74 protein-coding genes and 1 pseudogene are annotated in these 101,349 nt (G+C 69.8%); 51 read left to right on the forward strand and 24 right to left on the reverse strand.

Annotated elements, in window-relative coordinates:
- The first annotated feature begins 575 nt into the window (after positions 1–575).
- Positions 576–1,757 carry an aminotransferase class V-fold PLP-dependent enzyme gene (locus IG02_RS0130290; RefSeq protein ID WP_030754976.1) on the forward strand — a complete coding sequence of 394 codons (1,182 nt, stop codon included), beginning with the start codon at positions 576–578 and terminating at the stop codon, positions 1,755–1,757.
- A gap of 146 nt (positions 1,758–1,903) precedes the next feature.
- On the opposite strand, the gene IG02_RS0130295 is transcribed toward IG02_RS0130290, so the two are convergent.
- Together IG02_RS0130295 and IG02_RS0130300 are read right to left on the reverse strand one after the other, a co-directional pair.
- A complete protein-coding gene (locus tag IG02_RS0130295) occupies positions 1,904–3,349 on the reverse strand; it encodes a glyceraldehyde-3-phosphate dehydrogenase (RefSeq protein WP_030754978.1) in 1,446 nt (481 codons plus the stop codon).
- A 240-nt stretch (positions 3,350–3,589) separates the two neighbouring features.
- Positions 3,590–4,657 (reverse strand): family 43 glycosylhydrolase, encoded by a 1,068-nt coding sequence (locus tag IG02_RS0130300; RefSeq protein WP_234314968.1) that lies wholly within the window; start codon positions 4,655–4,657, stop codon positions 3,590–3,592.
- Between the two features lie 751 nt (positions 4,658–5,408).
- Here IG02_RS0130300 and IG02_RS0130310 point away from each other — a divergent pair.
- A complete protein-coding gene (locus tag IG02_RS0130310; RefSeq protein ID WP_199814114.1) occupies positions 5,409–7,634 on the forward strand; it encodes a glycoside hydrolase family 127 protein in 2,226 nt (741 codons plus the stop codon).
- A gap of 145 nt (positions 7,635–7,779) precedes the next feature.
- Here IG02_RS0130310 and IG02_RS0130320 read toward each other — a convergent pair whose 3' ends face one another.
- On the reverse strand, positions 7,780–10,131 hold the full coding sequence (locus IG02_RS0130320; RefSeq protein WP_030754986.1) for a glycosyl hydrolase family 95 catalytic domain-containing protein: 2,352 nt from the start codon (positions 10,129–10,131) through the stop codon (positions 7,780–7,782).
- Between the two features lie 900 nt (positions 10,132–11,031).
- Here IG02_RS0130320 and helR point away from each other — a divergent pair.
- From helR to IG02_RS0130355, 5 genes are all read left to right on the forward strand, one after another.
- On the forward strand, positions 11,032–13,221 hold the full coding sequence (gene helR, locus IG02_RS0130335; protein ID WP_030754989.1) for an RNA polymerase recycling motor ATPase HelR: 2,190 nt from the start codon (positions 11,032–11,034) through the stop codon (positions 13,219–13,221).
- A gap of 201 nt (positions 13,222–13,422) precedes the next feature.
- On the forward strand, positions 13,423–15,774 hold the full coding sequence (tap, locus tag IG02_RS0130340) for a telomere-associated protein Tap (RefSeq protein WP_030754992.1): 2,352 nt from the start codon (positions 13,423–13,425) through the stop codon (positions 15,772–15,774).
- Positions 15,775–15,786: 12 nt separating this feature from the next.
- Positions 15,787–16,341, forward strand: a complete 555-nt coding sequence (gene tpg / locus IG02_RS0130345) for a telomere-protecting terminal protein Tpg (protein ID WP_030754995.1) — start codon at positions 15,787–15,789, stop codon at positions 16,339–16,341.
- Positions 16,342–16,925: 584 nt separating this feature from the next.
- Complete coding sequence (locus IG02_RS0130350; RefSeq protein WP_030754998.1) at positions 16,926–17,498, forward strand: snapalysin family zinc-dependent metalloprotease; 573 nt, start codon at positions 16,926–16,928, stop codon at positions 17,496–17,498.
- A 320-nt stretch (positions 17,499–17,818) separates the two neighbouring features.
- Positions 17,819–18,733 carry a class I SAM-dependent methyltransferase gene (locus IG02_RS0130355; protein WP_030755001.1) on the forward strand — a complete coding sequence of 305 codons (915 nt, stop codon included), beginning with the start codon at positions 17,819–17,821 and terminating at the stop codon, positions 18,731–18,733.
- Between the two features lie 63 nt (positions 18,734–18,796).
- Here the strand turns inward: IG02_RS0130355 and IG02_RS0130360 are convergent, their stop codons facing one another.
- The 4 genes from IG02_RS0130360 to IG02_RS0130375 all read right to left on the reverse strand — a co-directional run bounded on the left by IG02_RS0130360 (position 18,797) and on the right by IG02_RS0130375 (position 24,223).
- A complete protein-coding gene (locus tag IG02_RS0130360; RefSeq protein WP_030755003.1) occupies positions 18,797–19,900 on the reverse strand; it encodes an NAD(P)-dependent alcohol dehydrogenase in 1,104 nt (367 codons plus the stop codon).
- Positions 19,897–21,306 (reverse strand): aldehyde dehydrogenase family protein, encoded by a 1,410-nt coding sequence (locus IG02_RS0130365; RefSeq protein WP_030755005.1) that lies wholly within the window; start codon positions 21,304–21,306, stop codon positions 19,897–19,899. The genes IG02_RS0130360 and IG02_RS0130365 overlap by 4 nt, the downstream gene beginning before the upstream one ends.
- An 8-nt stretch (positions 21,307–21,314) precedes the next feature.
- Complete coding sequence (locus IG02_RS0130370; protein ID WP_037804739.1) at positions 21,315–22,088, reverse strand: (5-formylfuran-3-yl)methyl phosphate synthase; 774 nt, start codon at positions 22,086–22,088, stop codon at positions 21,315–21,317.
- A 434-nt stretch (positions 22,089–22,522) separates the two neighbouring features.
- Positions 22,523–24,223, reverse strand: a complete 1,701-nt coding sequence (locus IG02_RS0130375; RefSeq protein ID WP_234314969.1) for a putative glycoside hydrolase — start codon at positions 24,221–24,223, stop codon at positions 22,523–22,525.
- 164 nt (positions 24,224–24,387) lie between these two features.
- Between IG02_RS0130375 and IG02_RS0130380 the strand changes: the two genes are divergently transcribed.
- Positions 24,388–25,392 (forward strand): polysaccharide deacetylase family protein, encoded by a 1,005-nt coding sequence (locus IG02_RS0130380; protein WP_030755019.1) that lies wholly within the window; start codon positions 24,388–24,390, stop codon positions 25,390–25,392.
- Between the two features lie 140 nt (positions 25,393–25,532).
- Positions 25,533–26,291, forward strand: coding sequence for an SDR family oxidoreductase (locus IG02_RS0130385; protein ID WP_030755021.1), 759 nt, complete (start codon positions 25,533–25,535; stop codon positions 26,289–26,291).
- A 172-nt stretch (positions 26,292–26,463) separates the two neighbouring features.
- Here IG02_RS0130385 and IG02_RS0130390 read toward each other — a convergent pair.
- A pseudogene (locus IG02_RS0130390) lies at positions 26,464–26,934 on the reverse strand (haloacid dehalogenase type II); the annotation flags it as partial.
- A gap of 572 nt (positions 26,935–27,506) precedes the next feature.
- On the opposite strand from IG02_RS0130390, the gene IG02_RS0130395 reads away from it, so the two are divergent.
- The 6 genes from IG02_RS0130395 (at position 27,507) to IG02_RS0130425 (ending at position 36,139) form a co-directional block, all read left to right on the forward strand.
- A complete protein-coding gene (locus tag IG02_RS0130395) occupies positions 27,507–29,543 on the forward strand; it encodes a flavin monoamine oxidase family protein (RefSeq protein WP_030755027.1) in 2,037 nt (678 codons plus the stop codon).
- Positions 29,540–31,402, forward strand: coding sequence for a thiamine pyrophosphate-binding protein (locus IG02_RS0130400; protein ID WP_030755029.1), 1,863 nt, complete (start codon positions 29,540–29,542; stop codon positions 31,400–31,402). The genes IG02_RS0130395 and IG02_RS0130400 overlap by 4 nt, the downstream gene beginning before the upstream one ends.
- A gap of 135 nt (positions 31,403–31,537) precedes the next feature.
- A complete protein-coding gene (locus tag IG02_RS0130410; protein WP_030755032.1) occupies positions 31,538–32,047 on the forward strand; it encodes an inclusion body family protein in 510 nt (169 codons plus the stop codon).
- A 293-nt stretch (positions 32,048–32,340) separates the two neighbouring features.
- Positions 32,341–32,475, forward strand: a complete 135-nt coding sequence (locus IG02_RS43550; protein WP_267958548.1) for a hypothetical protein — start codon at positions 32,341–32,343, stop codon at positions 32,473–32,475.
- A gap of 119 nt (positions 32,476–32,594) precedes the next feature.
- Positions 32,595–35,267 carry a class III lanthionine synthetase LanKC gene (lanKC, locus tag IG02_RS0130420; RefSeq protein ID WP_051765903.1) on the forward strand — a complete coding sequence of 891 codons (2,673 nt, stop codon included), beginning with the start codon at positions 32,595–32,597 and terminating at the stop codon, positions 35,265–35,267.
- Between the two features lie 92 nt (positions 35,268–35,359).
- Entirely contained in the window at positions 35,360–36,139 is a 780-nt protein-coding gene (locus tag IG02_RS0130425; RefSeq protein WP_030755044.1) for a hypothetical protein, read from the forward strand.
- A 28-nt stretch (positions 36,140–36,167) separates the two neighbouring features.
- Here the strand turns inward: IG02_RS0130425 and IG02_RS0130430 are convergent, their stop codons facing one another.
- Both IG02_RS0130430 and IG02_RS0130435 read right to left on the reverse strand, forming a co-directional pair.
- The gene (locus IG02_RS0130430) at positions 36,168–36,395 is read right to left on the reverse strand and encodes a hypothetical protein (protein ID WP_030755046.1); all 228 of its coding nucleotides are present in this window, start codon (positions 36,393–36,395) and stop codon (positions 36,168–36,170) included.
- Positions 36,392–37,489, reverse strand: coding sequence for an endonuclease/exonuclease/phosphatase family protein (locus IG02_RS0130435; RefSeq protein ID WP_078854959.1), 1,098 nt, complete (start codon positions 37,487–37,489; stop codon positions 36,392–36,394). Before IG02_RS0130435 ends, IG02_RS0130430 begins: the two co-directional genes overlap by 4 nt.
- Before the next feature lie 87 nt (positions 37,490–37,576).
- Here IG02_RS0130435 and IG02_RS0130440 point away from each other — a divergent pair, with 87 nt between their 5' ends.
- The 18 genes from IG02_RS0130440 (at position 37,577) to IG02_RS0130525 (ending at position 62,076) form a co-directional block, all read left to right on the forward strand.
- Positions 37,577–38,272: a response regulator transcription factor gene (locus tag IG02_RS0130440; protein WP_030755051.1), complete on the forward strand. Its 696-nt coding sequence runs from the start codon at positions 37,577–37,579 to the stop codon at positions 38,270–38,272.
- Complete coding sequence (locus IG02_RS0130445) at positions 38,265–39,353, forward strand: sensor histidine kinase (RefSeq protein ID WP_030755053.1); 1,089 nt, start codon at positions 38,265–38,267, stop codon at positions 39,351–39,353. Before IG02_RS0130440 ends, IG02_RS0130445 begins: the two co-directional genes overlap by 8 nt.
- A gap of 751 nt (positions 39,354–40,104) precedes the next feature.
- Positions 40,105–43,350, forward strand: a complete 3,246-nt coding sequence (locus IG02_RS0130450; RefSeq protein WP_030755055.1) for a bifunctional [glutamine synthetase] adenylyltransferase/[glutamine synthetase]-adenylyl-L-tyrosine phosphorylase — start codon at positions 40,105–40,107, stop codon at positions 43,348–43,350.
- A 122-nt stretch (positions 43,351–43,472) separates the two neighbouring features.
- On the forward strand, positions 43,473–44,663 hold the full coding sequence (locus IG02_RS0130455; protein WP_037804722.1) for an NAD(P)/FAD-dependent oxidoreductase: 1,191 nt from the start codon (positions 43,473–43,475) through the stop codon (positions 44,661–44,663).
- The gene (locus IG02_RS0130460) at positions 44,660–44,917 is read left to right on the forward strand and encodes a 2Fe-2S iron-sulfur cluster-binding protein (RefSeq protein ID WP_030755062.1); all 258 of its coding nucleotides are present in this window, start codon (positions 44,660–44,662) and stop codon (positions 44,915–44,917) included. The genes IG02_RS0130455 and IG02_RS0130460 overlap by 4 nt, the downstream gene beginning before the upstream one ends.
- Complete coding sequence (locus IG02_RS43555) at positions 44,910–46,328, forward strand: NAD(P)/FAD-dependent oxidoreductase (protein WP_037804725.1); 1,419 nt, start codon at positions 44,910–44,912, stop codon at positions 46,326–46,328. Before IG02_RS0130460 ends, IG02_RS43555 begins: the two co-directional genes overlap by 8 nt.
- Complete coding sequence (locus IG02_RS0130470) at positions 46,325–47,254, forward strand: dihydrodipicolinate synthase family protein (RefSeq protein ID WP_030755068.1); 930 nt, start codon at positions 46,325–46,327, stop codon at positions 47,252–47,254. Before IG02_RS43555 ends, IG02_RS0130470 begins: the two co-directional genes overlap by 4 nt.
- A 1-nt stretch (position 47,255) precedes the next feature.
- On the forward strand, positions 47,256–48,257 hold the full coding sequence (locus tag IG02_RS0130475; RefSeq protein WP_030755071.1) for a proline racemase family protein: 1,002 nt from the start codon (positions 47,256–47,258) through the stop codon (positions 48,255–48,257).
- A 182-nt stretch (positions 48,258–48,439) separates the two neighbouring features.
- Entirely contained in the window at positions 48,440–49,108 is a 669-nt protein-coding gene (locus IG02_RS0130480; protein WP_030755075.1) for a GntR family transcriptional regulator, read from the forward strand.
- A 530-nt stretch (positions 49,109–49,638) separates the two neighbouring features.
- Positions 49,639–51,198 carry an ABC transporter substrate-binding protein gene (locus IG02_RS0130485; RefSeq protein ID WP_199814115.1) on the forward strand — a complete coding sequence of 520 codons (1,560 nt, stop codon included), beginning with the start codon at positions 49,639–49,641 and terminating at the stop codon, positions 51,196–51,198.
- A gap of 1 nt (position 51,199) precedes the next feature.
- Positions 51,200–52,156, forward strand: coding sequence for an ABC transporter permease (locus IG02_RS0130490; RefSeq protein WP_030755081.1), 957 nt, complete (start codon positions 51,200–51,202; stop codon positions 52,154–52,156).
- The gene (locus tag IG02_RS0130495; RefSeq protein WP_030755084.1) at positions 52,153–53,151 is read left to right on the forward strand and encodes an ABC transporter permease; all 999 of its coding nucleotides are present in this window, start codon (positions 52,153–52,155) and stop codon (positions 53,149–53,151) included. The genes IG02_RS0130490 and IG02_RS0130495 overlap by 4 nt, the downstream gene beginning before the upstream one ends.
- A complete protein-coding gene (locus IG02_RS0130500) occupies positions 53,148–53,963 on the forward strand; it encodes an ABC transporter ATP-binding protein (RefSeq protein WP_051765906.1) in 816 nt (271 codons plus the stop codon). Before IG02_RS0130495 ends, IG02_RS0130500 begins: the two co-directional genes overlap by 4 nt.
- A complete protein-coding gene (locus IG02_RS0130505; protein WP_030755090.1) occupies positions 53,960–54,805 on the forward strand; it encodes an ATP-binding cassette domain-containing protein in 846 nt (281 codons plus the stop codon). The genes IG02_RS0130500 and IG02_RS0130505 overlap by 4 nt, the downstream gene beginning before the upstream one ends.
- Positions 54,802–56,091 (forward strand): alpha/beta fold hydrolase, encoded by a 1,290-nt coding sequence (locus IG02_RS0130510; protein WP_030755091.1) that lies wholly within the window; start codon positions 54,802–54,804, stop codon positions 56,089–56,091. The genes IG02_RS0130505 and IG02_RS0130510 overlap by 4 nt, the downstream gene beginning before the upstream one ends.
- Positions 56,088–57,449 carry an aminopeptidase P family protein gene (locus IG02_RS0130515; RefSeq protein WP_030755092.1) on the forward strand — a complete coding sequence of 454 codons (1,362 nt, stop codon included), beginning with the start codon at positions 56,088–56,090 and terminating at the stop codon, positions 57,447–57,449. Before IG02_RS0130510 ends, IG02_RS0130515 begins: the two co-directional genes overlap by 4 nt.
- Positions 57,446–60,100: a beta-L-arabinofuranosidase domain-containing protein gene (locus IG02_RS0130520; RefSeq protein WP_199814116.1), complete on the forward strand. Its 2,655-nt coding sequence runs from the start codon at positions 57,446–57,448 to the stop codon at positions 60,098–60,100. Before IG02_RS0130515 ends, IG02_RS0130520 begins: the two co-directional genes overlap by 4 nt.
- 275 nt (positions 60,101–60,375) lie before the next feature.
- Positions 60,376–62,076 carry a DUF6055 domain-containing protein gene (locus tag IG02_RS0130525; protein WP_234314970.1) on the forward strand — a complete coding sequence of 567 codons (1,701 nt, stop codon included), beginning with the start codon at positions 60,376–60,378 and terminating at the stop codon, positions 62,074–62,076.
- Between the two features lie 256 nt (positions 62,077–62,332).
- Here the strand turns inward: IG02_RS0130525 and IG02_RS0130530 are convergent, their stop codons facing one another.
- Positions 62,333–63,298 carry a glycoside hydrolase family 6 protein gene (locus IG02_RS0130530; RefSeq protein ID WP_030755095.1) on the reverse strand — a complete coding sequence of 322 codons (966 nt, stop codon included), beginning with the start codon at positions 63,296–63,298 and terminating at the stop codon, positions 62,333–62,335.
- Between the two features lie 479 nt (positions 63,299–63,777).
- Between IG02_RS0130530 and IG02_RS0130535 the strand changes: the two genes are divergently transcribed.
- Positions 63,778–64,899 carry an aminotransferase class V-fold PLP-dependent enzyme gene (locus IG02_RS0130535; protein WP_051765908.1) on the forward strand — a complete coding sequence of 374 codons (1,122 nt, stop codon included), beginning with the start codon at positions 63,778–63,780 and terminating at the stop codon, positions 64,897–64,899.
- Positions 64,900–64,969: 70 nt separating this feature from the next.
- Here IG02_RS0130535 and IG02_RS0130540 read toward each other — a convergent pair whose 3' ends face one another.
- Together IG02_RS0130540 and IG02_RS0130545 are read right to left on the reverse strand one after the other, a co-directional pair.
- Positions 64,970–65,167 (reverse strand): hypothetical protein, encoded by a 198-nt coding sequence (locus tag IG02_RS0130540; RefSeq protein WP_030755101.1) that lies wholly within the window; start codon positions 65,165–65,167, stop codon positions 64,970–64,972.
- A 42-nt stretch (positions 65,168–65,209) separates the two neighbouring features.
- Positions 65,210–66,499: an ROK family transcriptional regulator gene (locus tag IG02_RS0130545; protein ID WP_051765920.1), complete on the reverse strand. Its 1,290-nt coding sequence runs from the start codon at positions 66,497–66,499 to the stop codon at positions 65,210–65,212.
- A gap of 313 nt (positions 66,500–66,812) precedes the next feature.
- On the opposite strand from IG02_RS0130545, the gene IG02_RS0130550 reads away from it, so the two are divergent.
- Positions 66,813–67,841 (forward strand): sugar phosphate isomerase/epimerase family protein, encoded by a 1,029-nt coding sequence (locus IG02_RS0130550; RefSeq protein ID WP_078854961.1) that lies wholly within the window; start codon positions 66,813–66,815, stop codon positions 67,839–67,841.
- Positions 67,842–68,245: 404 nt separating this feature from the next.
- Here the strand turns inward: IG02_RS0130550 and IG02_RS0130560 are convergent, their stop codons facing one another.
- On the reverse strand, positions 68,246–69,418 hold the full coding sequence (locus tag IG02_RS0130560) for an epoxide hydrolase family protein (RefSeq protein ID WP_030755111.1): 1,173 nt from the start codon (positions 69,416–69,418) through the stop codon (positions 68,246–68,248).
- 82 nt (positions 69,419–69,500) lie between these two features.
- Between IG02_RS0130560 and IG02_RS0130565 the strand changes: the two genes are divergently transcribed.
- Positions 69,501–70,076 carry a CGNR zinc finger domain-containing protein gene (locus tag IG02_RS0130565; protein ID WP_030755113.1) on the forward strand — a complete coding sequence of 192 codons (576 nt, stop codon included), beginning with the start codon at positions 69,501–69,503 and terminating at the stop codon, positions 70,074–70,076.
- A gap of 167 nt (positions 70,077–70,243) precedes the next feature.
- On the opposite strand, the gene IG02_RS0130570 is transcribed toward IG02_RS0130565, so the two are convergent.
- Together IG02_RS0130570 and IG02_RS0130575 are read right to left on the reverse strand one after the other, a co-directional pair.
- On the reverse strand, positions 70,244–70,705 hold the full coding sequence (locus IG02_RS0130570) for a pyridoxamine 5'-phosphate oxidase family protein (protein WP_030755116.1): 462 nt from the start codon (positions 70,703–70,705) through the stop codon (positions 70,244–70,246).
- Positions 70,706–71,064: 359 nt separating this feature from the next.
- Positions 71,065–72,087, reverse strand: a complete 1,023-nt coding sequence (locus tag IG02_RS0130575) for a LacI family DNA-binding transcriptional regulator (protein WP_030755119.1) — start codon at positions 72,085–72,087, stop codon at positions 71,065–71,067.
- A 323-nt stretch (positions 72,088–72,410) separates the two neighbouring features.
- On the opposite strand from IG02_RS0130575, the gene IG02_RS0130580 reads away from it, so the two are divergent.
- From IG02_RS0130580 to IG02_RS0130600, 6 genes are all read left to right on the forward strand, one after another.
- A complete protein-coding gene (locus tag IG02_RS0130580) occupies positions 72,411–74,066 on the forward strand; it encodes a glycoside hydrolase 43 family protein (protein WP_030755123.1) in 1,656 nt (551 codons plus the stop codon).
- 100 nt (positions 74,067–74,166) lie between these two features.
- The gene (locus IG02_RS0130585) at positions 74,167–75,084 is read left to right on the forward strand and encodes an alpha/beta hydrolase family esterase (RefSeq protein WP_030755126.1); all 918 of its coding nucleotides are present in this window, start codon (positions 74,167–74,169) and stop codon (positions 75,082–75,084) included.
- A gap of 158 nt (positions 75,085–75,242) precedes the next feature.
- Positions 75,243–76,919 carry a glycoside hydrolase family 27 protein gene (locus tag IG02_RS0130590; RefSeq protein ID WP_030755130.1) on the forward strand — a complete coding sequence of 559 codons (1,677 nt, stop codon included), beginning with the start codon at positions 75,243–75,245 and terminating at the stop codon, positions 76,917–76,919.
- Between the two features lie 194 nt (positions 76,920–77,113).
- Positions 77,114–77,257, forward strand: coding sequence for a hypothetical protein (locus tag IG02_RS41805; protein WP_158712397.1), 144 nt, complete (start codon positions 77,114–77,116; stop codon positions 77,255–77,257).
- Entirely contained in the window at positions 77,254–78,564 is a 1,311-nt protein-coding gene (locus IG02_RS0130595) for a glycoside hydrolase family 30 beta sandwich domain-containing protein (protein ID WP_030755133.1), read from the forward strand. Before IG02_RS41805 ends, IG02_RS0130595 begins: the two co-directional genes overlap by 4 nt.
- 699 nt (positions 78,565–79,263) lie before the next feature.
- Positions 79,264–80,832 carry an MFS transporter gene (locus tag IG02_RS0130600; RefSeq protein WP_051765932.1) on the forward strand — a complete coding sequence of 523 codons (1,569 nt, stop codon included), beginning with the start codon at positions 79,264–79,266 and terminating at the stop codon, positions 80,830–80,832.
- Positions 80,833–81,412: 580 nt separating this feature from the next.
- Here IG02_RS0130600 and IG02_RS0130605 read toward each other — a convergent pair.
- The 4 genes from IG02_RS0130605 to IG02_RS0130620 all read right to left on the reverse strand — a co-directional run bounded on the left by IG02_RS0130605 (position 81,413) and on the right by IG02_RS0130620 (position 85,499).
- The gene (locus IG02_RS0130605; protein WP_030755143.1) at positions 81,413–82,255 is read right to left on the reverse strand and encodes an alpha/beta fold hydrolase; all 843 of its coding nucleotides are present in this window, start codon (positions 82,253–82,255) and stop codon (positions 81,413–81,415) included.
- Positions 82,256–82,340: 85 nt separating this feature from the next.
- Complete coding sequence (locus IG02_RS0130610) at positions 82,341–83,684, reverse strand: glutaminase (protein WP_051765923.1); 1,344 nt, start codon at positions 83,682–83,684, stop codon at positions 82,341–82,343.
- 79 nt (positions 83,685–83,763) lie between these two features.
- A complete protein-coding gene (locus IG02_RS0130615; protein ID WP_030755149.1) occupies positions 83,764–84,432 on the reverse strand; it encodes an NADPH-dependent F420 reductase in 669 nt (222 codons plus the stop codon).
- Positions 84,429–85,499, reverse strand: coding sequence for an LLM class flavin-dependent oxidoreductase (locus tag IG02_RS0130620; RefSeq protein WP_030755152.1), 1,071 nt, complete (start codon positions 85,497–85,499; stop codon positions 84,429–84,431). The genes IG02_RS0130615 and IG02_RS0130620 overlap by 4 nt, the downstream gene beginning before the upstream one ends.
- Before the next feature lie 545 nt (positions 85,500–86,044).
- Here IG02_RS0130620 and IG02_RS0130625 point away from each other — a divergent pair.
- Entirely contained in the window at positions 86,045–87,262 is a 1,218-nt protein-coding gene (locus IG02_RS0130625; protein ID WP_199814117.1) for a serine hydrolase domain-containing protein, read from the forward strand.
- A gap of 119 nt (positions 87,263–87,381) precedes the next feature.
- On the opposite strand, the gene IG02_RS0130630 is transcribed toward IG02_RS0130625, so the two are convergent.
- Both IG02_RS0130630 and IG02_RS0130635 read right to left on the reverse strand, forming a co-directional pair.
- Positions 87,382–87,849, reverse strand: a complete 468-nt coding sequence (locus IG02_RS0130630; protein ID WP_030755156.1) for a MarR family winged helix-turn-helix transcriptional regulator — start codon at positions 87,847–87,849, stop codon at positions 87,382–87,384.
- Between the two features lie 361 nt (positions 87,850–88,210).
- Positions 88,211–88,963: an SDR family NAD(P)-dependent oxidoreductase gene (locus IG02_RS0130635; RefSeq protein ID WP_030755158.1), complete on the reverse strand. Its 753-nt coding sequence runs from the start codon at positions 88,961–88,963 to the stop codon at positions 88,211–88,213.
- 141 nt (positions 88,964–89,104) lie between these two features.
- Here IG02_RS0130635 and IG02_RS0130640 point away from each other — a divergent pair, with 141 nt between their 5' ends.
- Complete coding sequence (locus IG02_RS0130640) at positions 89,105–90,070, forward strand: AraC family transcriptional regulator (protein WP_234314971.1); 966 nt, start codon at positions 89,105–89,107, stop codon at positions 90,068–90,070.
- 25 nt (positions 90,071–90,095) lie between these two features.
- Here IG02_RS0130640 and IG02_RS41810 read toward each other — a convergent pair whose 3' ends face one another.
- Complete coding sequence (locus tag IG02_RS41810) at positions 90,096–90,302, reverse strand: hypothetical protein (protein ID WP_030755164.1); 207 nt, start codon at positions 90,300–90,302, stop codon at positions 90,096–90,098.
- A gap of 367 nt (positions 90,303–90,669) precedes the next feature.
- Here IG02_RS41810 and IG02_RS0130650 point away from each other — a divergent pair, with 367 nt between their 5' ends.
- The 5 genes from IG02_RS0130650 (at position 90,670) to IG02_RS0130665 (ending at position 93,661) form a co-directional block, all read left to right on the forward strand.
- Entirely contained in the window at positions 90,670–91,902 is a 1,233-nt protein-coding gene (locus IG02_RS0130650) for a cytochrome P450 (RefSeq protein ID WP_030755166.1), read from the forward strand.
- A gap of 40 nt (positions 91,903–91,942) precedes the next feature.
- On the forward strand, positions 91,943–92,137 hold the full coding sequence (locus IG02_RS0130655; protein WP_030755169.1) for a ferredoxin: 195 nt from the start codon (positions 91,943–91,945) through the stop codon (positions 92,135–92,137).
- Between the two features lie 26 nt (positions 92,138–92,163).
- Entirely contained in the window at positions 92,164–92,442 is a 279-nt protein-coding gene (locus IG02_RS44000; protein ID WP_420707808.1) for an FAD-dependent oxidoreductase, read from the forward strand.
- A gap of 267 nt (positions 92,443–92,709) precedes the next feature.
- A complete protein-coding gene (locus tag IG02_RS44005; protein WP_158712398.1) occupies positions 92,710–92,943 on the forward strand; it encodes a transposase in 234 nt (77 codons plus the stop codon).
- Between the two features lie 292 nt (positions 92,944–93,235).
- Positions 93,236–93,661 carry a VOC family protein gene (locus tag IG02_RS0130665; RefSeq protein ID WP_030755174.1) on the forward strand — a complete coding sequence of 142 codons (426 nt, stop codon included), beginning with the start codon at positions 93,236–93,238 and terminating at the stop codon, positions 93,659–93,661.
- A gap of 949 nt (positions 93,662–94,610) precedes the next feature.
- Here the strand turns inward: IG02_RS0130665 and IG02_RS0130675 are convergent.
- Positions 94,611–96,980 (reverse strand): MMPL family transporter, encoded by a 2,370-nt coding sequence (locus tag IG02_RS0130675; protein WP_030755177.1) that lies wholly within the window; start codon positions 96,978–96,980, stop codon positions 94,611–94,613.
- 164 nt (positions 96,981–97,144) lie between these two features.
- On the opposite strand from IG02_RS0130675, the gene IG02_RS0130680 reads away from it, so the two are divergent.
- Together IG02_RS0130680 and IG02_RS0130685 are read left to right on the forward strand one after the other, a co-directional pair.
- On the forward strand, positions 97,145–97,786 hold the full coding sequence (locus IG02_RS0130680; RefSeq protein WP_030755180.1) for a TetR/AcrR family transcriptional regulator: 642 nt from the start codon (positions 97,145–97,147) through the stop codon (positions 97,784–97,786).
- A gap of 541 nt (positions 97,787–98,327) precedes the next feature.
- On the forward strand, positions 98,328–101,162 hold the full coding sequence (locus IG02_RS0130685; RefSeq protein WP_030755183.1) for a SpoIIE family protein phosphatase: 2,835 nt from the start codon (positions 98,328–98,330) through the stop codon (positions 101,160–101,162).
- The last annotated feature ends 187 nt before the right edge of the window (positions 101,163–101,349 follow it).

Genomic DNA, 101,349 nt, shown 5'->3' on the forward strand with positions numbered 1-101,349 from the left:
ACTTTCCCACGCCAGATTCTCCCTGGCCTGCAAAGGCATTTCGCCCAGCAGGATCCAGAGCATCGTCCGGACGTCCGGCGGAAAGTCGATCTCCTCCACCTAGCTCTTCCCACCTTCGTCGGAAAACCCGTCCGTCCCGTCGATACGCGTGACGCCAGAATTCCCCGTCACCTTTTTCCCCGGCCATCACACATTTTTCCCCGGCCATCACACACGTGTCATCGGCCTGTTTCCCCGAACCGGCCGTGCCGCCCTCTGAGTTCGACGTAATGGAGCCTAGAGAAACCGCGGTCGGGGATTCAACGGTTCGCCGCGCCGCTCCCTCGCCGTCCGGGCGCTTTGGGATGATCATGGAAAAGAGTTAATCTTGGGGACGGTTCCGCATTACCTGAAGGGCACCGCGAAGTTCCGCCCGCGCGAGGACGCGTAGGATCCGCCTGTCCACGGCGGCCGGACACTTCTGGGAACGTCTCCTCGGCGACGAGGCCCGACGGGGCGTGCGAGCCGGTTTACTGAACGGCCGGGGTTTGAGAGCGTGCGGCGGAGAGCTTTCCCACAGAGGGGATATCACACGTATGGACATCGACGCGCTGCGCGAGGACACTCCAGGGACGGCCGACCGGGTGCACCTCAACAACGCGGGAGCGGGGCTCCTGTCCCGGCGGACGCTCAAGGCCATGACCTCGCATCTGGAACTCGAAGCGGCCATCGGCGGTTACGAGGCCGCCGACCGGGAGCGGGAGCGGATCGACGCCACGTACGCGAACATCGCCCGGCTGGTCGGCGGGCGGCCCGACGAGATCGCCCTGTTCGACAATTCGACCCACGCCTGGAACGCTGCCTTCTACTCCATGGCCTTCGCACCGGGCGACCGCATCCTGACCGGAAGGGCCGAGTACGGCAGCAACGTGCTGGCCTATCTCCAGGTCGCGCAGCGCACCGGCGCCGAGGTTGTCGTCGTTCCTGACGACGCGTCAGGGCAGCTCGACACCACGGCCCTGGCCGATCTGATCGACGAACGCACCAAGCTCGTCGGCGTCAGCCACGTCCCCACCAGCGGCGGCCTGGTCAACCCGGCGGCCGATATCGGTCGGATCACCCGCGCGGCAGGTGTGCCCTTCCTCCTGGATGCCACGCAGTCCGTGGGCCAGTTCCCCGTCGATGTCACCGAGATCGGCTGCGACATGCTCACCGCGACGGGCCGCAAGTTCCTGCGCGGCCCGCGCGGCACGGGCTTCTTGTGGGTGCGTTCCGAGGCACTGGAACACCTGGATCCGTTCGTCACCGAGATCGGCGCGGCCACCTGGGACGGCGAGCGCGGCTTCACCTGGCACGACGGTGCCCGGCGATTCGGGACCTGGGAGATGAGCTACTCGGGCGTCCTGGGCCTGGACGCGGCCGTGCGGCAGGCGCTCGCCCTGGGCCTGGACGAGATCGGACAGCGCGCCACGGCTCTGGGCGTGTATCTGCGTGACCGCCTGGACGCCCTGCCGGGCGTCACGACCCACGACCTCGGCAGCACCCGGTGCGCCATCGTGACCGCCAAGGTCGCGGCCGTCCCCACCTCGGAGGTCGCCGCGGCGCTCGCACGGCAGGGTGTCAATGTCACCACGACCTTCCCCGAGCAGACGCAGTTCGACACCGAACACCGAGGCGTGCATCCCCTGGTGCGGCTGTCGCCGCACTACTACAACACCGAGGCCGAACTCGACCGGGCGGTCGAGGTCATCGGCGCGGTCGCACGCGCGGCGCGCTGATGCCGACGCCCGTACCTCGGGAAATCTCCGTGGCCCCGATGGCGACCGCGGCCGTCGGCCCGATCCGGCGTGATCAGTCCAGTCGGCCTGTCCACGCCGGATCGACTCACCCGGTCCGAGCGGTCTGAACGGTCCGAGCGGACCCCTCAGACAGCGGGTGCCGGGTAGGTCGGGTACTCCACCCCGGAGACGTGCTGGACGACGCGGATGACCTGGCACGAGTAGCCGAACTCGTTGTCGTACCAGAGGTAGAGGATCGCGTTGTCCCCGTCGACCTTGGTGGCGCCGGCGTCGACGATCGAGGCGTGGCGCGAGCCGATGAAGTCGCTCGAGACCGCGTCGGGGGCATTGGTGAAGTCGATCTGGCGCTTGAGCGGAGAGGTGAGCGACACCTCGCGGAGGTGGTCGAGGACTTCCTCACGGGTGGTCTCGCGGGCGAGCCGCAGACTGAGGATCGCGATCGAGACGTCCGGTACGGGGACGCGGATGGAGCTGCCGGTGATCCTCGCCTTGAGGTCGGGCAGCGCCTTGGCGACGGCCGAGGCGGCGCCGGTCTCGGTGATGACCATGTTGAGCGGCGCCGAGCGGCCTCGGCGGTCGGAGTTGTGGTAATTGTCCAGCAGGTTCTGGTCGTTGGTGAACGAGTGGACGGTCTCCACGTGGCCGCGCAGGACACCGTACTCGTCCGCCATCGCCTTCAGCGGCGGGACGATCGCGTTGGTGGTGCAGGACGCGCAGGACAGGATCCGCTCGTCCGGCTTGACCATGTCGTGGTTGACGCCGTGGACGACGTTGGGGACGTCACCCTTGCCCGGCGCGGTCAGGACGACCTTGGCGATTCCGGGGCGGAGGTGCTTCGACAGCCCTTCCCGGTCGCGCCACCTGCCGGTGTTGTCGATGAGGATGGCGTCCTCGATGCCGTACGCGGTGTAGTCCACCGACGTCGGGTCGTCGGAGTAGATCACCTTGATCCGGTTGCCGTTGGCGGTGATCTCGCTGTTCGCCTCGTCGACGGTGATCGTGCCCTGGAACTGCCCGTGGATGGAGTCACGGCGCAGCAATGACGCGCGCTTGACGATGTCCTGACCGGCGCCCTTGCGGACGACGATGGCGCGCAGCCGCAGGCCGTTGCCGGATCCGGCCTTCTCGATGAGCAGACGGGCGAGGAGGCGGCCGATGCGGCCGAACCCGTAGAGGACCACGTCGCGCGGCCTACGGCGCTCGATCTTGTCGGCACCCGTGGCGCCGGCGACGGCCTCAGCGGTGAACTCGTCCACCGTGAGGCCGCGGTCGTCGGCCCGGTACGTCGCGGCGAGCATGCCGATGTCGATCTGGGACGGGCCGAGGTCGAGCGTGGTGAGAGCCCTCAGGAACGGCAGCGTCTCGGTGACCGAGAGCTCCTCACCGGCGATCTGCCGGGCGAACCGGTGCGTCTTGAGGATGCTCACCACCGACGTGTTCACCAAGGACCGGCTGTGCAGCAGGACCGTGACGTCCCGCTCCCGGTGCAGCTTTCCGATGATCGGGATCATCGACTCCGCGATCTCCTCGCGGTACTTCCAGTTGGTGAACGAATCCTCGTTGACAGTCACAGGCTTCTCTTTCGAGCTAGGTGGCGCTCATATGGTACCTCTCTGTTGTCCGGCTCCTCGGGGCGGTGCCACCGGGCTACGGGACAGCGGCGGGAAGCCGCCGCCCCGCGAAGGCCTTCCGGGGATTCGGATCGCGATATCGGGTGGTGCCGTGCGTGGTGCCGTGCGCTGTTCGCAACAGAGGACACCAGAGATGCTGTGGTCAGCGGTGACCACCGAGTCTGGCGACGTTCGGTCCGGTTACTCTCCGGAGGGCGCGGTCAGCGGGGTGCCGAGGGCGACCGGGGTGCCGAAGTTCGGTGTGCCGTCCGCGTTCCAGGTGAACTTCTGCGCCCGGGTGCTCCGGTTCATGTCACAGCCGCCGCCGGCCGAACTGTTGGCGTGGTAGACGATCCAGTCCTCGGTTCCGTCGGGCGACTTGAAGAAGCCGTTGTGACCGGGGCCGTACACCCCGTTGGCGTTGGACCGCTGAAAGACCGGGTTCGGTGACTTGACCCACGAGGAGGCGTTGAGCGGATCGCCACCGTTGTAGGTGAGCATCCCCAACTTGTAATCGGGAGTGGAGCAGTGGCTGGCGGAGTAGACGATGAAGGTCTTGCCGTTGCGCTGGAGCACCTCGGCGCCCTCGTTGACCGCGCCGCCCACCGTCTCCCAGCCGTAGGTCGGGGTGGACAGGACCCGACGGGTGCCACTGGCGGTCCACGGGTTCGACAGCGGGCGGATGAACATCGGCTGCGAGCCGTTGTAGTAGGTGCCGAGGAGGTAGAGCCTGCCGCCCAGGTTCAGGATGCCCGGGTCCAGTTCCCAGGTGTTGTCCGAAGCCGGGTCGAGCAGGTCGGCCTTGAAGCTGTAGGGACCCATCGGGTCCGTTCCGGCGCTCTCGAGCACATGGATCCGCTGGGTGTTGAGGTCGTACGGCTGCCGTCCGGCCGTGTAGTAGAAGTACCAGCGCTTGCCGTTGGGGCCGTCGAGCAGGTGGAACTCCGGGGCCCACATCGTGCCGGCCCCGTTGGGCCGGGTGAGGTTGAAGACGACCCGCTCGGGGGCGGTGGCGAGCCCCGCCAGGGTACTGGCCTTGCGCATGGTGATCGTCGAGTTCCAGGTCGTGGTCGCGAGGTAGTAGTACCCGTTGTAGTAGGTGAGCCAGGGATCGGGCCCGCGCTGGGAGATCGGGTTGGTGAAGGTGGCGTTCCGGCTCACTCCGGTCGAGGCGACGGCGACAGCGGGGGCGGCGGACGGCGCGCCCAGGAGGGCGATCACCATGGTGAGCACGGCGACGAGCGCGGACACGCATCTGGAACGGGTCACTGAGGCACATCCTTCATCGATTGGTGGTTCCGGTGGTTCCGGTGGTTCCGGTGGTTCCGGGGGTTCTGGTGGGACCCGGTGGATCCGTACACCTGCGCTTCGAGGAAGCCGACCGCGTGAATGCCGTGAGCCGTGAGCGGCCCCCGGGGCCGCGTGACCTTCACGCGTCCGAACGTGGCCGTGTCTCCGAGCAGTGCCGCAACGACGCGGAAAGCGCTTTCGCAACGTAGGAGCGGGATCTTGAACCGTCAAGAGGGAAAACGCCGGCCGACGTCGTCGACCGCGGCGCTCAGGACCGTCCCGCCGGGCGGATCGGCGCGGTAAACCCCCTGATTCCCCGATGCGTTCACGTGCCACGACGGGTTTCGGCGGGCCGACCGGAGAAGCTCTCGGCAAGGGATTGACGGGTGCCGGGTCGGGTCCTAACTTTCTGGAAGCCTCTGCGTTCTTCCGGCGCGGGCAGTCCACGGCGAGAAGCGCGTCGCAGAGTTCGGTGCCATCACATCCACCGTCCCGCCCGGCCGGCCTACGGTCCGCGCCACCCGAGGAGGATCGACCATGGCCGGCGCGGACGCACCACGGGGACCTGTACGACGCGCCGCCATCGGTGTCCGCCGGTTGCCGCTCGACGCGAGTCCGGTCACGGCCGGCAGGACGGCGGTCATCGGCTGACCCGTGCCTCTTCCCTTCAAGGGCCCGCCGCCCCTGCCCGTCGCTCCTGCCCGCCATGACCGACGAACGGAGTTCGCGCATGTCCCAACCGCCCACCCGACGCGCCCTGTTGAGAATCGCCGTCGGCACCGCCGCTGCCGCCGCGCCGCTCGCGTACACCGCCGGGCCGGCGCACGCCGCACCCACCGGCGCGGCCCCGGCCGACCCGCTCGCCGGCCGACCCGCCGCCGCGTCCGCCGTGCCCGTACCGCCCACGTGGGGCGTACGCCCCTTTGCCCTGGACCAGGTGACCATCGGCGACGGAGTTTTCCGCCACAAGCGCGATCTGATGCTCGAATACGCGAGGTCCTACCCGGTGGACCGCATCCTGGCCGTATTCCGGGCCAACGCCGGACTCGACACCCGCGGCGCCCGGCCGCCGGGCGGCTGGGAGACCTCCGACGGCAACCTGCGAGGCCACTACGGCGGCCACTTCCTCACCCTCGTCGCCCAGGCGTACGCCGACACGGGGGAGGCCGCGCTCAAGGCCAGGCTGGACCAGCTGGTCGGCGCGCTCGGCGAGTGCCAGCGGGCCCTGGCGGAGCACGGCTCGCCGCGCCCGAGCCACCCCGGCTACCTGGCGGCCTACCCGGAGACACAGTTCATCCTGCTGGAGAGCTACACGACGTACCCCACCATCTGGGCGCCGTACTACACCTGCCACAAGATCATGCGCGGCCTCCTCGACGCGCACACCCTGGCCGGGAACACCCAGGCCCTGGACATCGCCTCGAAGATGGGCGACTGGGTGCACAGCCGGCTCGGCCACCTGCCCCGGGCACAGCTGGAGCGCATGTGGTCGATCTACATCGCCGGTGAGTACGGCGGGATGAACGAGGTGATGGCCGACCTCCACGCGCTCACCGGCCGGGAGGAGCACCTCGCCGCCGCCCGCTGCTTCGACAACACCGCGTTGCTGGACGCCTGCGCCGAGGACCGCGACATCCTGGAGGGCAGGCACGCCAACCAGCACATACCGCAGTTCACCGGGTACCTGCGGCTGTTCGATCACACGGGGGAGGAGCGGTACGCCGCCGCGGCCCGCAACTTCTGGGGCATGGTCGCCGGTCCGCGCACGTACAGCCTGGGCGGCACGGGCCAGGGGGAGATGTTCCGGGCCCGGGGCGCCATCGCGGCCACCCTGGACGACAAGAACGCCGAGACGTGCGCGACGTACAACATGCTCAAGCTGAGCAGGCAGCTGTTCTTCCACGAGCAGGACGCCGCACTCATGGACTATTACGAGCGGGGCCTGACCAACCACATCCTCGCCTCCCGCAAAGACGTCCGCAGCACGGACAGCCCGGAGGTCACCTACTTCGTCGGAATGGGGCCGGGGGTGGTGCGCGAGTACGACAACACCGGCACCTGCTGCGGCGGTACCGGCATGGAGAACCACACCAAATACCAGGACTCGGTCTACTTCCGCTCCGCCGACGGCAACGCCCTCTACGTCAACCTCTACCTCGCCTCGACACTGCGATGGCCGGAGAGAGGCCTTGTCATCGAGCAGTCGAGCGACTATCCGGCCGAGGGAGTCCGCACCCTGACGTTCCGCGCGGGTGGCGGCAGGCTCGATCTGAGGCTGCGCGTTCCCTCCTGGGCCACCGCAGGCTTCACCGTCACGGTGAACGGGATCCGGCAGCGAGCAGAGGCGACGCCCGGCAGCTACCTCACCCTGAGCAGAAGGTGGCGGCGTGGTGACCAGGTCCGGATATCCGCCCCCTACCGTCTGCGCGTCGAGAGCGCGCCGGACGATCCCACCGTCCAGTCGGTGTTCTACGGGCCGGTCCTGCTGGTCGCACAGAGTCCGGACCCCGGCTTCCGCGCGTTCTCGTTCTACAAGGACTTCACACTCCGGGGAGATCTGGCCGACTCGATCGCACCTGAAGAGGGCCGCCCGATGCACTTCACCACCCACGGCCTGACCCTGGCCCCGTTCCACGTCGCGGACGACACCCGCTATCACGCCTACTTCAAGCGCGCCGAACCCGTCGTCGTGTTCGGCACGCGTGACTCCGGAGTGCCGAACCGCGCCCGCGACACCGGTCCGGCCTTCCTGGACGCCCTCTGGGCACAGGCTCCCTTCGCGACGTCCGGCCACCTCGTGCGGGCGGTCCGCTCCCTCGCCGGCACATGGCTGTCGGAAGGACTGTTCACACGTGCCGAACGGGACCGCGTCATCGCGGCCGCGGTCGACGCGGACCTCGGACACGGCCCCGCACACGGCGACGAGCGAGCCGGTAGTGGCGGCTCCCTGGAGTGACCGACACGCTCGGCGGCGTACGCATCGCGCCGGTTGCCGGGCCCCCCGAAAACGGCGTCGACGCGGCCGCCGAGCGGACGAGTTGACCGCGCATCAACTCGTCGGCACCCGGCACCGGCACCCGGCACCGGCGACCGGCGACGGCCTACGGCAATCCCCACGGCGGAGCCGGCTCATGGGGCGTCACCGGACGTATCGTCAGGTCCGGATCGTCGCCCGCCGCCGTGATGAGCGCCGACTCTCCCTTCGCGAGCGGGATGCGGATCTCACCCTCACCGACCCGCTCGTACCGCACCGGCCGTCCCCGTCCGTCGCGGACCTCCACCGGCCCCTCGATGCCGTGGCGCACGACACAGGGGGCGCCCGCCTCGCTGGTGAGCCGCACCCAGCGCGTCGCGCCCTCCTCCCGTACGGCGCTGAGCAGGAAGGCACCCTGCGTACGGAAGTCGTGGACGGCCAGTTCCCGCCAGGCGGCCGGCAGCGCGGGGAAGACCCGCACCACCCCGCCCCAGCTCTGGCAGATCATGTCGTGCAGCGACTGGGCGGCGGAGAGCGGGGTCTCGATGACCGGGCCCGATTCCTTGTACATCGTGTTGGGCTGGACGAAGCGCTCCATCAGCTGACCGAGGAACGCGAGCGCGTCGTCCCCCTTGCCGAGCAGGGCCGACATGGAGGCCGCGCCCGTGAAGGTGTAGCCCTGGAGGGCCCCTTCGAAGCCCACCCAGTGGGCGAGGGACTTCTCGACGAGCGCCCGTTCGTCCGCGGTCCGCCCCGTGATCTCGTACAGCGGATAGACGGCGAGCAGATGTGAGTAGTGCCGATGGGACTTGGCGAAGGGGACGCCCGCCCCGATCATGAAACCGTCGCCGTCCACCGGGTACGGGACGAGCTTGGCCAGCACCTCTCGCCAGCGGGCCGCCAGCGGGTCTCGAACGCGGAGCAGTTCGGCCGCGTCGAGCAGGGTGCGGCATCCCCATCGAAGCAGCATCAGGTCGTAATTCGTGTCCGGCGCGGTGACCCCGTACTCCGGAGAGAACGTGGCCGGCAGATGCAGGGCACCGTCGGAGCCGGGCTCCAGGAAGTGCAGGTAGTAGTTGACGGCCCTGCGCAGCAGCGGGAAGAGGACGTCGCTGAGGACGGCCCTGTCCATGGTGTGGCGGTAGCTCAGCCAGACGTTGTGCAGCGCCCAGGTGAGATTCCCGACCTCCGGCGTGGGGGTTTCCTGGCCGGGGACGCCCACGCCGTAACCGGTGCCCGGATCGGTGGCACCACCGTTGACCAGCCGGGTGTCGGTGGTACGCGGAATCCCCATCGAGTCGGCGCGGTAGCGGGTGCTTACCTCCGCGCTGAGCTGGCCGCGGAACTCGCTCAACGCCCTGGTGACCGCGTCGAGTTCCAGATGGTTGGAGCCATGGATGAGCCAGTACTCCAGCTGGACGTTGAGGTTCCACCAGGTGTTGGGCCATGGGGTCGGCTCCAGCCACGGCCCGCACGTCGCCATCACCGGCGCGTCCTTACGGGCGGCCGAAGCGATCTTGTACAGCTGGATCCAGTAGAAGCGCTGCAACCGTGCGTCGGGCAGGGACAGGAAGCTCTTGCGGTAGTAGCGCCGCCACCACCCGCGGTGGGGGAGGACGAGCGGGTCGTACGGTACGGCCGCGCGCGCCCGTACCGTGTGCAGCGCCCGGTCCCGGGCGGTGTTCCCCGGGTGGGAGTGCGCGACGGTCACATACAGGGTGTGGGTGCCCCGGCGTTCCACGTTCCGCCAGGCGGTGACGTGCTGCCCGCCCGCGAGCAGCGGCTGGGCGGCGGCCGTCACCTCCCCGTGCCGCTCGGTCACGGCCGGCGGATTGCCCTCGTACCCGTCGGGAAGCGGCTTGAACGCGGCGCGCGGGCTGATCGCCTCGGCCGGGTGGAAGACCCAGCGGAAGCCCCGTTCGCCCCTGCTGGGGGTGACCTCGACCGCGAGGAGATCGGTCGAGGCGTGGACGAAGGCGCGCAAGGTCAACGTACCGGCCGACGTGGTGAGCGTGCCGGTCAACTCGGCGTCCCGCAGCCTCAGCCGCCAGTCGAGACCGGTGATGGTGCCGACCGGCTCCAGCGTGAAATGACCGATCGGCAGCCGGGCGAGGCCGAAGAGCGAGCCGAACCGTGGCCGGTGGTCCTGCACCGCGGAGTGCTGCACATTGAAACGGATGGCGTTCGCCTCCGGTTCGGCGTAGATGCCCGAGCCGAGGAAGCCGTTGCCCAGGAACGGGCCTTCGAACCAGGTCGTGGGGCTCGTCCGCCACACCAGGTCGGCGTCGTCCAGGACGGCACGTCGGCTGTCCTCCGAGACGCGTGGTTCCCCGGTGCTGCGCGGCGACGAGCCGGCGGCCTCGGACGGTGCCGCCGCCGAGGCAGGCGCCACCGCGGCGCCTCCCACGACCAGCGCACCGCCGAGCGCTGTGCCGGTGGCGAGCAGGGTCCTCCTCGACGGGTCTGGTGCGGTGGGCATCGTGACCTCCCGGCGTCTTCTGTGCTCCCAACACGATTCATCCGAGCTATCCAAGTAGGGACGGTAAGGATGCCGCAATCTGGCGTCAATAGAGCGGGAGAGGTCCGATGTGTATATGCGTGGGGCGCGTGGCACTCCCCACTCGATGAGGCACCGCCCGGTCACCCGACCGCCGTACCGCTCGTCGATCAAGCCCGGGACGCGTCCCAGCAGTCCGTTCCCGGCCGCTTCCGGAAGCGCTCGGCAACGTTCGACCCGTCGCAAAGCGTTTTCGGGCACGCCCGAAAGGGTCGCTCCGGCAGGAGCGCGTCGGTGACCATCAGTGGCGCCCGGGTGCGCCGTCGTCCGGATTCGTGCCACGTGCGGAAGACGGACGCGATGTCCGCGGCCGACACCGTACGAATCCACCGGTGGATCCTGGAGTGAACTGTCCGTTCTGAAGCGCGTCGTGTCCGCCGCGGCGGCAGCCTCGGCCCTGCTCACCGTGGCAGTGGTCGGTCCGGCGTCCGCGGAGACCAAGGAGGCCCGCTGGGCGGCCCCGGCCACCGCCGCGCCCACGAACGGCAGCGCGGCCCCGGTCGTTTCCGACCGGGGCCGAGTCTGTTCATGAGGCCCGGCCCAGACGGGTATCGGAGAGGGCAAGGGGAAGCACCCGCTCCTTGCCACTCTCAACTTATAGCGCACCGGGGGGCTTGCGGCAAGGCCCTGGGGATGCTGCAGAATCGCCGGCCGAGGCCAGAATCGGCCCCGCCGTTCCCGGCGACCTGAACTCACAACGGCCAGGGTGCCACGGCAGGTGGAGCGTCGCTCCTCCCGGCCTTCAGGTCCGTCACACCGGTGCGGACGCCTTGCCCATGCCCCATGGTCGCCGGCGAGCGACCACAGATCGGAGCCGATGCCGTGCAACCGCTGACCACCAGCGTGTTCGACCTTCCCGACCACCTCTCGCCCAAGGCCGACCCGGCGCTGGTCGCCGGCGACGAGCAGCACCTCGCGGCCATCGCCGAGCGCCTCGGGCAAACGATCGCGGAACTGTCCGACCGCCTCGACGCCGAGCGCAGATCGCCCGGCGGTGTGGGACGGCAGGCGATGGACCGGGACATGGAGATCCACCGGCTGACCGCTCGCCTGCGCACACTGCGTCGCTTCGGTGTGGACCTGTGCCTCGGACGCATGGTAGGCGCGGGCAACCAAGAACCGGTGTACGTCGGGCGGCTCGGCCTCACGGACAGTACGGGCCGCCGACTGCTGCTCGACTGGCGTTCCCCCGCGGCCGAGCCGTTCTTCGGAGCCACCCACGCCAACCCGATGGGGCTGGCGAGCCGCCGCCGGTACCGCTGGACTCGCGGCCGGATCAGCGATTACTGGGACGAGGTGTTCGCCTCGGACGGGATTGCCGGGCACGCCGCGCTGGACGACCAGTCCGCCTTCATCGCAAGCCTGGGCAGCGACAGATCGGAACGGATGCGCGACGTACTCGGCACCATCCAGGCCGACCAGGACGCCATCATCCGCGCGGGGTCCCGCGGCGCTCTCGTCGTCGACGGCGGCCCGGGCACGGGGAAGACCGTCGTCGCCCTGCACCGCTCCGCCTACCTCCTCCACTCGGACCCTCGTCTCGGTCACCGTCGGGGCGGTGTGCTGTTCGTCGGACCGCACCGGCCCTACCTGTCCTACGTCGCAGACGTCCTCCCCAGCCTCGGGGAGGACGGTGTGCAGACCTGCACCCTGCGGGACCTCGTCACCGAGGGAGCCACGGCAGCGGTCGAGTCCGACCCGGACGTGGCCCTCCTGAAGTCGTCCGCGCGCCTGGTGAAGGCGATCGAGACGGCCGTCAGGTTCTACGAGGAGCCGCCCACCCGGGGGATGACGGTCACGACCCACTGGTCCGACATCTGGCTGAGCGCCGCCGACTGGGCCGCGGCCTTCGAAGCGGCAGAACCCGGTACTCCGCACAACGAGGCACGCGACCAGGTCTGGGAGGAACTGCTCACCATCCTGGTGGACAAGCACGACGCGGACGAGCACGACGCGGACGAGCACGACGACGGTGTCCCGGCCGCCCTGCTCCGCACATCGCTGCGGCGGAACAGGGAGCTGCGCAACGCCTTCGACCGCGCGTGGCCGCTGCTCGAAGCGGCCGACCTCGTGGGGGACCTCTGGACGGTGCCCGCCTACCTGCGGATGTGCGCCTCCTGGCTCGGCCCCCAGGACGTACGGAAACTGCGGCGTGAGGACGCCCAGGCCTGGACGGTGTCCGACCTGCCGCTCCTGGACGCGGCACGACAACGGCTCGGCGACCCGGAGGCGTCGCGGCGCAAGCGCCGGTACGAAGCCTCTGTCGCCGCCGAACGCGAGCGCATGGCAGGCGTCATCGACAACCTGCTCGACGCCGACGCCGACGCCGACGCCGACGGCGAGGGCGCGGTGACGATGCTGCACGGACAGGACCTGCGGGACACCCTGGTCGACGGGACCGCACCGCCCGGCGTCGCACCCGACCTGCTCGCTGGTCCGTTCGCGCACATCGTCGTGGACGAGGCGCAGGAACTGACCGACGCGGAGTGGCAGATGCTGCTGCTCCGCTGCCCGTCCCGGAGCTTCACCATCGTCGGGGACCGCGCCCAGGCCAGGCACGGGTTCACGGAGTCGTGGCGGGAACGGCTCGAACGGGTCGGGCTCGACCGGATCGAGATGGCCTCCCTGAGCATCAACTACCGGACGCCGGAAGAAGTCATGACGGAAGCCGAGCCGGTCATCCGGGCCGTGCTTCCGGACGCCAATGTGCCGGCCTCCATCCGCAGCGGCGGCGTCCCCGTCGTCCACGGATCCGTATCGGATCTGCGGTCGGTCCTCGACACCTGGCTCGCCGCACATGCCGACGGGACCGCCTGCGTCATCGGCGATCCGACGTTCATACCGACGTCCCGCGTCCGGTCGCTGACCCCGGAGCTGTCGAAGGGGCTCGAGTTCGACCTCGTCGTCCTCGTCGAACCGGCCGGATTCGGAAACGGCATCGAAGGAGCGGTCGACCGCTATGTCGCGATGACCCGAGCGACGCGGCAGCTCGTCATCCTCACCGGTTCCTGACACCGCCGGGGCGAGGACGGTGCGGGCCGAGCAGGTCGAGCGCCGGAACAGGGGTAGCGCCAGGGAAGCCACGGGAAGCAGCCGCGTTCGCCACCGGAGAGGCGCACGACCCGGTGTGCGAACTGCCCCGTACGCGGCCGGTACGTGGCACGTACGCGCTTCGTACGCTCCACGCTAGGGTTGGGGGACAGGAGGTTCTCCATGTCAGAGCTGTTCGACGCGGTGGACGCGCTGGTCGCGTCCCGCTCCCCGCTACCGCCGCCGGCGGAGCGCAAGCGGTTGCGTCAGGCGCACGGCCTGACGCTGGACGAGGTGGCCGCCGCACTGCGGGTGCGGCGGGCGACGGTCAGCGGCTGGGAGGCAGGCAGGACCGAACCGCGTCCGCCGGAGCGCGACGCCTACGCCCGCATGCTGAGGCAGCTCGCCCAGCTCTACCCCGCCGATCCCCACCCCGCTGCTCCGGAGCCGGACGCGGCCACGACGCCGGAGGCATTCCCAGGCACCACCCCGCCGGCCCCCGCGCCATCAGCGGCGCAGACCGCCTCCCCGGGACAGGCGCCGACCCTGCCCCCGGCCACTGCCGCCGCGGACGTCACGGAGTCCACGGACGCCACCGGCGTCACGGAGGCCATGGACAACACGGAGGCCATGGACAACACGGAGGCCATGGACAACACGGAGGTCACGGACGTCACGGCGAAGAGCGCTCCGCGGCGGTCCGTTCCCGTGGCGCGGCCGGCCACCTCCAGGACGTCGTCGACGCTGCGGCGCCCGGCTGCGCGGAAGGCGGCCCCGGCGAACGCCCCGGCGGCCGGTACCGACCCACGGTTCGCGAACGGGCCGCTGCTCGTCATCGATGCCACCGCCGACCGCCAGGTGATCGGCTACGGCATCGGCGGACTGGTCGTGGACGTGCCCGTCAAGTCCCTTCCCACGCTGGTGGAGTGGACGCTGCGGGAGGCACAGCTCGGGGCCTCGAAGCTGCATGGCTCCGGCAAGGACGCCGACCCGCTCCTGGTACTCACCCAGGCCGCGTGCGAGCGGTACGGGCTGCCGGTCACACTGTCGGAGTCCGAGCGGTTCGCCGGGCGCCTCCCGGACGGGCACAAGGTCCTCAAACAGCTCGACCGGGCCGACTGGCGCCTGACGAAGCGGGGATTCGGTCCGTGGGCGCGCATCCACCGACCCGCGCAAGGCCGGCAGAGACAGTGTGTCCAGTTGTGCATCCTGCCGTGGAACGCGCTCGACACCCGCACCTGGGGCCACGCCGCGCGACTTGAGTCGGCCGAACTCGCCCGGGTGCTGGGCATCTACGCCCAGCGGGTCATGACGCCGCGCGGCTCCACCGCCGTGACCGGTCTCGAGCTGATGACCGCCCTCAACCCGCCGACCCGCGCGAGCGAACCGGACCAGGACGGCAGGCGCCACAGGGAGCACCGGCCCGGCTCGCTGGGCGAGCACCCGACGGAGTGCGCGCCGTGCGAGGCGCCCGACGGACATCCGCTGCTCTCCGGCCTGCCCCGCTTCCACCGGCGGGGCCCGGACGAGATGCTGTTCGAGGAGGCCTACGACTGGGCGCGGGAGCTGACCGACGCCGAGTGCATGCGGCGGTTCCTGGTCGGCGTCGATGTCAACCTCGCCTTCGGCGCGGCCGCCAACGGTGTGGTTGTCGGCCTGGCGACGCCGCCCGTGCACGTCGGCAACCCGCGGTTCGACCCGGCGCTGCCCGGGGCATGGCTGGTCGACCTCTCCCACGTCGACCTCTCCCACGTAATCGTCGGCAAACAGTGGCGGCGGCTCGAAGGCGCCCTGCTGCCCAGCCCGTTCACGCCCACCGGCGAACGCCCCGAGGGGCCCGCGTGGTACGCGACCCCGACGGTGGCGTACGCCGTGGAACTCGGCTACGACGTCGCCCCGATCGAGGCCTGGGTGAGGGAGGAGAAGGGAAAGTTCCTGGACGGCTGGTACAAGCGGCTGCGCAACGCCTACGTCGACACCATGGCGGACCTGGGCGTGGGGGAGAAGCTTCCGCCGGCGGAGTTCCTGGAGGCGATGGACGGCTACAAGGGGCGCGATGCGGAGACCGCGATCGTCCTGGACGCCATCAAGTCCACGGTGAAGGGCGGCATCGGCAAGCTCAGGGAACGGGCGCGCGGCGGTGGCTGGAAGCCCGGGCAGGCGTGGCCGGCCCTCTCCCGGCCGACCTGGCGGCCCGACATTCGCGCCGCCGTCATCTCCCGGGCACGCGTCAACATGCACCGCAAGATGCTCAACCTGGCCGCGGCCACGGGCCGGTACCCCGTAGCGGTATTGTCGGACTGCGCCGTGTACGCCGCCGACGGGCCGTCCCCGCTGGATGTCCTGCCGTACGACGCCGATGGCAAGACCGTGCCCGGCAGCTTCCGGCTCGGGGTGTCGCCGGGCATGGTCAAGCACGAGGGCACCCGGACGACCCTGTGGGGCGAGGAAGTGCGCGAAAGGCACGGCCAGGTCCTCAACCTCGCCCGCTACATCAAGACGGGCGAGGTCACCGCCAAGGACGACGGAGAGTAAGGGGACACACCGATGGACACGGTGGGAGGCGGTCTCGACGCCGCGCTGCGGAAGGCGTTCACGCGGCCGATCCCGAAGAGCGCCGGTGCCCGGATGCGGTATCTGGTCAAGCAGCTCAAGGGCACTGGATCCGTCGCCGAGTTGCTCGGCATCAGCCGGCGCACCGTCGAGCGGTACGTGAAGGACCAGATCAAGCGTCCCCGCCGGGACCTCGCGGACCGTCTGGAGGACGAGGTGAGGAAGCGGTGGCAACCGCAGATCCGCGCCAGGGCCCGGCAAACCGCGGTCACCACCGCCGGCATCGTCGTCGACACCCGTGCCCGGTTCGGCTACACCGCCGCGCCGGGCAGCACCGACGACGCCCGACTGCGCCATCTCACCGTCGCACTGGCGCCACAGCACGCCGCGCGTCTCTTCGAGGCCAGGGACGCCGGCGGCACCGAGCGGCAGTTGCGCGACATCGCGGCCGAGGCGCTGGGCGAGGTCTACTTCCGCGACAACGGCCGCCGCGCCCACGGCCTGGAAGTCGAGTTCACCGACGTCGAACACCTTGAGTTCGATCTCTGATCAGGCCGTGCGACCACCGGCCGGGGCCGACGGCGGCGGTATGCCGCACCGCACCGGTCACCAGCTGACCGGCAGCGTTGCGTGACACCAGGTTTGTCAAGAGGCGCGGTGCCGAGAGCTGGGACAAAGCCGCGGCCCTGACTCAGAAGCACGGCCGCTGGGCCGTGTTCGTCGGGCGTCTCATACCGTTCGGGCTCGTGCAATGCGTCGTGCCCGCTGTGGCCGGTGCGGCAGGCATGCGTTACCGCACGTACCTGCCTCGGGTGGCGGCAGGCGCGGCCTGTTCGACAGGGCCGCCCCTTCTGATCGGCGTCGGTGTCGTCGCAGGGCTGAAGAACGCCGGCACCATAGGCCTGTTCGTCCTTGCGGGCCTGCTGCTCACGCTCGTAGCGGCCCTCCTGATCCGTAAAAGGCGCGAAGCCGGGACGGACGCGAGGGCCGCACGGGTACCCGCTCCGGGGCGGACGCCGACGACGGTTTTCGGCACGGCCGCCGGATTGACGGATTGCTGTCAGGCCTCGCTGGGCAGTGAGCAGGGGAATCGTGTCATGAGCACGACTGTCTCTCCTGTGAGGAGGCCGACCATGCACGTCCGTACGTCGACCAGCGGGTTCGCTGCCGTCCTGGCCGCGACCTTTGCGCTGATGGGTGGCCAGGCCACAGCCGCTCCGTCCGCGGCGGCGGACGCGGACAGAGCCGCGGCCGCTCGTGTGGTGACCTACGACGCCAGTGGTTCCGCCGAGTTCAGGTCCGCGGTCGACCGGGGCGCGGCGATCTGGAACGAGAGCGTCGACGCTGTCGAACTGCGGCCGGCCGCGGCCGGGCAACGCGCCAACATACGGGTCCTGGCGGACAACGGCTGGCCCCGCGCCATCACCACCACGCTGGGCAATGGAACCGTCTACATCGGACGGCAGGCGGTGGACGAGGGTCACAACACGATCCGCATATCGGCCCACGAACTGGGCCACATCCTGGGTCTGCCCGACCGCAAGCCCGGGCCCTGTTCGAGCCTGATGTCCGGTGCCAGCGCGGGGACCACGTGCACGAACGCCTACCCGAACGCGGCCGAAAAGGCCGAGGTCGAGGGGTACTTCGGTGGATCGTTCGCGCGGACGTCCGGAGCGGTGCCGCTCAACGCCGTGATCATGGACTGACACGCGGCGCGAACGCCGAACGACGGCTCTCACGGCCGCGGCGGGCCGTGAGAGCCGATGTCACGCGCGGCCCGGTCAGCCGACGGCATGCCCGCGCTCACGGCCCAAGAGCTGGGCAGCATACCCCGTTCGGGTGAACCCTGTTGGCCTCGTCGGGTAGGGGACAGGCGTCGGCTGGATAGTGAGGACGCTGCGGGGTGTTCCGCTTACCGGATTCGGGCGGGGAACGTGGTGGTTGATCGTTTCCCTGTTCCTTTTCGGTGCCCTCCAGCGAGACAGGCCCGGCCCTGCCGGGCCACCCGAGAACCTACGGAGAACACATGGTCGGCACAGCGTATCCGAACACCGGTGTGGAAGGCGTGGACGGGGGTGTCGGCCTCACCGCTCTGCTCGTCGCCGCAGCACGGGCGATCGAGACCCACCGCGGCGACAGCCTGGCAAGGGATGTCTACGCGGAACACTTCGTGCGTGCCGCACCGGCGTCCGCGGGCTGGCCCGTCCGCTTGCAAGAGGCTCCGGACGGGGACGCGAACCCGTTGTGGGGGCGTTTCGCGCGTTATTTCGGTCTGCGGACGAGGGTCCTCGACGACTTCCTCCTCCGGTCGGTGCGCGCGGGCGCGCGCCAAGTCGTGCTGCTCGGGGCCGGGTTGGACGCCCGGGCGTTCCGACTGGACTGGCCTCCCGGCTGTGTGGTCTTCGAAATCGACAGGGAGGGCGTGCTCGGGTTCAAGCAGGAGGTGCTCGACGGGCTGTCTGCCACCCCCAGGACGAGGCGCTTACCGATTCCGGTCGATCTGCGCGCCGACTGGGACGGAGCGCTGGCCGACGCCGGCTTCGACCCGGCGGCACCGAGCGTCTGGCTGGCCGAGGGGTTGCTCTTCTACCTCCCCAACGCAGTCGAGACGTCCCTCATCGACACGGTGCACCGGTTGAGCGCGGAAGGGAGTGCTCTGGCGTTCGAGGTCAAGCTCGAAAAAGACCTGCTCGCCTATCGGGACAGTCCGCTCTACACCTCGACCAACCAGCAGATCGGCATCGATCTGCTCACGCTGTTCGACGGCGAGTCGCGGCCCGACTCCGCGGGGGACCTGATGGGCAAGGGATGGGACACATCGGTCCACACGCCCTTCGACTTCACCCGTCGGCACGGACGTGGACCGCTGCCCGAGCCGAATGATGCGCTGGCCGGCAATCGATGGGTGTTCGCGAACAAGCCACGGCCGTCATTCTGCTGACGCGGCAATGCGGTGATCGGTAGCACAACGTCGCAGCGGCGCAGCGGCGTTTGAAAGCGTCGCTCATCGGCTCGTCCTTTCCGGGACCAGGACGGGTTTGACCACGCGGCCCGCATCGCAGTCGCGTTCGGCCTCGTTGATGTCGGCGAGCGGATACGTACGGATCAACTGGTCGAAAGGGAACAGACCGGCCTGCCACAGTCCGGTCAGCCGCGGAATCAACAACCCTGGCACGGCGTCCCCCTCGCAGATGTGGGAGATCCTCCGGCCCCCGTCCAGCGTCCCCGGTTCGAGCGGCAGCGCTGTGTGGAGCCGTGCCACCAGGCCGAGGTGGCCGGTCGGGCGCAGGGCCCGGAGCGCGTCGTTGATCAGCTGGGCGGAGCCCGTGGTGTCCAGCGCGTACCGCGCGCCGCCGTCGGTCAGCCGCCGGATGCGGTCGGGCAGGCCGGCCGATGCGGCGTGCAGGGGGACGGCATGGAACCGCTCGGCCAGGGCCAGCCGTTCGGGGTGGCGGTCCACGGCCACGGTCACCGCGCCCGCGGCGGTGGCCGCCATCAACGCGGCCAGCCCCACCGCTCCCGCGCCGAAGACCGCGACGGTGTCGCCGGGGCCGACGCCGAAGCTGTTCCAGATCGTTCCGGCGCCGGTGAGGAATCCGCAGCCGAGCGGCCCGAGCAGTTCGACGGGAAGCGAGGGGCTGACCCGGACCGCGTTGCGGGCGGGGACCATCGCGTACTCTGCGAACGCGGACTGGCCGAACCACCGGGGGGCCAGTTCGCCCCCGGCCGCGTCGGTGAACCGCGCCGCGTTCTCCCGGCGGCCTCCGAAAAGGTTGAGCGAGGCGAAGGAGTCACAGTAGGCGGGAGCCGCGCCAAGGCAGTTCCGGCAGCGCCCGCAGGAGTCGAAGCTCAGCACGACATGGTCGCCGACGCTCAGGCCGGTGTCCGGGCCGCCCGTCTCCGCCACGATCCCGGCCCCCTCATGGCCGAGCACCGCCGGCAGCGGGGAACGGCCCGCCGAACGCCGGACCGCGAGATCGGTCCGGCACATTCCGCAGCCTGCGATCCTCACCAGGATCTCCCCCTCGGCCGGCCCCGCCTTCAAGATCACCTCCTCGACGGTGAACCGGCTCTCGTACGAGCGAAGGACAGCCGCGTCGAACCTCATGGCCGCTCCTCCTCCGGGCGGTGCACGACGAACGGCCTCAGGTTTCCGTAGAGCCCCCACGGCCCGCCCGCCACGCCGACTCCGCTCTCCTTGATGCCCGCGAAAGGCTGGGCGAGGGACAGTTCGGCATGGTGGTTGATCCACGCGGTCCCGCACTCCAGCCGGTCCGCCACCGCCTCGGCCCGGTCGAGGTCGGTTCCCCACACCGAACCGCCCAGCCCGAATCCGGTGTCGTTGGCCGCCTCGACGGCCTCGTCGATGTTCCTGTACGGCAGCACCGGCAGGACCGGACCGAATTGCTCCTCCGTCACCACCGGACTGTCGTAGGGGACATCGGCCAGGATCGTCGGGGCGAAGAAGTAGCCCGGACGGTCCAGCCGACGGCCACCGGTCACGGCTCGGGCGCCGTCCGCCAGGGCCTGGGCCGTACAGCGCTCCACCCGGGCCAGTTGCGGGGCGTTGTTGACCGGCCCCAACTGCGAACCCGGCTCGAGCCCCGCTCCGACGACGGTGGTTTTCGCACGCTGCGCGAGGGCCTCGACCACCTGGGAGCAGAGCCGGACCGGGGCGTAGACGCGCTTGACTGCCATGCAGACCTGCCCGCAGTTACGGAACGCCGCCCAGAAAAGCCGGTCCGCGATCCGCTCCGGATCTACGTCCTCCAGCAGGATGGCGGCGTCGTTACCGCCCAGTTCGAGGGTGACCCGGGCGAGCGAGGCCGCCGCCCCCCGAGCGACGGCCCGCCCGGTGGTGACGGAACCGGTGAAGGTCACGTGGCGTATCCCCGGATGGGACGCGAGGTGCGCGCCGAGGGGTTCGCGACCGGTGACGATGGTCAGCACGTCCGGGGGGAGGGCGTCGGAGACGACGGACACCAGCAGTCGTGTGGCGAGAGGCGTGAACGGGGAAGGTTTGAGCAACACCGTGTTGCCCGCGGCGAGCGCCGGCGCGAACTTCGCCGACGCGAGTTGGAGGGGAAAGTTCCATGGGACGATCGCGGCGACGGGCCCGAGCGAGCGCCAGCGGATCTCGCTGCGTACCGGCCGACCGTCCGTGATCGGCTGGGGCCCGGGGACAGGCTCGGCGAAGTAGCGCAGGCGGGCCGTCGTGCGGGCGATCTCCGCGTACGACTCGGCCAGGGGCTTGCCCTGTTCACGGGTGAGCAGCGGAGCGAGGTCGGCCCCCGCCGCGTCCACCGCGTCGGCCGCCGCGAGCAACGCGCTCGTACGGGCGACGGGGTCGGCCCGCCAGCCGCGCCAGGCCTTGTGGGCCCGCGCGACGACGGCGTCCAACTCGTCCGGCCGCTGGTCGGGCGCCTCGTCGAACGCCTCGCCCGTAGCCGGGTCGAGGACGGCGAAGCGCCCGTCGCGGGTACCCGGGGCGCGGCGGGGCTGACGTGTCGGCATGCCGGCAGTCAGCTCCCGGCGACGGCGGCCGCGTGTTGCCGGGTCTGCCGGTCCATTTCCGCCCGGAAGGCGGCCACCAACTCCGGCTGAATCCTTCCGGTATCGCGGTCGCCCCCCTCGCAGACGGCCCCGCGCACCCCCACGATGTCCGTGCCGATGCGGGTCAGGTCGCCGAGGTCCCCCGCCTTGACGCTGCCGGCGAGAGCGGCGAGCAGATCGCGCTCGTGGGCCAGCCGCACGAACTCCGCGCAGACGTCCGGCGGTAGGTGGTCGAAGAGCCGCGTCCCGTCCTTGACCGCGGTGTCGAGCATGGCCGCGTCGGAGCCGGAGCGGCGGGCGATGTCCGGCAGTGCGAGGGGGTTGACGCAGCCGATCCGGTAGGCGTCGGCGTAGCCCGAGGCGACGACGAACGCGTCCGGCCGATGGTCCTTCACCGCCCGGACAACCCCTCGCATGACGTCGACGGCCTGGTCGGGCGTCGTGCATCCGTAGAGACCGACCTTGATGTACGTGGCACCGGAGACAACCGCGCCGAGCGCCGCCTGGGCCACCGTGCCGGGCTTGTACGGTACGTCTCCCACCGTGGCGGACACCGGTTTGCCGGCCGGGACCGCTTCGCGAATCTCCCTGATGACCCACGGGAAGTTCGCGCCGAGCGAGCCCTCGTCGGGCTTCTTGACATCGACGATGTCAAGGTGTTCCGCCGCCTTCGCGCAGTCGAGGGCTTCCTCGACGCCGTCCGGGGAGATGAGAAGCAACAACGTGGACTCCTTCCACCGCATGTCCATCTGCCGTAAGGGCAGGTGCGCGGAGTCGCCTCGATCACTTGGGGTGCGCTCATCATTCCCGCGGCGCCTGACCGCCGGTAGGGCGCGCGGAGTCCAAACGGTACGTCGCCACGGCGTGTTCACTCCCCAGTGCGCCGTCCACGCCGGAGCGAGCCGGCCGCGGGCGGGGCGCCGGCGGCAAGCGGATCACCAACTCCTACGAGAACCGGCTCGGAGAGCGCCCGGAGCCCTTGACGGCCACGTCCGCGGGTCTCGGTGCCCTCGACCACAGGACCTCACTGGTCTTCATGAGCGTCGCGATGCGCCGCCAGGTTCATTTTCCTCATCGTCTCCCGGCCGGAACACGGGAGCGCGAACAAGCGGGGTCGGCGTACAACGCGCACCGCGCGCGTTGTACGCCGACCCCGCGTTCGACCGGTCACCTCGCGTCAGCGCGCGGTGATCTGCTGGAGCGCCGCCCCCTGGTAACGGGCTCCGGCGTTCCAGAGGATGAAGGAGTTCATCTTGTTGTCCGCCGCTGCCTTGATCTGATCGGCCACCTGGGCCGGCCCGTAGTGGCTGCCCATCGAGAAGTCCTGGAGCCAGGGAATCACCTCGGTCTGAGTGCCCTTCACGTGGCGGGCGAAGTCCTTCAGCGAGCGTTGCACGATCGCGTACGGTGCGGTGTCGGGGTTGGAGACGCCGTACTCCCCGGGCCCCCAGTGGGACGGGTAGACCATCGGTGCGATGTAGTCGCTGACCTTGGCCAGGGCCCCGATGTCCTGAGCGATCTCGGTGGGCCGGGTGGCGGCTATACCGAAGACCGAGACGCCGAGGTACGTGGGCTGCGAGCGCAGCGCGGTCCGCGTGTCGGCGACGAACGAGGTGATGGACTGCTCGGGCGTGGCGGACCCGATGCCCGGGAAGCGCATCTTCGACAGCGGGCCGTCGGGGCGGCGCACATAGTCGTAGAGGATGTCGTCGAAGCCGAGACCAGCCGCTTCGACGGCGAGGTCCTGGTTGTACTTGCGGACCGCCGGGTCGGCGAAGTTGGTGAAGGACAGCTTTCCGTAGTGGCCGCCGTTGTAGGGCTGTCCGTCGGGGGTCTGTACGACCTGGTTGCGCTTGCCGGACTTCCAGGACGCCGAGGCGAGCACGGGATCGCGGAAGGCGACGATGCGCCCGATGACCTGGGCGCCGGCGGCGTGGATCTCCGCCACGGCCTTGCGGGCGTCGTAGTAGCCCTTGGCCGCGCCGATCTGACGGGCCAGCGGTACCTGGGAGGCGTACCCGACCTCGCCGTCCTCGTCCTTGATGTCCAGTTCCACGGCGTTGAGCTTGCCGCTGCGGACGAGGGCCAGGATGTTGCCGCGCAGTGTGTTGTCGCCCCAGCCGATGGCGGTGATGTGCGCGGCGCGGATCATGGGGCGCCGGCCCCGGGCGGACACCGTCTTGGTGGTGGTGTTTCCGGCCCGGTCCACGGCGGTGACCGTGACGAGCGGTGTGCCCTGGGGGACCGTGGCCTTGAAGGCCCCGGCCTCGTCGACGGAGACCTCTTTGCCGTCGACGCTCACCTTGGCGTCGGTGGACGCCTTGCCGGTGATGGTCACCTTGGCGCCGGTGGGCGCCTTGCCGGTGGTGTTCGCCGCGGCGGCGACGTTCTTGACCTCGGGATCGGCCAGCGACAGAGCCGGAGCGGTGGTGTCCACGGAGAAGCCCACGACCTCCCGGTACGAGGCGAAGGGCAGACTGCTGTCGCCCTCCACCACCAGGGTGTGCCGGCCCTCGGCCAGAGGCGGGAGGCTGAGTTTCAGACGGGCGCCCTCGGCTCTGACGGGGAGCACCGCGCCGTCGAGGGTGGCACGCACCTTGTCCTTACCGCCGGCCGCGGCGGCGTCGAGATAGGCGCTGACATGCGCCGCCTTGCGCGCGTCGAGGACGGCGCCGTCGGTGAGACCCTGTACGCCCGGGCCAGAAGTGAAGAAGGCCCATGCTCCGACGCCTGCTCCGACCAGTGCGAGTGCCCCGGCCGACACTGTCAGTGCGCGCGGGAGGGCCGGACGGCGGGAACCGTAGGAGGAGGCGGAATACGGTATTTTTCTGCTGAACATCACGATGCCCTTCGTGCTGAGGCCGGTGGGTCCCTCCATGGATGCCGCGCCGGTGCACCGGTCCTCCTGTTTCTGACCGGATTTCATGCGAACGGCCGCGTGCGGACCCCGATGTGGTGACTGGGCCATACAGGGGAGGGGGCGGTACGGGGGCTCCCGCGGCCGGTAGGGATGGCGACACGCTCGCTTTGGAGGGGTCACACATGCGCCACTCTCTCGTCCCGTTCTGCGCCCTAGCGGGCGCTGTCCTGCTCGCCTCGGGCTGCTCCCCGGGAGCCTCGTCGACCGGTGGTGAGGCGGCCGCGTCACCGGCGGCGGCCAGCCCCGCCGCCGCGAAGGCCCCGGAAGAGGTCGGCGCGAACGAGCTCGGCCAGGTGCCCGTGCTGATGTACCACCAGCTCACCGAGAAACCGGCCAGTGTCTACGACCGCACCCCGGCCGATTTCCGAGCGGAGCTGGAGCGCCTCGCCCGGGAGAATTACGTGCCGGTCACCGCCCGGGACTTCCAGACGGGCCGCATCGATATTCCGGCCGGTACGCACCCGGTGGTCCTCACCTTCGACGACTCGACCAACAGCCAGGTACGACTCGGCCAGGACGGCGCCCCGGCGCCGGACACGGCCGTCGCCATCCTGATGAACACGGCCAAGAAGTACCCCGCGTTCAAGCCGGTGGCGACCTTCTTCGTCAACGCGGACGCCTTCTCCGCCACCGGTTCCGCCAAGGCGCTCGCCTGGCTGACGAGCCACGGCCACGAGGTCGGGAACCACACCGACCGCCACCAGAACCTGCGCTCCCTGGACCAGGCGGGCGCCGTGCGGGCCATCGCCGCCGGGCAGCAGGCGATCGAGAAGGCCGTGCCCGGCACCCGGGTCACGTCCCTCGCCCTGCCCTTCGGGGCCATGCCCCAGCCGGCCGCGGTCGCCGCGCGGGGGACCGGCTATCGCTACGGAGGGGTGTACCTCGTGGGGTCCAACCCCTCGGTCTCGCCGTTCGCCAAGTCCTTCGCGCCCGACGCGATCCCGCGGATCCGCTCCGCGGGGCCCAAGGACGCGGACGCCGAGTTCGGTTCGTCGCGGTGGCTGGACAAGCTCGCCACCGGCAAGAACTGGTACGTCTCGGACGGTGACCCGAACACGGTCGCCTTCCCCCGAGCCTCGCAGGATCAGCTGGCACCGGCTTTCGCCAAGCGGGCCCGGCCGTATTAGGACGTGTTGTGAAACGAGCGCCGTCCGTCCGAAGGGCGGGCGGCGGCGTCTGGTGGAGTGGTAATGGGTGAGCAGTCCGCGGTGCGCGGTGCTCCGACGGAAGCGTGGGAGACACGGCGTTCCGCCGACACGGAGGACACATGAAGTCCACGACGAAGCCGACAGCCCTGGTGACCGGCGGCAGCCGCGGGATCGGCGCGGCCACCGCGCGGGTACTCGCGGCTCGCGGATACCACGTAGCCGTCAACTACGTCTCCAACCGTGAGGCGGCCGACCAGGTGGTCAAGCTCATCGAGACCGACGGCGGCGAAGCCTTCGCCGTGCGGGCGGACGTGCACGACCCCGGCCAGTCGGCCGAACTGCTGAAGCGCTCCGCGACCGACGGACGCCTGGACGTCCTCGTCTGCAACGCCGGTGCCCGCTTCACTCCCACCCCCGTGCGGACCCTCGCCTGGGACGATTTCAGGACGAAGGTGACGAACGAGCTGGCTTCCGTCTACACCCTCACCCAGCACGCGCTGGCGCTCATGGGTGCCCGGGGGCGGGGCCGCATCGTGTACGTCTCGAGCGCCGCGGCAGACGGTCCGCCCGCCCCGGGCATGGCTGCCCACGGTACCGCCAAGGCCGCCCTGAACACCTTCGCGCGCTTCGTCGCCCACGAGGCCGGCCCGCTCGGTATCAACGTCAACGTCGTGGCACCGGGCTATGTGCGCACCGAGAGCAGTGCGCATATGCCGTGGGAGTTCCAGCGGCGGCTGATGACGAACACACCTCTGGGGCGGGTCGCGGAACCGGAGGACGTGGCCAGGGCGATCGCGATGCTCGTCGGCGAGGAAGCCCGCTTCGTCACGGGTGAGGTTCTCACCGTCGACGGCGGCTACGGCCTGGCACGACGGTAGAGAAGGCTCGGCCACGCGGCTACGGGCACACGCGCACGACGTTCACCGGCCCGGCGTGACAACGGCGCGGGCCCCGTTCGCGGCTTCGCCGGGATCGTGGGACGGTGTCGTCCGCCGTGATCAGCGGTCGTACGGCCTGATGCCGACGCGGGGGAGCGCGGGTCGGTCCTGGTCACCTCGCCGTCAGCGCGGTGACCAGCTCATCCAGTCCGCCGAACCGCAGGTCGAAGGCATCGGTGCTCGTGGGCGGATCCCCGAACGGCCGGTGGACGTAGGCGGTTCGCATGCCCCTCGCCCGAGCTCCGCGCAGGTCCCAGGCGTGGGCGGCCACCATCAGCACGCGTTCGGGCGGACATCCTGCGGTGTCGACGGCGAGCCGGTAGACCTCCGGTGCCGGCTTGTAGGCCGACACGGCTTCGGCGGACAGGGCCTGGTGCCAGCGCAGCCCCGCATGTGCGCTCAGGCGCAGCAGGTCGGTACGGCCTGCGTTGGAGAGGGCGAGTACGGGGAACTGGCGCGCGAGCCGCTCCAGGCCGGCGGCGGAGTCGCTCCACGGGGGCAGGCGTCGGCCGGCGGTGGCCAGCCGGGCGATGGTCGCCGGCTCGGCGAGTCCGGCTCGGTCGGCCACCCGGTGAGCGCGGTCGCACCGTCTGTCTCGGTTGGCTGGGATCCGTACCCCGGCCGCACATCGGACGAGTCGCACCGCCGCCCCCGGAAGTCACGTCCGTAACGGCTTCGCCCCGCCCGGCCGCCGACGGAGCCGGCAACCCGCCGGTCGTGCTCCGGAGCGGACCGGTGTGCTCGTCCGGGCCCGGCGAAGCCCGCTACGACGCCCCGCCCGCACGGCCGGCGACGGTACCGGTCGTGGTCGTTCGTGTGCCCGCGTCCCACGCGTGAGGCTCGAACCGAGGCCGTCACGCGGTGGGACGACCGCGGCTGGACGGGGGCCGCCGACCTCGCACCCTCACCGGCCCGACCGGCTGGCGAGACCGCCACCGTCAACGCTCAAGGAATTCCGCATTCCGTGCGTGAATCGCTGATTCTGCTTCGCCGCCTTTCTCTTCCGCCCCTGGCGAATCTCCGGTTTCCGCAAGCGGGAAATAAGGGCCGGGGTGAGCAAGCCACAAACGCGTCAAGCGATGCGGTCGACGTTTTCAGGACTTTGTCTCCCGGGGGAAGCGGGGAATTGTTTTTCCATATCTACGATTCCGAGCTATGACCGACACTCCGCGGGACAACTCCGCCACCCGTGCGCGCTGGCAGACATGTCTCAAGCTCGCCCGAGAACTCCTCCTCGTGGGGCCGGACGGCAAGGACCTCAAACTCGACTATCTCCACACCCTGATCGACACCGGCCATCTCGGCCCCACCCGGCATCCGCGCAAGAAGGTCCTCGTGATCGGCGCCGGTGTCACCGGCCTCGTCGCCGCCCGCCTGCTCAAGGACGCCGGTCACGACGTCACCGTCCTGGAGGCCAACGAGAGCCGTGTCGGCGGACGCGTCAAGACCTTCCGTGCCACCAAGCACCACCAGCCCTTCGACGACCACGCCCAGTACGCCGAGGCCGGCGCCATGCGGCTGCCCGACTTCCACCCGCTCGTCCTCGCCCTCGTCGACAAGCTCGGGCTCGGTCGCCGCCAGTTCTACAACGTGGACGTGGACCCCTCCACCGGCAGCGGCCCCGAGACCCCGGTCCCCCCGGTGACCTACACCTCCTTCACCGGCCGGACGTGGACCTACGGTGACGACAGCCCCGACTTCCGGGAACCCGACAAGCTCGGCAACTCCTGGATCCGCACCAACCGTGTCCAGGTGCGCCGTGCCGACTACGCCACCACTCCCGAACGGATCAACGAGGGCTTCCACCTCACCGACGACGAGGTCCGCGCCCCGGTCGTGAAGATGGTCGACGACGCACTGGAGAGCGTGCGCGACTACTACTCCGACGTCGTCGACGGGAAGCGCGTCAACAAGCCGTTCGACGAGTGGGTCGAGGGCTGGGCCCGGGTGATCCGCGACTTCGACGGCTACTCGATGGGTGGCTTCCTGCGCGACCACGCCGGGCTCAGCGACGAGGCGGTCGAGGCCGTCGGAACCATCGAGAACATGTCCTCACGGCTGTACCTCTCCTTCTTCCACTCCTTCCTGAGCCGCAGTGACATCAATCCCGCCGTCCGCTACTGGGAGATACCCGGCGGCAGCTGGCGCCTGCCGCACGCACTCCACCAGGGCCTGCTCGACGAGGTGCGGCTCGGCCACCGCATGATCCGCCTCGAGTACCACGATCCCAGCCGCGACACCGACCCCGAGGGCACCGACGCCGTCGGACCCGACGGATGGGGCGTGGCCGTGCAGACCGTCGCCGAGAACGACCCGGGGGCCGCGCCGCGCCTGTGGACCGCGGACCTGGCGGTCGTCACCATCCCGTTCTCCGCCCTGCGCTTCGTGGAGATCGTCCCCTCGATGTCGTACAAGAAGCGCCGCGCCATCATCGAGACGCACTACGACCAGGCCACCAAGGTGTTGCTGGAGTTCAGCCGCCGGTGGTGGGAGTTCACCGAGGACGACTGGCGCGACGAACTCGAGAGCATCGCTCCGGGTCTCCACGAGTACTACCGGCTGAGCGACGAGGCGGACACCGAATCCGTCCCGACGCTTCCCGAGCCCGGGGCCGGCCTGCTCGGCGCAGCGGTCAAGGACAGCAGCGTCTCCGAGGAGATGCGGCAGCTGGGCGGCAGCCTGCCGCTGCGCGGCCCCGCCGTCCGCCCCGCCACCCACTGCTTCGGAGGGGGCTCCGCCACCGACAACCCCAACCGGTTCATGTACTACCCCTCGCACCGGGTCGAGGGCAGCACCGGCGGCGTGGTGCTCGCCTCGTACAGCTGGTCCGACGACGCCGCGCGCTGGGACTCCATGCGGGACGCCGAGCGCTACGTCTACGCCCTGCGCAACCTCCAGGCCCTGCACGGCCGCCGTATCGAGGTGTTCTTCACCGGGCGGGGCGCCACCAAGAGCTGGGCCCGCGACCCGTACGCCTTCGGCGAGGCCGCCATCTACACGCCGCACCAGATGACCAGCTTCCACCTGGACGCCTCCCGGCCGGAAGGGCCCGTGCACTTCGCAGGGGAGCACACATCCCTCAAGCACGCGTGGATCGAGGGCGCTCTGGAGAGCGCCGTCCGCGCGGCCGTCGCCGTCCACAAGGCACCGCCGGTCACCACCCCGGGTCCGAGCAAGGAGGACCGCTCGTGACCGTGATCACCTCCGACTGCACGGTCGCCCGCTACCTCGCCCTGCGTCTGGCCGAGCTGGGCATCACCCACCTGTTCGGCGTTCCCGGCAACCACCTCGGCCCCTTCCTGACCACCCTGCGGGCCGAGGGCGACATCGAGTGGGTCGGTACTCCCACCGAGGGCGGCGCGGGTCAGGCCGCCGACGCCTACGCCCGTGTCCACGGCATCGGCGCGGCCGCCGTCACCTACAGTGTCGGCGCGTTCAACCTGCTCAACGCCTGTGGTGGGGCCTACGTCGAGCAGATCCCGCTCGTCGCCGTCAACGCGTCCCCGCCCTACGAGCAGTGGCAGAACTACCGCGCCATCGGCATGCTCACGTCGCACATGAGCCCTCGCTCCGAGAGCAACCTCGACGTCTACCGGCAGGTCACCGTGGACGCCCAGGTCATCTCCAACCCGGGGCTCGCCCCCGGCCAGATCGACGCCGCGCTCACCGCCTGCCTCTCCGAGCGCAGGCCGGTCTACCTGGAGGTCATGGAGGACCTGTGGGACGAGCCCTGCTCCGAGCCCGCGGAGCCCATCCGCCGCCGCGAGCGGCCGTTCAGCGCGCGCAACCGGCCCATGCTGGACCGCGCCGTCGACGCGATCCTCACCCTGATCGATGAGCATCCGGGCCCGGACGGCCGCCCACGCCCGATCGTGTGGGCCGGTGAGGAGGTCGACCGGTTCCGTCTCGGCGGACAGCTCACCGACCTGGTGGCGGCCACCGGAGTGCCGTTCTGCACCACCGTCGGTGCCAAGGCCGTCGTCGACGAGGACCTGCCGCAGTTCCACGGCGTGTACAACGGCGCGGCCAGCCACCCGGACGTGCACTGGATCTTCAAGGACTGGGCCACCTGCCGGATCGGGCTCGGCGCCTGGTCCACGTCGAAGAACCTCGGCGGCGATCGATACATCGGCGGCGACTGGGTGATGGCCGCGAACGGCGGCGTCAGCGTCGGCACCCGCTACTTCCCCGACGTACAGCTCGAACAGCTGCTGCCCGCCCTCCAGGACGCGCTGGTGAAGGCCTACGGCTCCGGGGGACTGGCGGCCGACTACTACGCCGAGGCCCACGCTTACCACGGAGCCCCCCGCGACCGCCCCGCCGGCCTGGAGCACCACCGTGCCTCGCTCCGCACCAGCGGCTCTCGGTCCAGGCACGCCGAACGGCTCACCTATGACGGCGTCTTCGACCGGATCAACCACTTCCTGGGCCACGAGACCCGGCAGGACTGGACGGTGGTCTCCGACGCCGCGTTCTCCCTCATCGGCTCGATGAACCTGTCCCTGCCCGCCGGCGGGTTCCTGTCCCAGATCAGCTGGCTGTCCATCGGCTGGTCGGTCGGTGCGGCCACCGGCGCCGGTCTCGCCCCCGAGCGCGGGCACGCCCGGCCGATGGTGTTCGTCGGCGACGGCGCCTTCCAGGAGACCTGTCAGGAGATCTCCACCCACACCCGGCTCGGCCTGCGGTCGGTGGTGTTCGTCATGGACAACGGACACTTCTACGGCATCGAGCAGATGCTGGTTCACCCGTCCTACTACGCCGATCCGGGCTCCGCCGATCCGGGCTCCGCGGACTCGGACGGCGCGGACTTCTACAACGTCCTCCACCCGTGGCACTACGACCGCCTCGCGGCCGTCTTCGCCGGCAGGAGGACCCCGGCGACCGGCATCAGCATCGCGCACCCCACCGAGCTGGACGACCTGCTGGCCCGCCTCACCGATCCGGACGACCCGGTCAACGCGGGACCGCTGCTCGTCCGTGTCCGCCTGCACCGGCACGACTACCCGCGAGCGATGGCGTACAAGGTGCGAAAGTCCTCAGCGGTGGAGTGACGGTGCTGCTCCGCGCCGGTGCGAGGGTGGTCCTCCGCGTCGGCGCGACGGTCCTGCCGGACCGGAGGGCGGAGAAGGGGCACGCCGGGGCGGCGTGCCCGTGCCAGGAATTCCCATAATCGAAGGGGGAAGAAAATGGCTGATCTCAACGTACTGATCGCGTTCGACGCGGCCACGATCGTCGAGCAGTATCCCAACGCGTCGAGGAACCCGGCCGCGCCGACGCAGGTCGACCACGGTCTGATCTACATGACGACGCGCCACGACCACATCATCGGTACATCGGGGGCCGAGTTGAACCTCCGTGCCGAGCCCGGGGACAGCATCAGGTGGCGGGAGACGACGCTGTCGCTCAGCAGCGACTACAAGGCGTTGCTCTACAAGTACGTGAGCAGCGACACCGACCACACGCTGATCAGGACGCCGGAGATCGAGGTGATCGACGGGATCTACCCGATTCCGAAGGAAGGGGCGGAGGGCAGGCCCGACTTCGTGACGCAGAACTACCAGGATCACTACTGGCGGGCGACGGTCAAGAAGACGGGCAAGGTCGTGTACCACTTCTACTTCCAGATCCTGGACCGCCATCGGCAATTGAAGGGGTACTTCCAGTGGGACCCCTTCATCACCATCGAAAACCCCTGACGCTCCCCGGACATGGGCGGCGGTCTCCGGGGCCGCCGCCCACCCGCGCCACGGTGAGCGGTTGCCGTGGCACAAACAGGGGGCTACACCGGATCGGCGACAAACGTTTGTACGCCTTCCGGAAACGCGTTCACGCCATCCGGGCCGAACAGCTCATCACTCGCTCGAATCCGCCTCCGGAAACCATGTATTCAAGACAGCCGGGGAGTTGCGGGATTGACGGTGCTTGACCGCAGGGAAAAGATGTATCGCAATGTTTCCCGGTCGACGCCCCGAAAAAGGAGGTTGGAACCGTGCAGTTCGTCCTTGATCTGCAAGGCATCACCAGCGCCGAGGAAGTGGCGAGCGAACACCTGATGATCAGCGATTTCTCGACCATCTTCTGCGGTTGGGAGCCCGTCCAGGAGCCGGCTCGCGGAGCGGAATGAGCCGCGGGACGGACTGAGCCGGAATCGTGTGGATCCCGGGGCCCGGTGGACCATGGTGCCACCGGGCCCCGGGACGATCCCCCGGCTGCCGCGGGCCTTCGTTCCGGGAGGAAGGTGAAGTGAAGCTCCACTACGTCCGGTACTGCCAGGCCGACAGCCCCTTCTACGACGAGCCACGAAGACGTCCGGACGGACACGGGTACTACCTCCAGGCCGGGCAGGAGCCGCCCGCCGGCTGGACCTCCGGCATCCACGGCCCCTGGGTACGTCTGGCCCCGCGGGACGCGCGGCTTCCTCCGCAGGGCTGGAAGGTGCACGTGTCGGCCCGCCCCGAAACCGCCCAGCTCCTGCTCGACCGCACCTTCGCCTACTGCGTCGAGCGGAGGATACCGTTCAAGTTCCTGGCCGGTGAAACCGAACTCCGCGGCCGGAACCACAAATACGCGGACCGCGGCGGCAGCGGAAAGTTCATCACCGTGTACCCGGTGTCCGACGCGCAGCTCCACGCACTTCTCACCGACCTCGACCCCCGGCTCAAGGGGCTCGGCGGGCCACACATCCTGTCGGACCTGCGCTGGGCCGACGGCCCGCTCCACCTTCGGTACGGAGGGTTCGCCGAACGGTACGTTCACGGCGTCCTGAACGCGCCGGAACCGGCGATCGAGACACCGGACGGCCGGCTGGTGGCCGACACCCGTTCCCCGGTTTTCCGGTTGCCCGAATGGGTGCGGCCGCCCGCGTTCCTCGCAGCCGCGCTGCGGGAGCGGACGCGGCACGAAGCGCCGCCGCGACTTCCCTACACGATCGACTCCGCCCTGCACTTCTCCAACGGCGGCGGAGTCTATCTCGCCACGGACCGGCGGACCGGGCAGAAGGTGGTTCTCAAAGAGGCCCGCCCCCACGCCGGGCTCGACCAGCGCGGCCGGGACGCCGTCCAGCGCCTCCGCCACGAGCGCGACGTGCTGAGGGAACTGGCGGACGTCGAGGAGGTCGTCGACTGCGTCGACTCGTTCCAGCTGTGGGAACACCACTTCCTGGTTCTCTCCCATGCCGAAGGCGTGGGATTCCACAGAGAAGTGGCCCGGCGCACGCCCCTGCACACTCCCGAGGCCGGTGACCGGGCATTCGCCGAGTACACCGTGTGGGCCACGAACGTCCTGGACAAGATCGGAACCGCTGTCCGCGCGCTGCACGCGAAGGGATTCGCCTTCGGGGACCTTCACCCCGGGAACATCGTTGTCACCCCGGACGGTGGCATCCGGCTGCTCGACTTCGAAATGGCCGTCCGCTCCGACGACCCCCAGGACATCCGCACCGGCGCGCCCGGCTTCGCCCCGCCCACCCCCAGGGGCGGCGTCCTCGCCGACCGGTATGCGCTCGGCTGCCTGCGGCTGTCGGCGTTCCTCCCGCTCACCGCCGTGCTGCCCCTCGATCCGAGTCGCGCGGCGGCCCACCTCCGGTTCGTGACGTCCCGGTTTCCGGTCTCCGAGCACTGGGCCTCCGAGACCCTGGAGCTGCTGGCGCCGCACCGGCCCGGCGGGGCCGGCGCGCCGGGCCGGCCGGCGGCCGACGGCACTCCGATCGGCGACCTCGGGGACGCCGCCACCGCCGACTGGCCCGCGATCGAGGCCTCGGTGGCCCGCGCCGTGTGGAACAGCGCCACGCCGCGGCGGGACGACCGGCTCTTCCCCGGGGATGTCGAACAGTTCGTCCTCGGCGGCCTCGGGTTCGGATACGGGGCAGCGGGTGTGCTGTACGCGATGGCCCGGGCCGGCCACGGCCGCCGCGAGGAGTACGAGGCCTGGCTGCTCGACGCCGTCCGTCGGCCGCGGGCCGCGCCGCGGCGCGGGTTCTACGACGGGCTGCACGGCATCGCGTACGCCTTCGAGGCGATCGGTGACCGCGATGCCGCCCTGGAGGTTCTGGATCGTGCCGAGGCCCCTCTCCGGGACGGTGTCGTCGTCGGGGACGACCTGGGAACGGGACAGGCCGGTGTGGTCCTCAACCGGCTCCACTTCGCCCGCCGGCTGGGCGACCGCGGGCTGCGTGCCGAAGCCGTCACCGCCGCGCACCGGATCGCGGACAGGCTGACCGGTGTCCCGCTTTCCACGGAGACCGCCGGCCGCGGCGGTTCGGCCCGCCGGGCGGGGCTCCTCCACGGAGCCTCGGGACTCGCGCTGATGTTCACGCGGCTGTACGAGGAGACCGACGATCACGCCCAGGAGTACCTCGACCTCGCCGAGCGCGCCGTGCGGCTGGATCTGGAACGATGCGTACTCGTCCCCGGCACCGGAGCCCTGCAGGTCGACGAAGGACGCCGCATGATGCCGTACATCGCGACCGGCTCGGCGGGGATCGGTCTGGCCCTGCTCGCCCTGTTGAGGCACCGGCGGCCCCCGGATCTGCTGCGGGCCATGAACGGCCTGCTGAAGGCCGCCTTGCCCGTCTTCCACGTGTTCCCCGGCCTTTTCACGGGCACAGCCGGACAGCTGGGGTTCCTCCAGCAGGCCCGGCGCGCCGGATTCGGCGCGCACGACGGGCCCGGCGGGCGCGACGGCGGGTCCGGCGGGACGATCGCGACCCAACACGACCGGCTGCGGCTCCACATGACGGTTCTGCGGGGCGAGATCGCCTTCCCCGGCGAGCAACTCATGCGGCTCTCCATGGACTTCGGCACCGGAAGCGCCGGCATCCTGCACACGCTGGCCACACTGCGTGACGACCGGCTGCCACTGCTGCCTTTCGTGCTCCCGTTCACCGACGACCGCCGGGAGACGGGCACCGCGCCCTGACCCGTCGTACGCGCCCACCGTCCGCCGCGACGCTGCACACCCCGTACACCCCCTTGCACGCCCCACGCCCAGCCGTACCGAAAGGCACACTCATGCCCACACCCGAGATCAGCAGGCGTACAGCACTTCGCTTCTCCGCGGTCGCTGCCCTGTCGACCGGTACCACCGTCACCTCGGCCGTCCCGGCGCACGCCGGGAAGCGGCGGCCCGGGGACGAGTTGCCCGAGGTGCCCGGCATGCACGGGGACCGGAGGGCCAACGAGATGTGGTACCGGTTCGACGACGTCACCAACTTCAAGGCGTCGCCGGAGCTGATGGAGGCGTACACCGCGATCGCCGGACACCTCGGCGGAGACGTGGAGAGCGCCCCGCTGCGCATCTGGCGGGAGATGAGCGCGCATCCGGACTATCCGCACAATTTCGTCGAGCGCTTCCGCCCGCTCGTCGGACCACTGACCCTCGTCTCCCGCACCCAGCTGGGGTGCTTCGACAGGTACTACCCGCGGCACGGTTCCGGCCTCGTGCGAGCGTTCTCCTACTTCGGTCAAGGCGTGCTGTTCGATCCGCGGCGCGCGGACGTCAAGTCGGAGGTGCACGCGATGAACGGCGCGGTGCCCCGTGGCTATCACGTCTGGCACGTGTACATCCGCGCGATGACTCTGCTCGGCGTCGACCGGGAACGATGGTCCGCCATCTCCTCGCTCAACGCCTTCGCCTGGGCCTTGCAGTCGGTCGCGCGTCCGGACCTGCGCGCGGTCAACCCACCCCTGCCGACGGGCACGGTCGCGCGGCTGGCCGCTGGCTGGCTGCCGCGCGATGTGCGCCGGCTCGACAGCGATTTCCAGTCCTTCCCCTACCCCGCCGGGGTGTGAAAGGCCGTCCGGCGGTCGCAACACGCCCTTAGGGACGAGGGCTGGTTCCGGTCGTCGCGGCTTGGGCGGCCGCCAGTACGGCGAGAACGTCCTGGGCGGCGGCGCGCAGGGTGACCTCGCTCGGTGCGACGGAGGGTTCGACCGCCCCTTTGATCACCTGGCCGAGCAGCTCCGCGCGGCGTTCCGGGTCGGGGACCCGGTCCGCGGGCACGGCCACTCCGCCGGTGAGGAAACCTGACAGAACCGTGTCGATCACGTAGATCTGGTCCGCGACCAGCTGATTCCGGCCGCCACTGGCAGGTGATCGCTGCCGGTGGCCGGCAGCATCCACGAGTTCACCGGCTCCATGCCTCTGACCAGGATCTGGTCGATCCGCACCACCGGGAACCTCGCCGGCCAGCTGAAGCCGAAGCCGTCCCCGGCCACTTCCTGGGCCGAGCGCAGCCGCGAGGTGATGTCGGCGAACGCGCGGTCGTCCGTGGTGCCGTTCAGATCGGCGAGCAGCACCACCCGCTCGTTCTGCTCGGCGGCGATGGCCCTGCCGAGCGCCTGCGCGCCCCTGTCCCGCTGGGCTGTCGAAAAACCCGCCCGTGGAGTCACCCGTGCGGACCCCAGGTGGGCCACATACACCGCCAGCGGACCCCGGTCCGTGGCCACCGTGGTGCGCAGCGCCCGGGTGTGGGCCATCTTGGCGTCGGCCGGCTTGGTGTCCGCCAGCGGCCCGTAGTCCATCTTGGTGTCGACCGGCCGGGTGTCCGACAGCGGCAGTCTGCTCCACAGCCCGACCGTGCCCCGCACCGCGTGGTACGGGTACGCCTTCGCCAACCCCTTCTCGTACGTGCCCCTGGCCTGCTCGGTCAGCTCCTGCAGGGCCAGCACGTCCGCCCCGGAGGCGATCAGGTCGCGGGCGGTGCCGGCCGGGTCGGGGTTGTCGGCCCCGACGTTATGGCCGGCCACGGTGAGGTCGCTGCCCCGGTGGGACTTGTCGCCGAGCAGCCCGGCGAAGAGGGACAGCCACACCATGACCGGCAGCAGCAGGGCGGCCACCGCGGTGGCGGAGCGGCGCCACAGCGCCCCGGCCAGCAGCACCGGGATGAACAGACCGAACCACGGCAGGAAGGTCTCCACCAGGCTGCCGAGGTTCCCGATCCGGTTCGGGATCTTCGCGTGCAGCAGCATGAAGAGGCCCAGCAGCAGCGCCGGCACCGCGAGCACCGGGCCGCGCTTCCAGGGCCCGGGCCGGGTGCCGACGCGGATCGCCCGTCGGATGCCCGCGCGCCAGGGACCGGCGCCGGGGAGCCGGCGAATCCGGCGGGTCGTTGTTCGTTCTGATGGTGAGGTGTGAGCCATACCGCCAGTCAAGGCAGTGCGGTGTTGCCGGCACGTATGAGGTTTTCGATACACCGACGATATGTGCCGACTTGTATCGTCGACCGAATGCGTGTGTTGATTGTCGAGGACGAGCCCTATCTGGCAGAGGCGATCCGCGATGGCCTGCGCCTGGAAGCGATCGCCGCCGACATCGCGGGTGACGGCGACACCGCGCTGGAACTGCTGGGCGTCAACACCTACGACATCGCCGTCCTCGACCGCGACATCCCCGGGCCCTCCGGTGACGAGATCGCCAGACACATCGTCGCCTCGGGCAGCGGCATGCCGGTCCTCATGCTCACCGCGGCCGACCGTCTCGACGACAAGGCCACCGGGTTCGGACTCGGGGCCGACGACTACCTCACGAAACCTTTCGAACTGCGGGAACTCGCGCTCAGGCTCAGAGCACTCGACCGCAGGCGCGCCCACAACAGGCCGCCCGTACGGGAGATCGCGGGCCTGCGGCTGGATCCGTTCCGCAGAGAGGTCCACCGGGACGGCCACTACGTCGCGTTGACCCGGAAGCAGTTCGCGGTGCTCGAAGTGCTCGTCGCGGCCGAAGGCGGTGTCGTCAGCGCCGAAGGACTCCTGGAACGCGCGTGGGACGAGAACGCCGACCCGTTCACCAACGCGGTGCGCATCACCGTCTCGGCACTGCGCAAGCGTCTTGGCGAGCCCTGGATCATCGCCACCGTGCCGGGCGCCGGCTACCGCATCGACACGCGACCGGAGGCCGGAGGCGGGGGAGGAGACCGTGGATAGAGCGCCCGGATTGAGCGTTCGCCTCAAGCTCACGCTCAGCTACGCCGGATTCCTCATACTCGCCGGCGCACTGCTGCTCGCAGCCGTGTGGGTGTCCCTGCTGCGTTTCATGCCCGACGTGGGGGCAAGCCCTGATGGACCGCTGAAGCGCTCCGACTTCCTGCACATCTTCGCACCGACCGCGGGCGCGGGGCTGGTCTTCCTGCTGGTGTTCGGTCTCGTGGGAGGATGGATTCTCGCCGGCCGGATGCTCGCCCCCCTGACCCGCATCACCGACGCCACACGCATGGCCACGAACGGATCGCTCGCCCACCGAATCCGGCTGCCGGGCCGTGATGACGAGTTCCGCGAACTCGCCGACGCCTTCGACGCGATGCTCGCACGGCTCGAAGCGCACATCGCCGAACAGCGGAGATTCGCGGTCAACGCCTCTCACGAGCTGCGTACCCCGCTGGCGACCTCGAAGGCACTTCTCGACGTGGCCCGCAGCGATCCGAACCGCGACACCGGCGAACTCATCGACCGCCTCCACGCCGTCAACGCCCGAGCGATCGACCTCACCGAGGCACTGCTCCTGCTCAGCCGCGCCGAGCGGCGGTCGGTCACCCGGGAGCACGTCGACCTGTCCCTGATGGCGGAAGAGGCCACCGAAACGCTTCTCCCTCTCGCGGAAAGGCACGGCGTCACCATCGAGACCGGCGGCGACATCGCGCCCACGATCGGATCGCAAGCGCTCCTGCTGCAGCTGACCACGAACCTCGTACACAACGCGATCATCCACAACCTGCCCGAACAGGGCATGGTGTGGGTCAACACCAGCGTCCGCCCGAGGACTGTGGTGCTCACCGTCGAAAACACCGGCGAGAAGCTCACCCCAAAGCTCGCCTCGACACTCACCGAACCATTCCAGCGCGGCACGGAACGCGTACACACCGACCACGCAGGCGTCGGCCTGGGCCTGGCCATCGTCAAAACCATCACCCACACACACGACGGAACCCTCACTCTTGCTCCGCGCTCCGCCGGCGGTATCCGCATCACTGTGGAACTACCCGCGACAGCCCCGCACGCCGGCGGGTGACGCATCAGGGAATCGGTGAGACATCTTCGCCTTCCCGGCCGACGCGTTCACATTGCGCCATGTCAGGCACCTCATTTTCCGGCCAGCCCGTCGGTCCGCGTCCCGTGGAAACTGAGCCGTCGCAGCCACGGCGATGACAATTCCTTTACTGCGATGGTAATTCCTTTACTGCTCGAGGGGAACCGGCGCGGGCGGCCGGATGGGAACCGGCTGCCGGTTCCGGCATAAACTAAAACGCGCATAAACAGTTGGTGAATATTGACCAAAAGGGTCGCGGGGGCGGAGCCTGGGGACGGGGGAAGTCCCGAAAAAGGGCATTGTCCAAAACCTCGCGGATGCAGCACCGGGTGAATCCATTTTGCCCTGGTTTGTGCATCGTTGTATCGCTCAACGTTTTATTGCCTCCGTCTTGACCTGCATTGACGGCGCCTCCTACGTTTTTGCCGCCACATTCAGGCGTTCCACCTGATGTGGGGAACGGTGAAATGCGTGCCGCAAAATCAACAAGGGGTCGGGGTGTCGAAGGCTGCAAGGTGGTCGGCGGCTTCGCTTTTGCCGGTCGGGCAAAGGTGGAGCGTGGGGATTCCATGAAGGCTCGACGCGATCTGGCCAGTGCGGCGTGAATATCGGTAAGTGGCCATTATCTTCAAGGATTATCTCGGTCGGCATCGCAGGGGCGTTCGCTCGGGCTCGTCAGCGGGCCCTGAACATGGCAGCGCGGGAATGTCGGCCAGGGAGGGAGGCGGCGCGCATGGCTCTACCCCAGGGACGCAGGAGGAGTGGCGTCACCCAGCTGCTGCGGCACGGTTTCACCAGCCCCTCGGCGGCCCAGCGGCTGCTGGACGCGCCTGAGTTGGCCGGAGTGCGCGGCGATCCGGTGCTGCTGGACGGGCTCGGGGCGACCGCGGACCCCGATCTGGCGTTGCGCGGGCTGGTACGGCTGGTCGAGGCGCTTCCGGAGGCTCCGGAGGACGGGAACGACAAGGAGCGAGCCGACTCGCGGCAGGCGCTGCTGGACACCCTGATCGCCGCCGAGCCGCTGCGCGACCGGCTGCTCGGGGTGCTGGGGGCGTCCGAGGCGCTGGGCGACCATCTGGCCCGGCATCCGCGGCACTGGCGGGCGCTGGTGCCGTACGAGGCCGCGGACCCGCCCCCGACCACCGCCCGCTTCGAACAGGCACTGGCGGAGGGGGGCCGGGGCGAGCCGGGGGCGGGGCTGCCGCGGCCGGACGCGCTGCGGGTGGCATACCGCCGGGCACTGCTGGCCATCGCCGCGCGCGAGGTGTGCGGCACCACCGATGTCACCCAGGCCGCCGCCGAACTTGCGGACCTGGCGACGGCGACGCTGCGGGCCGCGCTGGAGATCGTGGCGGAGGAGCGGCCGGAGGACGCCGCGGCCTGCCGGCTGGCGGTGATCGGGATGGGCAAGTACGGCGGGCGCGAGCTGAACTACGTCTCCGGCGTGGACGTCGTCTTCGTCGCCGGGGCCGTGGACGGGACGGACGAGGCCAGGGCGGTGCGGGCGGCCACCCGGCTGGCCTCCCGGCTGATGCGGATCTGCTCGGACGTCACGGCCGAGGGCACCATCTGGCCGGTCGACGCCGGCCTCCGCCCGGGAGGGCCCGACGGGCCGCTGGTGCGGACGCTCGCCGGCCACCTGGCGTACTACCAGCGCTGGGCCAGGGCCTGCGAGTTCCAGGCACTGTTGGAGGCCCGGCCGGTGGCGGGCGACAGCGCGCTCGGGCAGGCGTACGTGGACGCGCTGACGCCGATGCTCTGGCCGGCGGTGGAGCGGGAGAACCTCGTGCCGTACGTGCGGCAGCTGGGCCGCCGGGCGGGGGAGAACACCCCCGCCGCCGAGGGCGAACGCGAGCTGGAGCCGGACCCGGCGGGCCTGCGCGATGTGGAGTTCGCCGTGCGATTACTGCAGTTGGTGCACGGCCGGTCCGACGAGTCGCTGCGCGGCGGCACCACACTGGACGCGCTCGCGGCGCTGGCGGCGGGCGGCTACGTGGGCCGTTCGGACGCGGCCGCGCTGGACGAGGCGTACCGCTTCCTGCGCTCGATGGAGCACCGCGTCCAGCTCCACCGGCTGCGCCGCACCCCTCTCGTACCGGAGGGCGAGGCGGATCTGCGGCGACTGGGGCGGTCGCTCGGCGCCGTCTACGACTGCGACCGTCGTACCGAACCGGTGAGCGAGCTGGTCGCGGCGTGGCGCCGGTACGCGCGCGAGGTGCGGCGGCTGCACGTGAGGCTGTTCTACCGGCCGCTGCTGGACGCGGTGGCACAACTGCGGCGGGGGGAGGCCCGGTTGAGCTCGCAGGCGGCGGGCCGACGGCTGGCGGCGCTGGGCTACGCGGACCCGGCCGCCGCCCTGCGTCACCTGGAGGCTCTGGCGTCCGGGACGACCCGGAAAGCGGCCGTTCAGCGTACGCTGCTGCCGGCACTGCTGGACTGGTTCGCCGATTCCTCCGACCCGGACGCCGGGCTGCTCGGCTTCCGCAAGGTCTCCGACGCGCTGGGCAAGACGCCCTGGTACCTGCGGTTGCTGCGCGACGAGGGGGCCGCCGCGGAGAACCTGGCACGGGTGCTCTCCGCCGGGCGGCTCGCCCCGGACCTGCTGCTGCGTACCCGCGAGGCGGTCGCCCTGCTCGGCGACCCGGAGCGGCTGCGCCCGCGCGGGAGAGCCCATCTGGAGCAGGAGGTGCTGGCCGCGGTGGGCCGCGCCGACGGCGCCGAGCAGGCGGTCGCGGTGGCGCGCGGGGTGCGGCAGCGCGAGCTGTTCCGTACGGCGGCGGCGGATGTGATCGAGAGCGCGCGGCTGGTGAACGGGGCGAGCCCGTCGGCCGTGAGCCGGCCGCCGGCGGCCGGCGTCGGTGCCTCGGCCACCCCGCCGACGGCGCGGGCCCCGCACGGCGCGCGGCCCGCGGCCGGGGCGCCCGGCGCGCCGCGCGACTGCGAGCCCCACGTCCCGGCCCGTCCCTCGGGTCGGACGTCGCTGACCGAGGAGCCCGCGAGTCCGGGGGCCCTGGTCGACATGGTCGGCGACGCCCTCTCCGATCTGAACGCCGCGACCCTCGCCGGCGCCCTGCGCGCCGCCGTCCGCGCAACCTGGGGCGACGAGCCGCCCACCCGCTTCGCCGTCATCGGCCTCGGCCGCTTCGGCGGCCACGAGCTCAGCTACGGCTCGGACGCGGACGTGCTCTTCGTCCATGAGCCGCGCGAAGGAGCCGACGAACAGGAAGCCGCCCGCGCCGCCTTCGCCGTGGCCAACGAGACGCGGCGGCTGCTCCAGCTCCCCGCCGTCGACCCGCCTCTGCTCATCGACGCCGGCCTGCGCCCCGAAGGCAAGTCCGGTCCGCTGGTGCGCACCCTCGCATCGTACGCCGCCTACTACCGTCGCTGGGCGCTGGTCTGGGAGAGCCAGGCGCTGCTGCGCGCCGAACCCGTCGCGGGCGACCCCGGTCTCGGCGCGCGCTTCATCGAGCTGATCGATCCGCTGCGCTATCCGCGCCAGGGCCTGGGCGAGGACGCGATCCGCGAGATCCGGCGGCTCAAGGCCCGCATGGAGTCCGAGCGGCTGCCGCGCGGCGTCGACCCCACCACCCACACCAAGCTCGGCCGAGGCGGCCTCAGCGATGTCGAGTGGACCGTCCAGCTGCTCCAGATGCGCCACGGCTGGGCAGAGCCCGGTCTGCGCACCACCCGCACCCGCGAGGCCCTGGCCGCCGCCCGCGCCGCCGGGCTGATCCCCACCGAGGACGCCCGGACCCTGGACGAGGCGTGGGTGCTGGCCAGCCGCGTCCGCAACGCCGTCATGCTGGTCCGCGGCCGCCCCGGCGACACCTTCCCGACGGACGTCCGCGAACTGGCCGCGGTGGGCCGCTACCTGGGTTACGGCCCGGGCCGTGTCGGCGAGATGCTGGAGGACTATAGGCGCACCACGCGGCGCGCCCGCGCCGTGGTGGAACGCCGGTTCTACGACCACGCGAGCTGACCGCCTCGCCAGGCGGGCCGGTCCCGGGGGCCGCGGTGTGGGCCTTCGGGGTTCGGCTCGGCGAGCACTGCCGAGTGATCAAAGGTCTCCCACCGCAACGGGACATGTGACATAGTACTGCCGTGGTCACTCCTCTTCGGATCGTCATTGTGGGCGCGGGGATCGTCGGCGCGGCGACAGCCCGTGCCCTGGTCCGCGCCGGCTGCGACGTGACCGTCGTCGACCGCGGCTCCACGGCCGGGGGAACCTCCGCGGGTGGTGAGGGCAATCTGCTCGTCTCCGACAAGGAACCCGGCCCCGAGCTGCGGCTGGCGCAGCGTTCGCTCGCCGTCTGGGCGCGGATCGAGGCCGAGTTGCGCGACGAGCTCCCCGCCGGATTCCCCGGCCTCGAACTGGAACGCAAGGGCGGCCTGGTGGTCGCCACGACCGAGGCGGGCGCGGAGGCTCTGCTGGCGTTCGCGGACGCCCAGCGAGACGCCGGAGTGCTGGCCGAGACGGTGGACGACACCCGGGCTCATGAGCTCGAACCCGACCTGACACCGCACAGCACCGCCACGGTTTTCTACCCCGAGGACCTGCAGGTGCAGCCGGTGGCCGCGACCGAGGCCCTGCTGGCCGCGGCCCGCCGCCACGGCGCGCGTGTGCGACAGGGCGTGGAGGTGACGGGGCCGGTGCTGTCGGCGGGCCGGCTCGTCGGCGTACGGGTGGATTCCGGAACCCTGCCCGCCGACGCCGTGGTGCTCGCCGCCGGCCCCTGGTCCGGCCTGGTCGCCGAGCGGCTCGGCGTCCTTCTCCCGGTGCGTCCGCGTCGCGGCACGGTGCTGGTCACGTCGCGGATGCCGGTCCGTGTACGGCACAAGGTGTACGACGCCGACTACGTGGGCGCTGTCGGCTCGGGCTCGGCCGACCTGCAGGTCTCCAGCGTGGTCGAGTCGACCGCCGCCGGGACCGTCCTGATCGGCTCCTCCCGGGAGCGCCGCGGCTTCGACGAGCGGATCGAGGCCCGGGTGCTCGCCGCGCTGGCCGCCAAGGCGCTGCTCCTGTTCCCCTTCCTGGCCGCCGCGCAGGCGATGCGCGCGTACGGCGGGTTCCGGCCGTTCGTCCCCGACCACCTGCCGGTGATCGGTGCCGACCCGCGACTGCCCGGTCTGTGGCACGCGACCGGGCACGAGGGCGCCGGGATCGGCCTGAGCCTGGCCACCGCCGAGCTGCTGCGCGACCAACTCCTGGGCGGTACGGCCGATCCGCTGGCCGCCGAGTTCCGCCTGGACCGCCCGACCCTGCTGCCGCATCTCGAAGGGGCCGCCCGATGACGGGGATACATATCGAGGTCGACGGGGAGCGGATCGCCGGTCTGGCCGGACAGAGCATCGCCGGGCTGTTGCTGGCCGACGGGCGGGTGGCCTGGCGGCGAACCCGCACCGGCCGCCCCCGCGGCGTCTTCTGCGGGATCGGAGCCTGCTTCGACTGCCTGGTGACCGTCAACGGCCTGCGTGACGTGCGGGCCTGCCAGCGGCGGGCCGTGGACGGGGACAAGGTCGACCTCCAGGAGGACGACCGTGACTGAGGTGCTCGTCGTGGGCGGGGGACCGGCCGGCATGGCGGCGGCGCTGGCCGCCCGCCGCCACGGTGCCCGTGTCGTACTGCTCGAAGCCGGCGACGACATCGGCGGGCAGTACTGGCGGCATCTGCCGGGCGGACGCGCCGACCCGGGCGAGCGGCTGTGGCATCACGGCTGGGACCGTTTCCTCGCGATGCGCGACGAACTGCTGGGCGACGACGGCTGCGAGGTCGTGACCGGCGCGCACGTCTGGTCGGTGGAGCGGCGTGACGGCGCCCCGCCGCTGGTGCACGTGTTCGTCGGCGAGCCGGACGGGCAGGGGCGCGAGCCGCGCACCCTCGATCCGGCGGCCCTGGTGCTCGCGACCGGGGCGTACGAGCGCACCCTGCCGTTCCCCGGCTGGGACCTGCCCGGGGTCTTCACCGCCGGGGCGGCGCAGGCGCTGGCCAAGGGCGAGCGGGTGGCCGTCGGGCGCCGCGTCCTGGTGGCAGGCGCGGGGCCGTTCCTGCTGCCCGTGGTCGCCGGCCTCCTGAGGATCGGCGCCGAGGTCGCGGGGGTGATCGAGGCAGCCGGTCCGGCGCAGCTGGCCGGGGGCTGGGCGCCCCGGCCGTGGCAGCTGATCGCGGCTCGGCGCAAGGCCGGTGAACTGGCCGGGTACGCCCGCCAGTTGGCCGCCCACCGCATTCCGTACCGGACCGGCGCGGCAGTCGTCGCGGCGCACGGCACCGATCGGGTGGAGGCGGTCACCGTGGCGCGCCTGACCCGCGACTGGACGCCGGTCCCCGGTACCGGACGACGGATCGAGGCCGACGCCGTCTGCGTGAGCCATGGCTTCGTCCCACGCACCGAACTCGCCCTCGCGGCCGGCTGCGCGGTGGGCGTGGACGGCGCGGTCACCGTCGACGAGCGGCAGCGTACGTCGGTGCCCGGGGTCCTGACGGCCGGTGAGCTGACCGGCATCGGCGGCGTCGACCTGGCCCTGGCGGAGGGCGAGATCGCCGGGAGTGTCGCCTCGGGGGGCGTGCCCGCACCGGGTGCGGTCCGCGAGCGGGCGGTCTTCCGGAAGTTCGCCGCGCGGCTCGCCGCCGCGCACGGCATCCGCCCCGGCTGGCGCGCCTGGGTGGACGACGACACCGTGGTGTGCCGCTGCGAGGACGTCACCGCGGGCGCCCTGCGCCGGGCCGCGGAGCTGACCGGCTCCCGCGGGCTGCGCTCGCTCAAACTGACCACCCGGGCCGGCCTGGGCCTGTGCCAGGGCCGCACCTGCGGCCGCACGGTCGAGTCCATGCTCACCGGTTCGAACGAACCCGGTCTGCTCGACCCGGGCCGTACCGCCCACCGGCCGATCGCGATTCCCGTGCGCCTGGGCGAACTCGCGGCTTCGACCAGGACCAGCAACCGAGAGGACGTCCCATGAGTTCCGCACCGACCGATCTGCGCGGGGTGATCGTCGCCACCGCGCTGCCCTTCAAGGAGAACCCCTCGGCCCCCTCCGGGCTGGAGGTCGACTACGACCGTTACGCGGAGCACTGCGACTGGCTCATCGGGGAGGGCTGCCACGGTGTCGGTCCGAACGGATCGCTCGGCGAGTACTCCGCGCTGACCGACGCGGAGCGTCGCAAGGTCGTCCAGGTGGCGGTCGAGGCCGTCGGCGGGCGCGGCGTCGTGGTGGCCGGGGTGCACGGGCCCGGCTGGCACCAGGCCCGGCACTGGGCCGAACTGGCCGCCGAGGACGGGGCGGACGGCGTACTGGCGCTGCCGCCGACGATGTACCGGGCCAGCGGCCAGCAGGTCGTCGAGCACTATACGAAGATCGACGAGGTCGGGCTGCCGATCATGATCTACAACAACCCGATCGACACCAAGGTGGATCTCGTCCCCGACCTGGTGGCGGAGATCGCCCAGCTGCCCAACGTGAGGGCGATCAAGGAATTCAGCGGCGACGTGCGCCGGCTGTTCGAGATCACCGAGCGGTGCGACATCGACGTCGTGGCCGGCGCCGACGACGTGCTGTTCGAGCTGATGGCCGACGGGGCGGTCGGCTGGTTCGCCGGCTTCCCCAACACCTTCCCGGCCGAGTCGGTGGCGATCTACGACCACATGCTGGCCGGGCGCTTCGAGGAGGCCAGGGAGCTCTACAAGCACCTCGTCGCGGTGTTCCGGTGGGACTCGCGCACCGAGTTCGTGCAGGCCATCAAACTCGGCATGGACATGGTCGGCCGATACGGCGGCCCGTGCCGCCCGCCGCGTGGCCCGCTCTCCGCCGAGCACGACGCCCAGGTGCGTGCCGACATGCGACGGGCCATCACCGCGCTCGAGACGCGCCGCGCGGTGGCGGTCTGAGATGCGTACATCGCGGTTGTTCTCCGCCGTCGACTCGCACACCGAGGGCATGCCGACCCGGGTCGTGACGGGAGGCATCGGGGTGATCCCCGGCGCCACCATGAACGAGCGGCGCCTGTACTTCGCCGAGCACCTCGACCACATACGGCGGCTGCTGGTGAACGAGCCGCGCGGTCATTCGGCGATGAGCGGCGCCATTCTGCAGCCGCCGACCCGCCCCGACGCGGATTTCGGCGTGGTGTACATCGAGGTGTCCGGGTGCCTGCCCATGTGCGGGCACGGCACGATCGGAGTGGCCACGGTGCTGGTCGAGACCGGGATGGTCGAGGTCGTCGCGCCGGTGACGAGCATCCGGCTGGACACCCCGGCCGGGCTGGTGGTGGCCAATGTCGCGGTCAAGGACGGGCATGCCGAGAGCGTCACGCTGGAGAACGTGCCGGCGTACTGCGACCGGCTCGACGAGACCATCGAGGTGCCCGGCCTCGGCGAGGTCAGGTACAGCCTGGCGTTCGGCGGGAACTTCTACGCGATGGTGGACCTCGACGACGTGCGGCTGCCGTTCGACCGGCAGCGCAAGGGCGAGATCCTGAGCGCCGGGCTGGCGATCATGGACGCGATCAACACGTCCGCGCCGCCCGAGCACCCCCAGATCGACGGTGTCGGCCATTGCCACCACGTGGAGTTCATCGCGCCCGGTTCCGACGCCGCGCATTCGCGGCACGCCATGGCCATCCATCCGGGATGGTTCGACCGATCGCCCTGCGGAACCGGCACGTCGGCTCGGATGGCGGAGTTGCACGCACGCGGTGAGCTTCCGCTGCACCAGGATTTCGTCAACGAGTCCTTCATCGGCAGCCGGTTCACCGGCCGCCTGGTCGGAGAGACCACGGTCGGCGGCCTGCCCGCGGTGCTGCCGACCATCACCGGCCGGGCCTGGGTGACCGGGATCGGCCAGTACATGCTGGACCCGACCGATCCCTACCCGGCCGGTTTCGAATTCTGAGGGGCGTGGCGGACGCCCGGTGGCGTTTCGCCACCGGGCCACGCCCGGGAGGGGGGGCGTGCCGGTCCGCACCCGCGCCCCCGCGGGCCGAACGTCGCGGCCGGCGAATGCGATACTCGGCACATCGTTGGCCGACGAAGGTTGGCGGGGTGTGACATTTCAGTGGTGGGAGGACGGCGCGGATGAGCTCATCAATCATCGGCCCGGTGTCGGTGGGGGCGAGCCTGCGCGGCACAGTGGAGGACGCGGTGGCCGCCGCCATCGTCTCGGGCGAACTGGCCCCGGGAGCCCTGGTCACCGCGCCGACGCTGGCCGCGCGGTTCGGGATCTCCGCCACCCCGGTCCGTGAGGCCCTGCTCAACCTGCAGGGACGCGGGTTCGTCGACGTGGTGCGCAACAAGGGTTTCCGGATCACCGAGGTCAGCGAGCAGGACCTCTGGGAGATCGTGCGGCTGCGCCAGCTGCTGGAGGCACCGCCGATGCGGGAGATCGCGCGGACGCTGCAACCGGAGGCCGCAGCCGACCTGCGGCGCAAGGCCCAGACGATCGTGGACTCGGCCGCCGCGGCCGATCTCGCCGCCTACCTTGCCGCTGACATGGCCTTTCACCTGCGCCTGCTGGAACTGCACGGCAACCGTCGGCTGATCGCGATGGTGAAGGACCTGCGGCAGCAGACCCGGATGGTGGGCCTGGCCGACATGATCGGTACGGCCGAGCTGGCCCGTTCGGCCGCCGAGCATCACAGCCTGGTGGACCTGCTGGAGGCGCGTGACGGGCGGGGGGCGGAAACACTGGTCACCGCCCACATCGGACACGTGCTCGGCTGGTGGAACGGCCGCTCGGAGGACTGAGACACCGGTGCGACGAGCCCACCCGGCCGAGCCGGGTGGGCTGTTGGCGCGCGCCCGCGAACAGGAAGGCCGGCGTGCCAAGAGGTCGCGCGGACAGGTGGGCCATCGGCCCCGACGCCGCCCCGCCTGTCCGCGCGACCTCTAAATTCCCGCCGAAGCTCTTCTCCCGGGAGGTGTCACATACTACTGTCCTCTCAAGCGACCGGGATCGCAGTGATCCCGGTCCCTCTGTGGGACCGGTTCGCGGCTGCCCCGCTCTGCCCGCCTGCCCGCCGGATTCGCAGTGCGTCTGCTCACCGTTTCCGCACGTAGTCGTTGGTCCGCCGGCCCGTCATCCGTCCCGCTCGTCCGGACGGCCGGGCTGCCCGCACCCGACCGGAAGGTAGGACCCCTTGAAGAGAACCTCGTCTTCAGCGGCGCTCGCTGGGCTGACGGCCGGCGTACTCGCCCTTTCGGCATGCACCGGCGGTGGCTCCACGTCCACGGGTGCCGGCGGTGGGGGCGGTGGGGCCGCGGTCAAGGGCGGGACCGTGCAGGTCCTGCAGTCGACCGACTTCTCCTACCTCGATCCGACCCGGGGCTTCGACGGCGGCGTCAACGCTTTCTACCGACTGATATACCGTCAGCTGATCACCAAGGCACCCAACGACGCCAAGGATCCCAACGCGATGGTCCCCGACCTCGCGCAGAGCCTCGGCAAGGTCTCCGCCGACGGCCTGACCTGGACCTACAAGCTCAAAGCCGGGATCAAGTTCGACACCGGCGCGACGATCACCTCCAAGGACGTCAAGTTCGGCATCAGCCGCGGCTGGGACCCGGAGATCGGCATCGGCTCGCCCTACCTGAAAAACCTGATCGACGCCCCGAAGGGATATCAAGGTCCCTACCGCTCAGGGGACTTGCCCACGATCGAGACGCCCGACGACCGGACCATCGTCTTCCACCTCAAGGCACCGTTCCCCGAGTTCGACGCGGCGCTGTCCCAGTCGAGCGGCACCCCGTTCCCGGCCGGGACCGGCGGGGGCGACTCGTTCATCAAGGACGTGATCTCCTCCGGCCCGTACGACCTGGAGCAACTCGTCCCGGGCAGCGTGATCCAGCTCAAGCGCAACCCGCACTGGGACCCGAAGAGCGACACGGTCCGCAAGGCGTACCCCGACGCGTGGCGCTTCACCGTCGGCGTCGAGGGCGCCACCATCGACGAGCGTCTCATCGCCGGCCAGGGCGCCGACGTCAACGCGATCTCCGGCAGTGTGCAGACGGCCACCGTCGCCCGCCTGCGGACGCCCCAGCTCAAAGCGCGCACGGTCACGGCGCCGTCGACCTGCCTCACGTACATGGGTCTCAACACGACGAAGAAACCGCTCAACGACGTGAAGGTGCGTCAGGCCGTCAACTACGCGGTGGACAAGGGCTCGGTGCTCAACGCCACCGGCGGCAGGCAGTTCGCGACGATCTCCCACAGCATTCTGCCGAAGACGGTCTCCGGGCACATCGACCACGACCCCTATCCGAGCGCGGACAACGCCGGTGACGTGGCCAAGGCCAAGCGACTGCTCACCGAGGCAGGTTACCCCGACGGCTTCACGATGACTCTGGACGTACGCGCGAAGGAAGTCGACCAGAGCCGGGGCGAGGCCATTCAGCAGGCGCTCAAGCGGGCCGGTATCGAGGTCAAACTGAACGTGATCGACGCGGCGACCTACTACGAGACGATCGGCACACCGTCGCAGCAGCACGACGCGGCGATCACCGGCTGGTGCCCGGACTGGGCGTCGAGCGCGTCGACGTTCCTGCCGCCGCTGTTCGACGGCCGGCACATCACCGCCAAGGGCAACCAGAACGTCGCCCAGCTCGACGACGACGCCGTCAACGCCGAGATCGACCGCATCGGCGCGATGACCGACCTGGCCGCGGCGAACAAGGCATGGGGCGAACTCGACAAGAAGATCATGGCGCTGGCCCCCTTCGTCCCGCTGAACGTCGAGAACCGCATCTACCTGCCGGGCACCAACGTGGCCGGGGTGATCGTGCCCAGCGGCGACGTCGACTACGGGATCATCGGTCTCAAGGACCCGGCGAAGGGCTGACATGACGATCCCGTCAACCGGTCCGCGGGTGCCGGCGGTGTCCGCACCGGGGACCGCCGGCACCACGCCCGACCCTCGCCGGAGCGTGCCCCGGACCCTGCTGCGCGACCCGGTGGCCGTGGCCTGCCTCGGCTACATCGCACTGATCGTGCTCATGGCGGTGTGCGCGCCTCTCATCGTCCGGGTCAGCGGCTGGGACCCGTACGAGTTCGACCAGAGCGCCATCGACCCCGACCTCGGCGGTATGCCCGTCGGGTCCTGGGGCGGCATCTCCGGGTCCCACTGGCTCGGTGTCGAACCCGGCAGCGGCCGGGACATCTTCGCCCGGATCGTGTACGGCGCCCGCTCCTCGATGCTCATCGCACTCGGCGCGACACTGCTCACCACGGTGCTCGGCATGGTGTTCGGCCTGCTGGCCGGATACTTCGGCGGCCGGACCGACATGGTGATCTCGCGCGTCATGGAGTTCCTGATGGCGTTCCCCGCACTCATCTTCATGATCGCCGTGCTGTCCGCACTGCCCGCGGACGACCGGCAGTACCTGCTGGTCGTGGTGATCTCGGTGTTCGGCTGGCCGTACCTGGCCCGGATCGTGCGAGGACAGACCATGTCGCTCAAGGAGCGCGAGTTCGTCGAGGCGGCCCGCGCGTCCGGTGCCTCCCGCACCACCATCGTCTTCACCGAGATCCTGCCCAACCTGCGCTCGACCATCCTGGTCATGGTGACCCTGGCGGTACCCGGTTACATCGGTACCGAGGCCGGGCTGTCCTTCCTCGGCGTCGGCCTGGTGCCGCCCACGCCGTCCTGGGGGCAGATGATCTCGAGTTCGGTGAGCTGGTACGCGGTGGTCCCCACGTACTTCCTGGTACCGGGTGTCTTCCTGGCCCTGCTGGTGCTGTCCTTCATGGTCCTCGGCGACCGCGTCCGGATCGCCGCCGAGCCGGGAGGCCGCTCATGACCCGCTACGTCGTGCACCGCGTGCTGGGCATGCTGCTGGTGCTCTTCCTGGTCTGCCTGTTCACCTACATCATCTTCTTCGCCCTGTCGCCGGACCCGGCCGTGCAGATCTGCGGCAAGAACTGCACCCCGGAGCGCATCGACCAGATCCGGGCCAACCTCGGCCTGACCGACCCCTTCCTGACCCAGTTCCTGAACTTCCTGCAGGGCCTGTTCCTCGGCCGTGACTACGGCGGCGGCCCGTCCGCGGTGCACTGCCCGGCACCCTGCCTCGGCTACTCGTTCCAGACCTCTCAGTTCGTCACCGACATGGTCGTGCAGCGGCTGCCGGTGACCGCGGTGGTCGCGCTCGGCGCGGCCGTGCTCTGGCTGGTCCTGGGCGTGATCGGAGGTCTGCTCAGCGCGGTGCGCGAAGGAAGGTTCACCGACCGGTTCATCGCGGGGCTCACCCTGGGCGGCATGTCGATCCCGAACTACGTGCTCGCCCTCGCCCTGCAGTACGTGCTCGTGGTGTGGCTGCAGTGGCTGCCCTTCCCGCAGGCCGTGCGGTTCGCCGACGACCCGGGGCAGTGGTTCCTCAACTTCATCATGCCGTGGACAGTGCTGGCGATCGGCTACGCCTCGTCGTACACCCGGCTCACCCGGGCCAACGTCATCGACACCCTGGACGAGAACTTCGTGCGGACCGCGAAAGCCAAGGGCCTGCGCCCGGACCTGGTGTGGCGGCGGCACGCGCTGCGGCCGGCACTGACCCCGATCGTCACGATCGCGGGCATGGACTTCGCCGGCCTGCTCGGCGGCGCGCTGATCACCGAGACCGTCTTCGGGATCAACGGCGTCGGCAAACTCGCGGCGGACTCCATCACCAAGAACGACCAGCCGGTCATCATGGCCGTGACGCTGCTCGCCGCGTTCTTCGTCGTGGTCGGCAACATGGCCGTCGACCTCGTCTACTCCGCGATCGACCCGCGGGTCGGAAAGGGAGCGGCGTCATGAGCGACCTGCTGCGCGTCCGCGACCTGACCGTCGCCTTCCACGGCAAACCGGTGGTCGACGCCGTCGACTTCGCCGTGCCGCCCGGCGGCGCCCTCGGCATCGTCGGCGAGTCGGGCTCCGGCAAGTCCATGACCAGCCTCGCGGTCATGGGGCTGCTCCCGAAGGGCGCCACCCGCGCCGGCCACATCGAGTTCGACGGCACCGACCTCACCACACTGAACGAACGCCGGATGCGCGCCGTTCGCGGCGACCGGATCGCCATGGTGTTCCAGGACCCGCTCTCCTCGTTGAACCCGTACTACACGGTGGGTACGCAGATCGCCGAGGCCTACCGCTCCCACCGCTCCGACGTCAGCCGCCGGGCAGCCCGCAAGGCGGCGATCGAGGCGATGGAACGCGTGCACATCCGCGACGCGGCCCGTCGCGTCGACGAATACCCGCACCAGTTCTCCGGCGGCATGCGCCAGCGCGTGATGATCGCAATGGCGCTCACCACCGAGCCGAGCCTGATCATCGCCGACGAGCCGACCACCGCGCTCGACGTCACCGTCCAGGCCCAGATCCTCGACCTGCTCGCCGAGGTACGCCGTGACACCGGTGCCGCGCTCATCCTCATCACCCATGATCTCGCCGTGGTCAGCGAGGTCGCCGACACACTGATCGTCATGCGGCACGGCAAGGTCGTCGAGTCCGGCACCGCCGAGCAGGTCTTCTCCGACCCGCGGCACCCGTACACCAGGGCACTGCTCGACGCGGTCCCGCGGATCGACGACGAGATCGGCGAACTGCAGACCCTGGGAGGCGACACATGAGCCCCGAACCACTGCTGCGGGCCCGGGACCTGGTCAAGGAATTCCCCGTCGCGGGCATGGCCGGACTGCTGCGCCCCGCGCGCAGGTTCACCGCCGTCGACACCGTCTCCTTCGACCTCCACGCGGGCAGGACCCTCGCGCTGGTGGGGGAGTCCGGGTCGGGCAAGTCGACCACCGCGCGGCTCGCCGCCCGGCTGATCGACGTCACGTCGGGCACCGTCCACCTCGACGGCCGCGACATCACCGCCCTGCACGGGCAGGACCTGCTGGAGGTACGCCGCCAGGTGCAGGTCGTCTTCCAGGACCCGTTCTCGTCGCTCAACCCGCGGCACACCGTCGAGCGGATCGTCACCGCGCCCCTGCGCTACCAGAAACGGCCGATTCCCGGAGGCACCCGGTCCGTCGCCCGCGCGCTCATGGAACGGGTGGGGCTCGACCCCGATCACGTCGGCCGCTACCCCGCGCAGTTCTCCGGCGGGCAGGCCCAGCGCATCGGCATCGCCCGCGCCATCGCCGTGAATCCGCGCGTGCTGGTCTGCGACGAAGCGGTCTCGGCGCTCGATGTCTCGGTGCAGGCGCAGATCATCAACCTGCTGCGCGAACTCCAGCGCGAGGAGGGCTTCGGCTGCCTGTTCATCGCCCACGACCTCGCCGTGGTCCGGCAGATCGCCACCAGCGTCGCGGTGATGACGGGCGGCCGCGTGGTGGAGGCGGGCGAGCGGGACGCGGTCTTCGACGACCCGCAACACGAGTACACCCGCGAACTGCTGGCCGCCGTGCCGCGGATCCGCCCCGACTGGGACGCGCGCCGGCGCTCCAACGTAACGGGGGCCACCACATGAACCTGGTGGAGTACCCCCTGCCCGGCGCCTGGGTCCGCGAGTTCACCGTCGCCGCGCCACTGGACTGGTCCGATCCCGGCGGCGAGAGCATCGAGCTGTTCGTCCGGGAGTTCACCGACCCCGACCGTCGCCACGACGACCTGCCGCTGCTGACGTATCTGCAGGGCGGCCCCGGCGGAGCCAATCCCCGGCCCGCCCCGGTGGGCGGCTGGCTGCCCGAGGCCCTGGCACACTACCGCGTCGTTCTGGTCGACCAGCGCGGCACCGGGCGCAGCACCCCGGTCGACGGAACCGACATCGCGGGCTTCCCCCATGCCCGCGCCGCGGCGGACCACCTGCTGCGCTTCCGGGCCGACTCGATCGTGCGCGACCTCGAACACGTCCGGACCCGGGTTTACGACGGCAAGCGGTGGGCCACCCTCGGACAGAGCTTCGGCGGGTGGATCACCCTGACCTATCTGTCCCACGCCCCCGAGGCGCTGACCGCCTGCTACGTCTGCGGCGGGATCCCCGGCACACCGCCCGATCCGGACGAGGTCTACCGGCGCACGTTCGAACGGGTGGCCGACAAGACCGCCGACTTCTACCGGCGCTACCCGCAGGACGTCGCCGCGGTCGCGGCGATCGCCGACCGGCTCGCCGCCGGTGATGTGACGCTGCCCGACGGCTCGCCGCTGTCGGTGCGCCGGTTCCAGACACTGGGCGGGGAGCTCGGCTTCGGAGCCGGCCACCAGCGCCTGCACTGGCTGGTCTCCGAGGCGATCCGCCGAGACGGCCGTTTCGACGGCACGTTCCTTCAGACCGTGCTGGTCAAGACGTCGAACGCGGGGAACCCGCTGTTCTGGACCCTCCAGGAGTCGATCTACGGCGACGGCGCCAACGGCCCCTTCCGCTGGTCGGCCCAGCGCGAACGGGACCGGCGGCCGGAGTTCGCCGAGGACCGCCGGCCACTGCTGTTCACCTCGGAGATGACGTTTCCCTGGATGTTCGAGGAGGTCCGGGCGCTGCGGCCGTTCGCGCCCGCGATGGCCGAACTCGCCGAGCAGGAGGTCTGGAGCCCGCTCTACGACCCGGCACGGCTCGCGGCCAACGACGTGCCGCTGGCCGCGGCAGTCTACGCCGACGACGTGTTCGTCGACGCCGGGCTGCAGCGCGACACCCTGACCCGGGTCGGCAACGCCCAGACCTGGGTGACCAACGAGTACGAACACGACGGCATCACCGACGGCCGGGTGCTGCGCCGGCTGCGGGAGATGGTCCGCGACCGAGGAGGCGAAAAGCGTTGACCGAGACGACCACCCCGCCGTACGCCGGGACCAGGCCGCCGCGGCTGGCCGACGAAAGCCCCGGCTTCCTGGCCCGTATCGGGCACGGCTGGGCCGAACGCGACGTCCCGGCGCCGGTGAGTCCGGCCGCGGCACGGGCGGCGGCCGAGCACCGGGCCCGGTTGAGCGCCTGCCTGCCGGACCGGACCCTGGTCCTGGCCGCGGGCCGCGCCAGGCACCGCAACGGCGACGCGGACTACCCGTTCCGGGTGGACAGCGACTTCCTCTGGGCCACCTCGTGCCAGACCGAGGGCGCGGTCCTGATGATGACACCGCGCCCGGGCGGCCACGACGCGGTGCTGTACATGCCGGCTCCGGCCCGGCCCGGCGAACGTGACTTCCACGCCAGCGCGGCGCACGGGGAGCTGTGGGTCGGCCCGTCGGCGGGGCTCGCGGCGTGGTCGGCCGCGCTGGATCTGCCGGTGCGGCCGATCGACGACCTCGGCGAGCAGCCCGGCGGCCAACCGGACGAACTGCGTACCGTGCTCTCCGACCTTCGCATGATCAAGGACGACTGGGAGATCGCACAACTGCGTGAGGCCGTGGACCACACGGTCACCGGATTCGCCGCCGTCGCCGACGAGATCCCGCGGGCCGTCGCCGACGCCCTGGGGGAGCGCTGGCTGCAGGGCACCTTCGACCGGCACGCCCGAACCTTCGGCAACGGGCCCGGCTACAACACCATCGTCGGCTCCGGCGAGCACGCGCCGATCCTGCACTGGGTCCGCTGCGACGGCCCGGTCCGGCCCGGTGAGACCCTGCTGCTGGACATGGGCGTCGAAGCGAACTCGCTGTACACGGCGGACGTGACCCGGACGATCCCGGTGGCCGGCTCGTTCACACCGGCCCAGCGCCGGGTGCACGACCTGGTCGAGGCCGCCCATCGGGCCGGCATGGACCAGGTACGCCCCGGCGCCACGTACACCGACTTCCACTTCGCCGCCATGGAAGTCCTGGCCCGCGGCCTGCACGACTGGGGGTTGCTGCCGGTCTCGGTCGACGAGGCGCTCGCCCCCGAGGGCCAGCAGCACCGCCGCTACCTCGTCTGCGGTATCGGCCACCACCTGGGCCTGGACGTGCACGACTGCGGCTCGTCGTCGTACGAGCGGTACCAGGGCGCGTCGTTGCGGCCCGGCATGGTGCTGACGGTCGAGCCCGGCCTGTACTTCCACGCCCACGACGAGACCCTGCCCCCGGAACTGCGCGGAATCGGCGTACGTCTGGAGGACGACCTCCTGGTCACCGGGACCGGGCACGAGGTGCTGTCGGGCGCGCTGCCGATCGACGCCGCCGGGCTCGAGAAATGGGCGGCCCGATGACCCGGGCGCGTCCCTTCGCCCTGCGGGACGTGGAGTTGCTCGACGGGGTGCACTCCCGGACCCGGGACCAGATGCTGCGTCTCGCCAGGGAGTTCCCGGTGGACCGGGTGCTCGCGGTCTTCCGGGCCAACGCGGGGCTCGACACCCGCGGAGCACTCCCGCCCGGCACCTGGGAGGACTTCGGCCATCCGGACGAGCGGGCGTGGTCCGAGGCCGACTACCCCGGTCCGGGAGTGGCACCCACGGCGAGCCTGCTGCGCGGGCACTACGCGGGGCACTTCCTGTCGATGCTGTCGCTGGCGTACGCCTCGACCGGCGAGGAGCTCCTGCGGGGCAAGGCGAACGAGATGGTCGCGGGCCTGGCCGAGGTGCGTGACGCGCTGGCGGCGACCGGGCGTTACAGCCATCCGGGCTTTCTGGCGGCGTACGGCGAGTGGCAGTTCTCGCGGCTGGAGGACCTGGCGCCGTACGGGGAGATCTGGGCGCCGTACTACACGTGCCACAAGATCATGGCCGGTCTGCTGGACGCGTACGAGCTGACGGGCTCCCGGCAGGCGCTGGAGATCGTCACCGGCATGGGCCACTGGGTGGCCGGCCGGGTCCTGCGGCTGGACCGGGCGCGGTCGCAGCGCATGTGGTCGCTCTACATCGCCGGCGAGTTCGGCGGAATGAACGAGACCATGGCGAGACTGCACCGGATCACCGGCGAACCGTCGTTCCTGCGCACCGCCGGGGCGTTCGAGATCGACCGCGTGCTCGACGCCGCGGTCGAGGGCCGTGACGTGCTCGACGGCATGCACGCCAACCAGCACCTCCCGATGCTCGTCGGACACCTCGACCAGTACGACGCCACCGGTGACCGCCGCTACCTCGACGCCGTGGTCGCCCTCTGGGACCAGATCGTGCCCGGCCGGATCTTCGCCCACGGCGGCACCGGCGAGGGCGAACTGTGGGGCCCCGCGGACACCGTGGCCGGGTTCGTCAAGCGACGCAACGCCGAGACCTGCGCCACCTACAACCTGCTGAAGATCGCCCGCTCGCTCTTCGGACACACCCTCGACGTCCGGTACGCCGACTACGCCGAGCGTGCCTCGCTGAACCACATCGTCGGCTCCCGCGCGGACGTCACCTCGGACACCGGTCCCGAGGTCCTGTACATGTACCCGGTGGACCCGGGCGCCGTCCGCGAGTACGACAACGTCGGAACCTGCTGCGGCGGCACCGGTCTGGAGAGCCACGTCAAACACCAGGAATCCGTGTGGTTCCACGCACCGGGGCAGCTGTACGTCACGCAGTACGTACCCTCGCGGCTGCGCCACGCCGACGGGGAGGTGACCCTGCGGACCCGGTACCCCCGCGACGGGAAGGTGGCGATCGAGTTCGGTCTCGCCTTCTCGGGCGAGCTGCACCTGCGCATCCCGCCCTGGGCCGCCCGCGCCCGGGTCGACGGCGTGGAGACGCCGGCGCCGGACACCGGATTCGTGACACTGCGGCGCGATTTCCGCCCCGGCGACATCGTCGAGCTCGACCTGCCGATGCCGCTGCGGCTGGTGCCCACCCCCGACGACCCCACCCTGGTCAGCCTGGAACTCGGCCCCACGGTCCTGCTCGCGCGCGACGACGCCACCACCACCCTGCAGGTCGCGGCGGCCGCCCATCGGCGTCTCGACGGCAGCATCGCCGGGCACACCACCGACGGCGACCTGGTCTCGGCGCTCGGCCGTACCTTCGAACCGGCCTGGTCCGGCGGGGACCACCGCTACCACATGTACCTGCGTCTGGCCGACCCGGAGATCGCCTTCCTGGGCAGCGCACCCGGGGTACCCGACCGCCATGACTCCGACGGCTGGTCGTTCCTCACCGGACTGTGGGCGGACGGCGGATACGCCGACGTCGGAGCGTTCTTCACCGCGGTCCACCGGGGGGTGGTGCGGGCGGCCCGGTCCGGGCTGCTGAACCGGGACGAGGCGGTCGCGGTGTTCATGGCGGCGACCGCGAGCACCCTCGACGGCCCGCCCGTGCCCCGCCGCGGTGTCATCGGCCCGGACTCGGCGGACGTACCGCGCGTGACCCGGCGGACCTCGGCGGACGGGCAGCAGGCCGAGGACGTCGTCGAATGGTCGCTCCCGGCGGACGTCGGCGCGGGCGATCCGCTGCCGGTGGTCCGGGTGGAGGTGACCGGCGACCACGCCCCGTCCGGGTGGTACACCCGCGGGCCGGGCTTCGCGGTGACCTCGGTCTCGTCCGCCACTGTGGAGGCCGCGGTGGGAGAGGGCGCGTGGCAGCCCGCGACCGGTGTGATCGCGCTGGACCGAGAGGGCCGGCACGTCCTCCGGGGCCGGGCCACCGACTCCTCCGGCCGGACCGTTCACACCACTCGCGAGGTCGCCGTCGACACACGGCCGCCGTCGGTGCGTGCCGAGGTCCGTCCGCTCGGGCCGAGCAACGTCGAGGTGACCCTCTACGCCGACGACGACGTGTCCGGCGTGGACCGCGTTCAGTGGCGTACCCCGGAGACGTTCTGGGGCGTCTATCAGGAGCCCTTCACCAGGGCGCTGCGCGACGAGCCGCAGACCCTCGAGTTCATCGCCGCCGACCGGGCCGGGAACACGACACCGGTCCAGCGGGTGGAATTGCCGCCGCGGCGGTGAGAACCCTGGGCGATTGTCCCGAACAGAACGTTGCCGAAAGGGTTTTCTTACGTCAGTGTCAACAGTAATAGACGCCCCGTCCATCGGTGTTGGTCTTCACGTGCTCATCGGAGTCGGCCGCCTCCACCGTCATTCTCCGGTGTGCGGGAAAGGCCGGAAAACCGACGTGGGGCTCGTCCGTCATCGGACCTCAATGGGATGGTGTTTCCGCCATGAAGCTTCTTCGTGCTCGATTACGGCCACTGTGGCCGGCTGTCGTACTGACTCTCACGCTGGTGACCGGTGGGTCCGTCGCGCCGCCGGCGACGGCGCGCGCCTCGGCCCCCGCCGCGAAGTCCGTGTACATCCCCGCGAGATGGACCCAGACGGGCGAGGTGCCCTGGTCCGCCTCCCGGAGCCGGGAGTCCACCAACTTCGTCCTGCTGTGGGGCGAGAAGTCCGGCACCAATCCCGTGTCGGCGCCCGCGCCGTACAACTTCGACCCGGACAGTGTCATCACCCAGCTGGAGAACCTCTACAGCTTCTACGTCAACAGGATGGCCTTCACACCGGAGACCGGGCTGCTGGCGCAACACAAGATCATCGTGATCGTGACCCGGACCTGGAACCGCACCGAGCTGGACGCCTGGGCCACCGGCGGATCGGTGGACAACCGGGTCGGCATCATCAACGTCGCTCCGGGGGCCGCGCTGCCCGGGTCGTGGGGCCTGGCGCACGAACTGGCCCATGTCTTCCAGAACTACACGTTTCTGGGCCGGTCCGGTGCCGGCTTCGTCGATCCGAGCGCGGGCACGTTCTGGGAGACCGGCGCCGAGTTCATGGCGATGCAGGCGCTGCCCACCACCGCGGCCGGAGACCTGACCCGCTGGCTGCGTTCGGAGAATCTGTACTGGAGTTCCAGCCGGCACCACTACGGCAACTGGATGCTGGCGCAGTACATCAAGGACCGCGACGGACTGGCCATGTTCAACCGGATGTGGAACGAGGCGCGCAGCACCGAGCATCCGCTGGAGACGTACCGCCGGATCACCGGTATCAGCCAGTCCGAACTGGGCCGGCGGGTCGGCGAGTACGCCACCCGCACCGTCAACTACGACTTCGGCAACCGCTCGACGCTGATGCCGTTCATCACGAACGTGTACGGCGCGGGCTTCCTCAGCGCGTACAACGGAGGCAACGTCGAGGCCGTCGACCAGAACCTGAACCACTACCGGATCAACGCGCGGGTGGCGCCCTCGGACTACGGCTTCAACAAGATCAAGCTCGTGCCCTCGTCGGCAGGCGGGCTGGTGAAGGTCCGGCTCAAGGGGCACGCGGAGACCGGCGCGAGCGGCTGGACGTTCGGACTGGTGGCGATGCGCGACGGCACGGCACGCTACTCGGCGCTGAGCTCGGGCACCGACGGGCAGATCAGTTTCCAGCTGCAGTCAGGCGAGAGCGAGGTGTGGCTGGTGGTCACCGCCACACCCACCGCGGTGCCCCACTACGGCTTCCTGGACGGATACACCAAGGCCCGGCGCTTCCCGTACGAGTTCCGCCTCTCCGGCGCCACTCCGTCAGGCTTCGAGCCCGGCCATGTCAAGCCGGCCGCGACCGGCGGCGGGCACTGGCACTCCAACGGCGGCGGCTGGGTCTCCAACACGGCCAGCGTCGCCGCCACCGCCTACGTCGGTCCGAAGGCCGCGGTCTACGCCGGTACGGTCACCGGCAACGCCCGTATCGAGGGGCTCGGCTGGGTCAACGGCGGTACCGTCGGCGGCAACGCCGTGGTCAAGGACAACGCCCTGATCCAGGGTGGCGCCAACCTGTCCGGGAACATCGTCGTCGGCGGGGACGCCGAACTCGCCATGACCTGCGGTGCCGGTACCTACCTGATGTTCAATCCGGACCGGCGCTGTGACGGTGCCGGCGGTGAGCCCGACGTCAACCCGTCGTACACCGCCTTCCCCAGCGCCGATCTGGCGATCTCCTCGTGATGTGAGTCGGAGATTCGCCGCAGGGGGTCCCGTGGGGAAGTCCTCCATGCCGGCCGGACGTTGGCGTGGGGTGCGCACCCAGGACGTGGGCGACCGGAACTCGCACCGCGCGGGTTCCGGTCGCGCCCCCCGCCGTCCCCGGCCGGACGCGCCACGGCACTCGCACGCCCGGTCAGAGACGGGATCACCGGCCGCCTGCCGTTGCCGCCGCCGCCGGACGGTGGCGCGGAGGGCACCAGATGACAGGAGCCCTGGATCAGTAGCCGTAGATCATCTTGTAGGCGACCTCGGGGAGGAACTGTCCGGCCGTGGATCCGGCCCCGACGCCGCAGTTGCCGTCGGACTCGCCCGGCGTCTTGACCCACAGGAGCATCTCGGCGCCTCCGCCCAGCCGGGTGGGGGTGCCGATGCGGCGACCGGAGGGGTTGCACCACTGGCCGTCGGAGCCGTTGCCGTTACGGCTGGTGTCCACGACGAACGGCTTGGTGTAGCCGTAGCGGGCGTTGAGTTCGCTGTTGACGGCGTTGCCGTAGGCCGTGTTCTCGGCAGTGGTGAAGTAGTTGGAGATGTTGAGCGAGAAGCCGTGGGCCTGTCGGAGGCCGGCTTCGTGGAGACGCTGGGCCATGGTCGCCGGGCTCGCCCAGACCGGGTTGCCGGCATCGAGGTAGACCCAGGTGTTGGGGGCCTGGCGGTTGAACTCGGCGAGGGCGCCCGTGAGCATGCTCTCGCGTTCGTCGATCTGCCCCTGCGTCATGCAGCCGTAGTCCCCGAGGGAGTCCGGTTCGAGGAGGACGACGGCCGGGCGGTTGGCGATCCCGCCGGCGAACTGCGCGATCCAGCTCGCGTAGGCGGACGGCGAGGCGGCTCCGCCCGCGGAGTGTCCGCCGCAGTAGTCGCGGTTGTAGATGTTGTAGGCGACGAGGACGGGCAGCTTGTCCCTCTGGTCCGCCGCCCCCGCGTACGCGCCCGTGGCCGTGCCGATGGTGCCGCTCCAGGAGCCGAACCAGCGGGCCATCGGAGTGTTGGCGATGGACGTGCCGATCGCGGCCGCCCGGCCGTCACCGGGGTTGGCGGCGGCCCACCGCTTCGGGCTGGAGTCGGGGTCCGCGTAGAACCCGCTGGTCATAGTCGTGGGATCGGCCGCGTGGGCGGACGGTGCGATGGCGAGCGCCAGCGGCAGAGCGGCGAACGCTGCCATGAGGGCGCGGATTCTGCGGCGCATGACTGTACCTCGATTTCCTGGCAGGGATGCGTCGCACGCTCTCGTCCCGAGCATGCGACGCGCTGAGGAAGCGCGGTGGTACGACGTCCCCTTGTGCATGGGCCGTCCGGCAGGGACGCACACTCGCAGGGCCGGCAACACATTATGGGAGCGCTCCCATGCGGAGGCGGTCCCAGCGCGCTGAAAGCCGTCGGGTGTGACCGGTATGGTGTGGTCTGCTGACCGGCCTGTCAAGAGCCGACGTGCGTCCCGCCTTTCGTTTGATGAGGACAGAGTTCAGCCGTCCCCCGGCACGGAATACGCTCCCCAGTCCTCGGCGCCTTCCTTCGGCTGCTCGGTGTTCCACCGGCGCGGCCGTATGAACTCCTCACGCCCGGCGCTGGTCGGCTCGGAGTGGACGCGTATACTGTGTAGTTCTCAGGCAGGTGACGGGTGGTCGCGCGCACGCATACCCGATAGTTCCTTCAGGGGGCGCTCGCGTGACGGCGGAACTCGACGACTACCTCGCCTCCTTCGCCGAGCCGACCGGATACCTCAACTTCGGCAGCTACGGACCACCGTCGCGCGCGGTCGTGGAGACGATCGGCCGGCTGACGGCCGACGCGAGCGCCGGTGTGCCCTCGGCGGGACTGCACGCGGAGGACGAGAACGCGCTCGCGGCTGTCTCGCGCCTCACCGGGTTCGACCGGAGCGCGGTGGTGCTGACGTCCAGCACGTCGCTCGGCCTCCTCCAGATCGCCTTCGGCCTGCCGCGCGGCGCGGTGCTCGTCAGCGGTGCGGAGTTCCCCTCGAATCTGTACGCGTGGTGGCGAGCGCAGGACGCGGGGCTCACCACCGTGCGCACTCTGCCCGCCGTGCCCGGAAACGAGCTCGCGCCGGTAACGCCCGAACGCGTGGCAGCCGCCCTCACGCCGGACACCGTCGCGGTGGCGGTCAGCGCGGTCGACTTCCGCACCGGGGTCCGCGCCGACCTCGCCGGCATCCGTTCGGCGATCGGCGACCGCCTACTCGTGGTCGACGGCATCCAGGGATTCGGTGTCGTCGACGCCGACTGGACCCTGGCCGACGCGCTCGTCGTCGGCGGTCAGAAGTGGCTCAGAGCGGGGTGGGGCACGGGGTTCGTGGCACTGTCCCCCCGGGGGCTCGCGCGCCTGCGGCCCCTTCTCGGCGGCTGGACCGGTGTCGAAAGGCCCACGCACTACGATGGCGTGCCCCACGACCCGCTCCCCGGCGCACAGCGCTTCTCGACGACCAACGGATCACCGTTCGCCTCCGGGGCGCTCGCGACGGCCCTCGCGCAGTTGGAATCGGTCGGGGTCGCCACCGTCCAGCGCCGCGTCGAGGACACGGTGACGGCCTTCATCGACCGGCTCCTCGCCGCGGGGATGCCGGTACTGTCGCCCGTTTCGCCCCGCGAACGCGCGGGGCTTGTGGTGGTGGGCACTCCGCACGGTGACGCCCCGGCTCTCCACGAACGGCTCGCCGCGGCGGGCGTGACCGCAACCGTGCACGGGGTGGACCGCATACGTTTCAGCGTTCACGCGACCACCAGGCCGACCGCGCTCGACGCGGTTCTGACCGTTCTGGGAGAACCGTCATGATCCGTGCCCGAGTTCGTCCCGTCGGACAGCGTCCAGAAGGCGTCGGCGGACGCGCACCGCGGCGTACTTCTCACACGGCCGGCGCGGCAGTCCGGTTGCGTGCCAGCATGATCGCGGGCCCCGCGGCGAGGACGAAGAGGACTCCCGCCATCGCGACGTAGAGGTACACGCCGGTCGCCGCGCTCACCGCGGCATCGCCGGCAGCGGTCCCGGGAACAAGAGTCGCCTTGAGCACCTCGCCCCCGGCGAAGGTGGCAACCCCCTGCACCGGACGGCGCGCCCTGATCGGACGCTCGTAGGGCGAGGACCCTTAAACGCCGTCGTCGCCTGACCGGCCTCCGGCCGTGGTCGGAGGCGATGACGCGTCGGCGAGCGCCGCGTCGAGGCGATCGGCGGCGAGGGCGTGCTGGATGGCCATGGCCGCCGCGCCGATGACGCCGGACCGGATGCCGGTCGTTGCCGGCACGATCTGGAGGCGGGCGGTGGCGAGAGGGTGCGTGCGGCCGTAGACGACCTCTCGCGCCCCGGCGATGAGACTCTCGCCGGCTTGGGCGAGTGAACCACCGATGACGACGAGCTCGGGGTTGAGCAGGCTCACGCAGGTCGCGATGATTTCGCCGATTGTGCGTCCGGCCTGACGAACTGCCTGTGCGGCAGCGATATTGCCGTCGCGGACGAGCGCGACGACATCACTGTTCGTCGCGGCCGGAACGCCGACTGCGGTGAGGTGTTCGATGATCGCGCGGCCACTCGCGACGGCCTCGAGGCATCCGGTGTTGCCGCACGTGCACAGGACGTCGGAGACATGAGGGGCCGCCACGTGGCCGAGGTCGCCGGCCGCTCCGACCGCGCCTCGGAGCAGGCGACGACCACTGATGATCCCCGCGCCGATCCCGGTGGCGACCTTGATGAACAGGAGGTGATCGAGCTCCGGGTGGGCCGTCACGTGCTCGCCGAGGGCCATGAGGTTGACGTCGTTGTCGACGAGCACCGGAACGTCCCAGTGGCGCCGCACGTGTCCCGGTACGTCATAACCGTCCCACCCCGGCATGATGGGCGGGCATATGGGCCTGCCGCTCGAGTGCTCGACCGGGCCCGGCAGGCCGATCCCGATGCCGACCAGGTCCTCGACGTCCCGGTCCGCCTCGTCGAGTAGTCGTCGTATCGTCGCGACGACCCAGTCGAGGACTGTGATCGGCCCTGCCGAGATGTCGACATGCTCGGCGACCTCGGACAGGGGGCGGCCGGTGAGATCGGTCAGGGCGACATTTCCGTGGGTCGCCCCGAGGTCGGCGCCGACCACGACCCGAGCCTGTGGATTGAAGGCGAACCTGGCCGGAGGGCGGCCGCCGGTTGAGGCCGCCCTGCCCGAGGGGGCGAGCAGACCGCTGGCGAGCAGGGCATCGACGCGGATGTTGACGGTGGACCGGGCCAGTCCGGTGAGTCTGGCCAGCTCAGCACGGGTCCGGGGCCGCCCGTCGCGAAGTAGTTGGAGTAACTCCCCGGCGCCGGGAGCCCCGGAGCCGGGTCCGGCGAAGCCGCCCGTGGCCGCCGCGTCGCGATGAACCGGCGCACGTGGCGCGGATGCGGACTGGGGCATGGTCGAAGTGAATCACACGAGGATGCCATGAGGCGATCGTGGTGTCCGAGAAGCAACTGGCACCAAGGCAGGACAAGGGTGACAAGGGTACCGACGGCAGCGTCCTCGGCCAGGCCGGAGCCGGCGTCCACAAGCCCGCCGGCACTGCCCGGCCGGAGATGCCACCTGTCTGTTGTCGGCCCGACCACTTATGCACGCTGATCTACAGACTTCTGTCGGACTCTTGTTGAAAGTTCTGCCGTCGCCCTATGGTCGGCACCGCAGCGCTGGAAAGCGACGGCCGTAGGGCCGCGCGAATACAGAAGGAGAGCCTGTGGAAAACGAGTTGAGTCGTCGCGCCGTGCTCGGCGCCGGTGCCGGCGTGCTGGCCACCGGAGCGCTCACCGCCCATGCGAGCCCGGCCTCCGCCCTTGCCTCCTCACCGCAGGGCCGGCCTGGTGGCGGGCCGAACGTGATTCCGGCCGACCGCGTCGGCTTGCAGATCTTCACCGTCCGCCAGTTGATCGGCAGCGACTACAAGAACCTCGAAATCGCCCTGGAGACGGTCCACGACGCCGGTGTCCGGGAGCTCGAGCTCGCCGGCGACTACTACACGAAGACGACGGCCCAGCTCAGGTCCATCGTCCAGTCGCACGGGCTTCGCATCGTGAGCAACCACTTCGGCCCACGCGGAGCCAACCTTCCGAACCCGTGGCTGACCCACGACGGCAGGATGCAGATCTTCGAGGACGCCCAGACGCTGGGTAAGTTCCCCCATGTCGGCACCGGCAGCATGTTCGGCTTCCCCGGCGCCGGATCCGGCGGGAACACCAGCGATGGCTTCAAGGCCCTGGCGGAAAAGTTCAACGAGTGCGGCGAGCACGCCGTTTCGCAGGGCTTCGGCGGCTTCTTCTTCCACAACCACGACAGCGAGTTCGCCCTCGAGAACGGCGTCCCGCTCTACAACACCTTGCTCGAGTACACCGACCCCCGGTACGTCAACTTCGAGGTCGACCTGGGCTGGGTCGCGGTCGCCGGCGAGGATCCGTACTGGTGGATCAAGAAGCATGGGAAGCGATTCATCGCGTTCCACATCAAGGACATCAAGTGGGACCCGGACGGCAACCGCACGGCGGCTGCGGGCACCCGCGCGGGAGGAAGGAAATTCCGGTTCGTCGACGTCGGGAAGGGCGACATCGACTGGACCCGCGCACTGTCCGCGCTCAAGGACCTCCGGCACTACCGGTTCTTCCTGGAGCACGATGACGCCGGCGACCTGACCCGCAACCCGCCCGGGCCCGCGAACACGGTCTGGCGAGGCTGCAGCACTCTGGGGAGCATCAACACCTCCCGACGCAAGTAGGAGGAACGGGCATACCGAGTCGGGGTCCCACTCCGTCCTGGGCGGGACCCGGATCGGCGCGTTCGCGCGGCCACGCCGCCCTCGCGGACGAACCACCCGTCAGCCGCGTCCCCACAGGTGTACCGACGCAGGCGGGACGCCCCCGGTCTCATGGGGACGAACACCCTCGTCGTGAACAGCAACCGGCTGACCGGATGCCGGGGCGAGGAGGCCGCCGCCGGACCGTACGGGGATCCGCGTCGGGTCGGGGCCTCGGCGGCGATCCGTGTGCATGGCGACCAAGTCGCCGCCTCCTGGACGTGAACCGACGAGCTCGAACGCGTCGGATGAGCGCGGTCTGGAAGCCGTCGGGCAACGCCTTGAGCCGGATCAGGCGGTGATCGAGTGCCGGTGCCCGGCCGCGTTCACCGATGAGCGGCCAGCACTGCCGCGAGGCCTTCTTGCAGATCTTTGACGAAATACTGGGGAACCTCCAACGACGGGAAATGTCCCCCGGTTTCGGGCGACCTCCATCGGACGATCTGCCGGTACCGTTCCTGTGCCCAGGGGCGCGGACACTTCTCGATGTCGCGGGGGTACATGCTGATTGCTGACGGGACGTCGACCCGGAGTTCGGGATCGAGCGAGTTGTGGCTTTCGTAGTAAATGCGGGCCGCCGATGCGCCGGTCCGTGTCAGCCAATACAGGGTGACGTTGTCAAGAACGCTGTCTATGGACATCGTCTCGAACGGGCTGTCTTCGGTGTCTGACCACTCGGCGAACTTGTCAAGGATCCAGGCGAGAAGCCCGACCGGTGAGTCGACGAGGGAGTAGCCGATGGTCTGCGGTCGGGTCGCCTGCTGCTTCGCGTACGCCGCGCGGTGGCGCCAGAAATCGCGGGTTTCCTCGGTCCACGTGCGCTCGACCGCCGTCAGCCCGTCCGTTGTCAACCCGGGCGGCCCCTCCGCGAACGTGGTGTGGATGCCGAGAACGTGCTCCGGGAACCTGCCGCCGAGAACCGTGGTGATATTGCCTCCCCAGTCGCCGCCGTGGGCTGCGAATTTGCTGTAGCCGAGCCTTCCCATCAGTTCCACCCATGCGGCCGCGATCTTTTCGGTTCCCCACCCGGTGGTGGCCGGCTTGTCGCTGTAACCAAAGCCCGGTAGTGATGGAACCACGACGTGGAACGCCGGCGCGTCCGCGTCTTTCGGATCTGCCAGCTCGTCCACTACGTGGGTGAACTCGGCAATGCTGCCCGGCCAGCCGTGCGTCAAGATCAGGGGAGTGGCGTCCGCGCGCGCGGATCGGCGGTGCAGGAAGTGGAGTCCCAGATCATCAATGGTCGTGCGGAACTGGCCGATCCGGTCAAGGCGCTCTTCGAACGACCGCCAGTTGTACCCGGCGCGCCAGTAGCTTACGACATCGATGAGATCGGCGAGGGGAACACCCTGTTCCCATCGGCGAGGGCCGGGCGCGGCGTGATGGACCGTCTCGGCTTCCGGTAGCCGCGCCGCGGCCAGTCGCGCCCGCAGATCGTCGAGGTCACCGTCAGTTGCGTGGGCTTCACATGCTTGCACGTCGCTGGTGGGGCGGGGCATGAGACCTCCTGGCCATCGCGGAACCGGCTTAGGCGGTTCTAGCATGCCTTCATGCCTGCGTGCAACCTGCTAAGGTGGTTCCATGCGTGCTGGGTTCCCTGACTTCCGCCTCGGTAGTGTGCTGGCGACCAGCTTCACGGGGACCCTGTCGGAGCGTCATGGCGCCGCTGTGGAGCGCATTCCCACGCCGCACCGACTCGTCGACTGGCTGGCAGTGAACGGTCTCGCCGTGGACTCCTGCACCACTGCCCAGCTCGACCTCGCTCGGGAACTGAGGGAGTCGATTCACGCCGCCGCGACGGCGGCCGCGATCCAGGACGCTCTCCCCGCATCCGCTGTCCAAGTCATCAACGACTGCAGCGCTCAGGGTCGGGCCGCGGCGATCCTGACGGCCGAGGGCAAGCGGCATTGGCGGCTCAGCTCGGCTTCCTGTGTGGAAGATGCCCTCAGTGTGATCGCCGCCGACGCGATCAGCATCATCGCGGGCGAACGGGACGGAAGATTGGCCTTGTGCGCATCACCAACCTGCCAAGCCGCCTTCTTCGACACCAGTCAAAGTCGCACCCGCAAATGGTGTGACATGAACACGTGCGGGAATCGTCAGAAGAAAGCGCGCTTCAATGCCAACCAGCGCAAAAGCCCCAGATCAGCGGAGTGACCTTACCCTCGATACATCCAAGTGTGGCCCCACGCACGGACGTTCATCGGCTCTTCGGGCCGCCGAATGGGTACGTCGCCGGTCCGGTTGTCACTGCTGAAACGCCGAGGTTGGTACTCCAGCTGGCGATCGTGATGCGAGAGAGGCGCGTCGGCGGGTGACGGCCGTTATTCCAGCCACGTGCCGTCGCGCATGATGACTCTTCCGCGTAGTTCCGGCTCGCCGCGCCAAGCGCGCACAGTGCTCGGGACCACGCGTACATACAGAAAGGAACCCTCTTCCGCGCGTGGATCCCACCCGAACTTGCCGGCGAACGCCTCCGCTGCGCCTCCCGGCACCTCCTGGTCCGGGAAACACTCCGCCTCACCCTGGAGGAGCACCACGTCGAAGGTGTCCGGTAGAGCCAGGCGCACGCGTGGCTCGTTGCGGACGTTCCGTGCGGTCACGGAAGTCGCGCCGGTGCACATCCACACTGCTCGCCCGTCCCACAAGAACCACAGTGGCACCTGGTGCGGCCCGTGATCAGGGTGAGCCGTCGACACCCACACATCCCGCTCGGTGGCGAGCCGCTCCAGAGTGTCGCGCATCCGCTGCGTCGTCTGGCGGCGAACGATTCCCGTGGTCTCCATGAGGACCGACCCTAGCCAGCGGGCGCGAGGCGCGCCTGAGGCGCAGGGCCTACTCCCAGCGGCCGATGACCCCTCAGTTTTTGGGAAGGGGAGTGGCGGACCTGGTGCTCATCCAGTCCGGCCGGCCCCGTCTGTGTCCGCGTCCCAGGATGCCCGGCGCGGCAGGTGCCGCATGGGGTGCGGGGTCGATTCCCCGACCCACTCCGCGATTGTCCAGCACGTTGTCCGCGTGCGCGGCGCAAGGGTGTTCCGAAGCGTGTGGCAGGTTCAGCATTCTGAACGACTCTCGAGCTATCGGACAAGCATGGATGGTAGGCAGAGTTCGGGCGGCGTCAACCCGTTCCGACAGGTTTCGGCTGTCAACCCCGAAAGCGAGCGGTGCTCTCCCGGATGACGAGCTCGGTGGCGAGTTCTTCGCGTCCGCGCTCGAGCGGGCGGCCCTGGGCGAGGGCGATCACCATGCCGGCGGCGGTGGCGGCCATCTCGGCGAGCGGTTGGCGCACGGTGGTGAGTGGCGGGGTCAGCCAGCGGCTCGGGAAGAGGTCGTCGAATCCGACGACGCTCAGGTCCTCGGGAACGCGTATACCCGCCTCGACCGCCGCGCGGTAGACACCGAGCGCCTGGCCGTCGTTGCCGGCGAAGACGGCGGTCGGTGGCTCCGGGAGACGCAGCAGATCACGGGTGTGCTTGAGCCCGTCCAGGATCTGGAAGTCGCCGATGCGGACGAGGGCGGGGTCGATCGGAATGCCGGCCATGTCGAGGGCGGCCCGGTAGCCGTCGAGCCTGGCCCGGCCGGCCAGGGCGTGCTCCGGCCCCGTGATGACGGCGATGCGCCGGTGGCCGAGTTCCAGGAGGTGTCGGGTCGCCGACAGGCCGCCGCTCCAGTTGCTCGCGCTCACCGACGGGGCGCCGTGGCTGGGGTATCCGGTGGGGTCGACCAGCGCGAACGGTATGCCGCGGGTTCGTAGTTGTTCTGCCTGCTCGTCGCTGGGGCCCGCGAATACGGAGATGACACCGACCGGGCGGCGGGCCAGCACGCCCGCGACCCAGTCTCGCCCCGGGGTGTGGTCGCCCCGTAACTCGGATACGACTACGGCTAGTTGGTGTTCCACGGCCACGCGCCGGACACCGCGGAAGATCTCGGTCGGGTAGGGGCCGCGTACCTCGTGGAAGACCAGTTCGAGCAGGGCGGCGGGCCCTGCCGCCTTCTGCCGCCGGTACCCGTGCCGGCGGATGATGTCCTCGATCAGCGAGCGGGTCGCCGGGGCCACATCGGCCCGCCCGTTGACGACCTTGGAGACCGTGGCCACGGAGACGCCCGCACGCTTCGCGATCTGCGCGATGGTCAGCGGTTCGTCCTGGCGGCCGTCGACTGAGGACATGCCGGGCAGTGTACTGGCTCGTTCCGATCCTTTCGAAGAGAGCACTCTCGTTGTGCGACAAGGCCGTCACAGGGGCTTGACGACATAAGAGGGCGCTCCTACGTTCCTCTCACCACCACAACGATCGGTAGTACTTCCCAAATTCATTCGTCAGGAGACCGCCATGAAGAGGGGGCTTTCTGCGCACACCGCAATGGGAGCGCTCCCAATTCTCTCCCGGGGGTCTCCCTCGTCCACCATCACTTCGGCGAACCCCACGAGGCATGACGACCCTCGCCGCACTCCCGGCCTTCCAACCCCCCACGCCGAGAAGAGTGATCCCCATGTCCGCATCCGCACAGCCCCACTTCCCCAGCCGCCGGGGAATACTGACCACCGCCACCGGACTCGCCGCGGGAACCGCGATGCCTCTGGTCGGCGCGCGGCCGGCACACGCCGCGTCACCTCGTGCGGCGATCCAGGAGTCCTCCGTTGCCGCAGCCTCGTTCACGAATCCGGTGATCTGGCAGGACTTCGCCGACATCGACGTCATCCGGGTCGGTGACACGTACTACTGCTCGGCCTCGACGATGCACTACTCGCCCGGTGCGCCGATTCTGCGCTCCTACGACCTGGTCAACTGGGAGTTCGCCGGCCACTCGGTGCCACGTCTGGACTTCGGGGCCAAGTACGACCTGAACGGCGGGCGTGGCTACGTGCGGGGTGTCTGGGCGTCGTCGCTGGCCTACCGGCCGGGCAACCGCACGTTCTACTGGCTGGGCCAGATCGACTTCGCCCGCACCTACATCTACTCCGCCACGTCGGTCGAGGGCCCCTGGACCCGGCACGCGGATCTGCCGAACGTCTACTACGACGCGGGGCTGCTCGTCGACACCGACAACACCCTCTACGTGGCCTACGGCAACTCCCAGATCAGCGTCGCCCAACTCTCCCCGGACGCCCGCGGTCAGGTCCGCGCCCAGCAGGTCTTCTCCACCCCCGCCGGCATCGGAACCCTGGAGGGCTCCCGCTTCTACAAGATCAACGGGAACTACTACATCTTCCTCACCCGCCCGGCCAACGGGCAGTACATCCTCAAGTCCACCTCGGGCCCCTTCGGCCCCTACACCCTGCGTCAGGTCCTCCTCAACCTGCCAGGACCGATCCCGGGCGGCGGTGTCCCGCATCAGGGCGGGCTCGTCCAGACCCAGAACGGCCAGTGGTACTACCTGGCCTTCGTCGACGCCTACCCCGGCGGACGCGTTCCGGCCCTCGCTCCCGTCACCTGGACATCCGACGGCTGGCCACAGCTGCAACTCGTGAACGGCGCCTGGGGCACCACCTACACCACTCCCAGCCTTCCGCCACCGCCCCGTCAGGTCGAACCCCTCACCGGCGTCGACACCTTCCAGGGGACCACCCTCAAACCCGCCTGGGAGTGGAACCACAACCCCGACAACGGCCGATGGGCAGTCAACAACGGCTTGCGCCTGACCACCGCCACCGTCACCAACGACCTCTACACCGCCCGCAACACCCTCACCCACCGCATCCAGGGCCCCACTTCCACCGCCACCATCACCCTCGACCACCCCCAGATGCGCGACGGTGATCGAGCCGGCCTCGCCGTCCTCCGTGACTCCTCCGCCTGGATCGGCCTCAAACGCGACAACGGCACCACCCGCCTGGTCATGGTCGACGGCCTGACCATGGACGGCAACTGGAACACCACCGGCACCGGCACCGAACGCGCCACCACGGCCATCACCGGCAGCCGCGTCTGGCTGCGTGCCGCCGCCGACATCCGCCCCGGCACCGGCCGCCAGGCCCGCTTCTCCTACAGCACCAACGGCACCACCTACACCACTTTCGGCCCCGCCTTCACCCTCAACAACGCCTGGCAGTTCTTCATGGGCTACCGCTATGCCATCTTCAACCACGCCACCCAGGCGCTCGGCGGCATCGTGACCGTCAGCCGCTTCGAGCTGACCACGCCATGAACACCTCCGGCGCGCACCGTTGCCCGCGCCGGCCGCTCGCATGAACGGAAGGAGAAGAGCGTGTCCATGCCCACCGTCCACCACCACGCGGAGTCGTGCCATGTCACTGCGTAAGCTCTTACTCGTACCTGTCGCCGTCGCGGCAGCGCTCGTCATGGCCACGAGCGGCCCGGCGGTGAGCAGCAGCCATGGTGAAGGCGCGTCCGCCACGCAGGCCGGCACCGCCTCGGCGGCCGCCGGGTGCGGCCAGGCCCCGACGCTTCGGGACGGCACGTACACCATCCAGAGCGGCGGCAAGAACCGCGGCTTCATCCTGGACGTCCCCGACAACTACGACCGCAACCGCTCCTACCGGCTGGTCCTGGGGTTCCACTGGTGGGGCGGCACCGCCACCGACGTCGCCACCGGGCAGACCGTGGAGCGGGAGGTCTGGTCCTACTACGGGCTCAAGCGGCTGGCCAACAACAGTGCCATCTTCGTCGCGCCCCAGGGCCTCGACAACGCCTGGGCCAATTCCGGCGGCGAGGACGTGACCTTCGTCGACGACCTCCTCAGGAGGATCGAGGGAGATCTCTGCGTCGACACGACGCGCCGGTTCGCCCTGGGCTTCAGCTACGGCGGCGCCATGAGCTACTCGCTCGCCTGCTCCCGGCCGAATGTCTTCCGCGCGGTCGCGGCCTACGGCCCTCCCGGTCAGATCAGTGGATGCGCCGGTGGCACCGGGGCCGTCGCGTACTTCGCGGCGCACGGCGTCAGCGACAACATCGCAGGCGGACGCGCGATGCGCGACCGGTTCGTCAGGAACAACGGCTGTACCGCCCAGAACCCGCCCGAGCCGCCCCAGGGCAGCCTGCGGCACATCTCCACCACCTACGCGGGATGCGCGGCCGGACGTCCGGTCGTCTGGGCCGCGTTCGACGGCGGACACATCGCCGCGCCACAGGACGGAGCCCCCGGTGACAGCGGCTCCCGAACCTGGTTGCCCGGCGAGACGTGGAGGTTCTTCACGCAGTTCTAGCCCGACGGTACGAGCACCCGGGGTGGATCACTGCCGGGATCCGCCCCCGGACGCGCTCACCGGACGGTGCACCTGACCTACTGTCATGCTCACGCCACAGCCGACGGTCGCGGCTCGACGCGGCCCGGCGCCCAGGTCCATCGCGAAAGGGCCCCACAATGCGTACCTCACCCTGCCGACGTCTTCCGCGTCTGCTGGCAGCGGCCGCTGTCGTGCTGACGCTGCTCTCCTCCGCGCCGGTTCAGTCGCCGGCTCAGGCCGCGCCGGTTCAGTCGCCGGCTCAGGCCGCCCCCGGGAGCCCGGCGCTCACCCCGCCGCTGGGGTGGAACAGCTGGAACAGCTTCGGCTGTGACAACGTCAACGAGACGGTGATCCGCCAGGCCGCCGACGCCATGGTGAGTTCGGGGATGCGGGACGCCGGTTACGAGTACGTCGTCGTCGACGACTGCTGGTTCGACCCCCAGCGCGACGCCCAGGGCAACCTGCACGCGCAACCGACGAGGTTCCCCAGCGGTATGAGGGCGCTGGGCGACTACATCCACAGCCGGGGGCTCAAATTCGGGATCTATCAGGTGCCCACCGAGCGCACCTGTGCTCAGCGCGTAGGCAGCTACCCCGGCTCGACCGGAAGCAAGGGCCACGAGGTACAGGACGCCAACACCTTCGCCTCCTGGGGCGTGGACTACCTGAAGTATGACTGGTGCTCTCCCGAAGGCACCCGCGAGGAGCAGATCGCCCGGTTCACGCTGATGCGAGACGCCTTACGCGCAACAGGACGTCCCATCGTCTACAGCATCAACCCCAACAGCTTCCATGCCATCACGGGTGCCGCGTACAACTGGAGCCAGGTCGCCGACCTGTGGCGCACCACCGAGGACCTGCTGGACATCTGGCAGAACGGCAACACGAACAGTTACCCCATGGGCGTGGGCAACGTCGTCGACATCAACGCCCCCTTGGCCGCCCAGGCCGGTCCCGGACACTGGAACGACCCGGACATGCTGGTGGTCGGCAGGCCGGGGCTCACACTGACCGAGGCCCGGTCGCACTTCGCGCTGTGGGCCCTGATGGCCGCGCCGCTCATGGCGGGCAACGACATCCGCACCATGTCCGCCGACGTCAGCACCATCCTGCGCAATCCGCGCCTGCTGGCTGTGAACCAGGACCCTCTGGGCGCGGGCGGACGACGGGTGCGCGACGACGGCGCCACCGAGGTGTTCGCCAAGCCCCTGTCCGACGGCTCGGTCGCCGTCGGCCTGTTCAATCGCGGAGGCGAAAGCACCACGATCACCACTACGGCGGCCCAAGTCGGCCTGTCCGGTGGATCGTTCGCCCTGACCGACCTATGGACCGGCGCCACGTCCACCACCGGTGGACAGATTTCCGCGAACGTACCGGCACACGGTGTCGCGGTCTACCGGGTGACCGGCGGCGCACCGCTGGAGAGCACGACATCCCGACTGCGCGGTGCCGGCTCGGGCCGTTGCCTGGACGTCGACAACGCCTCCACCGCATCCGGCGCCACCGTACTGATCTGGGACTGCCACACCGCGGCGAACCAGTCCTGGACGACCTGGACCGGAGGCGAGATCCGCGTCTACGGCGACAAGTGCCTGGACGCCTACGACCGGGGCACCAGCAATGGCACCCCCGTGGTCACCTGGCCATGCAACGGGCAGGACAACCAGAAGTGGACGCTCACCTCCGACGGCTCGGTCCGTAGCGTGCTCTCGGGACTGTGCCTCGACGTCAACCAGGCGGGCACCACCAACGGGACCGCGGCGGTCCTGTGGACCTGCGACGGCCGGCCGAGCCAGAGGTGGGCTCGCACCTGAGGCCTCCCGGGCAGCAGGGACACGCGCCATCGAGCCTCCCGCACCAGCACAGCTACCGGCCTACGGCCCCTGTCGACCGTCCACCGGGCGTTGGCGCTGTCCCGACGGCCCGTGGGCGGCAAGAGAGACCAGGCGCGCCACGTCGCGCGTCATGTCTTCGGCAAGGCATGGCCCGTCCCACGTGAGGAGTGACCATGACATCGGGACCACCGCTCCTGGCTCGCCCGCGATCCACCCGCGCCGTCGCCCGGCCGGTGAGCCTGCTGTGCGTCATAGCCCTGTTCCAGTGCGGCGCGGCGCGAGCGGACAGTGACACCGTTCAGAAGGAGGAGGAATGACGCTACGTCGAAATGAATCCATGACCGGTGGACCGGGATCTCCGAGTCGGAGGTCCGTTCTGGCGACGATGGGCGCCTTGCCGGTCCTCGTGACCGCGACGCCGGCCGTGGCGGCCTCCGGGGCACCCACCACTGCGGCTGCCGATGTGATCATCGACCCGTCGGCGGTTCGTCAGACCATACGGGGCTTCGGTGGCATGAACCACACGGTCTGGATCAGCGACCTGACGCCTGCCCAGAGGGACACGGCGTTCGGCAACGGCGAGGGACAGCTGGGGTTCTCCGTGCTGAGGATCCCCGTCCACGAGGACCGCGCGAACTGGAGCCGCGAGGTGGCGACGGCCAAGCGTGCGATCGAACTCGGCGCGACCGTCATCGCGTCGCCGTGGAATCCCCCCGCTCACATGGTCGAGACCTTCGTCCGCGGCAATCAGACCGACGCGAGGCGGCTGCGGTACGACATGTACGGCGCTTACGCGCAGCACCTGAACGACTTCGTCGCATTTATGCGGAACAACGGGGTGAACCTGTATGCCGTCTCGGTGCAGAACGAGCCCGACTACGCGCATGACTGGACGTGGTGGACTCCGACCGAGATGATCCGCTTCCTGCGGGAGAACGCCGGCTCGATCAGCACCAGGGTCATCGCCCCGGAGTCGTTCCAGTACGTGAAGAGCTTCTCGGACCCGATCCTCAACGACTCCCAAGCGCTCGCCAACCTCGACATTCTCGGGGCCCACCTCTACGGCACGCAGTACCAGAACTTTCCCTACCCCCTCTTCAAGCAACGGGGCGGGGGCAAAGAACTCTGGATGACCGAGGTCTACCACCCCAACAGCAGCGACTCGGCCGACCTCTGGCCCCAAGCGCTCGATGTGGGAGAACACATCCACCGCGCCATGGTGGACGCCGAGTTCCAGGCGTACGTGTGGTGGTACATCCGGCGTGGCTACGGTCCCCTGCGGGAAGACGGGCGTATCAGCAAGCGCGGCGCCAACATGGCACACTTCTCGAAGTTCGTCCGCCCAGGACATGTGCGGATCGACACGGCCTCGAATCCCCAGCCGAACGTCTACACCTCGGCCTACAGGGGCAGTGGCTCTCAGATGGTCATCGTCGCCATCAACAAGGGGTCCTCGCCGGTGAGCCAGCGGTTCACCCTGCGAAACAACACCTCATCCGGTGTGTCGTCCTGGCTGACGGACGCAAGCAGGAACCTCGCCCCCCAGAGCAGGATCAACATCTCCAACGGCGCCTTCACAGGCCAGCTTCCCACGCGAAGCGTGACGACCTTCGTGACCGGTTGAAGCGGAGCACGACATCTGGCTGACGCGTTCTACGGTCCGGATCTTGGTACTGATTGAGGCGGTGAGCATGCCAGCCCGGAGGCAGTCCAGTGCGGTCAGCGAAGCGAAGAGGCAGCGATCCGGCCTTCTACCGGCCGCACCGGCTCGTGCTTCGGCGACGCCGTCGGCGCAACTCCAGTGCCATGCTGGGAACCATTGACAACAGCCGAGGACGCGCCGGTGCCGTCCCTTCGAGGGGCAGGGTGAACGCGAGGGTCGCCGCCGCGGCCCGCGCTGCCGGATCAAGCGGTTCGGGGGAAGGGGTGGGTGAACTCGACGGAGGGGCGGTCCGGGCGCGTGAACTCGCCTCCGGTGCCCCGGATTTCGTCGAGGGTGAAAGGCGCGACCCATGGGGGAGTGGTTTAAATCAACTAGTTGACTTAACGCGGTGGTTTGTGGTTGCCTGGGTCTACGAACGTGTCGAGGGGCGGGCGAGCCGCTCCCGATGATGGTTTACGGGAGCGGAAATCGGCGGTCGCCCGGAGAGGCGCTCTTTCCTCGGCGCCCGTGCGCGGCGGGGGCGCGGGGCTCGCGCGGATGTCGCTCGGGATGAGGGCGCGACAGGTGGGAGGCCTGCTGACCCGCGTCGCGTTGTGGGCCACCGCAACCGGCGCCACGAAGCAGGCCTCCCCCTTCGACAGCGACCCTGGAGCCCATGCGATGAGCACAGCCGCCGTGAACAAGTCCACCACCCGGGAGACACGACAACCGCAAGCCCAACGACAAGTCCTCGTGGCCCTCAGTGGTTTGCTCATCGCGCTTTTCGTGTCGACCCTCAGCAGTACCGTGGTCTCCAGCGCGCTGCCGAAGATGGTCCAGGCGCTGGAAGGGTCGCAGACCCAGTACACCTGGATCGTCACCGCGACTCTGCTGACCACGACCGCCACCACTCCGATCTGGGGCAAGCTGTCCGACCTGTTCAGCAAGAAGACGCTGGTGCAGTGCGCCATCGTCGTCTTCATCCTCGGGTCGGTGGGAGCGGGCCTGAGCCAGTCCGCGGGGCAGCTCATCGCCGCGCGCGCCGTGCAGGGCATAGGCGTGGGCGGCGCGCAGGCCCTGGTCCAGATAGCCATCGCGGCGATGATCCCGCCGCGCGAACGCGGCCGGTACAGCGGTTACTTGAGCAGTGTCACCGCGGTGTCCACTATTGGCGGTCCGCTGCTGGGCGGTTTCATCGTGGACACCGCGTGGCTTGGATGGCGTTGGTGCTTCTTCATCAGTGTTCCGGTGGCCGTCGCCTCGCTGGTCCTGCTCCAACGGACGCTGCGTCTCCCCGTCATACGACGTGAAAACATCAAGATCGACTACCTGGGCGCGACCCTGATCACCGCGAGTGTCAGCACGCTGCTCATCTGGATCTCGTTCGTCGACGGCCCGTTCGCCTGGATGTCCTGGCAGACCGGTGCCATGGTCGGTGGCGCCGTGGTCCTGCTGGCCACGGCCCTGTGGGTCGAGACGCGTGCCGCCGAGCCCATCGTGCCGCTGCACATCATCAAGCAGCGCACCACGGTGCTGGCGATCCTCGGCAGCCTCGCAGCCGGCACGGCGATGTTCTCAGCCTCGGTCTTCCTCAGCCAGTACTTCCAGGTCAGCCGCGGCTACAACGCCATGCGCGCGGGGATGATGACGATTCCGATGATGGGAGGCCTGCTGGTCTCCTCCATCCTGACCGGCCGCCTCCTCAGCAAGACGGGGAAGCTCAAGCCCTTCGTCGTCGTCGGCTCCCTCCTGCTCACGATCGGATTCGCCGGGCTCGGCACCATGGACCACGAGACGTCCCTGGTCTTCATCGGCGTCGCCATGCTGTTTGTCGGCACCGGCGTCGGCATGACCATCCAGAACTTCATCCTCGCGGTGCAGAACTCCGTTCCGCTGAAGGACATCGGCACCGCCAGTTCCACCGTCTCGTTCTTCCGCTCCCTGGGCGGCACGTGCGGCGTCGCGGTCTTCGGCGCCGTGCTCGCCCGTCAGGTCGCCGAGCGGACGACGCAGAATCACGAGAGCGCGTCTGTCGCCTATGGCGCGGCGACCGGCAATATCTTCCTCATAGCCGCCGCCATCGCCGCACTCGGCATTGTCGCAGCGCTTCTGCTGAAGCTGGTGGTCCTGCGCACCAGCATCGACACCACCGAGGAGACGGCCACCGTTCCGGATGCGGAGGAGGCGGGCTCCGCGCCCCGAGACGCGGAGCCCGGCCCGGACGGGCGAGGTGCCCGAGGATCGGCATGACAACGGTACCGGTGCCTTGGCTCGACGGCGCTGAACCCACGTGGTCGGGGAACGTCGTCGCCGGTGGGGCTCGGACGTCGAGCGGGCCGGGCAGGGGCCGGGGCCCGGGCGTCAAGCGCCCCGTCGGACCGGGAGGATGACGGCGGAGGGTGCTCGGGGCCATGGAAGATCTGCTGGTCGGCCGCGCGGAGCGTGGTGGCGGTGGCCCGGGGTTCGCCGGTGCCGCACCAGCTCGGCCTTCGGCCGTCCCGTCCTCGCCACCCGGCCATCATGCCGAACCACCGAAGACTTACGCAGCGAATTCCCGACTCAGGACATTGGAGCACGGCCCCGGCGAGCACGTAGAAGAGGGTGTTCTCGGCGGCGATGACCCGGACTCGGGTTGGAAGAGGAGAAGCAGGAGGTCTTCGGGCAGGATCGGGGAGTCAGGACTGTCCGCCGTCGAGGGGGTCTTTGCCTTTGCCTCGACGGACGGTTCGTCAGGTTGCTGAGTCCTTTGTCAGTACCCTTTCCTGCGGCGCGAACTGCGGTCCTTCCTCTTCCAGTGCCTCGACTTCCGCGCTACATCAGTTATTCGGCGTCACTTCGAGAGGAAGTCGCGCAACGCGGTGTTGACGTCGTCGGCGTGGGTCCAGAGCAAGCCGTGCGGTGCTCCTTCGACCTCGACGTAGTCGGCCTCGGGGAGCGCCTTGTGGAACCGGCGGCCAGTGGCGTCGATCGGGAGGATGTTGTCCTTCGTTCCGTGCAGGATCAGCGCGGGCTTGCCGCTCGCACGGACCGCCTCGACGTCGGCGCGGAAGTCCTCGATCCATGCCGGGACCACGGCGTACGCGGCGACCGGAGCACTGCGGATCGCGACGTTCCAGCTACCGGTCACGGCCTCCTCGCTGATACGGGTGCCGAGGTTCTCGTCGAGGTTGTAGAAGTCGGCGTAGAACTGCTTGAACCAGGCGTACCGGTCCGCCTTCGCGGTCGCCGCGATGCCGTCGAACACCTCCTGCGGCACACCGTCGGGGTTGTCGTCGCGGGCGACGAGAAACGGCTCCAGCGAGGCGAGGAAGGCGAGCTTCGCGACACGCTCATGACCGTGCCGGCTCACGTAGCGGGCGAGTTCCCCCGTGCCCATCGAGAAACCGACAAGGACGGCGTCCCGCAGGTCGAGGGTCTCAAGGACCGTGTTCAGGTCAGCGGCGAAGGTGTCGTAGTCGTAACCGGAGTTCACCTTCGACGACTGGCCGAAGCCTCGACGGTCGTAGGTGACGACCCGATAGCCCTGGGCCAGCAGTTCGCGTGTCTGACGTTCCCAGCTGTGCCCGTTCAGCGGGTAGCCGTGGATCAGGACGACCGGCTGCCCGGAACCCTGATCCTCGTAGTAGAGCTCGACCGGCGTACTGTTCTCCGTGCCGACGGTGATGTAACCCATGGTCTTGTTCCTCCCGGCCGACGAAACGAACGCCGACCCGTATCAGTGAGATCTGAGTGAGATGTCTCTGTGCGAGAACTTCGTCTTATCGCAGGCGAGTCGGATGATTCGCCGCTCCGTCGCCGGCCGGCTCGCGTGGCGAGCCGGCCCGCGTCGGAGGCACGGCCTGATCCACGGTGTCCACGACGGTGACGCGGCCACCGTCGCCGGGATCGGGATCGGGCATGATCGATTCTGGGTCGGCGAGATACACCTCGTGACCACTCAGCGTCAGCCGGCGTACGATTTCCAGCAGCACGCGCCGTGCCACGTCGTCGATCGAATGGACCCTGGTCAGGTCCAAGGCCACCCTTACGCCCGAAGGCGGAATGGCCATGGCTTCCTGAACGACTCTCTCGGCTCCGGCGAAGCCGATGCCACCTTGCAGTTGCAGGACCCGGAGCGCGTTCGGTCCGCTGCCCACGACATGGTGGGACCGCACGACCGCACGCGCGGCGGCGGGCACCTCCATGACATGCAGCCCCATGTCCGCGGAGAATCGTTCGAACAGGGACACCCCGCGAACGCTGTTCCCGTGACGGTCCAGTCGTGGTGAGAACGTGGCCATGCCGATCTGTCCGGGGAGCGCGCCGATCAGACCCCCGGCCACCCCGCTCTTCGCCGGAATGCCGACCTGGGTCGCCCAGTCACCGGCCGCGTCGTACATTCCGCAGCTGAACATGACGCTCAGCACCTGGCGCACCACCGGTTCCGGCACCACCTGCTCACCCGAGAGGGGGTTTGTCCCACGGTTGGCCAACGTCGCGGCCATCATGGCCAGATCCCGCGTGGTGACGAGCACGGAACACTGACGGGTGTAGCCGTCCACGACGGCGTCGGGGTCCTCGGTGAGGACGTCGTGACTGCGGAGCATGTGGGCGATGGCGAGGTTGCGGTGTGCGTGCTCCATCTCCGACGCGCATACCGCCTCGTCCGTCGTGAGCCGACGACCGGCGAACGCCGAGAGGCCGTGGAGCACGCGTTCCACACGCTCTGCCGGTTTCAGGTCCTCCGTGCCGGCCAGCGAGTGTACGGTGATCGCGCCGGCGTTGATCATGGGGTTGAGAGGGCGCCCCGTATCGCTCTCGAGCGAGATCTCGTTGAACGCCTCACCGGATGGCTCGACACCCACTCTGGCGAGCACGGAGTCGAATCCGCGATCGGCCAGGGCCAACGCGTAGACGAACGGCTTGGAGATCGACTGGATGGTGAACTCGATATCGATGTCACCGGCACCGTAGACCTCTCCGTCAATCATGGCGAAGGCCGCGCCGAGGCGACCGGGGTCCGCTGCTGCGAGCTCAGGGATGTACCCCGCCGGCTCTCCGGACGTGTCCGGCTCCACATCTCGCAGTACCTCGGCCAGATAGTCGGGAATGATCGGCCGCATTCGCCCTCCATGCGCCATCGCCATCGGGCGCCACGGCACGACGGATCGTCTGATGTCTTCTGTTGTGAGCTGTCTTCTGTTACGAGTGCTCGAGCAGCCTTGTCGGACCGGACGTGGCGGTGAGTGCGCGGAGCCGGTCGGTGTTGACATTGGCTCCGAAGGCGGGGGTTCCGGGCTCGAGCCGGACGCCTGCCGCGAGGTCGCCGATGGTGAGGGGGTCAAATCCGAGCGTGTCGACCAGCGCGGACACGACGGCGAGATCCTCGGGCGAGTCACCGGCGATCGCGATGGCCTTGCGTCCCGGGCCGCCGGCTGGACGGGCCCCGTCCTCGAGGTCGTGGTAGCCCATGTGGTTGAGGGCCTTGACGATCCGTGCGCCCGTCAGGAACCGCTGGACGACTTCGCTCGAAGAGGTGCCGGGCGGGAGGATGGCGTCGCGGGGACCGTCGACCTCCCACCAGTGGTTCATCGCGTCGATGACCAGCTTTCCTTCCAGCTTCGGGACCGGGAGGTCGCGGTGTTTGCCGAGCGGGAGGGCCAGGACCACCACGTCGGCGGCATCCGCGGCCTGGGCCGGCCACACGGCGGTCGCTCCGGGGGCGAGGATTCTGGCGGTGAGCGCGATCTTGGACGGATCACCGGACCCGGAGATCAGGACTCGATAGCCGGCCGCGACCGCCAGGCGCGCCAGGACGGTGCCGACCTTCCCGGCTCCCAGGATCCCGATCGTGGTGACAGAGGTGGTCATCGTGTCGCTCCCGCCGTGGCCGCGGGCTGCTCGGCCAGAAGCTCACGGACCCGAGGGATGACCAGGGTGCCGTACAGCTCGACCGAACGCAGACGGGCGGAGGCCGAAACGGTGCCGGCCGCGGAGTAGATCATGTCGAACCGGCCCGCGTTCAGGACCCGGATCGCGTGGGCGATCCTGGCCGCGACCGTCTCGACCGAGCCGACGTACAGCGACCCGCGGTCCACCTCGGCGTCGAACTCCTCCCGGCGGAGCGGCGGCCAGCCGCGCTGCCTCCCGATGCGGTCGCGGATCTCCTTGTACCCGGGGTAGAAGAGCTCCTTGGCCTCTTCATCGGTGGAGGCTACGAAGCCGGGCGAATGGGTCCCGACCGGCTGTGCGGTCGTGCCGAACTCGTCGCTGGCACGCCGGTAGAGATCCACGTAGGGAGCGAACCGGTCGGGAGCACCGCCGATGACGGCGAGCATGAGCCGGAAGCCGTATCGCGCGGTGCGGAGCACGGACTGCGGTGTCCCGCCCACCCCTACCCAGGTGTTGAGACGTCCCGACTCCGTCTTCGGGTACACGTCCGCATCGCGCAGGGCGGCACGCGTGGTGCCTTCCCAGGTGACCGGCTTCTCGTCCAGGAGCCGGTGGAACAGGTCGATCTTCTCCTCGAACAGCACCTCGTAGTCCTTGAGGTCGTACCCGAACAGGGGGAACGACTCGGTGAAGGAACCGCGTCCGAGGATTACCTCGGCGCGGCCGTTGGAGAGCGCGTCGACCGTGGCGAACCGCTGGAACACCCGCACCGGGTCGTCCGAGGACAGCACGGTCACGCCGGAGGCGAGCCGGATGCGCTTCGTGGCCGTCGCGATGCCCGCCAGCACCGTCTCAGGGCTGGAGATCGCGTACTCGGGCCGGTGGTGCTCGCCCAACGCGACGACGTCGATACCGACTTGGTCGGCAAGGACCGCTTCGGCCACCGCGGCGCGGATGGCCTGCGCGTGCGAGACGATCACGCCCTGGTCGTTTCGGGGCCGGTCTCCGAAGCTGTCGATACCGAACTCGATGTGCGATACATCCATCGTGTTCACTCGCTCAACGCTTTCGCTGGGTCGGGGTGTGGCGATGTGTGACTTCGTGACGACCGGGCGGAACGTCGGCCCCGGGCGGCCTGCGCGGGATTCCCGCCGGTCAGGTACCGCGACCGCACCACCACCGCTCTAGTTGACGCGTAAACCATGCCAGCTTTATGGTTGAGATGTCAACTAGATGGTGGCGTGTGGATGGTGGTGTGGTGGGTGCGGCCACACCACGTCGGCCGGGGTGCCCCGCCCGACAGATGTCCCGACGGCGCGAGCGGTCTTTCGCGCGGTCACCAGGTTTGCTGATCGCAATGAAATGGAGCGGAGTCGCATACTTGGGCTGGACTGGTGTGGTAGCTCTGAGAAGCGGGCCCGAGTCCGCATCCGTCTCCTCAGCTGACGCGACGTGAGCCCGGTTTCGGCCTTGCGGGGGCAACGTCGTCGCGCGCTTCAGTCGGCTACCCGCGCCGGGACGGTAGTCGAGAATTGAAGGAGAAGTAGTGGTCCTCAGGCTCGATGTACCAGGCCACATGGTTCGCGGTGACGTGGACGAAGGCTATGGCGCAGTGGCTGACGCCTTTCGTGAGAACTTCGCCGCACGTGACGAGATCGGTGCTGCCTGCGTCGTGTACCACGACGGGCGGAAGGTTGTGGATCTCTGGGGAGGCTACCGGGACGGCCGTACGCGTCTCCCCTGGGAGGCGGAAACGATGGTGCCCGTCTTCTCGACGTCCAAGGGTGTGGCAGCGGTGGCGCTCGCGGTGTTACACGCACGTGGTCTCCTCGACCACGACGAGCGTGTGGCGGCCTATTGGCCCGAGTTCGCCGCCGCCGGCAAGGACGGCGTCACCGTTCGTCAACTGCTCGCCCATCAAGCGGGATTGGCTGTGATCGACCGGTCGCTCGGGCTCGGCGACCTGACTGGCTCCGGCACCCTCGCCACGGCTCTTGCCGAGCAGCGTCCCGCATGGGAGCCGGGCTCTCGGCATGGCTACCATGGCCAGTCATTGGGCTGGTACGAGAGCGAGCTCATCAGCCGGATCGACTCTGGAAAGCGTCGTATAGGCCGGTTCTTCGCGGACGAGGTTGCGGCGCCGCTGGGCCTCGACTTCCACTTCGGCCTGCCGCACGACACTGATCGCGACCGGATCGCCCGTATCCACGGATTCCGTCCCTGGGAGATGATGCTGCACCTCAGAGCGATGCCGACGTCATTCGTCCGGGCATACGCGAATCCACGCAGCCTGACCGCCAGGGCGTTCGGCAATCCGCGAGTGCTGGGCACCGTCGAGAACTTCAACCGACCGGATGTCCAGGCCGCGGAGATCCCGGCAGCCAACGGCGTCGGCCAGGTGCGGTCGATCGCCAAGCTCTACGGCGAGGTGGCAACCGGCGGCACTGCCCTGGGCCTCACCGCTACCACGATGGAGGCGTTGCGCGGCGCTGCACCGCCTCCGACGAACGGACTGTTCGACGAGGTGCTGCGTGTCGAGACGAGGTTCTCCCTGGGATACGTCAAGCCGTTCCCGGCGTTCAGGTTCGGCTCCGGGTCGAACCGTGCCTTCGGGACGATGGGTCTGGGCGGGTCGTTCGCCTTCGCAGACCCGGACACCGGTACGGGCTTCGCGTACGCGATGAACCGCACTGGATTCCGGCTTTGGGACGATCCTCGTGAAGTGGCCCTGCGGGAAGCTCTCTTCGCACGTGTCCTCGGCGAGCGGCCTCAAAGGCCCGACCCGGCCTCCGGACGTTCTGGTTGCTGACGCGCGAGGCGTGCGCTCGAATCCCGCGTCCTTCCAGTTCCGATGTGGGAGGTGAGTCTGGCCGCGGGTGAACCCGCGGAATGCTTCTTGTGCCCAGGCAGCAGGATCCTCTTTCCCGGTCAGTCGGGCTGCTTCCCCATGTGGTCCAGGATGCGCTGGGAGAGCTGTCCGAATGTGTGGAGCTGGTTCGGGGTCAGGGCGTCGATGAAGAGGCGGCGGACGTGCTCGACGTGCTGGGGTGCGGCTTCCTCGATCGCCTTGTAGCCGGCCGGTGTGGCGACGATGAATGCTCCGCGTCCGTCGTCGGGACACTCTTCCCTGGCCACGAGCCCGCGTTTCGCCATCCGGGTGACCTGGTGGGACATCCGGCTCTTCTCCCACTCCACGAGTTTGGCCAGATCCAGGAAGCGCATCCGCCCGTTGCCCCTTTCGGTGAGGCTGACGAGTACGACGTAGTCGGAGGCGGACAGTCCGGCGTCGGCCTGGACATGTCGGGACAGCCGTCCGATGAGTGTCTCGTGCATGCGGATGAAGCTGTCCCAGGCGGCTTTCTGTTCCGGGGCGAGCCAGCGCGGCTGTGCGTCCATGGGATCAGTCTAACGAAATTGTTGACAGCTCATCTACTTCTGGTGGTGGGATCAGCCCCTCGGTGAGGCGGCGTCCGCCGTGGCCGAGACGCTTCGGTTCGCACCGGCCCGGACGGAGCCGATCACGGTGACCTTCGAGGCGAGACGCCGTCTCCACACGCGCCGAGACCAGGGCCACGCCGTGCGGCTGCGGGCAGAGCCGCCCCCAGCCGTACTGCGACCACACGGGGCCCTGCGGCCAACAACACGACCGCTGCCGCTTCCCGCATGCAGCATCCCCGATCTGCCGGTCTCGGCGTGGTCCACTTGCGACACCCGGGGATACTTCAGGGGCCGCTGCCGCTCTTCGTGTGGTGTCTGTTCAGGTCTGGTTCTCGCCGCCGTCGACGTAGACGTTCGATCCGACGACGTAACTGCTCTGGTCCGAGGCCAGGAAGGCCACGACCGCGGCGGCCTCCTCGGGCCGGCCGAAGCGGCCCTTGGGCACGGTCGCGGCGACCTGTTCCCTGACGGCCCGGGCGGTCTCCTCGTCACCGAAGGCGGCGGTGCCCCCGGGAGTCTCGATCCAGGCCGGCGAGACCACGTTGACCCGGATGCCGCGGTCCTTGAGCTCGGTGGACCACGTCCGTGCGAAGGACCGCACGGCCGCCTTCGACGCCGCGTACGCACCGAACGCCTCCACCCCTCGGTCGGCTGCCGTCGAACCGACCAGGACAACCGAGGCTCCGTCGTTGAGCAGCGGCAACGCCTTCTGCACGGTGAACAGGGTGCCTCGGACGTTGACCCCGAAGGTCTGGTCGAAGTGCTCCTCGGTGGTCTGTTCCAGCGTCACGAACGCGCCGACCGCCGCGTTCGCCACGAGCACGTCCAAGCCCCTGCCCCGCGCCCGGACCGCCTCGTAGAGCCGGTCCAGATCCTCCGGCTTCGAGATGTCACCGACGACCGCGGTGGCCCGGTCCGCGCCGATGGTCTTGACCGCGGCCTCCAGCTCGGCCGCGCGACGGCCCGTGACGAACACGTACGCGCCCTCCTCCGCCAGCCGAACGGCGGTGGCCAGACCGATGCCGGTACCGCCCCCGGTGACCACCGACGTCCTGCCTTCCAGCTGTCCCATGCGGGTGACTCCCTCACTCTCGATACCGATCCGCTCACCAACGAGAGTGCGGGACACCGGGGATACTATCCATGACGTGCAGTCCATCATTCTTTACGTATCGTCCAGGAGGTGTCATCGGTGCTCGGATTCCGGGACCCAGTGGCTGACGCGATCGGTCTGCTCCGGCCCCGCACGGTCATCGGGCCCAGTCTCCGGGCCGCGGGACAGTGGGCTTTGCGCTTCGACACGTTCCTGCATGTACGGATCGGGGGCCTCGTGCGCGGCACGTGCTGGTTGATCCTCGAAGGGCACGAGCCGGTTTTCCTGCGGGAGGGCGACACCTTCATGCTGGGAAACCCACCGCCCTACGTGCTGGCCGGCACCCTCGACGCCCGCCCGCGCCCTGCGGAGGCGGTGTGGTCGGGTGCCGAAGACGGGTTCGTTCGGATCGGCCCCGAGTCCGAGGAGGACCTCTACCTCTGCGTCGGGCACATCGCGTTCGACGAGGAGAACGCGGCCCTCCTGACCGATCTTCTGCCGCCACTCGTGATCGTTCGCGTGGACGATCCTCATGGCGGGCGGCTCTCGCAGCTGATCGATCTCCTGGCCACCGAGGTCGGGGTCGCCGCGGCCGGCGGACCGCTGGTGCAGAACCATCTCGCACAGATCCTGCTCGTGCACATGCTGCGTGCTCACGCCGGCCAGACGGACCGGCCCACCGGCTGGCTGGGCGCCCTCAACGAGGACGGCATCGGTGCGGCCCTGCGTGCCGTGCACGCGGACGTGGCCCGCTCCTGGAGCCTCAAGGAGCTCGCCGAGATCAGCCACATGTCACGCTCCGCGTTCGCCCAGGCCTTCAAGCGCCACGTCGGGGTCCCGCCGTTGGAGTACCTGATCCAATGGCGCATGAGCCTCGCGCGCGACGCCCTCGCCCGCGACACCCTGCCGATCTCCGAGCTCGCACGGGCCACCGGCTACCTCTCCGAGAGCGCCTTCAGCACCGCGTTCCGCCGCGTGGTCGGCTTGTCGCCCACACAGTTCCGCAACCAGGCACGACAACCGGCGCGCTCGGCGCGAACGGAAGCTGAGGGCGAACTCGCCGGGCGGGCCGGTGTGCGGGGGTGAGGCCGAGCCGACGGCGGCTGTCTGGTCAAGCCCGTGCCGGTGGTTGCGGCAGACCGGCCAGGAGCAGGGTTTTGAGATCTGTCGTGTCAGGCGACTTCATCGTGGCCAGGCTGCGGGCCTGGCGGGTGGCCATGCGTTCCACAGTCCGGCGGGCCGGCCTGCCGGCCTCCGCCTCGTCCAGGGGCTTGGCCTTGGGGATCAGGACGATGAGCACAGTGGCGAGAGCGACCACGCCTGCGAAGAGCAGGAACCCCGGCGAACTTCACGATGAACGGTGTCGAGAAGACGCCGACCAGCAGGCCGACCTGGCTGGACCAGGAGATCTGGGTGGTCCGGTAGTGGATCGCGATCTCGGACTGGGCGTTCGAGGCCATCAGGCCTATGAGGCAGTTCAGTTGGGACGCCCACACTAGCGTGATCAGGATGAGTGTGAACCGCGCGCCGAAACCTGTATGAGGCGGGTGCCGGCGAACCGTTCACCACGGGCGCTGGCCGGATAGTGACGTGCAGGACGGATCCGCTCCGACAAATGATTGCCTCAAGCACCTAATGCTGTTAGGAATGCCGGGACGCACCCCTTCTCCCTCACGGAGGCGGTCATGACCGATACCCATACGGACACGACGGTCGAGCTCCCTCATCACCCGAGCCCGCGAGCAGCCGGCTGTCCCTTCGACCCTCCGCCGGCGCTTCACGCCCTGCAGATCGACAAGCCGCTGACCCGAGTGCGGATCTGGGACGGCAGCAGCCCGTGGCTGGTCACCCGCTACGACCACGTGCGCACCCTGCTCGGCGACCCGCGTGTCAGCGCCGAAGCCACGAGGCCCGGCTTCCCTCACCGCTCGGCCGGCCAGCAGGCCAGTAATCGAGCCCGCCGCACGTTCCTCAACATGGACGACCCGGAGCACGCGCGGATCCGGCGCATGGTGACCGCCCCCTTCGCTGTGAAGAGGGTCGAGGCGCTGCGTCCGTCGATCCAGAAGATCATCGATGACCTGATCGACCAGATGCTCGCCGGTCCGAAGCCGGTCGACCTGGTCCAGGCGTTCGCCCTGCCGGTCCCCAGCCTGGTGATCTGCGAACTGCTGGGTGTGCCGTACGAGGACCACGACCTCTTCCAGCGCAACACCAAGGTGATCGTCAAGCGTGATTCCACGCCGGAGGAGGTCCTCGCCGCCACCACGGTGCTCGCGGACTATCTGGAGGATCTGCTGGCCGCCAAACAGGTCCGGCCCGAGGAGGATCTGCTCTCCGAGCTCGTCACCAAGCGGGTGGCCACCGGCGAGATGACGCTGCGCGACGCTGCCCATATGAGCGTTCTGCTGCTGGGCGCCGGCCACGAGACCACCGCGAACATGATCGCCCTGGGCACCCTCGCCCTGCTGGAAAACCCCGACCAGCTGGCCCTGCTGCGAACGGCCGACGATCCGAAAGTGGTCGCCGGGGCAGTGGAGGAGCTGCTGCGCTACCTGAACGTTACGCACTCCGGGCGCCGGCGTGTGGCGCGGGAGGACATCGAGATCGGGGGCGAGGTCATCCGCGCGGGCGAGGGCATCATCTTCGCCAACGAGATCGCCAACCGGGATCCGGAGGCCTTCGCCGGGAACCCGGACGAGCTCGACCTCACCCGCGACGCCCGCCGCCATGTCGCCTTCGGCTATGGCGTGCACCAGTGCCTGGGCCAGCCGCTGGCCCGTGTCGAACTCCAGGCGGTCTACAGCACTCTCTACCGCCGCATCCCCACCCTGGCCCTGGCGACCGGCATCGACCAGCTGGAGTTCAAGCACGACGGCTTCGTCTACGGCGTCTACGAACTCCCCGTCACCTGGTAACCCGCAACTCCGCCCCCACGTCGAGAAACGAGAACCCCTCATGCGCGTCACAGTCGACCAGCCCAAGTGCGTCGCCTCGGGCCAATGCGTCATGCTCGCACCCGAGGTCTTCGACCAGGACGACGACGGCATCGTCGACCTGCTCACCGCCGCCCCCGCGCCCGAACACCACGACGGCGTCCGGGAATCGGCCGCCGTCTGCCCGGCCGCGGCGATTCATCTGGCGGACCGCTGACGATCTCGGCGCCCTTGCGCCGGGTCGTGACCGTCGGAGCTTCGGCGGCGGGACTGGCCGCCGCCGAGACCCTGCGCCGCGAAGGCTTCGACGGATACATAGGCCTCGTCGGACGCGAACCCCACCTGCCCTACGACCGGCCGACGCTGTCCAAGCGGGTCCTCCGCGGTGACCGGGACGCCGAACGGCTCGACGGCAGCGGCCTGCGCCCGGCGGACGAGGTGTGGGCGACGGGGTGTGGGCGACCTGTACAGCGCCGCCGCCCCCGGCATCTACGCGACACCGTTGGCGAATCCTTGGGCTGAACGTGACGTCGGCCTTCATGACCCGTTGTGGTCGTGAAGGCCGACGTTGTGGTTGGGGAGGGTCGGTGTCGTTGCATGTCAGCAAGATCGACGGGGTTCCGGAGGAGACGGCCCGAGTGGCACGGGCTGCGTTCCCGGAGGGCAGCCTGGCGATGCGGATCCGTGACGAGTTGGGCGAGCTGTTCCCAGACGCGGTTTTCGCCGGGCTGTACCCCAGCAGGGGGAAGCCGGCGTGGTCGCCGGGCCGGTTGACACTGTATCGGTCATGTGGTTCACCGAGGGACTCTCGGAGGCGATTCAGCAGGCACGGGCGCAGGAAACACCCAGGAGTGGAAGGAGCAGTACGCACACCGGGCCGGTGTCGAAGACACCATCTCCCAAGGCGTTCGAGCCTTCGGTCTGCGGCGATGCCGCTATTACGGTCTGGCCAAGGCACGACTGCAACACCAACTCGCGGCCACCGCCATGAACTTCCACCGCTGTCAACGCCCGGTGGACTGACACCCCACGGGCCCGCACTCGGACGTCCCGCCTGGCAGCCCTCCGGCCGGCCCGGGTAGGACTCAGGCTGGCCGCGGGCAACAGTATTTTTGGCATTGCCGTGACGCACAGTGAGGCATTAACGTTGATCACGTGACTGCCGGGTCGGCCATAGGCCATACACGAGTGAGGCACCCGGCCTCGGCGTGAGCACGGGGCGGGCAAGAGCCCCGCCCCTTCTCCGTGTCTTCCCTCCCAGCGCCCACACGCGGCGCTCCACAGCGGATCCAAGAACTCGGAGACACGTCCACACATGCCACATGTCCAGCAGCACCAGCATGAACCCGAACTGCCGTCGACCGTCCAGCTGAACCACACCGCCGTCTACGCTACGGACCGGCAGTTGTCGGCCGAGTTCATCGCCGCAATCCTGGGTCTGAGGGTCGGCGCCCCCTTCGGGCCGTTCTTGCCCGTCGACTTGGGTAACGGCGTGACACTCGACTACTACGAGAAGCGCGACGAGCCGGTCCAGCCGCAGCACTACGCGTTCCTCGTGCCCGACAAGCAATTCGACACCATGATCGCCCGCCTCGAGACGGTCGGGGTCATCTACTACGCCGACCCCCACCACACCGAGCCCGGCCACATCAATCGCCTCTTCGGCGGTCGCGGAGCCTACTTCGAAGACCCGAACGGCCACAACATGGAGATCATGACTCGGCCGTACGCCCGGCCGTAACAGGCTACCGGGCGGGGTCGGATCCTCCCCGCCCTGCGACTCCCCAGCACCCCGCCCGAGCCCCGCCCGGGTATGCGAGGCAGCTGGGGAGCCGCTTGGCCTCGGTGTCCGCTCGCACGCAGAGGGCCGAGTTCGCCAACGGTGTCTCTACGCAGCCGGGGACGTCGCCGCCGGCGCGACCCGCTGTTCGGCACCAGCATGCGCGTCGGGCACCGCACCAACGCCGCCGAGCCGGGCATGGCCGCCGCCCGCAACCTCCTCCACCCCGACCGGGCCGGGCCCGTTCGCCCCGGCCCCGTACTTCTGGTCCGACCAGCACGAGCTCAAGATCCAGGCATTCGGCTACCAGCGCGGCCACGACGAGGAACGGATCGTCGAGGGGCGACCCGCCCGACGGGCGTTTCCTCCTTGCCCACCGCACCCGCGCCACCCTGACCGGAGCCCTGGCCACCGGCATGCCGCCCAAGGCACTGCGCCGATGGCGCACCGTCATCGCGGCCCGGGCCGACCGGCACGCACAGACCGAAGCCGTCACCGCCTGACAAGCAGGGCCCCGCGGCACGGGCCGGTCCCGGACAGCGAACCGTCCGGAGGCAGCGCCACACGTGCGGGCAAGGCCGCGCTCGAAACCAACCCACCGGCAAGGCACCGCCGGACACGGGGGCCACGATCCAGGCGCCGCTGCCGACCGGCCGGGCGCCCCTGGATCGACAAGGTCCCCTCCGTGGCCGGTCTCGTCGGCAGGCCCAGACGCCGGCCGGACGCATCGCCGGCGAATCGACTCCGGCGTCCAGGTGCCGGTCGCGGGAGGCGGAGCCCTTCTCGCCCAGGTACCGCGGCGTCACAAAGACCGGGCGCGTACCTCGACTTCGTCGGCATAGCCGAGTTCCTCCTCAGCCACCGCAGCCTCACCGGCCGAAACGCCCCTGATGCGACAGGACTGGCGCAGTCAGCCCGCGATGTCCGCCTTCTTCGCCGCGGCGGTCGCCGCGGCGGCGTGCTGCTGGGCAGCGGCCGAGCGCGGCAGCGCTATCTTCTGTGCGAGCTTGTCGCCCTCGACGTCGAGGGCGGGCAGGAGGCGGTCCAGCCGGGCGGGCAGCCACCAGGCTTTCTCCTGGGCGAGGGCCATGGTGGCCGGGATGAGTGTCATGCGGATGATGAAGGCGTCGATGAGGATGCCCGCGGCCAACGCGAACCCGGCCTGTTTGATCATGGGATCGGCGTTGAAGACGAACCCGGCGAAGACGCTGACCATGATGGTGGCCGCCGCGACGACGACGGAACTGGCGCGCGTGAAACCGGTGATGGTGGCGGCCGTCGGGTCGGCGCCGTGGATGTGTGCTTCGCGCATGGAGGTGACCAGGAACATCTGGTAGTCCATGGCGAGCCCGTACAGGACACCGGTGATGATGATGGGGAGCAGACTCACGACGGGCGCGGTGGCATCCAGTCCGATCAGCCCCTGCAGCCAGCCCCACTCGAAGACAGCCGTGGTGACACCGAAGGTGGCGCCGATGGTCAGCAGGAAGCCGAGCGTCGCCGTCACAGGGACCAGGAACGAGCGGAAGACCAGGAGCAGCACGATCAGGGAGAGTCCGAGCACAGTGGCCACGTAGAGCGGAAGGACGTCGGCGAGCCGGTCGGAAACGTCGATGGCAAGGGCGGTGAAGCCGGTGATACCGATGACGGCTCCGTGGGCGGCGCCGGCCGGCACGGTCTTTTCCCGCAGGGCGGTGACCAGGTCCTTGGTGGCGTCGTCGTTGGGGCCGCTGCCGGGGACGAGAGCGAGGACGGCCGTGGTGCCGGTGCTGCTCATCCCGGCCAGTGAGACCGCTGCCGCGCCCTTGACGTCACTCAGATCGGTTGCGACCGCGGCGAGAGCCGCCGGGGCGAGCGGGCGCTCCTCGGCGCTGGACGTGACGGCGATCATGAGCGGGCCGTTGTAGCCGGGCCCGAAGGCATCGCTGACCAGGTCGTAACTCTGACGCTGCGGGGTGCCGGTGTTGTAGCTGGCCCCCGAGGGCAGACCCATGCGCATGTCCGCGGCGGGCACTGCCAGGACCGCCGGTATCAGGAACGCCGCCGCGAGCGCCGGGTACTTGTGCCGGACCAGGCCCGCTCCCCAACGAGTCGCCCGCGTGTGGCCGGCGACGGCTGCCTGCCGAGCTGCCCGGCGCCGTGTGCGAGTGGGACAGACGCGTTCTCCGACCAGCCCCAGCAGCGCCGGCAGCAGGGTCAGTACGAGCAGCACCGCGACCGCTATCGTGGCGGCGGCGACGAGGGCCATGGTGCTGAGCAGAGTGATCCCGACGACCAGGAGCCCCGTCAGAGCGATGATGACCGTACTGCCCGCGAAGAAGACCGCGCTTCCGGCGGTGCCGATCGCACGGCCGGTCGCCTCGTGCGCGTCCAGACCGTCCTCGAGGATCAGCCTGCGTTCCCGGTTGACGATGAACAGGGCGTAGTCGATACCGACCGCCAGCCCCAGCATCAGGGCCAGGACCGCGGTGAGCGAGTGGATCTCGAAAACGGTGGAGAGGGTGAAGGCACCGCCCACACCCACCGTGACCCCGACCAGGGCGATGACGAGGGGCAGGCCCGCCGCCACGACCGACCCCAGCGTGATCAGCAGGACGATGGCCGCAACGGCGACACCGACGATCTCCCCGACGCCGATGACTTCCGGGATTTCCATCATGGACGCCGATGGCAGAACCTCGATGCCGCCGCGGGCGGCCTGCCGCTCGGCGGCCTCGACGGTGCTGGCGATGGTTCCGGCGGGAAGCTCGAAGGTCTGCATGTCGAACTGGAATTGCATCAGGGCCGTCGAGCCGTCGGCGGAGACGACGACTCCGGGCACCGGCAGACCGTCCACCTGCAACGGGACGGGTGTCTTACCGGAGGACGGCTGCCCCGCGGCCTGCGCCACCGCCGCCTGGGCCCGCAGCAGCGGGCTGCTCTCACCCTTGGCGACTTCCGCGGCGAGGGCCTTCCGGGTGTCTGTGACGTGGTCGTGGCGGTAGACGGCGTCCACGGCCGCCAGCAGGGCGGACCGAACGTTCCGGTCGTCGATCCTGGCGCCGGCCGCGGGCTTGAAGACCAGCATGCCCTGCCCGCCGGACGCCTCCGGCAGGGACACGGCCAGCTCGTCGATGACCCGCTGGGACGGGGTGCCGTCAATGCGCACCTCGTTGCTCAGCCTGACCGGGTTGGCCATCAGCAGCCCAAGGACGGCGGCCACCACGGCCAGCCAGCCCAAGATGACGTACCAGGGTTTGCCGTAGGCGAACTTCCCCAGCCGGTACAGCAGAACGGACATAGCTCTCTCCCCAGCTCCAGGTGCCTCCGCGGGCCTTACAGGTGGCTCACGGAGGAACGAAACGAGAGACTACTATCAAACCAATGGGGGACTATCAAACCGATAGAGTGCTACCGGACATGCCGATGCGCGGGTAGCCTTCGCCGAAGAGGAAGGAGTCACAGATGGCCACCACCAAGGACGACCGTGCCCGGCGGCGCAGAGTCGACGCACGTTCCACCATCGAGCGCATCACGGCCGCCGGCCGGACGGTCCTCGGCGCGGGCGACGCCTCACTGGAGCAGATCGCGGCCGAGGCCGGCGTAGGCATCGCCACCCTGTACCGTCACTTTCCCAACCGGGAGGCCATCGTCCGGGCCGTCCTTGACGACATCCTCGAAACCGACCTGCTCCCCCTCGTCGACGAAGCCATCGACACCCCTCATCCCCGCCAGTCCCTCCAGGACATTGCCGCGCGACTGCTCGACCTGATCACGCAGGAGAAGGGGCTGGTCACCTTCGCGAGCAACTTCTCCGACGTCGCCGTGGGCGTCCTTCAGCGCTTCAGTGAGTCGTTGCACCCCCTGCTGCTTCGCGCGCAGCAGCAGGGCGAGGTCCGTCACGATCTGACGGCCGAAGACATTCCGCGTTTTCTCGTGATGGCCGTTGCCGGGCTCGCGATCCCCGGCACCGCTCCCTCGATGCGGGCCCGATTCATCGCCCTGCTGTTCGACTCACTGAACCCCGCGAACGCAACCCCGCTGCCTCCGCTCCGCCCCGGGGAGGGAGACCTGCGCACCGCGGTCGGCAACATCGCGCGCAACTGAAGACCGCCCGCCCTGCCGAACCGACCCGGCAAAGCCGAATCCGCTGCGCGGCGCCGCCATGCCCTGCGGCGCCGCACCGAAAGCAACGCCACATCGCAGGGAGGCGACTCGCGTCGGTCCGCCGGACCGGGCGACGTGTCCGACCGCATCGGACGCTGAGGACCGGGGAGGGCGGGTGTGAACGGGGACAGGGTGGTAGCGGTCACCGGCTCGCACGGTCCCGGCTCTGGCTACCTCGTGGGCCCGCGCCTCGTGCTGACCTCCGGTCACGTGGGGCTGGCCGAGGGCCGCGCGGTCACGGTGTTCCGACCCGGACGGCCCGGCGAGTTCACGGGGACCCTCGTGTGGCGCGGTACCCCGGGCGGGCGCGGCGACGCGGCCCTGCGTCCGCGCCTGGATCCTGACCCAACCGGTCGACGGCCAATTAAGACTGCTGGCGGCCTGATCAACACGACCACGGGTTCTACGGCCTCTCGGATCCGCCCGCGGGCTGGGGCTCCGGGGACGTTCGGGCGCCGCCACCGAGCGTAAGATTCGGAGTGTGAATCCGCGACTGGCTTTGCTCAGTACGGTGGCCTTCGGTACCCCGGAAAGCGAAGTCTTCCGGCTGGCGCTCCAGCACGCCACAGGTGAGCTGCGCGCTCTGGGCGGAACGATTCATCTGTGTGGTCCCACGTCCGCGTTGTGCCTGGCGTCGGCGGTTGGTCTGCCACCCGCCTTCACCCGCTCCTGGGAGATCATCGATCAGGAAAGCCTGCTGGCCCCGGCGCGTGCCCTGCGCCAGGGCACTGCTGTATGGCTGCCGCCGCTCCCCACCGAAGCCGCCGATGTCCCAGGGCTCGGCACGGGCCTGGCCGCCTTGCCGGTGTCCGGCGGGGGGCGCATCACAGGCACCATCACCCTTCTGACAGCCGACCGGGGCGAGCCCACCCCGGAGCAGTGGGATTTCCTCCGGGCCGTCGCCGCCTGGACCGAAGAGCACATGGCCCAGGCTCCGAGGCTGTCCGACTCCGCGCCGAAGGAGCCAGATGGCGAGCAGCCCTGGCAGGGCGTCCCGGGCCTCAGGGTCGGCTGGTGGGACTGGAACCTCCAGACCGACGGGCTGATCTGGGACGCGGTGGCCATGGAGTTCTACGGCAGCAGACCGGCCGATTTCACCGGCAAGATCCAGGACTGGATGCACATTCTCCACCCCGACGACCTGGCACCGACGCTGGCGGAGGCGCAGCGGGCGATCCGTGACCACTCGGTGTACGAGGCCGCGTACCGGGTACGGCGTCTGGACGGCACGTACGGCTGGTCGCGGGCCCGCGGTATGCCGACGTACGACGTCCAGGGCCGGCCGCTCCGGATGGTCGGCGTGAGGTGGGAGAGCAGCGGGTTGCCTTCCGCTCGGGACGCGCTCAGCCGGGCCCTTCGGCAGATGAGCGACGGTTTCCTGGCGGTGGACCCTGAATGGCGCATCATCTTCACCAACCTGGAAGCGGAACACGTGCTGGGATTCTCCCAGGAGCAACTTTTCGGGCGTGTGCTGTGGGACCTGCCCGGCGCACGGCGGATCCACGGCCTGGAGCGCCGTTGTCAGAGGGCCGCCGCCGAGGGGAAGCCCGCCAGCTTTGATGTGCACATGCCGGACATGGGCCGTCGTTACCGGCTGCGGCTGGTCCCGGGGCCCGTGGGCTGCGCCCTCTACCTGACGGACGTCACCGAGAAACTGCGTGTGCAGGAGGAGCGCCGGGCGGCCGAGGTTGCCGCGTCCGAGCGAGCGGCCCAGATCACGGAACTGACCGCGGCGCTCGCCAAGGCGACGACCTCACAGGACGTGGTGGACGCGGTCGCGCAGCGGGTGCTGCCGGCGTTCGACGCCGTCGGACTCATGGTGCAGGCCATCGAAGGAAACCGGCTCCTCAATGTCGGGTCCGTCGGCTACGCGGACGACTTCCTCGACCTCGTGAACGACCGCGCCGCAGCCGGTACCAGCCCGTCCTGGAGCGTGATCTCGTCCGGAGCACCGGCATTCCTGTCCTCGCCGCAGGAGTACGTCGCGTACGCGCCTGACCACGCAGACCTGCCCGGCATCGCCAACAAGCAGGCGTGGGCGTTCCTGCCGCTGACGGCGTCCGGTCACACGTTCGGGGTGTGCGTCGTCTCCTTCGACCGCCCGCGTCGGCTCAACGACGACGAGCGTTCCCTGCTGGCCACGATCAGCGCCCTCGTCGCACAGGCCCTGGAGCGGGCCCGGCTCTACGACGCCGAGCGCATCCGGTCCCGCGAACTCCAGCGCAGCCTGCTTCCCACCGACCTGCCCGACCTGCCCGCTTGCGAGACCGCCGCGTGTTACCTCCCCGCCGGGCAGGGCATGGACGTGGGCGGTGACTGGTACGACGTCATCCCGCTCTCCAGCGGCCGCGTCGCCCTCGTCGTCGGCGACGTCATGGGCCACGGCCTGCCCGAGGCGGCCACCATGGGCCGTCTGCGCACGGCCGTCCACACTCTGGCCGACCTCGAACTGCCCCCCGACGAAATCATGGGGCACCTCAACGACATCGTCGGCGACATAGGCGAGGAGTCGTACGTGACCTGCCTGTACGCGCTCTACGACTCCACCACCCAGGTCTGCACCATCACCAGCGCCGGGCACCCGCCCCCGGCGCTGGTGCATCCCGACGGCACCGTGAGGTTCCCGGAACTGGGCGCTGACCCGCCCCTCGGCGCGGCCGAGCCGCCGTTCGAAACGGTCGAGCTGACGCTGCCCGAAGGCACCCTGGTCGTGCTCTACACCGACGGCCTCGTCGAGTCGGCGAAACGCGACATCGACGAGGGCATGGCGGACCTGGTCCGGCTCCTGCGGACCGCCCACGAGGACGGCACCGACGCGGATCTGGAGCGCCTCTGCGACACGCTGACGGTCGGCATGCTCCCCGCCGAGCACCAAGCAGCCGACGACGCAGCGCTCCTCGTCGCCCGCCTCCATGCCCTGAACGCGGACAGGATGGCTTCCTGGCCGCTCGCCGAGGACCCGAAGGCGGCGAGCCTGGCCCGCCGGCACGTCAGCGAGCAACTCTCCGCCTGGGGCCTGGACGACCTGACATTCACCACGGAACTGCTGGCCAGCGAACTGGTGGGCAACGTCGTACGCCACGCCAAGGGCCCGGTCAGCTTGCGTCTGCTGCACGGCGCCGAGCTGATCTGCGAGGTCTTCGACGGCAGCCTCACGATGCCCCGTAGGCGCCGCGCCGCGGACACCGACGAAGGCGGTCGCGGGCTGCAGCTGATCACGGCGCTCTCTCAACGCTGGGGCACCCGCTACACGACGAAAGGAAAGTGCATCTGGACCGAGCAGGCCCTGCACGGCCCGGACGGCCGCGGGAGCTAGGGCGTGTTTCGAAAGTAGCGCCGTCCGCCCGCAGGGCGGGGCTCGCGGCGTGTGGTGCGTGCGATCGCAAGGCGGAGGATCGGCGTCATCGATGGACCGGACGTACTTGGACGACTCCGACAACGCGGCAGGGGGCACCTCCCAGCGGTAGCTGGGGGAGTGCGTGCCAGGCGTCGCGAGCCAGGCG

It is taken from the genome of Streptomyces sp. NRRL F-5135, assembly GCF_000719775.1.
Taxonomy (GTDB): Bacteria; Actinomycetota; Actinomycetes; order Streptomycetales; family Streptomycetaceae; genus Streptomyces; species Streptomyces hebeiensis.

Bases quoted from the DNA above. Each gene is read 5' to 3' on its own strand.
- IG02_RS0130290 (WP_030754976.1), top strand. From the start codon at position 576: ATGGACATCGACGCGCTGCGCGAGGACACTCCAGGGACGGCCGACCGG.
- IG02_RS0130310 (WP_199814114.1), top strand. From the start codon at position 5,409: ATGTCCCAACCGCCCACCCGACGCGCCCTGTTGAGAATCGCCGTCGGC.
- IG02_RS0130320 (WP_030754986.1), bottom strand. From the start codon at position 10,131: ATGCCCACCGCACCAGACCCGTCGAGGAGGACCCTGCTCGCCACCGGC.
- tap (WP_030754992.1), top strand. From the start codon at position 13,423: ATGTCAGAGCTGTTCGACGCGGTGGACGCGCTGGTCGCGTCCCGCTCC.
- tpg (WP_030754995.1), top strand. From the start codon at position 15,787: ATGGACACGGTGGGAGGCGGTCTCGACGCCGCGCTGCGGAAGGCGTTC.
- IG02_RS0130350 (WP_030754998.1), top strand. From the start codon at position 16,926: ATGCACGTCCGTACGTCGACCAGCGGGTTCGCTGCCGTCCTGGCCGCG.
- IG02_RS0130355 (WP_030755001.1), top strand. From the start codon at position 17,819: ATGGTCGGCACAGCGTATCCGAACACCGGTGTGGAAGGCGTGGACGGG.
- IG02_RS0130360 (WP_030755003.1), bottom strand. From the start codon at position 19,900: ATGAGGTTCGACGCGGCTGTCCTTCGCTCGTACGAGAGCCGGTTCACC.
- IG02_RS0130365 (WP_030755005.1), bottom strand. From the start codon at position 21,306: ATGCCGACACGTCAGCCCCGCCGCGCCCCGGGTACCCGCGACGGGCGC.
- IG02_RS0130370 (WP_037804739.1), bottom strand. From the start codon at position 22,088: ATGCGGTGGAAGGAGTCCACGTTGTTGCTTCTCATCTCCCCGGACGGC.
- IG02_RS0130375 (WP_234314969.1), bottom strand. From the start codon at position 24,223: ATGGAGGGACCCACCGGCCTCAGCACGAAGGGCATCGTGATGTTCAGC.
- IG02_RS0130380 (WP_030755019.1), top strand. From the start codon at position 24,388: ATGCGCCACTCTCTCGTCCCGTTCTGCGCCCTAGCGGGCGCTGTCCTG.
- IG02_RS0130385 (WP_030755021.1), top strand. From the start codon at position 25,533: ATGAAGTCCACGACGAAGCCGACAGCCCTGGTGACCGGCGGCAGCCGC.
- IG02_RS0130395 (WP_030755027.1), top strand. From the start codon at position 27,507: ATGACCGACACTCCGCGGGACAACTCCGCCACCCGTGCGCGCTGGCAG.
- IG02_RS0130410 (WP_030755032.1), top strand. From the start codon at position 31,538: ATGGCTGATCTCAACGTACTGATCGCGTTCGACGCGGCCACGATCGTC.
- IG02_RS0130425 (WP_030755044.1), top strand. From the start codon at position 35,360: ATGCCCACACCCGAGATCAGCAGGCGTACAGCACTTCGCTTCTCCGCG.
- IG02_RS0130435 (WP_078854959.1), bottom strand. From the start codon at position 37,489: ATGGCTCACACCTCACCATCAGAACGAACAACGACCCGCCGGATTCGC.
- IG02_RS0130440 (WP_030755051.1), top strand. From the start codon at position 37,577: ATGCGTGTGTTGATTGTCGAGGACGAGCCCTATCTGGCAGAGGCGATC.
- IG02_RS0130450 (WP_030755055.1), top strand. From the start codon at position 40,105: ATGGCTCTACCCCAGGGACGCAGGAGGAGTGGCGTCACCCAGCTGCTG.
- IG02_RS0130460 (WP_030755062.1), top strand. From the start codon at position 44,660: ATGACGGGGATACATATCGAGGTCGACGGGGAGCGGATCGCCGGTCTG.
- IG02_RS0130470 (WP_030755068.1), top strand. From the start codon at position 46,325: ATGAGTTCCGCACCGACCGATCTGCGCGGGGTGATCGTCGCCACCGCG.
- IG02_RS0130475 (WP_030755071.1), top strand. From the start codon at position 47,256: ATGCGTACATCGCGGTTGTTCTCCGCCGTCGACTCGCACACCGAGGGC.
- IG02_RS0130480 (WP_030755075.1), top strand. From the start codon at position 48,440: ATGAGCTCATCAATCATCGGCCCGGTGTCGGTGGGGGCGAGCCTGCGC.
- IG02_RS0130490 (WP_030755081.1), top strand. From the start codon at position 51,200: ATGACGATCCCGTCAACCGGTCCGCGGGTGCCGGCGGTGTCCGCACCG.
- IG02_RS0130495 (WP_030755084.1), top strand. From the start codon at position 52,153: ATGACCCGCTACGTCGTGCACCGCGTGCTGGGCATGCTGCTGGTGCTC.
- IG02_RS0130500 (WP_051765906.1), top strand. From the start codon at position 53,148: ATGAGCGACCTGCTGCGCGTCCGCGACCTGACCGTCGCCTTCCACGGC.
- IG02_RS0130505 (WP_030755090.1), top strand. From the start codon at position 53,960: ATGAGCCCCGAACCACTGCTGCGGGCCCGGGACCTGGTCAAGGAATTC.
- IG02_RS0130510 (WP_030755091.1), top strand. From the start codon at position 54,802: ATGAACCTGGTGGAGTACCCCCTGCCCGGCGCCTGGGTCCGCGAGTTC.
- IG02_RS0130520 (WP_199814116.1), top strand. From the start codon at position 57,446: ATGACCCGGGCGCGTCCCTTCGCCCTGCGGGACGTGGAGTTGCTCGAC.
- IG02_RS0130530 (WP_030755095.1), bottom strand. From the start codon at position 63,298: ATGCGCCGCAGAATCCGCGCCCTCATGGCAGCGTTCGCCGCTCTGCCG.
- IG02_RS0130545 (WP_051765920.1), bottom strand. From the start codon at position 66,499: ATGCCCCAGTCCGCATCCGCGCCACGTGCGCCGGTTCATCGCGACGCG.
- IG02_RS0130560 (WP_030755111.1), bottom strand. From the start codon at position 69,418: ATGCCCCGCCCCACCAGCGACGTGCAAGCATGTGAAGCCCACGCAACT.
- IG02_RS0130565 (WP_030755113.1), top strand. From the start codon at position 69,501: ATGCGTGCTGGGTTCCCTGACTTCCGCCTCGGTAGTGTGCTGGCGACC.
- IG02_RS0130570 (WP_030755116.1), bottom strand. From the start codon at position 70,705: ATGGAGACCACGGGAATCGTTCGCCGCCAGACGACGCAGCGGATGCGC.
- IG02_RS0130575 (WP_030755119.1), bottom strand. From the start codon at position 72,087: ATGTCCTCAGTCGACGGCCGCCAGGACGAACCGCTGACCATCGCGCAG.
- IG02_RS0130580 (WP_030755123.1), top strand. From the start codon at position 72,411: ATGTCCGCATCCGCACAGCCCCACTTCCCCAGCCGCCGGGGAATACTG.
- IG02_RS0130585 (WP_030755126.1), top strand. From the start codon at position 74,167: ATGTCACTGCGTAAGCTCTTACTCGTACCTGTCGCCGTCGCGGCAGCG.
- IG02_RS0130590 (WP_030755130.1), top strand. From the start codon at position 75,243: ATGCGTACCTCACCCTGCCGACGTCTTCCGCGTCTGCTGGCAGCGGCC.
- IG02_RS41805 (WP_158712397.1), top strand. From the start codon at position 77,114: ATGACATCGGGACCACCGCTCCTGGCTCGCCCGCGATCCACCCGCGCC.
- IG02_RS0130595 (WP_030755133.1), top strand. From the start codon at position 77,254: ATGACGCTACGTCGAAATGAATCCATGACCGGTGGACCGGGATCTCCG.
- IG02_RS0130600 (WP_051765932.1), top strand. From the start codon at position 79,264: ATGAGCACAGCCGCCGTGAACAAGTCCACCACCCGGGAGACACGACAA.
- IG02_RS0130605 (WP_030755143.1), bottom strand. From the start codon at position 82,255: ATGGGTTACATCACCGTCGGCACGGAGAACAGTACGCCGGTCGAGCTC.
- IG02_RS0130610 (WP_051765923.1), bottom strand. From the start codon at position 83,684: ATGCGGCCGATCATTCCCGACTATCTGGCCGAGGTACTGCGAGATGTG.
- IG02_RS0130615 (WP_030755149.1), bottom strand. From the start codon at position 84,432: ATGACCACCTCTGTCACCACGATCGGGATCCTGGGAGCCGGGAAGGTC.
- IG02_RS0130620 (WP_030755152.1), bottom strand. From the start codon at position 85,499: ATGGATGTATCGCACATCGAGTTCGGTATCGACAGCTTCGGAGACCGG.
- IG02_RS0130630 (WP_030755156.1), bottom strand. From the start codon at position 87,849: ATGGACGCACAGCCGCGCTGGCTCGCCCCGGAACAGAAAGCCGCCTGG.
- IG02_RS0130635 (WP_030755158.1), bottom strand. From the start codon at position 88,963: ATGGGACAGCTGGAAGGCAGGACGTCGGTGGTCACCGGGGGCGGTACC.
- IG02_RS0130650 (WP_030755166.1), top strand. From the start codon at position 90,670: ATGACCGATACCCATACGGACACGACGGTCGAGCTCCCTCATCACCCG.
- IG02_RS0130655 (WP_030755169.1), top strand. From the start codon at position 91,943: ATGCGCGTCACAGTCGACCAGCCCAAGTGCGTCGCCTCGGGCCAATGC.
- IG02_RS0130665 (WP_030755174.1), top strand. From the start codon at position 93,236: ATGCCACATGTCCAGCAGCACCAGCATGAACCCGAACTGCCGTCGACC.
- IG02_RS0130675 (WP_030755177.1), bottom strand. From the start codon at position 96,980: ATGTCCGTTCTGCTGTACCGGCTGGGGAAGTTCGCCTACGGCAAACCC.
- IG02_RS0130680 (WP_030755180.1), top strand. From the start codon at position 97,145: ATGGCCACCACCAAGGACGACCGTGCCCGGCGGCGCAGAGTCGACGCA.